The sequence below is a fragment of the Nocardia sp. NPDC052316 genome (assembly GCF_044547795.1).
GTDB lineage: Bacteria > Actinomycetota > Actinomycetes > Mycobacteriales > Mycobacteriaceae > Nocardia.
Genome location: NZ_JBIUBB010000006.1, coordinates 1 through 110073 on the forward strand (window position 1 = coordinate 1; position 110073 = coordinate 110073).

Here is a 110073-nt window from a genome sequence, read left to right on the forward strand (position 1 = left end):
ACGCGAGATCGAAGACCAACTCTCGGAGAAAATCCTCTTCGGCGAGATCGGCCCCGGCCAAACCGTCTACGTCGACGTCGAAGGCTGGGACGGCGAAGGCTCCGGCGAGGACGCCAAGTTCACCTTCACCGGCAAGACGAAGCTGACCAAGGCGGACAAGGACGAGGGCAAGCCCGAGGTCGTGCTGACCGGTGCCGCTGAAGGCACCGCGGAAGCCGCAGGCGAGTAAAAGCACCGCGTGAAGGCCCGCTCCCGGTGGGGGGCGGGCCTTTTCGTTGTCTGTGGGCATGGTCAGCTCTTGGCGGGCCGGTCGGGTTCACGCAATACGGCAAGCCTGCTGCGGTACTCGTCCTCGGTGATCTCGCCGCGGGCGAAAGCGGTGCGCAGCACGCCGACCCCGTCGGCGCGCCTACCGAACAGGCGCCGAGCGAGCAGCGCCGCGGTGAGGACGACGATCCAGACCAGCAGCGGGACAATCCAGAAGAACGGCCAGGGCTCCCAGTCGTGGTAGAGGTCAGCAAGGCAGTTCACGACTTCGGGCTGTGACGAAATATTCATGGCAAAAGCCTGCGCCGGGCACCTACCGCCGGACATCGGGCGCGCGTCGGCACTCGTCCTACGCCGCAGTGCGTACGCGCGTACTTTGGAGGGGGTTCATAGAACCGATCCGGGGGTGCGCATGACAAATCCAGACCTGACACTGATCGCCGTACTACTCGACCGCTCGGGGTCGATGCAGTCCATCAAATCCGACACCGAGGGCGGATTCAGCGCCTTCATCGAGGAACAGCGCAAGCTGCCCAAGACGATCGAGGTGACGCTGGCGCAGTTCGACACCGAATACGAATGCGTCTACGCGAACCGCCCGGTCGCGCAGGTACCGCCGCTCGACCTGCAGCCGCGCGGGATGACCGCGCTGTACGACGCGGTCGGCAGGCTGGTCACCGATGTCGGCGCGGAGCTGGCGAAGCGGCCCGAACCCGAACGGCCGGGCACGGTCATCGTGGTCGTGCTCACCGACGGCCACGAGAATTCGAGCAAGGAGTGGACCCACACCGCGGTGAAGTCGCTGATCACCCAGCAGCAGGACGTCTACAACTGGAATTTCCTGTTCCTCGGCGCGAACATGGACGCCGTCGCGATCGGCACCGGAATGGGTTTCGACCCGGGCAACTCGATCACCTATGCCGCCGCACCGCAAGGAGTTTCGGGAGTCTTCCGCGCCGCGTCGGCGAGCTCGGCCCGGCTGCAAACCGCACCGCCCGGCGCGCCACGCGGCGGATTCACCGCCGCCGAGCGCGAACAATCCAATCCCGGTAGCGCCTAGGCGCGCTCAGTGCCAGCCCGGCCGCACCACGCCGGATTCATAAGCCAGCACGACCAATTGGGTACGGTCGCGGGCGCCGAGCTTCATCAGAATGCGGCTGACGTGCGTGCGGGCGGTGGCCGGGCTCATGAAGAGCCGCTCGCCGATCTCCGCGTTCGTGAGGCCCTCGGCGACCAGCACCAGCACCTCGCGTTCGCGGTCGGTGAGCTCGGAAAGCGTTGCCGGTGGCGGGGTTTTGGCGTGCGCGGAGAATTCGGCGATCAGCCGGCGGGTGACACCGGGGGAGAGCAGCGCGTCACCGGCCGCGACCACCCGGACCGCGCGTACCAGATCGGCCGGCTCGGTGTGCTTGACCAGGAAACCCGTTGCGCCGGACCGCATCGCCTCGAAGACGTACTCGTCGAGCTCGAAGGTGGTCAGCACGACCACCTTCACCTCGGCCAGCTTGGCGTCCTCGGCGATCATCCTGGTGGCGGCGAGGCCGTCCAGGATCGGCATCCTGATGTCCATCAGCACCACGTCCGGGGTGAGGCTGCGGGTCATCCGCACGGCCTGCTCGCCGTTGTCCGCCTCGCCGACCACCTCGATGCCGTCCTGCGCCTCGAGCAGCGCGACGAAACCGCCGCGTACCAGCGCCTGATCATCGGCCACCAGTACCCGAATTGTCACGACTGTGCCTCGCGTGCGCTCGGCTCCGTCGCGCCGATGTGCCTGCTGGGTCTTCGGTTCACTCGCTGGTGCTCGTTCACATGTGTCTCCTACAGTGCAGGCCCGGGTGCGCTGTGCTGCTGCGCTTTGTCGTCCGGCCGGATCGGCCGCACATTGTCGGGCCGGGTCGCGTCGTCGACGCGGCTGGGCGGTGCCGGGTTGTCGGGGCGGCTGGGCAGCGGGCGGTGTGCGCTCGGCGCCATCGGGCGCAACGGCAGCCGCGCCGCGACCCGGAACCCGCCGCTCGGGCGGGGACCGGCGGTGAGCGCGCCGCCGAGGGCGTGGGTCCGCTCGCGCATGCCGATGATCCCGTTGCCGCCGCTGGTTCCCGACCGCGTCGCGGGGGCGGTCGGGCGGGAGTTGTCGACGGTGAGGTCGACCGATTGCGCCGCATAGCGCACCGTCACCGTTGCTTGCGCACCCGGCGCGTGCCGTACCACGTTGGTCAGCGACTCCTGGATGATGCGCGCGGCCGCCACGTCGATCACGCTGGGCAGCTGCTGTGGTTCACCGATTATCTTGGTGCCCACCGTCAATCCGGCCGCGCGGGCGCGTTGCAACAGCGTGTCCAGTTCGGCGATGCTCGGCGCGGGCGCGCGCGGTGCGGCCGGGCGTGGCTCGGGTTCGCCGGATTCGCCGCCGGGCCTGCCCGATTGCTGGTCCGCTGCCGAAACACGCTCGGCGCCAGCGGCATTGCGGCCGGTCCAGCCGCGCGGACGGCGCCGGCTCGGTGCGTCGCGCTCGGACTCGGAATCGGCGATTTCGTCCTCGGCGTCGGCTGATTCGTCCGCGACGGTGCCGCCGGTGCGGATCGCGTGCAGCAGCGTGTGCACCTCGGTGAGCGCGTCGCGGCTGGCCGTCTTGATCGCGTCCAGGGCGGAGGCGGCCTGTTCCGGCTTCTTGTCGAAGAGCTCGAGTGCGACCGAGGACTGCACGTTGATCAGCGAAAGGCTGTGCGCCAGTACGTCGTGCAGCTCGCGAGCGATGGCGAGGCGCTCCTCGCTGGCCCGCCGCTCCCGCTGCGCTTCCTCATCCCGGCGCGCGGCCTCGGCCCGCTGCCTGCGCGCGATCAGCACGGTCTTGCGCTGTCGAATGCCCTCCACCGCGCACAACAACACGACGAGCCAGGCCATCAGCGCGAAGATCTGCCAGAGGTTCGCTCCGCGCCCGAGCAGCGCGGGCAACGGCCAGATCAGTACGGCGTAGCCGATCGGAACGAGCGGGTATGTCCACCACCGTGATCCGATGCTCGCCGCCGTCAAGAAGGCGATGATCAACGACAAGAAGATCGGCCCGTACCCGTAGCCGAGCGTCGAATAGATCAGGCAGGCACCGAAGGCGACGAGCAGCACCGGCAGCGGCCGGGCCCGCCGCCAGATCAGCGCTACCGGACCGGCGAGTAGTAGCAGGTACCCGACGAAGTCGAGGGAATTCTCGCCCATTCTCATGTTCGCGAACGTGCCGCCCACGATTTGGAGCGCGGCCACGACCAGCGCCACGCCCCAATCCCAGCCAAGCGAGCTTCGACTCATCATCCCTGCCCTCACTTACAGCAGCCTATTCGGCTTACCCGCGGTTCGGCGTCCGCCTCGCTACGTATTACTCAGGTAACGCTGGAGCGTAGTGCGCCGTACGTACACCGAACGTCGCCGCGCGGCGGATGTGGCAGACCGGCCTGCGGCGGATTCTCGGTGCATGACAGATTCGATCGTGGTCACCCGAGGGTTGACCAAACGCTATGGCGCGCATACCGCGGTGGACGGTGTGAGTATGCGCGTCGCGGCCGGGGAGATCTACGGGTTCCTCGGTCCGAACGGTGCGGGCAAGACGACCACGCTGCGCATGCTGGTCGGGCTGATCCGGCCGAGCGAGGGTGTCGCGACGGTGGCAGGCCACGCGCCGGGTGACCCCGCGGTGGTCCGCCGGATCGGCGTGCTCATCGAGGGGCCCGGCTTCTACCCGTACCTATCCGGGCGGGACAACCTGCGGGTACTCGCGAAGTACCGGGGCATCGGCTACCCAGCGGTGGAGCACGCGCTGGCCAGGGTCGGCCTGGCCGATCGCGCCGATGACAAGTTCCGCACCTACTCACTGGGCATGAAGCAGCGGCTCGGAGTCGGTGCGGCGCTGCTCGGCACGCCGGATCTGCTGATCCTGGATGAGCCGACGAACGGTCTGGACCCGCAGGGCATGGCCGAAATGCGGGAGCTGATCACCACTCTCGCCGGGGACGGGCACACGGTGCTGCTGTCGAGTCACATGCTCAGCGAGGTGCAGGAGATCTGCGACCGGGTTGGCGTGATCGCGCAGGGCAAGCTGCTCGTCGAGTCGACCGTGACCGAACTGCGCGGCGGCTCCTCGCTGCTGCTGCGGGCCGACCCGCTGGAAGTGGCGTTCCCCGCGGTGCGGGCGGTGGTCGGTGAACGCGCCGCGATGCTGACCGCGAGCGGCATCCGGATCGAGACGGGGACCGGCATCGCACCCGCCGTCGCGCGGGCGGTCGTCGAAGCGGGCGCGGACCTGCTTGAACTGCGGATCGACGAAAAGTCCCTGGAAGAAGTGTTTTTCGAGATGACTCAGCTGGAAGTGGCGAAATGACTGTGCGAGACCTGTTGGCGAGTACCAGGGCCGAGGCGCTGCGGCTGCGGAAGTGGCCCGCGTTCTGGATCGTTCTCGGCACCTGGATTCTGCTGAACTTGACCTTCTCCTACCTGTTCAACTATCTCGCCTACACCTCGGGCGAGTCGACCCGCATGTCGAACGGTCTGCCGAAAGATGCGCTGCTGCAACAGATGCTGCCCGCCGCCGTCCCCGCGGTGTTCACCCAGGGCATGGCGATGTTCGGCGGTGCGCTGATGCTGGTGCTCGGGGCGCTGACCACCGGCAGCGGATTCGGCTGGGGCACTTGGAAAACCGTGTTCACCCAGGGCCCGTCGCGGATCAGTGCGGTCGGCGGCGTGGTGGTGAGTCTGGTTGCCGTGGTGATCGGGTTGGTGCTCACCGCGTTCGTGGTGGACGTCGGGGTGGCGGCGCTGATCGGCGCGACCCAGTCGCAGTCGCTCGCGCTGCCGTCGTCGCGTCAGTCGGCGCTCGGGATCCTCACGGGCACCGCGATTCTGGGCATGTGGACGTTGGCGGGCGCGCTGATCGGGGTACTCGCGCGCGGACCCGCGCTGGCCGTCGGTCTCGGGCTGGTCTGGGTGCTGGTGGTGGAGAACCTGCTGCGCGGTGTCGCGGCCATCTTCGCGCCGATCGCGGTGATCACCGATCACCTGCCCGGTACGGCGGCCGGTTCCCTGGCCGGCGCGATGCGGACGGTCGGAGCCGGGACGCCCGGGGTGCTCGACATCCTGACCCGCACCGAAGCATTGATCGTGCTCGGAGGCTACATCGTGGCCTTCGTGGCGGGGACACTCTGGCTGATGCGCAGTCGCGACCTCGTGTGAGCGAGTCTGAACCGAAAGCCGTTGGTGGGCAACCACCAGCGGCTTTCGTATGTCAGCCGAGCACCGAGCGGGCGAGTTGCCCCAGCGCGTCGGCGATCTCCGCCGAGGTCAGGCCCCGGCTGATTTGCTGCTGGTACACCTCCGCCGCCAAGGGCGCGAGGAGCGGATCGACCAGGGCGTCGGGTTCGGGAATCTTGCCTGCCAGCAGCAACGCTCGCACATGGGCGTACCAGAACCCGTACGCGCCGGTCGCGAACCGCGCGCCGCCGGTCTCCGCGCCGAGCACCAAATCCGCGTGTGCGTCCAGTAATTCGACCATCGCGCCGTAGAAGGCGGCCAGTCGTTCGGCGGGCGGCGCACCGGGGCCGAGCGGTGGCGGGCCGCCGAGCAACCGCTCCTGCAGTGCGCGCTCGTGTTCGTCGAGCAAGGCGACGGCGATCGAAGTGGTGTCCGGGTAGCGCCGGTACAGCGTGCCGCGGCCGACGCCTGCCGCCTTGGCGATGTCGTCCATGGTGACGGTGCGCGGGTCGCGGGCGGCGAACAGCTCGGCGGCCGCGGCCAGCACCTTGGCCCGGTTGCGTGCCGCGTCCGCGCGCTCGGGCACGGCTGCTGGGGGCGCTGCTTGCCCGGTGAGCAGATCCCTGTGGCTGGTCATGCCGCTGACTGTACCGGATTTCACGACTAAGTGGACAATGTGTCCGTTTGTCGGTTACGGTCAGGCCGGTCGTCAAGTGGACAACTCGTCCACTTGACGGCAGGGCACTTCGCGGTGCCGACACACGGTCGATGCCCGCATCGACGACACGAACCACAGAGTGAGGTCTGACCATGAGCAACCTGCTGCACCTGGATGCGAGCGCCCGTACCCGTTCGATCAGCCGGGAGCTGAGCGCGGCGTTCGCCGAAGCCTGGCGCGCCGAGAACCCCGGCGGCGGCTATCGCTACCGGGACCTGGCGGCCGAGCCGGTGCCGTTCATCGACGCGGCATGGACCGAGCTGTGCGATGCGGTGCTCGCGCAGGACAGCACCGACCTGGACCGGCTCGGCGAGTTGGTGCGCACACCGGAGCAGGCCGCGGCCTGGGCGATCGTCGAGCCGCTGCTGGCCGAGGTGCTGGCCGCGGACGTCATCCTGATCGGCACCCCGATGTACAACTACTCGATTCCGGCGTCGCTCAAGGCCTGGCTGGACCAGGTGACCTTCCCGCGAATGTCGTTGGGACACCGCCGTTTCGTCGTGGTGAGCGCCCGGGGCGGCGCGTACACACCCGGTGCGCCGAAGGCCGCCTTCGACTATCAGGAGCGGTTCCTGCGCGACTTCTTCGCGGGCCACTTCGCCGTCCGGGACACCGTTTTCGTGCACGCCGAACTGGCCAATGCCAGGCAGGATCCCGCGCTGGCGCACCTGCGCGGTAAGCACGACGAGTCGTACGCGCTGGCCATGGCGACGGCCCGCGCCCTCGCGAAGGAGTACTGACATGAACTGGGTGCTGCTCGGTATCGCGGGCTTGGTGGAGATCGTCTGGTCGCAGAGCATCAAACCGACGGAGAACTTCACCCGCCTGGTGCCGACCGTGATCTGCTTCGTGCTCGGCGCCACCGCGGTGTACCTGCTGTCCAGGGCCATGCAGACCTTGCCCGTCGGTACCGCGTACGCGGTGTTCACCGGAATCGGCGCGGTCGGGGCGATCGGGCTCGGGATCGTTGTCCACAAGGACCCGCTCAGCGCGGGGCGGGTGCTCGCGCTCTCGCTGATCCTGGGCGGGATCGTACTGGCGCGGGTCACCAACCCGGAATAGGCCAGGCTCCGAAGCGTCTGAACCACACCGGGTTTCGGACGGCCGACGGGGACGGAGCGCTGCTGTACCGCGTCGTGAAGGTTGCTAATGCGGCGCTCTAGTCTGACCCCGAGACGTGCGGCGGCGGGCTGGCTAAGCTCGGGGGCTGCATCGAAAATTGCTTACCAGTGAAAGGGATTTAATGCCTACACGTACCGCGCGTACCGCTTGGACCGGTTCTCTGCAGGAGGGGTCCGGGCAGGTCGAGCTGGCCAGCTCCGGGGTCGGCAAGTACGACGTGTCGTTCCCCAAGCGCTCCGCCGACGAGGCCGACGGGACCACCAGCCCCGAGGAGCTCATCGCGGCCGCGCACTCCTCCTGCTACGCGATGGCGCTCTCGGCGCAGATCGGCAATGCGGGCGGCACCCCGGAGAGCCTGGACGTCACCGCCGACGTGACCCTCGGCCCCGACCCTGCCGGTGGCTTCCGGATTTCCGGCATCAAGCTGACCGTCCGCGGCAAGGTCTCCGGTATCGACGCCGATGCCTTCGCCGCCGCGGCGGAGGCGGCCAAGGCGGGCTGCCCGGTCAGCAAGGCGCTCGCGGGCGTCGACCACATCTCGCTCGACGCAGCCCTGGCGTAGTTGTCACTCGCACCGCCACATGGTTTTTCGCACACCGGCGGGTGTGCGAAAAGCCATGGGGTTATGCGATGTTCAGGCCCGGCGAAAGAAGCGACGGGCTTCGGGGTGGTACATCGCCGGGATGGCGACCAGGACCGCGGCGATGTGGATCGCGCGGAACAGGCCGACGGTCGCGGATTCGACGGTGATGTTCGCGAACAGGTCGCCGAACTCGTCGGCGGACAGCAGCGCGGCCAGCGGTTCGATGACCAGTGACAGCAGGCCGATCACGCCGATGCCGAAGGTCAGTACCAGCCGCGCCCAGCGGGCGCCGTGCGTCATCCGGACGGTGACCATCAGCACGACCAGGTAGATGCCGAGCCGCACGGCGAGACCGGTCGCCAGGCCGGCCAGGTCCGCCTCCTGGCGTTCGAGCACAGCGGCGGCCCGAACAATCCCCTCGGCGACTCCGGCGAGCAGTGCGACGGCCATGCCGAGGTAGGCGATACGGATGGCGCGTGGCGGCTGCACGGGCGCACCCGAACGAAGCGATGCGGGCCACAGCGAAAGGGCGGTGTCGGTCATGACACCGACACTGCCCCTCGTCTTCCGGATGTGGATCAGCCTGCGGTAGCGATCGACTCTCGTACCGGAGTATCAGTGCGCGTGGCGAATTCGGTGAGCGCGGCGAAGCCGAGGGCCAGGCAGGCCCACAGCGTCGCGGTCTGGGCCAGCGACGCCACCCGGAACTGCCACAGCAGGGTGGCCGGGAAGTCCGCCTTCACCTCGTCGACGCCGGGCAGCAGGATGTAGCCCACCGCCGTGACGAGGACGAACGCGGCGACCCCGGCGATCAGCCGCAGCATGCCCAACCGCCCGCGCAGCACCTTGTAGACGTACCCGCCCACACCGACCGCCACCAGGCCGAGCAGTACTGCCGCCAACCACAGCAGGGTGCGCTGGTTGATCGTGTCCGGATCACCGACCGCAGGTGGGTTCGCCGGATACTTGAAGAACGGCACCGCGACGACCGCGGCCCAGCCGCCGAGGCCTAGTACGAGTGCGAGTGCCGGCCCGGACAACGTCGTGTGGCGCCGCGCGAAATGCGCGACCGAGGCGAAGATCGCGCCGAGCGCCAGGCCGGCCAGGCCGAGGGCGAGGAACTGTCCCGCCTTCTGCCCGGCGCGGCTGACCAGTGGTTCTTCCTCGTCGCCGTGCGAATGTCCGCCGCTCGCCTCCGGTTCCGCGCCGTGCGGGTGACCCGCGGCGGAACCGGCTTCCTCGATGGCGATGGCGGCGTCGACCTTCGGCTCGCCGACGAAGTAGCCGACCGATGCGGCCAGCAGGCCCGCGATGAGGCCCGCTAGAAGTCCGCGCAGCAGGAGGGTCCTGAGCGAACCGATCAGGGGGAGGGCAGACGATGGAGTCGGCGGGGTGGGTGGACTCAGTGGCACGGCAGTCCCAGCAGGTGGCGTCCGTCGTGCATCAGCTCGTGCAGGTACATCCCGCTGCGCGAGATGACGCCCTGATCGAAACCGACCAGGTACAGGGTGAGCAGTGCGAGAAGAACGACACCTACCGTGACGAGCACAGTGGCGAGTGAATCGGTTGCCCGGCTCGGCGAATGCGCGATAGCCATGCGAGTCCTCCTAGGGATGCGCGTCCCGTCGATGGGGGCGAGAGTGCCGGTGTCTGGCTGTCCGGCACCCAGGGGCTCGATGCATGGAACACAGTGGCGCGACCGCTCCGGAATCTCACCGGATTACCGCATCACCCTCGCGTTTTGTCCTTCGAACTGTGACACCTGGAGGCACCCGACGTCAATATGACCAGCGCGGACCGCGCCCCGTCGTCGGGCGAGTCGCCGGGCAGGTCGGCCCGCCCGGCCATCCTGAACTACGTCAGCTCGCCGGCTTCGCGGCCACGTCGAGAACCACCTCGAATTCGAGCAGCGAGGCACCCGTGGAGACCGGCTTCTGCCGCTCGCCCGCGTGCGCCTCGCGCGCGGGCCCGTCCCGCCAGGCCGCGAACGACTCCTCCGAATCCCACTGGGTGACAACGAAGTACCGGTTCTCGCCGGCGACCGGCCGGAGCAACTGGAAGCCGAGGAAGCCGGGCGAACCCTCGACCGCGTGCGCACGGTGGGCGAACCGCTTCTCCAACTCGGGGCCTGCGCCCTCGGGAACCTCGATCGCGTTGATCTTCACTACAGCCATGGCCTCGACAATACGACCAGCGAGCGGCCACTCGATATGGGCCGTATCGGGGGCAGTGCGCACGCCACGCGCGAGCCCGGCAGAATCGGCGGGGTGTTGCACGACGAAGGCGGAGCGGGGGTACCGATCCTGCTGCTGCACGGGCTGATGGGCAGCGCCCGGACCTGGCACGACCAACTGGACTGGCTGCGCGACTACGGCCACGTCTACACCTTCGATGCCGCGGGCCACGGCAGACCGGCTCCTGCCGAGTTGACCACCGAGGCCTTCGTCGCCGACCTGGCCGCCGCGACCGCGGGCATCGCCGAGCCCATGGTGGTGATCGGGCATTCGATGGGCGCGCTGCACGGCTGGGTCTTCGCCGCGACGCACCCGCAGCGGGTGCGCGCACTGGTGATCGAGGACATCGCCCCGGACTTCACCGGCCGCACGGCGGCGAACTGGGCGGCGATGATCGAGGCGTGGCCGCAGCCGTTTCCGGACGCGGCGGCGGTACTGAAGTTCTTCGGGCCGGTCGCCGGGCGGTACTTCCTGAACTCGTTCGAGCACGGTCCGGACGGCTACCGGCTGCACGGCTCGGTCGCGACCTTCCGCGACATCTCCGAGGAGTGGGGCGGTCGCGACTTCTGGCCGCAGTGGCACGCCATCCGCGTGCCCGCCCTGCTGCTGGAGGGCGAGCACACCATCACCCCGCCCGGCCAGATGCGGCGGATGGCCGAGATCCATCCCGACGCCGAGCACGTACTCGTCGCCGGCGCAGCGCATCTCGTGCACGACGACCAGCCCGAGCACTACCGCGCCGAGGTCGAACGTTTTCTGCGCCGCGTCCTGAACCTCTAGCGCGGCGCACCCGGTCAGGCGCCGATGCCGCCTTCGCCCGCGAGGGCGAACAGGCCATCGACGGTCTGCTCGATCAACCCGTCGACCAGCAGTGAGTCCAGGGCACGGGCCCGCTGGCCCGGGTCGCGCGGCCACGCCAGATCCAGCCGCACCCGTTCCACCGGGCCGGTCGCGCCGCGCAGCACGTCGAGCAGGCGCCCGCGGGCTTGGCGGTCGGTGCCCTCGTATTTCTGTGTGCGGCGCACGATTTCGGAGACCGGACGGCCCGCGGTGACCCACGCGCAGCTCGGCAGCGGGCAGCGCGCGCAGTCCGGTGTGCGGGCGGTGCACACGGTCGCGCCCAGCTCCATCAGCGCGGCCGAGAACACCGCGGCGCGGTCGATCTGTTGCGGCAGTAGGGCTTCGGTCTCCGGCAGGTCGCGCGAGGACGGGTTACCGGCCTCTGCTCGCCCGTGCACGGCACGGGCGACCACCCGGCGCACATTGGTGTCGACCACCGGAACCCGTTGTCCGTAGGCGAAACACGCGACCGCCCGCGCGGTGTATGCCCCGATGCCGGGCAGGCTCAGCAACACCTCGACATCGGCGGGCACCTCGTCGCCGTGCTCGGCCGCGAGCACCCTGGCGCACTCGTGCAGCCGCAGCGCGCGGCGCGGATAGCCGAGCTTGCCCCAGGCGCGCAACACCTCCGCCTGCGAGGAGGCCGCCATCGCCGACGGCACCGGCCAGCGCGCCACCCACTCGCGCCAGATCGGCTCGACCCGGACCACCGGCGTCTGCTGCAGCATGATCTCGCTCATCAGGATCTGCCACGCGGTGACCTCGGCGCGACGCCACGGAAGGTCGCGTGCGGTCTCGGCGTACCAGTCGAGCAACACGTCCGCATCGATGCTGTTCGGTGCTTTCCTCACTGTTCCTGTCCTACTGCTGCCGGTCGGTATTTGCCGACCTGTAACCAAACGAACTGGCTGGTAACACGAGCCTTGTGCACAATGATCGGTATGCCTGATTCCAATCCGGTCAGTGCCTGGAAGTCTTTGCGTGAAGGCAACGACCGTTTCGTCTCCGGTGCGCTGCTGCATCCTAGCCAGGGCGCCAACGACCGAGCCAAGCTCGTCGCCGGCCAGCATCCGTCCGCGATCCTCTTCGGTTGCGGTGACTCGCGAGTCGCCGCCGAGCTGATCTTCGATCAGGGACTCGGCGACATGTTCGTGGTGCGCACCGCGGGCCATGTCGTCGACAGTTCCGTGCTCGGCTCGATCGAGTACGGGGTGCAGGTGCTCGACGTGCCGCTGATCGTGGTGCTCGGCCACGACAGTTGCGGCGCCGTGAAGGCCACCATCGACGCGCTCGACGGCGGTGAGGTGCCCGGCGGATTCATCCGCAGCGTGGTCGAGAAGGTCACGCCGTCCATTCTGATCGGACGCAGGGAGGGCCTGTCCACCGTCGACGAGATGGAGGCCAGGCACGTGGTGGAGACGAGCAGGTTGCTCATGCAGCGGTCGATGATCATCTCGCAGCGGGTGGCGACCGGTGAGCTCGCGATCGCCTGTGTCACATACAGGCTCGCCGAAGGCAAGGTGCAGTTGCAGCGTGTCGTCGGCAACATCGGCGAGCTCGCCTGAGCCGGGGTCGCCGGAGTTTCCCCTGCGTGCGGGCCGGAATCTACTCGCCACGATCACCCATTCCGGACCGACACGCCGCGGGCATGAGTCGCTGCGCCCGATGGTGCCCTTACCGTTGAGGCGTGCTGGAACCGAATGGACCGCTGCCACCGGAGATCTATTGGCGTCGTCGCGCATTGGCGATCGGCGCCCTGGTCGTCGCGCTGGCGCTGGTCATCTGGCTGGTACTGACGGTCTCCCGCGGCGGTGACTCGCCCGGCGACTCGAAGCCCGTCGCGGCAGGCGCGTCGTCCAGCACGACGAGCAAGCCCGCCGATGCCTCGACGACGAAGGCCGCCGAGCCGAGCGAATCCGGCACGCCCGCACCGTCGAGCGTCGGCTCGTCGGCCTCGAACGAGCCTGCCGCGGGGGCGGGTCAGTGCCCGGATCAGTCGCTGGCCATCAAGATCAGCGTGGATCAGCCGACCTATCGGGTCGGCGAGCAGCCGAACTTCCGCATCGTCATCACCAACATTTCCAGCGTGCTGTGCCAGCGCGATATGAACCTGGCGCAGATCCAGGCGTCGGTGCTCTCGCTGGACGGCCAGCGCCGGTTCTGGACGAGTTCGGATTGTTCCCCGGTGGACGAGTCGAACGCGCGCAACCTGAAACCCGGTGAGCAGGCGCTGTTCACGGTGCGCTGGTCGGGCACCACGTCGCAGCCGGGCTGCGTCGGCGAGCGGGTGCCGGTGCCCGCGGGCGCCTATCAGGTCATCGCGCAATTCGGTTCGCTGCACAGTTCGCCGGAGCCGTTCAACCTGACCACCACCTGAGCCGCCGCGAATTCGGTTGGCCCCGTTAAAAATCGGGGGCCACCTCGGTCGCCTCCTTCGTCGCGCGCCGCTTGCGGGTGCCGGTGATGCGGATGGCCGCGCGCACGTCGGCGACCTCGTGGATCTTCATGCCGCCGCGCTTGAGCGGGGCATAGCCCGGCGGCACCAGCGCGGTGGTGAAGCCGAGCCGCTCGGCCTCGGCCAGCCTGCGTTCGAGTCCGGTCACCTTGCGCACCTCGCCGGCCAGCCCGACCTCGCCGAGGATCACCCAGCCCGCCGGAATCGCCACCTCCGAGTTGGCGCTGGCGATGGCGAGCGTGATGGCCAGATCGGCGGCGGGCTCCAGCAGGCGCATGCCGCCGACCGTCGCGGCGTACACGTCGGACTTGCCGATGAACACCTTGCCCCGGCTCTGCAGCACGGCGAGCACCATCGCGACCCGGTTGTAGTCGAGGCCGCTGACCGCGCGGCGCGGATTCGGGATCTCGGTCTCCACCGTCAGGCCCTGCACCTCGGCGACCAGCGGCCGCTTGCCGTCCATCGCCACCGTGACCGCGGTGCCGGGCACCGAATCGGTGCGGTGGTGCAGGAAGAGGCCGGACGGGTCGTCGACGCAGGCGATGCCGTCCTCGTGCAGTTCGAAGCAGCCGACCTCGTCGGCGCTGCCGAAGCGGTTCTTGATGCCGCGCACCATGCGCAGCGTGGAGTTCTTGTCGCCCTCGAACTGCAGCACCACGTCGACGAGGTGTTCCAGCGTGCGCGGGCCCGCGACATTGCCGTCCTTGGTGACGTGCCCGACCAGCAGCACGGCGATCCCGGTCGCCTTGGCCAGCGAGGTCAGTGCGGCGGTGACCGCGCGCACCTGGGTGACACCGCCGATCACGCCGTCCACCTCGGGCGCGAGCATGGTCTGCACCGAGTCGACCACCAGCAGCGTCGGCCGCACCTGCTCGACATGCCCGAGCACGATCGACAGATCGGACTCCGCGGCCAGGTACACCCGCTCGTGCACCGCGCCGGTCCGGTCGGCCCGCAGCCGCACCTGGCCCGCCGACTCCTCGGCCGTGACGTAGAGCGACTTCGCGTCGTTCTGTCTTGCCCAGCGGTGCGCGACCTCGAGCAGCAGGGTCGACTTGCCGACGCCCGGCTCGCCGGACAGCAGCACCACCGAGCCGGGTACAACGCCCCCGCCGAGCACCCGGTCGAGCTCGCTGACCCCCGTCGACCTGGCCTGGGTGATCTGGGAGTCGATGCTGGAGATCGGTGCGGCGGCGGTGCTCGGCAGCATCGCGCGCCTGGCGGGGGAACCGGCCCCCGTCGCCGCGACGGCGACCTCGTCGACGGTGCCCCACGCCCCGCAGTCGGGGCACTTACCCACCCACTTGGCGACCTCGTGCGTGCAGGCGGAGCACCGGAAGATCGACTTGGTCTTTGCCACACGCGCACCTTACGTACCGCGTCCGACAACAAGGCCGCCGTCGGCGCGCGCCGGGACCACGTGGCGACATAAACGAACGGCTGCCGTACCCGAGGGGTGCGGCAGCCGTTTCGTAAAGGAGGCTAGACGGTCAGTGCCCGCCGCCCTGGTGCTCGACCTCGGCCGGACCGGAGAGGTCGGACTCGTGCCGCTCGGTGTGCGTGCCGGCGTCGACCGGCACCTGGACCTGCACGGTGCCGTTCTGCTTGAAGTTGAACGCCACGTTGTAGGTGAGGCCAGGGGTGATATCCCTGGTCAGCCCGGTGATCTCGATCAGGATCGGCTGGGCCGCCGGATCGTCGGTTGCCACGGGTGCGGCGGCGTGGTCGTCGCCGTGCGCGCCAGGGGTGCCCGGCTTGGCCGAGGTCGGCGCCGCGCTGTGCGAGTCGCCGGCCTGCGTCGCGGGCTTGACCGGCTTGGTGGCCGCGACCACGGTCTGCTGCGGGGCCAGCTCGACCTTCAGCTTGCCCGCGGCCGGGGTGATCTTCACCGTGCCGAGGTCGGAGGTGAGGCTGGTCAGCTCGTCGGGCACGGACGGGCTGTTGTTGATGATCGACAGGGCGATGACCGCCTTGCCGCCCTTGGTGTTGTTGTACTCGGTGCCACCGGCGGGGTAGACGATGTGCACGTTGCGCAGCGCGATCTTGCCGACGTCGGCGTTGTTGCCGTTGATCGCGGCCACCTGGTCGGCGGTCTGCGAGATCTGGCCCGAGCTACAGCCGGTCAGCGCGATCGCCGCGCCTGCGGCGAGTGCGGCAACCGGCACCATGCGACGTCGCGCCTTTTTCAGGGCGGTCACAGCTTTCAGGGCAGTCACGGGTTGTCCCTCCATGTCGACCGGGCTCACTCCGCAAGGGAGAGTAATAACTAGGGAGCGTAGTAGTTCCCGCTGCGGACCGGGAGCCGGGGCTCGCGACGCGCGGGTGGTTGATAACAGATCGGTCGAGCGTCGCCGGGATAGCGGACGCACTGCCAGCTCAGGTCGGGGGCCGGGACGGTGGCGGGGGCTGGAGGTAACCTGTTCTGGCACAACGTAATGCACACCAGGCGGGTTCTGTCAAGCCCCACGGCTGCCTCGTTGTGGCCCTGACCTGCACAGTTGATCGCGCCGTTACCGAGTCGCATGTTAAACTGTGAACATCGAAAGGGGCACGGGACACATGATTTTTAAGGTCGGAGACACCGTCGTTTACCCCCACCACGGAGCGGCGCTGATCGAAGCTATCGAGACTCGCACCATCAAGGGTGAGCAAAAAGAGTATCTGGTCCTGAAGGTCGCCCAGGGCGATCTGACTGTTCGGGTTCCCGCTGAGAACGCCGAATACGTCGGCGTACGTGACGTCGTCGGCCAGGAGGGTCTCGATCGAGTCTTCCAGGTCCTGCGCGCGCCGCACACGGAGGAGCCGACCAACTGGTCCCGCCGTTACAAGGCCAACCTGGAGAAGCTCGCCTCCGGCGATGTGAACAAGGTGGCCGAGGTCGTCCGCGACCTGTGGCGTCGTGAGCAGGATCGCGGCCTGTCCGCCGGTGAGAAGCGGATGCTCGCCAAGGCCCGTCAGATCCTCGTCGGTGAGCTCGCGCTCGCCGAAGGCACCGATGACGGCAAGGCCGAGACGCTGCTGGACGAGGTCCTCGCCGCGGCTTCCTGACCGTGAACAAACTCGACAACGGTGCTCGTCTCACCGACGGAACCGTCGTTGCTTTGGTGCCTGCCGCCGGTCGTGGCGTGCGTCTGGGTGAAGCCACACCCAAGGCGTTCGTCCCGGTCGGCGGCAGCCCTATGGTCCGGCTCGCCGTCGAAGGCTTGATCGCCTCCGGCGCGGTCGACCGGATCATCGTTATGGTTCCCGCCGAATTCGTCGAGAGCGCCGTTGCCCTGCTGCCGCCCTCGGATTCGGTACACGTGGTCGTCGGCGGCGCCGAACGCATCGACTCGGTGCGGGCAGGCATCGCCGCCGCACCCGAGGCCGCCTACTACCTGGTGCACGACGCCGCGCGCGCCCTGACGCCACCCGCGCTCATCGCCCGGGTCGCCGCCGAGCTGCGCGCCGGCCATCTCGCCGTGGTCCCCGCGCTGCCGGTCACCGACACCATCAAGTCCGTGGACGCGGCGGGCGCGGTCACCGGCACCCCGGACCGCGCGCAACTGCGCGCCATCCAGACTCCGCAGGGCTTCGCCGCCGAACTGCTGCGCTCGGCCTACCGGTCCGAGGGCGTCCAGGCCACCGACGACGCCGGACTGGTCGAACTGCTCGGCACCCAGGTGCACACCATCGCGGGCGACCCCTTGGCTTTCAAGATCACCACCCCGCTCGACCTGGTGCTCGCGCACGCGGTGCTCGACGGCGCCGACTCCAGGCGGGCGGTGGCCCGATGACCATGCGGGTCGGCATCGGCAGCGACGTGCACCCCATCGAGGCGGGCCGCCCCTGCTGGATGGCGGGATTGCTCTTCGACGGCGACGACGGCTGCGCCGGACACTCCGACGGCGACGTCGCCGCGCACGCGCTCTGCGACGCGCTGCTGTCGGCGGCCGGGCTCGGCGACGTCGGCGCGGTCTTCGGCACCGGCCGCCCGGAGTGGGCGGGCGTCTCCGGCGCCGCCATGCTGAAGGAAGTGCGCAGGCTGCTCGACGAGGCCGGTTTCGAGATCGTCAACGCGGCGGTCCAGGTGATCGGCAATCGACCCAAGATCGGACCGCGCCGCGAGGAAGCGCAGCGGGTACTCGGCGAACTGCTCGACGCGCCGGTCTCGGTCTCCGGCACCACCACCGACGGCCTCGGCCTCACCGGCCGCGGCGAGGGCATTGCCGCGATAGCAACTGCCCTGCTACAAGCCTGTCGCTGACCCCGCTCCGACGGACCCGCACCGGGTCCGGATCAGGCCTATCTACCAGCTAGGATCGAACGCCGTGACATTGCGCCTCTTTGACACCGACACGCGGACCATGCGCGACTTCGCGCCCTTGGTCCCCGGCCGTGCGTCGGTGTACCTGTGTGGCGCTACCGTGCAGGGCGCGCCGCACATCGGCCATGTGCGCAGCGGCGTCGCCTTCGATGTGCTGCGCCGCTGGCTGCTCGCGCACGACTACGACGTGTGGTTCATCCGCAATGTCACCGACATCGAGGACAAGATCCTGATCAAGGCCGCGGAGGCGGGCCGGCCGTGGTGGGAGTGGGCGGCCACCTTCGAGCGCGCCTTCGACAACGCCTACGAGACCCTCGGTGTGCTGCCGCCGTCGGCGCAGCCGCGGGCCACCGGTCACATCACCCAGATGATCGAGATGATGCAGCGGTTGATCGACCGCGGGCACGCATACCCGTCCGAGGGCAACGTCTACTTCGACGTGCTGAGCTACCCCGAGTACGGCAGCCTGTCCGGTCATCGGCTCGAGGACGTGGCCCAGGGCGAGAGCGCGGGCGAGGGCAAGCGCGACCCGCGCGACTTCACCCTGTGGAAGGCCGCCAAGCCGGGCGAGCCGACCTGGCCCTCGCCGTGGGGCCCGGGCAGGCCGGGCTGGCACCTGGAATGCTCCGCGATGGCCGAGTTCTATCTCGGACCCGAATTCGACATCCATTGCGGCGGTATGGATCTGGTGTTCCCGCACCATGAGAACGAGATCGCCCAATCCAAGTGCGCCGGTGACGGTTTCGCCCGCTACTGGCTGCACAACGGCTGGGTGACCATGGGCGGGGAGAAGATGTCCAAGTCGCTCGGCAACGTGCTCTCGGTGCCGAACGTGCTCAAAAACGTTCGCGCCGTGGAACTTCGGTTCTACCTCGGCAGCGCGCACTACCGCTCGAAGCTGGAGTACTCGGACAAGGCGCTGCACGACGCCGCCCAGTCCTATCAGCGCATCGAGGCGTTCGTGCATCGCACCGTGGATCGCGCGGGCGAGGTGCCGGTCGGCAAGTGGACCGACGCGTTCGCCGCGGCCATCGACGACGACCTCGCCGTGCCGAAGGCGCTGGCCGAGATCCATCACGTTGTGCACGAGGGCAACAAGGCGCTCGAGGCGGGTGCGATCGACAGCGCACGGGACCTGGCCGGACAGGTCCGCGCCATGCTCGGTATCCTCGGTGTCGACCCGCTGGATCCGCACTGGTTCACCCCACGCGACTCGTCGGCGGCACTCGGCGCGCTCGACGTGCTGGTGCGCGCCGAGCTCGACCGCCGTCAACAGGCGCGAGCAGACAAGGATTGGGCGAGCGCCGACGCCGCCCGCGATCGATTGCAGGCAGCCGGAATCGAGGTCACCGACACGCAAAATGGGCCGGAATGGGCCCTTGGCGCTGCGCCGCACACGGGGCCGGACGCGTCACAATCTGGAAAGGCCGGGTAATGGCAGGCAATTCGCAGCGTCGTGGTGCGATCCGCAAGGGCGGCACCAAGAAGGGTGCCGTCGTCGGCTCCGGCGGCAAGCGCAGGCGCGGGCTCGAAGGCCGCGGCGCGACCCCGCCTGCCGAGGCGCGCACCAAGCACCCCGCCGCGAAGCGGGCCGCCGCCGCTGCCAAGGCCGCGGCCAAGGGTGGCGGTGGTCCTCGGGGCAGCGCGGGTCGTGCGGCCGGTCGCAAGGACGACGACAGCCCGGAGATGGTGCTCGGTCGCAACCCGGTGGTCGAGTGCCTCCGCGCGGGCGTGCCCGCCTCGGCGCTGTACGTGGCGCTCGGCGCCGAGAACGACGAACGGTTGACCGAGAGCGTGAAGCTGGCCGCCGATGCGGGCATCTCCATTCTCGAGGTGCCGCGCGGTGACCTGGATAGGTTGAGCGCCAACGGTTTGCACCAAGGGGTGGCCCTGCAGGTGCCGCCGTACCGCTACGCCCACCCGGACGACCTCATCGCCGAGGTCCGCAGCTCGGCGGAGCCCGCCCTGCTGGTGGCGCTGGACAACATCACCGATCCGCGCAATCTCGGCGCCGTGATCCGCTCGGTCGCCGCCTTCGGCGGTCAGGGCGTGCTGATCCCGCAGCGCCGCAGCGCCAGTGTCAGCGCGGTCGCCTGGCGCACCAGCGCCGGTGCCGCCGCCAGGCTGCCCGTCGCGCGGGCCACGAATCTGACTCGCACGCTGAAGGATTGGGCCTCGCAGGGCATTCAGATCGTCGGCCTGGACGCCGGTGGCGACACCACCCTCGACGACTTCGACGGCCGCGAACCCACCGTCATCGTGGTCGGCTCGGAGGGCAAGGGCCTGTCCCGCCTGGTCCGCGAGAACTGCGACTCGATCCTCGGCATCCCGATGGCGGGGCCGGTCGAATCCCTCAACGCCTCGGTCGCGGCGGGCGTCGTCCTCGCCGAGATCGCCCGCCAGCGCAGGGTCTGATTCGCCGAGGGACCCGGCGCTGCCCGGTCCCGCTTCGCTCGGAATCCGAAGCCGGGCCGATCGGTTGCCGCATGGACCGCGGCCGGGCGCTGCGAAGTCGGGCCACGGCATTGGGCGGCAAATGGACTACACCCCCGTAGAATTCGGCGTGTGGTCATACCCAATCAGCCCATCGGGAGTCCGATCGAGCACCCGAACGCTACAGCGGTGCTGTGGCTCGGCGTCGCGAGTGTGCTCTGCTGCGGCGTGCTCGGGCCGGTGGCATGGGCGATGGGCAAGCGCGCCCTGGATCAGATCGAGGAGTCCAACGGCGCTTACGGTGGCCGCGTTCAGGTGGTGGTCGGGTACATCCTCGGCATCATCGGCACCATCTTCATGATCATCTTCGCGCTGCTCTATCTGATGATCCTGCTCGGCGGCAACGCCTAATCCAGGCTCGGTCGTGCCTGGTCGCCCTTGTCGTCCCAGGCCGGCCACTCCTCGCTGACGCTGCCGGTCCACTGGGGCTGCCTGCGTTCCTTGAACGCCGCCATCGCCTCGCCGCCGTCGATGCTCTTGCTGACGTGCTCGTTCAGGTCGGACTCCAGCCGACCGACCATGGTCGGGCTCATGCCGAGTCCCTCCCAGAGCAGCCGCTTGGACATCGCCACCGGCAGCGGCGCCGAGCCGTTGGCGATGTCGTGCGCGACGGCCAATGCCATCGGCAGCACCTCGCCACCGGGCAGGCAGCCGTTGGCCAGACCCATCGCCTTGGCCTCGTCACCGTCGAAGGTGCGGCCGGTGAGCATGATGTCGGCGGCGTTGGCCATGCCGACCAGCCGGGGCAGCGTCCAGTGCGCGTAGCCGTCGGCGAGCACGCCGCGCCGAACCTGATTGAGGCCGTACACCGCGTCGCGCGCCATGTATCGCAGGTCGCACTGCAACGCGAGGGCGAGCCCGATGCCTACCGCGTGCCCGTTCACCGCGGCGATCACCGGCTTGCGCACCCGCCACGGCGCGGGCTCGATGGTGGCGCTGACATCGCCGACCCGGCTCGATAGATCCGCGCCCGCGCAGAACGCGGGCGGTGTTCCGGTGATGACCACGGCCCGGATGGTGTCTTCCGCATCGCAGCGGTGCAGTGCGGCACCCAGTTCCGCGGCCATCGTGGGGGTGAAGGCGTTCTGCTGAGCGGGCCGATTGAGCGTGAGCACGGCGATGCCCGCGGAGACATCGACGTGCAGTTCCGAACTCATGCCAGCGATGTTAGTCGAGCCGGACCCACGCCGACCCGGCCCCGAAAAACCTCACTCAGCCACGCAGAACTTTGCGGCCGATGGCGTACTTGTGCACCTCGGTCGGCCCGTCGTACAGGCGGAAGGCGCGAATGTCGCGGAAGATCATCTCGACCACCGTCTCGTCGCTGATGCCGATGCCGCCGAGCACCTGCACGCACCGGTCGGCCACCTTGAACAGCTCCTCGGAGACGTAGGACTTCGCGATCGAGCTCTCGTGCCGCGCCTTCTCGCCCTGATCCATCAGCCAGCAGGCGTGCCAGATGGTCAGCCTGCACTGGTGCAGCGCGATCTCGTTGTCCGCCAACATGAACGACACACCCTCGTGCTCGCCGATCGGCTTGCCGAAGGCGGTGCGCGTGCGCGCGTGCTCGACCGCGATGCTCTGCGCGCGCTCGGCCGCACCGAGCCAGCGCATGCAGTGGGTGAGCCGGGCCGGGGCCAGGCGCAGCTGGGCGTAGCGCAGCGCCTGACCGGCGTCGCCGAGCAGCGCGGACTGCGGCAGGGTGAGGTTGTCGAAGCGGACAACGCCATGTCCGGCAACGTAATTGCGGTCCATCGTGTTCATGGTGCGTTCGATGACGATGCCCGGCTGATCGCCGTCGGTGAGCAACAGTGTCGGCCCCGCGGGCAGGTGCGGGTTCTCCGCGAGGCGCGCCATGATGATCCACGTCTTGGCGCCGTTGGCCCCGGTGATCAGCCACTTGCGGCCGTTGACGGTGAAGTTCTCGCCGTCGAAGGTGGCGGTGGTGGCCAGCTGCGCCGGGTCCGAGCCCGCGCCGTCGGGCTCGGTCATGGCGAACACCGAGCGGTGCTGTCCGGCGATCATCGGCGCGAGGTGACGCTCGACCTGTTCCTGGTTCGCCACCTTCGACAGCAGGAACATATTGCCTTCGTCGGGCGCCGCGCAGTTCATCGCGATCGGACCGAGGGTGGACCAGCCCGCCGCCTCGTAGATCACCGCCTGCTCGAGGTGCGAGAGCCCGCGCCCGCCGAGCGCTTCCGGCGCCTGCACGGTCAGCAGCTTCTCCTCGCGCGCCAGCTCCACCAGTTCCTGCCGCAGCTCGTCGGTCGGCCCGTGCGCGGTGAGCCGGGGATCCCGCTCGAACGGCACGATCTTGTCGATGACGAACCGGCGCACTCGATCGCGTTCGGCGGCGAGCTCGGCGGGTATCGAGAAGTCGATCATCGTTGGTCACCAATCGTTCGGGGGTGCTTGGAGCGCTTGCGAGCGCGTAGGCGCGAGGCCGCGTGCGTCGAGCATACGAAACCCTGGTCGCACGACTGAAGGCACCCGCCCTCAATGGGCGACAGTCACCGACCCGGTCCGTTATCCGAACGTTATGCACCCCGTGCCGAAGATGCGTAGAGATCTACGGCCATGTTTCGACCTGTCCGTGCGAGCCACCCCGGTTCGCACAGCCGAGAGGAACAAGTAGATGCGCAAGATCATCGTCGTCAACGTCACGTCGTTGGACGGGTGCTACGAGGGCCCCGGCGGCAACGTCATGGCCATGCCGATGGACGCGGCCTTCGATCGCTACAACCTCGAGCGCATCACGACCGCGGACACCGTGCTGCTCGGCGGCGCCTCCTACGCCCTGTTCCAGAGCTTCTGGCCGAACGTCGCGCAGGACGCGTCGGCGTCGGCGACGAATCGGGAATTCGCCGAGCGCTACAACGCGGTCGACAAGCTCGTCGTCTCCGACCACGCCACCCCGCCCGCCGCGGACCACCCGTGGGCAGGCAACACCCGCATCCTCGGCCGTACCCACGCGTACGCGACGCTGCGTGCACTGAAGCAGGAAAACGGCGGGGACATAGTCGTTTTCGCCAGCCGGGTGCTGTGGAACGATCTGCTGGCCAACGGCCTGGTCGACGAACTCCACCTGATGGTCGGCGCGACACCGCTCGGCGCGGGCACCCCGCTGTTCGTGGCGAGCACCACGGCCCTGCGCCCCATCGGCACCCGGACCTTCGACGACTCCAGCAACGTCCTCATCCGCTACCGGGTCGAGCAGCCCGCCGTGTGAATCAGCGGGCGCGGGCGGCCTGTCGGCGTCGGGTACCCACCACCCGGCAGACGAGGTAGAGCAGGAACGAGATCGTGGTGACGAAGGTGGACACGGGGACGCCGGGGGCCAGGGACAGCAGGATGCCGCCGACCGCGGCGATCTCGGCGAAGACCACCGCGAGCACGGTGGCCCGCACCGGGTCGGCGGTCAGTTGCGCGGCCGCCGCGGCGGGGGTGATCAGCAGGGCGAGCACGAGCAGGGCGCCGACGATCTGGACGCCGAAGGCGGCCGTGATGCCCAGTAGTACCGCGAAGACGATCGAGAGGGCGCGCACCGGAACGCCGCGCGCCACCGCCACTTCCGGGTCCGAGCTGGCGAACAGCAACGGCCGGTAGACGACGGCGAGCACCGCCAGCACGCCGACGGTGCAGGCGGCGAGCAGGGAGATCCCGCCGTTGCCCACGCTGACGACCTGTCCGGTCAGCAGCGAGAACTTCGAGCCCGCCCGGTCGGGGCCGAGCCACAGGAACAGCACGGACAAACCGAGCCCGAACGACAGCACCACCGCGATCACCGAGTCACGTTCGCGCGCACGCGTTCCCAGCAGGCCGAACAACACCGCGGCCACCACCGACCCTGCGATGGCGCCGACGCCGACCCCGATGCCTGCGAGCAGCGCGGCGGCCGCACCGGTGAGTGACAGCTCGCTGGTGCCGTGCACGGCGAACGACATCTGCCTGCTGATGATCAGCGGGCCGATCACCCCGGACAGCAGCCCGAGCAGCGCGGCGGCGAGCACCGCCTGCTGCACGAAGTCGTAGGAGAGCAGGTTCGCGGTGGTGCTGAAGTCGAACATCTTGCCGAGCACATCGGACAGCTTGTCGATCACGAGCGGACCTCACTCGAATCCCGTTCGGGGCCGACGATCTCCGGTGCGTCGGCGCGGAAGCCGTCGCCCGCGGCGCCGTGGCAGTGCGCCCCGGCCGTGCCGAGCGCGTCCATCGTGTCGCCGGTCCCGACGACCACCAGCCTGCCGCGCACCCGCAGCACATCGACCTCGGTCTGGTACAGCTCCGACAGCACGGCCGAGGTCATCACCTGCTCCGGTGTGCCGATCCGGAACTTGCCGTCCACCAGGTACAGCACTCGATCCACCAGCGGCAGAATCGGATTGATCTCGTGCGTCACGAAAAGCACCGCGGTGTCATGGCTCCGCCTGCGCTGGTCGATCAGATCCGCGACCAGCCGCTGGTTGGCCAGGTCCAGGCTGAGCAGCGGTTCGTCGCAGAGCAGCACCTTCGGGTCGCCGACCAAGGCCTGCGCCACCCGGAGCCGCTGCTGTTCACCGCCGGACATGGACTCCAGCGGCGCGTGCGCGAACCGCTGCGCGCCGACATCGGCGATGGCGGCCGCGACCTTGCGCTTGCGCTCGGCCCGCGCCCGCAGTCCGAGCCCCCAGCGGTGGCCGTCGTACCCGAGGCCGACGAGGTCGACGCCGCGCAGCTGCACCCCGGCGTCGATCGTCTTCTGTTGCGGCACATAGCCGATGTCCGGGTTGCCGGTGCGCGCGGGCGCGCCCGCGATCTCGGCGGTGCCCGCGCTGAGCCCGAGCTGGCCGAGCAGCACCTTCAGCAGCGAGGTCTTGCCGGAGCCGTTGGGCCCGAGTACCGCGACGAATTCGCCGGGCGCCACCTCGAGCGCGAGGTCCTGCCAGAGTGTGCGGTCGCCGAAGGACAGCCGGGCACCGTCGAGCCGGACCGCCGAAGCGCCGTTCGACAGTGCCTGCCGTTGCGTGTGTTCGGTCAGCGCCGTCCCCTTGGTCGGTCCGTTACCGCTCAACTCAATGCCGCGGTGAGTGCCTGAGCGTTCTTGGTCTGCCACTGTAGGTAATCGGTGCCCGCGGGCAGGGTTTCGGTCACCTCGACGATCGGCAGACCGTTCGACTGCGCGACCGAGCGCAGCTCCTTGGTGATCTTGTCCTGCGTCTGCACGTTGTAGACCAGCGCGCGAACCTGCTTGCCGGTCAACAACTCCCGGGTCGCGGCGACGGCGGCGGGGGCGGGGTCGGTTTCCTGCTCGATCGCCTCTTGGAACTCGTGCGGCGTCCGATCCGTCACGCCCGCGGCGAGCAGCAGGTAGTGCGCGAGCGGTTCGGTCTGCAGCACCGGCGTCTGCGGGTGCTCGGCGGCGAACTTGGTAGCGATCGCCGTGATCGCGGCCAGGCCGCTCTTGAAGGCGGCCGCGCGCTCGGTGAAGGCGCTCGCGGCACCGGGGGCCAGCTCGCCGAGGTTGCCTGCGATCTGGTCGGCGACCGCGGCGACGGTGTTCAGGTCGTAGAAGACGTGTTCGTTCTCATCGGCCTTGTTCGGCCGGGATTCGAACGCGTCGATCGTGCGCTTGTCGCGACCGGCGACGGCCTTCTCGGCGAACTCGTCGTAACCGCCGCCGTTGTAGACGACCAGGTCGGCGTCGCGCAGCTTGGCGGACTCGACGGCGGAGGTCTCGTGCGAGTGTGGGTCGGCGGCGGGGTCGGTGATGATCGACTCGACGGTGGCGTCCGGTCCGGCGATGGTGGCGGCGATATTGCCCCAGGCGTTGGTGGAGGCGATGACGGTCGGCTTACCGGAGTCCTTCGCGTCGTTGCCGCAGGCGGTGAGCGCGACCGCGGCGATGACCCCTACAGCGACGCCGGCGAACCGTCTGGCAAGGCTTGTCTGCATGCTGGGGGTACTCCTGGGACGCTCACAGCTGGTGACGCACTCGAGCGGGTGACACAACTCAGCTTAATGGAAATGGTTTCTGTTTCACTTTAGCAACCGCACGCCGCCGACACGAGCCGGACCCGCCGACACGTCGATCGTCGGCGGGCCCGGTCCGGGAAAACGGGTGGAGATCGGCTCAGACGAGCGCCTCCACCGGCTGGCCGAGCAGCTGGGCGCAGCGCAGCAGGCCGAGGTGGCTGTAGGCCTGCGGGTGGTTGCCGAGCGAGCGCTCGGCAACCGGGTCGTACTCCTCGCTGAGCAGTCCGGTCGGCCCGGCCACGTCGACCAGCTGAGCGAACAGCGCCTCGGCGTCCGAACGCTTGCCGATCAGCAGGTACGCCTCGACCAGCCAGGCCGCGCAGAGGTGGAAGCCACCCTCGCCGCCGGGCAGGCCGTCGTCGTGGTGGTACCGGTAAACCGTTGAGCCACTGCGCAGTTCGGCCTCGGTCGCGACGACGGTCGCGGCGAAGCGCGGATCGGACGGATCGATCAGCCCGCTCAACCCGATGTGCAGGGTCGCCGCGTCCAGGTCGGTGCCGTCGTAGGCCGCGGTGAACGACTGGACCTCGTCGTTCCAGCCCTTGGACTTCACCTCGTCGGCGATGGTGTCGCGCAGCACCGCCCAGGCCGGGTCGACCTCGCGGTCGAACTTCTGCGCCAGCGTGAGCGCCCGGTCGACGGTCAGCCAGCCCATCACCTTCGAGTACACGTGGTGGCGCGGGTTGCCGCGGATCTCCCAGATGCCGTGGTCGGGCTCCTGCCAGCGCCGCTGCACCGCGGAGACCATGGCGCGCACCAGTTCCCAGTCCGCGTCCGGCAGGGCCTGGGCCGGATCGGTGATGCCCTGCACCTCCCGCGCGTGCGACAGGGTCGCGATGAGGTCGACGATCGGGCCGAACACGTCCAGCTGCACCTGCATGTTGGCCGCGTTGCCGACCCGGACCGGCCGCGAACCCGCGTAACCGGGCAGCTGGTCGATCACGGCTTCCGGCGGCAGCGTCTCGCCGTACAGCGTGTACAGCGGGTGCAGACGCTCGGGGCCGGGCAGCGTCTCGAGCACCCGGTGCACCCAGCCGAGGAAGTCTTCGGCCTCACCGAGCGAGCCGAGCGACACCAGCGCCTGCGCGGTCAGCGACGCGTCGCGCAGCCAGCAGTACCGGTAGTCCCAGTTACGCACGCCGCCGATGTCTTCCGGCAGCGACGTGGTGGCCGCGGCCAGGATGGAACCGGACGGCGCGTGCACCAGCCCGCGCAGGGTCAGCGCCGAGCGCTTCATCAGATCCGGCTTCAGCGACGGCAGCTGCAAGGTGCTCGCCCACTGCGACCAGTAGCTCTCCGCGGCCCGCCGCCGCTCCAGCTCGTCGGTCTCGGCGGGGCCGAGATCGGAAGTGCCGCAGCGCATTTCCAGCACGATCGGCCCCTTCGACGGGTCGACAACGGCGCGCGCCGAATCGTGCGTGCCGTCGCTGATGATCTCCCAGGTGAGACCGGGGGAGCGCAGCACCGTCGGGTCGTTGGTGCCGAGCACACGCAACCCGTTCTCGGTCGCCTCGATGCTCACCGGCACCTGACCGAACTCCGGTCGCGGCGCGAACGTCACGACGGCCTTGGCCTCACCGGTGATCACCCGGGTCAGGTCGGTCCGGGTGGCGGCCACATCGTGGGGCAGGTAGTCCACCACTTGCAGCTTGGCCCAACGGGTTTCGACCGTCATGGTGCTGTCGATGTAGCGCTGCGAGAGCGGCAGGCCGGGGCGCTCGGGCTCGATGGTGAAGTGCCCGGCCTGTGGGCCGCCGAGCAGATGCGCGAACACCGCGGCCGAATCCGGTTCCGGATGACAGAACCAGGTGACCGTCGCGTCGGGTGTCAGCAGCGCCACCGAGCGCGGGCTGGCCAGCATGGTCAGCCGCTCGATCCGGGGCGCGCTCGCGCCGGCCAGCCAGGTGCGCCGCTCTTCGAGCAGGTACGCCAGCGCGCAGGACACGTCCTCGGTGCTGTCGACCCGGTGCTTGGCCTGGCTCTCGCCGTCGCCGACCTTGATGCCCAGGTCCGGGCCCGAGAGCACGCGGAAGGCCTTCTCGTCGGTCACGTCGTCACCGAAGAACACCGCGGCCGAGGCGCCTGCCTGATGCCGGATGGTGTCGAGCGCGGTGCCCTTGTCGGTCTGCACCACGGCCAGTTCGATGACGGCCTTGCCCTCGGTCACCTGCACGCCGAACCAGCACGCGGGGCCCTGGCGGACCTGCATCAAGGCCCGGTGCCCGATCTCGGGGCTCGCGTTGCGCACGTGCAGCGCGACGCTGGCCGGTTTGATCTCGACGGTGACGCCAGGGTTCTCCGCGGCGACCTGGGTCAGCGCGGTCTGCACCTCTTGGAGCAGTTGTTTGGCGTCGTTGTCGATGGCGTGCACGAAGCCGACGTCGAATTCCGAGCCGTGGCTACCGATCAGTTGCACCTCGACCGGAAGTCTCGACAACGCGGCGAGGTCTCGCAGCGCGCGGCCGGAGATGACCGCGGCCGTAGTGCCGGTCAGCCCGGCGAGCGCGCGTAACGCGCTCACCGATTCACGGTGCGGAAAGGCCTTCGCGGGGTCGGACACGATGGGCGCAAGCGTCCCGTCATAGTCCGATGCGACCAACAGTCTTGGCACTCGCGCGACCGTCGACAGTGCACGGCGAAGTTCCAGTGGCAGATCCTGTGCGCTCACGCATCCAACCTAGTGATCGGAGGAGTTTTTTCATGGGCGGGCAGAACAATACTGGGTTTAATTTGCCGCACCGACGCCCGCCGCTGTGCGTGCGCTGTCTCCGATTTTCCGCGACTTCGACCCGGCGTGGGTGACAGAGCCGCGAACTCGGGTCCGAGCGGCCGGGGGAGGTCGGTTCGACGCGTGCGCTGCGATCATGCCGAAGCGCTACGGGTCCCCGGTGGTGCGCGCAAAACCCGCGCTACTCGCCCTCGACGAGCAGACCGGGCGGGCGCGACTTCGGTGCGCCCGCCCGGCTCTCGGCGTGAATGTGATTTTCCGCACGAATGCGGCGCGCGGCCCCGATTTGCCGGGAATGCGCTGGCTGTCCGAGTGCTAGCTGCGTTCGCCGAGCAACAGGTCGACGGTCAGCTCGAGGCGCTCGGTCACATCGGTCGCGGAGGCGCGCCGGGTCAGCCAGGCGACCAGGTTCGACAGCCACACATCGCTGATCACCCTGGCGATGGCCAGCTGACGCTCGGTGGGTTCGCCGTCGTTCATGGCGCGGGCGAAGACCCGATCCATCACCTTGCCGACCCGGTCGACCTCGGCGGCCGCGGACGCGTCGGCGAACATGAACGCGCGCGTCATCGCCTCGGTGAGCAACGGGTCGCGCTGCATCATCCGGGTGATCTGGGTGAGCAGCAGGTGCATGCGCTCCTGCGGCGACTGCCCGGCAAGCGGCTTGCGCTTGCCCTCGATCTGCTCGAATTCGCGGGACAGCGCCGACACCAAAAGGTGCACCTTCGAGGGGAAATACCGATATAGCGTCCCGACTGCGACATCGGCGCGTTCGGCCACGGCGCGCATCTGCACCGCGTCGTATCCGCCCTTCGAGGCCAGCGCCAGCGTCGCGTCAAGGATGCGCTTACGCCGTTCCCGCTGCGCGGCCGAACTCAGCTCGTCCTCGCTGAGTGTCGTGACCGTCGCGGTAGCCGGTGCCGTATCGGATTGGCGCCGCGCGCGGGCCGCTGCGTGGTTACGCTCCGCTACCGCCTCCGCGTCCGTCGCTCGTGCCGCCGCGTTGGAGTCGGCCGGCTGCGATCGGGAGGGACTGGCCATTGGTGAGAGTCCTTTCCGGAAACGTCGTTCGTGGATCTGGCCCGAGTATCGGCTCGGCGGTCGTCTCTTGACTTCCGCACAGCTAGGATATTAGAACATGTTCTAGGTGTGGGAGTCACGCCGGGAAGGCGGTATGGAGTGTGACCATCGCCACCACTGACGAGCATAAAGCCGTCCAGGAGTCGATGCGCGGATGGGCCGGTTCGGTGCGTCCAATTGCAACAATGCGAACCGATCCGAGCACCTTCTGGCGCGCATACTGGCCGGGCCTTGCCGATCTCGGCATCTTCCGGGTCGCCGTCGCCGAGGATCACGGCGGCGCGGGCGGTTCGGTGGCCGATCTCGCCGTGTTGGTCGAGCAGGCCGCGCACGATCTGGTCGGCGGGCCCGTGCTGGCAACAGCATTGGCCAATCTGATCACCGCGGGGCGGCTCGACGAGCAGCTGCCGTGCGGGGTTGCGCTCGACTTCGTTGTCGGCGCGGAGGTCAGCGTACCCGCCGCAGACAACGAGCTGTTGCTCACGGGTTCCTGGGATTCGGTGCTCGGCGCGGCGCCGGAAACCGCCGTGCTGCTTCCGGTTTCCACGCCGGACGGGCAGCGCTGGGTGTTGCTGCCGCCGGACACCGAGGGGCTTCGGGTAGAACCGCTTTCGCCGCTCGACCTGAGCACGCCGCTGGCTCGGGTGCACTGCGCCGACGTGCGCGTACCGGCCGATCAGGTGTTCGTGTCACCGCACGCGGTGCAGGATCTGGTCGCGGTCCTCGCGGCCGCCGAACTGGCCGGCCTGGCCGGCTGGTGCCTGACGACCGCGGTCGAATACGCGCAGGTCCGTCAGCAATTCGGCCGCAAAATCGGCTCGTTCCAGGCCGTCAAGCACATCTGCGCCTGGATGCTCTGCCGGACCGAATTGATCCGCGCCGTCGCGGCCGACGCGGCGGCCGCCGTGGACGAGGGCGGTGCGGAGCTGCCCATCGCGGCCGCGATCGCCGCGGCCACCGCGCTGGACGCCGCGGTCGATACCGCGAAGGACTGCATCCAGGTGCTCGGCGGCATCGGCTTCACCTGGGAACACGACGCGCATCTATACCTGCGCCGGGCGGTGGCGTTGCGCCAGCTGCTCGGTGGGGCTGCGCGCTGGCGGGCCAGGGTAACCGAACTGACCCGCGCGGGTCAGCGGCGCACCACCGGCGCCGATCGGGTCTTCGCGGCCGAAGGCGTTGGGGCGGTGGACGACGACAACGCCGGTGCGCTGGCGGCGGAGGTGGCTCGGATCGCCGCGCTCCCCGCCGACCAGCAGCGCGGTGCCATGGTCGAGGCCGGTCTGGTCATGCCGCATTGGCCGCGGCCGTACGGTCGCGGCGCGGATCCGATGACGGGCCTGCTGATCTCGGAAGAACTGCGGCGGGCCGGGCTCGCCGCGCCCGACTTGGCGATCGGCGGCTGGGCCGTCCCCACGCTGTTGCAGCACGGCACCCAGGAGCAGATCGATCGCTTCGCCTGGCCGACGCTGCACGGCGAGGTGGTCTGGTGTCAGCTGTTCAGTGAGCCGGAGGCCGGATCGGATCTGGCCGCGTTGCGCACCACCGCCAAAAAGGTGGACGGCGGCTGGGTACTGCGCGGGCAGAAGGTGTGGACCTCGCTCGGCGACCGGGCGAACTGGGGGATCTGCCTGGCCCGCACCGATCCCGACGCGCCGAAGCATCGCGGCATCAGCTACTTCCTCGTCGACATGGCCGCCGCGGGACTGCAAGTGCGTCCGCTGGTGCAGATCACCGGCGAGGCGCGGTTCAGCGAGGTATTCCTCGATGACGTCTTCGTCCCGGACGATCACGTGGTCGGCGCGCTGAACAACGGCTGGAAGATCGCCCGCTCGACGTTGTCGACCGAGCGAGTGGCGATGGGCGGCAACGGGATCGGTCCGGTGCTCGAAGAGCTGATCGCGAAGACGCCGGCCACCGGGCCTGGTGCGGAACTGGTGAACGACCGGCTCGGCGGATTCGTCGCGGAGGCGATCGGTGGCCTGCTGCTCGAGCAGCGCGCCGCCGTCAAGATGCTGGCGGGCGACGACCCCGGCGCGCAGAGCAGCGTGCGCAAACTGGTCGGGGTGCGGCATCGGCAGGCGGTCGCGGAATTCGCCGCGGCGACGGCAGGTCCCGCCGGTGCGCAGGACTCCGAAGTGGTAAAAGAATTCCTGCTCACACGCTGTTTATCGATCGCGGGCGGTACCGAACAGATCCTGCTGACCGTGGCCGGTGAGCGAATTCTTGGCCTACCTCGCGACACGGACAGCTAGCGACGACTGGGAGCGATTGTGGATTTCACCAGAAACGAAGGCCAAGACGCGGTGGCCGAGGTCGTCGTGAGTTTATTGGAGCGGGAACCGGCCCGTGACTTCGCGTTGTGGCCGAGCCTGGTCGACAGCGGGCTGCTTTCGGTCGCGCTGCCCGAGCGATTCGGCGGCGACGGCATGGGCCTGCCCGAGGTGTCGGTGCTGCTGACCGAGCTGGCGATGGACGCGGTGGCGGTGCCTGCCCTGCCGACGCTCGGCTTCGGGCTGCTGCCGCTGTTGTCGCTGCTGCCGGACAGCCTCGCCGAGCGGGTGTACCCGGAGGTGGCCAAGGGCGCGGTGCTCACCGCGGCGCTCAGCGAGCCTGCCGCCCCGTTCGCGGTCAAGCCGGAGACGGCGGCCGTCGTCGACGGCGACTCGGTGCGGGTCACCGGTCACAAGGTCGCCGTGCCGTACGGGGAAGAGGCGCGCTGGCTGCTGATCCCCACGAATTCCGGTATCGCGCTGATCGATTCCGACGCCAAGGGGCTGATCCGGGTACCGTCACCGGTCTCCGGCGGCATTCCCGAGTGCACCGTGCGGTTGGACCGGGTACTGATTCCGGCCGAGCAACTGCTGCCCGGCGGGCTCGCGGGCCTGCACCGACTAGCCCTCGCGTCGATCGGCGCCGTCGCGGACGGACTGCTGAAGGGCGCACTCGTGCTCACCGCCGAACACCTGCGTACCCGGCGCCAATTCGGCAGGCCGTTGGCCGAATTCCAGGCCGTCGCCCAGCAGATCGCCGACCTGTACGTCGTCTCGCGCACCCTGCACGTGGCCGCGGTCTCGGCGAATTGGGCGCTGGCGCAAGACGATTCCAGCCCGCAACATCAGGCCAGGATCGATGACGACCTCGACGTGCTCGCCTACAGCGTGGCCGCCGACCTCCCCGCCGCCATGCAGAAGTGTCACCACCTGCACGGCGGCCTCGGCGTGGACATCACCCACCCGATGCACCGCTACTACTCACAGGCCAAGGACATCGCTCGCTGGCTCGGCGGCGCATCGTTCCGACTCGATCGATTGGGGGCCAGATGTTCATCGACCTGACCACCGAGCAACGCAAGCTGCGCGACGAATTACGTTCCTACTTCGCCGGTCTCGTGACGCCCGAAGAGGAAGCCGCGATGGCGGTGAACCGGCACGGCGACGCCTACCGCGACGTGGTGCGCCGGATGGGCCGCGACGGCTGGCTCGGCGTCGGCTGGCCAAAGCAGTACGGCGGACAGGGTTTCGGCCCCGTCGAGCAGCAGATCTTCTTCAACGAGGCGGTGCGGGCGGATGTGCCGCTGCCGCTGGTCACCCTGCTGACGGTCGGCCCGACGCTGCAACAGTTCGGCACCGACGCGCAGAAGAAGAAGTTCCTGCCCGGAATCCTGTCCGGCGATATCCATTTCGCCATCGGCTACTCCGAACCCGAGGCGGGCACGGACCTCGCTTCGCTGCGTACCTCGGCCGTGCGGGACGACTCCGGCGACTGGGTTGTCAACGGGCAGAAGATCTTCACTACAGGCGCACACGAGGCCGACTTCGTCTGGCTGGCCTGCCGCACCGGTTCGGTCGAGTCGCGCCATCGGGGTATCACCATCCTGATCGTGGACACCACCGATCCCGGCTACTCCTGGACGCCGATCATCACCTGCGACGGTGCGCATCACACCAACGCGACCTACTTCGACGACGTGCGGGTGCCCGCCGACATGCTGGTCGGCGCGGAGAACGCGGGTTGGCGGCTGATCACAACCCAGCTCAACCACGAGCGGGTCAGCCTCGGGCCGTCCGGCAAGATCGAGCAGCTCTACGACCGGGTGCGGGAATGGGCGCAGCCGCGCGGCGTGCTGGGCGAGACCGATGTGCGCCGTTCGCTCGGCCGTATACACGCCATGGTCCGGTTGAACGAGCTGCTGAACTGGCAGGTGGCCGCGACCGTGGACGGTGACCAGGCCGGGGTGATCGCCGACGCGTCGGCCACCAAGGTGTTCTCCACCGAATCATTGCAGGAGGCAGGCAGATTGGCGGAGGAGATCGTCGGCCGCTACGGCGATCCCGCCGAACCCGGCACCGCGGAGCTGCTCACCTGGCTGGACCGGCGGACCAAACAGAACCTGGTGGTGACCTTCGGCGGCGGCGTCAACGAGGTGATGCGCGAGCTGGTCGCCACGGCCGGGCTGCAGCTGCCGCGAGTACCCCGATAGCCACCGACATTGCTAGTCGAGAAGGAGCCGCGCGTGCCGGAAACCATGAGTCCGGAGGCGATAGTCGCCGAGGCCGAACAGATCAAGGCGGCCGGTGATTGCGCCCCTCGCTTCGGGCGGGACCCGGTGAACCAGCCGATGATCAACAACTGGGTCGAGGCGCTGGGCGACACCAATCCCATCTACGTCGACGAAGCGGCGGCCAAGGCGGCGGGGCACCCCGGCATCGTCGCACCGCCCGCCATGGCCCAGGTGTGGACCATGTTCGGGCTCAACGGCTTCCGGCCCGCCGACGACCCGCTGGGCAAGGCCACCGAGCTGCTCGATGCGGCCGGGTACACCTCGGTGGTCGCCACCGACTGTCAGCAGACCTATCACCGGTACCTGAATGTCGGCGAGCAGGTGTCGGTGACCAGCAGGTTGTCCGAGATCCGTGGTCCGAAGCGGACGGCGCTGGGGGAGGGCTGGTTCGTCACCTTCCAGACCAGCTGGCACGTCGGTGACGAGTTGGTCGCCGAAATGCTGTTCCGGCTGCTGAAATTCGCACCGGGCACCGGTGCCGCGCCGAAAGCGCCTGCGGGAGAACGGGTCAAGCCGCTGGTCTCCTGGGATACCGAATTCTTCTGGGAGGGCACGAAAGCGGGCGAGCTGCGCATTCAGCAGCTCCCCGACGGTTCGCTGCGCCATCCGCCGATCCCGGCGCTGTGGAAGGACAAGTCGGAGCAGACCGACTACGTCGTCTCCTCGGGACGCGGCACCGTATTCAGCTATGTCGTGCACCACGCGCCGAAAGTGCCTGGGCGGCAACTGCCCTTCGTCGTCGCGCTGGTCGAATTGGAGGAAGGGGTGCGGATGCTCGGCGAACTGCGTGGCATCGAACCCGCCGAGGTGCGGGTCGGCTTGCCCGTCCGGGTGGAGTTCGAGAAGCTCGACGACGAAGCGACGCTGCCGTACTGGCAGGTGACCGCATGACCGCGACCGTCGAGCCGACCTCGGTGCAGGTCGGTACCGTGCTGCCGGAGCTCGTGATCACCGCCGATCCGACCTTCGTGATCAGTACCGCGCTGGCCACCAGGGACTTTCAGGATGTGCATCACGACAGGGACAAGGCGGTCGCCCGCGGTTCCAAGGACATCTTCGTCAATATCCTCACCGACACCGGGCTGGTGCAGCGCTTCGTCACCGACTGGGCCGGGCCGCGCGCCGTGGTGAAGTCGATCGCGCTGCGCCTCGGGGTGCCGCTGTACGCCGGGGACACCCTGACGTTGACCGGCACCGTGGCCGCCATCGACGGCGACGACATCCACATCGACGTGGTCGGCAAGGACAGCCTCGGCGACCACATCACGGCGAAAGCCGTTATCGCTTACCGGAGTTCGCATGAGTGAGCCCAGCATCTCGGGCCGCGCCGCCATCGTCGGCATCGGCGCGACCGACTTCTCCAAGGATTCCGGCCGCAGCGAACTGCGCCTGGCCGCCGAGGCGGTCACCGCGGCGCTGGCCGACGCGGGTCTGACACCGGCCGACGTAGACGGCCTGACCACCTTCACCATGGACACCAACACGCAGGCCGCCGTGGCCCGCGCCGTCGGTATCCCGCAGCTGAAGTTCTTCAGCCACATCGGTTACGGCGGCGGCGCGGCCTGCGCCACCATCCAGCAGGCGGCGATGGCGGTGGCCACCGGTGTCGCCGAGGTGGTGGTGGCCTATCGCGCCTTCAACGAACGCTCGGTGTCCCGGTTCGGGCAGTTCTCCACGGCGCTGGCCACCGCGCCCACCTCCTCCGGGATCGACGCGGGCTGGTCTTATCCGCAGGGTCTGGGTACCCCGGCCGCGCAGGTCGCCATGGTGGCCAGGCGCTACATGCATGTATACGGGGCCACCAGTGCGGATTTCGGCCAGGTCGCGGTCGCCGACCGTAAGCACGCCGCGGTGAACCCGGCCGCGTTCTTCTACGGCAAGCCGATCACGCTGGACGACCACCAGAATTCGCGGTGGATCGCCGAACCCCTGCACCTGCTCGACTGCTGCCAGGAGTCCGACGGTGGCGTCGCCATCGTGGTCACCAGCGTCGAACGGGCGCGTGAGCTGCCCCAGCCCGCGGCGGTGATCACCGCCGCCGCACAGGGTTCCGGCGCCGACCAGTACGTGATGACCAGCTACTACCGCGACGCGATGTCCGGCCTGCCGGAGATGGGTCTGGTCGGCGACCAGCTCTGGGCGCAGAGTGGTCTGCGACCCGACGACATGCAGGCCGCCATCCTCTACGACCACTTCACCCCGTTCGTCCTCATGCAGCTCGAGGAGCTCGGTTTCTGTGGCCGCGGCGAGGCCAAGGACTTCATCGCCGACGGCGCCATCGAGGTCGGTGGCAGGCTGCCGCTGAACACCCACGGCGGGCAGCTCGGCGAGGCGTACATCCACGGCATGAACGGCATTGCCGAGGCGGTCCGTCAGGTCCGCGGCACCTCGGTGAACCCGGTGGCAGGCCTGGAGCACATCGTGGTCACGGCGGGTACCGGCGTCCCGACCTCGGGCTTGGTGCTCAGCGCAGGCTGAACCGGTGGGCTAACGCGGCGGTGTACCCGGCTGGTCGTGCGTCGCGCAGTGGATGCCGCCGCCGCCCGCGGCGATCTCGTCGATCGGCACGGCGACCACGTCGCGGCCGGGCAGGTGATCCCGCAGGATGCCCTGCGCGCGGTCATCGGCCCGCCGGTCGCCGAACTCCGGCACGATCACCGCGCCGTTGGCGATGTAGAAGTTCGCGTAGCTGGACACGAACGTCTCGCCATAGCCGGTGATCCGGTCGGGGTCGGGCTGCGGCAGGTCGATCACCTCCAGCTTGCGGCCGCGCGCGTCGGTGGCCTCGGCGAGCACCCGGCGGGCCTGCTCGCTCGACCGCGACCACGAGTCGGCGGGCGACCCGGGAAACGCGGTGTCCAGCAGGACGACTCCGGGTGCGACATAGCGGGCCAAACAGTCGATGTGCGCATCGGTGATGTCCTCGCCGCGCACGCCCGCGCACCAGATCACCTTCTCGATGCCGAGGGTCTGCCGCAGTTCGGTTTCGAGTTGGTCGCGGCTCTTGCCGGGATTGCGGTTGTCGTTGACGATCGAGCTCTCGGTGACCAGCAGGGTGCCCTGACCGTCGGTCTCCAAGGCGCCGCCCTCGGCGACGAAAGGGGCCTGGTATCGGGGAATCCGGTAGCGCGAGAGCAGCTTCCGGCCGAGCGGGCCGTCGTTGTCGTGCGGCTGCTTGGCACCCCAGCCGTTGAAATTCAGGTCGACGCCGACGACCTTGCCGTTCTGCTCCACGAAGACGGGGATGATGTCGCGGGCCCAAAGGTCGTCCACCGCAAGCGAAATCACCTCGACGCCGCTGCCGCAGGCGCGCTGGGCCGCATCGCGCTGACTGTCCCGTGCGAGCAGCACCACCTGCTCGTATTCGGCGATCGCCTGGGCCAGGCCGGCGATGTCCGCGCGGACATCGTCCAGGTACGGACCCCAGACCGCCTCCTGCGCGGGCCACGCCATGTACGTGCGCGCATGGCTCTCCCATTCCGCGCCGAACCGGCCGCCGGGTCCCGCTTGCTCGGGGGCGTCAGGTGTGGACGGGTCGGCTGCGCCGCAGGACGAGACGCCCGCGGCGAGCAGGCCGGCGAGGACGCTGAAGGCGGATCGGCGGGACATGGGGATCTCCATCACGGGCTCCGGTAGTCGACGATGCTGCGGCAAGTTCCTGACTGAAATTTCAGTCAGGATTTCACGGTACCATGGACCGCATGTCTCGTCGTGATTCGATCCTGGAGTCGGCCGCCCGCGTGGTCGCCCAGCGCGGTGTCCGTGGTCTGCGGGTGGAGGAGTTGGCCGAGGCGGCCGGCGTATCCACCTCGCTGATCTACTACCACTTCAAGGACCGCGCGGGCCTGCTCGAGCAGACGCTGGAGTTCATCAGCGCCCGAGCCGAGCGCTACACCGAGACCGAGATCGACCCCGCCGCCGATCCGGTCGCCCATCTCGAGCAACTGCTGCTGCTCGAACTTCAGGACACCCCGGTGGTCATCGAGAACAGCATCGCCTGGGGCGAGTTCTGCGCGTCCGCGATCTTCCAGCCGGAACTGCGCGAACAACTGCGCGAGGCCACCGCCCGCTGGACCGACTATCTGGGTTGGCTGATCGCTAGTGCCCAGGAACAGGGCACCGTGGCCGCCGATATCGTCCCCGCCGATGCCGCCGAACGCCTCACCGCGCTCATCGAAGGCGTGAGCATGCGCTGGCTCAGCGGCACGCTCGACCTGGCGCGCGCCCGCGAATTGGTCAGCGGCGCGGTCGCTCTCGAACTCGGCACGGGAGCGGCCGTATGACCCCTCGGCACCTGGTCGATGTGCACATCCTGCTCATCCGCGAGGGCCGACTCCTGCTCAGCAAGCGCCGCAGTGGCGACGAATTCGACGGCCGCTGGCACCTGCCCGCAGGCAAACTGGAGGCAGGCGAATCGGCCACCGCCGCCGCGGCCCGCGAGGCGAACGAAGAAACCGGCGTGCACATCGACCCCGCCGACCTGCGGCACATCCACACCGCCCACGTGGTCGGCTCCGGCCGCGACCCCCGCCTCGGCCTGTTCTTCGAAACCCAGCAGTGGACCGGCACTCCCACCAACCGCGAGCCCGACAAATGTCACGAACTCCGCTGGTTCCCCCTCGACGCCCTCCCCGACGACATCATCGCCTACTCCGCCGCGGGCATCCGAGCCCACTTCACCGGCACCACCTACAGCGAACGCGGCTGGCCCGCAGCGACGATGCCGGATCTGCTGGGCCTGGGCGAAGGAGTCGACCGCATCGGCCTCGACCTACCAAAGCCGGGTGACCACGCCCGAGGCGCGGACCTGGATTGACGTTCCTCGACTAGGGGCTGACGCCGCGGAGGAATACCCCCAGCATGGTGCTGAGTTGGCGGACGCTCTCAGGCGTGCCCGGCGCGAGATCGGCCCGGCTGCCCGCGAACCGGTCGAAGACCGCGCCTTCGATGAGGGCGACAAAATCGGCGGCTGTGGTCGAGGGGTCGACGCAGCCCATGGCGTGGAACAGCTCTCGGGCGCGCTCGGTGGAGAACAGGCTGCGTGCCAGGCGGGCGTGCAGGTCGGGGTCCGACAGCAACTCCAGGATCAGGGTGTGCCGAGCGATCAGGTGGTTGCGGCGTGCATCGAGTAGGCGATCGAGCCAGCTGGCGATGCCACGCGCGGTGGTATCGGGATCGAGGGGTTCGGCCGGGGCGAGTTGGGCGGCGCTGAAGTCCGCGCGGGAGCGGGCCGTGATCCGGTCCACGATGGCCTCGATGAGGGCACGTTTCGTGCGGAAGTAGTAGGAGGCCGAGCCCGCGGGTAGGCCGAGTGCCGCATCGATACGGCGGTGGGTCAGCGCTCGAATCCCCTGGGTGGCAATCAGTTCGATGGCGGCGTCGACGATAAGTGCACGTCGGTCGGTTGTGGACATGCTCACCTTTCCTGGCTCGGCCTGATCGGGTCCTCTACAAATGTAGAGGACGGAGGAGGGCACATGGGAAGCGACGCGGCACCGAAGATCGTCCTGGACACCGAGCAGGGGCGGGCGCTGGGCCGGTTGGGCGAGTTGTTGGATCGGCGGGGGCGGCCGGTCAAGGGGCGCCGGGGGATTTATCTGCACGGCAGGCCGGGGCGGGGGAAGACGATGGTGATGGATCGGTTCTACGGCGGGGTCGAGTCGGACCGTAAGCGGCGCTTTCACTTTCATCAGTTCTTCGTCCGGCTGCACGAAGCCGCCCACGCGACCGGTTCGGTCGATGCGGCGATCGCGGCGTTGCTCGGTGACGCTCGCCTGGTCTGCTTCGACGAATTCCATGTGCACGACATCGGCGATGCGATGCTGATCGCTCGAATGCTCGAAGTATTGTTCGCGCGCCGGGTGACGCTGGTGGTGACATCGAATTACCCACCCGAGCAGCTCCTGCCGAATCCGCTCTTTCACGATAGGTTCCTGCCGACGATCGCCCGCATCACCGCCAACCTGGCGGTGGTCTCGGTGGACGGCCCGGTGGACTATCGCTCACGGGCAGACCGAACAATCACCCGCGGCGAGGGTTTCGCCGCAGGGTCATACCTAATTGATTCCGCGGAACTGCCGCGCAACACCGCGCCGCGCCCGGTAGCACATCCGGCGCGCGTAGCGAACAGCGAAAAATTGTCGGCAGGCTCGGTATCGGTGCAAATCGGTACCCGCAGGCTGACCGCCTTATCCGTTGACGACACCACACTCACCATCCAATTCGCCGCGCTCTGTGGCACTTCCACCGCTGCCGCCGACTATGTCGAACTGTCCCAACGCTTCCGGCGCTGGATCATCTGCGATGTCCCGCCGTTACGCGAGGTGCCGCCGGACTGGGCGATGCGTTTCGTCACCGTGGTCGATGTGCTCTACGACGCCGATCGAGAACTGACCGTGCGCGCCCGGGTCCCGTTGGCGGACTTGGTCGATGGCGGCCGCGGCGTCCCCGATATTGCGCGACTCGCCAGCCGTCTTTGTGAACTATCCCAATTGGTGCCCTCGTCCATCGGAGAGTTGTGCAACAAGTCGGCGACCTGCACCGCACCGTGTTAAAGAGGATGTATTCCGAAGTATTCGATTCCCTCCCGAGCGGACCATCCGGCATGTAACCATGTGGCTGTTTTGTGCAGTACTCAGATTTGGCGGTAATCAGTGGCTGGGGCGCGAGCGCCGATATTTCGCGTGATCGTGCTGATCACGCTGCTCGCCGCTGCCACGATCGCGCTGCGCGGATACTTGCCCGGCGTGACCGAGTCCCGCGGGGACAGCCGCTCCGCGCCGTCGGCGCTGTCGGTGGCGCTGATGCCGGTACTGCTCACGGTGTCCATGGTCATCCTGCTTGCCGGCGTGATCGCCAGCCAGCACCGTCTCCCGCTGGCCATGCCCGAGCCCGACCGTGACACCGACCGGCAGCAGTGGCGGCTCGGCCGCGTCGGCCTGCTGGTACTGGCCGGGCTCGCGGTGCTCGCCCTGGTGCTCGCGGCCGCCTCGGCGGTGTTCTTCGTCGGCGTCGGACGCGAAAGTGCGCCCCCGCCAGCGGCATCCCCGCCGGCCACCGGCCAGCCGGTCGACGACTTCAGCACCGTGGCGCCGGACCCCGGTGCCACCCCGGCCGAACTGACCGGCACCGCCTTGCTGCTGACCGCCGTCGCCGCGCTCGCGCTGATCGCGGTGGCCATCGCCGGACTCGTCGTGGTCGCGGTGGCGGCCCGCCGCAAGCCGGCCCCGGCACCGCCGCTGCTGGTCCCGGTCCCACCCACCGCGGTGGACTCACTCGCCAGAGCCGCCGAAATGGGCTTGGCGGCAATGAACGTCCCTGGCCAGGACCCGCGCACTGCGATCATCGCCTGCTACGTCGCGATGGAGCGCGGGCTCGCCTTCGATCGTGCCGCCGCGCCGCTGGCCTCGGATACCCCGATGGAGGTGCTCGCGCGCGCCTTCGAACGCGGCGCGCTGCACGATGCGTCCGCCCGCGAGCTGGTCGCGCTGTTCGAGGAGGCCAGGTTCAGCCCGCACGCGATGCTCGCGTGGCAGCGGATGCGGGCCGAGCAGCTGCTGCGGATCGTCCTGGCGGACTTGCAGGGAGAGGCGGCGGCTTGAACCGAACGGCCATCGTGCTCGGCGCCGCGACCGTCGTCGCGCTGATCGAGCTCGTCACCCTCGAACGGGCGCGCGGGGCGCTGTTGCTCGTCGCGGCGGTCCCGGTGGCGGTGGCCCTGGCCTGGCTGGTCTGGTCGTTGCGTGACCGCGCGGAGCCGAGGGCCTACCAGGATATCGATGAGATCGAGAACGGACCCGCCGAGATGCTGCGCCGCTGGCACGCCAGGGCGCAGATGCTGGCCGATCGCGCCGAGGGCACGCGCGCCGACTGGGACCGGCACCTGCGCCCCTTGCTGGCCAAGGAGTTCGAGCTGTCCAGCGGTCAGCGGGTCGCGAAGAACCGCAAGGCCACCGAGGCCGCCGGTATTCATCTGTTCGGGCCGGAACTGTGGCGCTGGGTGGACCCGGCCAACTCGGCATTGCGTGATCAGACCACTAGGGCACCGGGACGGGCGGCGCTGGACGAAATCCTGAGCCGCCTGCAGAGAATGTGAAATGGGTTGAGGCAAGTGCGGGTACACACATGACGATGCCGATGGATGTCACCGTCCAGCGCACCGACGCCGTGCTCAGGGAGCTATCCCGGGTGATCGTCGGCAAGCAGGAAGAAATGCGATTGATCATGATCGCGGTGCTGGCCGGCGGGCACGTCCTCATCGAGGACCTGCCCGGCCTCGGCAAGACGTTGATCGCCAGGTCGTTCGCCGCGGCGCTCGGCCTGCAGTTCACCCGCGTGCAGTTCACGCCCGACCTGCTACCCGCCGATCTACTCGGGTCCACCATCTACGACATGTCCTCGGGCCGCTTCACTTTCCGGCGCGGCCCGGTCTTCACCAATGTGCTGCTCGCCGACGAGATCAACCGGACGCCGCCGAAAACACAGGCGGCGCTGCTGGAGTCGATGGCCGAGGGGCAGGTCAGCATCGACGGCGAGACCTTCCAGCTGCCACAGCCTTTCATCGTGCTCGCGACCGACAACCCGATCGAGTACGAGGGCACCTATCCGCTGCCGGAGGCGCAGCTGGACCGGTTCGCCATCCAGCTCAGGCTCGGCTACCTGTCCGAACACGACGAGAAGCAGATGATCCGGCGCAGGCTGGAGCGTGGGGCGACGACGCCGCAGGTCAACCAGGTGGTGGACGCGAACGGCCTGCTGGAGATGCGCCAATCGGTCGAGTACGTGACCGTGCATCCGGATGTCGTGAGTTATGTGGTCGCGCTCGCCTCGGCGACCCGGGCGCACCCGCAGGTCGAGGTCGGCGCGAGTCCGCGCGCGGAGCTGGACCTGGTGCAGATGTCGCGGGCCAGGGCGCTGCTGCTCGGGCGCGACTACGTGATCCCGGAAGACGTGAAGGCCCTGGCGATTCCGGCCATGGCGCACCGGATCACGCTGCGCCCGGAGATGTGGGTGCGCCGGATCCGCGGCGAGGACGTGATCGCCGAGTTGCTGCGCCGCCTGCCCGTGCCGCGGGCCACCGTGACATGAGTGCACGCAGTGAGCGAAGCGGGTGCACCAGGCCCGTGACGGAGCCGAGCGCCGGCGAGGCCCGGCCATGAGGCACCGCGACGCGAGCACCGCGGTCGAGGCCGAATTACGGTGGCGTCCAGCCCCGTTGGTCTTCATGCTGGCGATCTGCGCCGCGGCGGCGCTGGTGCTCGCGGTCGTGCTGGGCCGCTGGCAGCTGGTGGTCTTCGCCGCACCACTGCTCGGCGTGCTGGCGACCGCACGGTGGCAGCAGTCCGCGACCAAGATTCAGGTGGACGGCGGCGGCACGCTGCGGTGTTTCGAGTCCGAAGAGGTGGTGCTGACCGTCGCCGCCTTCGTCGAGCAGGGGCACGCGCTGCTGCGGTTGAAGCCGGAACCGGTTGTGGCACTGGGCATCGAGGTCGAGGAGGCGAATGATTCCGGCAGCGCGCCTGCCGGTCTGCGGCTGGCCTTGTCGGCGGATCGGTGGGGTCGTTATCCGGTGTCGGTGCGGGTCTCCGCACTCAGTCCGGCGGGGCTCGCCGTCGCCACCGCGGTGCTGCCCGCCGGGCAGCTGTTCGTCTACCCGATCACCGATCCGCAACGAATGCGGTTGCCGCGCACCGAATTGCCCGAGCGGCTCGGCACCCACCTCACCCGCAGGCACGGGCCCGGCGTCGAGTACGCCGATATCCGCGCCTACGCGCCGGGTGATCAGCTCCGCATCGTGAACTGGCCGGTCAGTGCGCGCCGCGGCAGGCTCTACGTCACCGAGCGGCTGACCAACCGTTCCGCGGATGTCGTTGTGCTGGTGGATACTTCGCAGCAGGCGCCGGGACCCGCCACCGATTCCCTGGAGCTGTCCGTGCGCGGCGCCGCGCAGGTGGTGCAGTCCACCCTGCAAGCCGGTGACCGCACCGCCGTCGTCTGCCTCGGCCAGCAGCCGCGCTGGCTGCGCCCGGATATCGGCCGCCGCCAGTTCTATCGGATCGTCGACACGGTGCTCGACGTCGGCGACGAGTACATCCCGACCACCGGCACCCTGGCGCCGCACTCGGCGGTGCCGCTCGGCGCGATCGTGGTCGCCTTCTCCACGCTGCTGGACACCCAGTTCGCGCTCGCGCTGATCGATCTGCGCAAGCGCGGGCACGTCGTGGTGGTGGTGGATGTCTTGCGCGGCACGCCGTTTCGCGGCGATCTCGATCCGACGCTGGCCAAGATGTGGCAGCTCGAGCGTGCCTCGATGTATCGGGACATGGGCACCGTCGGAGTCGACATCGTGGCCTGGCCGGCGCAGACCCGGCTCGACCAGATCATGCGGGTGCTGCCCGAACACCGCCGCACCGTCCGGGTGCGCCGATGACCCGATTCCTGGCCGTCCTCTCGGGCGTACTGCTGGTGACCTCGGTGGCGCTGCTGGAACCGTGGGCCGCCGTCCCCGCCCTGGTGCTGGTCGCCCTCGGCTGGTGGTTCCGTCCGTTCGCGGTGCTCGCCGTCTTGCTGGCCGTCGGCGTACTCGCCGTCGCGAATCCTGGTGTACTCGCCGCCGCGGCAACGGGTTTGGTCGCCACCACCTACCTGCTGAACGCCGCCACCGTCACCGCGCCACGCGGCGTCGTACCCACCACCGTCCCCTCGGTGGCGGGTGCGGTCGGCTTCGCCGCGGTGGCCGTCGGTGCCGCGCTGCTGCCGCTGCACCTGGCCTGGGCACCGCTGGCCGCCCCGATCCTGGTGCTCGTGTTGTACGCGTTGATAGTCCAGGGCGCCGCCGTCCGTCGTGGCCGCAACGGCGCCGGACCTGGCCCGTCGGCCGCCACCGAAACGCGACCGGACGCACCAGGATCTACCGCGTAGCGAGCCCGCCTGCGGCAGGTCAGGCGGCGCTGAACCGCAAGGTGACGTCCCCGAGCACCGGAGCGTCCTCGCGTTCGACCACCGTTGCGGCGATGTTCAATGCGTTGTCCTGCCGCCAGATCCGAGTGCGGATCGTCTCGCCCGGATAGAGCACACCGGCGAAGCGGGCCCGGAAACCGGTGACCCGGCCTGCCTCCGAGCCCAGCACCGTGTCGGTGGCCGTCTTGCAGACGATGCCGTAGGTGCACAGCCCGTGCAGGATGGGCGCGGGAAACCCGGCGGCGCGGGCGAATTCGGGATCCGAGTGCAGTGGGTTGCGATCGCCGCACATGCGGTAGAGCAGCGCCTGCTGCGGCAGGGTCGGCGTGGTCACGTCGAAATCCGGTGCCCGATCCGGCAGTTCGGCCTTGGTGCTCGGTCCGCGTTCGCCGCCGAAGCCGCCCTCGCCACGGGCGAAGATCGAGGAACGCGCGGTCCACAGCGGTGCGCCGTCGGAGCCGGTGACGGTCTGCTCTTGGACAACCACCGCCGCGGCGCCCTTGTCCCACAGCTCGGTGATCCGGCCGGTGCTCGTCGCCTTGCCCGCGGCGGGAATCGGGCGGTGCACCTCGACCTCCTGATGTCCGTGCACCACCTTCGCCAGGTCGATGTCGATGCCGGGGAAGCTGACGCGCGGCGGCTCGGTCTCGTGCAGGGTCGGCGCCACGGTCGCGAACGTCGGCAGCACCTGGGGCGTGCGGTCGTCGAGGTACCGCAGCTCGGCGGGCTCGGTCCAGCGCGTGCCCGCGCCTAGCCCCAACTGGTACAGCTGCACGTCGGACGGCGTCCAGGAGAACTCGCGGCTCGGAAGTTCGGCCCCGAGTGCGATTTTCGGATCGATGGGCATCAGGACTCCTTGTCCGGCAACGGCCGGGTCGGCTGCGCGACCTTCTTCTCGACGATATCGAGCACGGCCAGGTAGCCGAAGGTGAGCGCGGGGCCGATGGTGGCGCCGGGACCCGCGTAGGTGTGGCCCATCACCGGGGTCGAGCAGTTGCCCGAGGCGTACAGGCCCTCGATCGGGCTACCGTCCTCGCGCAGCACCCGCCCCGCCGTGTCGGCGACCAGGCCGCCCTTGGTGCCGAGATCGCCGGGCACGATCTTCGCGGCGTAGAACGGGCCCTGCACCAGCGCGGCCAGGCACGGGTTCGGCTTCACCGTCGGATCGCCGTAGTACCGGTCGTAGTGGCTGTCGCCGCGGCCGAAGTCCGCGTCCTTGCCGGTCTCGGCGAAGGTGTTGAACCGGGCGACGGTGGCGGCGAGGTTGGCCGCCGGGACACCGATCTTCTCGGCCAGCTCGTCGAGGGTGTCGGTCTGCACGATGTTGTCGTTCTCCAGCCAGCGCTTGGGAAAGCGCTGACCCGGCTGCAATCCGGCGAAGATGTAGCGGTTGCGGTAGCGCTGGTCGAAGACCAGCCAGGCCGGAATGTTGGCACCCGGCCCCTCGCCCTGCCCGTACTCGCCGCCGTACATGGTGTGCACGGCCTCGACGTAGGGCGCGGACTCGTTGCCGAACCGCTTGCCCTCCGCATTGATCATGATGGTGCCCGGCAGATTGCGCTCGGCCAGTGCGAACCATGGCCGCCCGCCCTTGAACACCGTCGGACCCCACCAGGCGTCCTCCATGAAGCCGACGTCGCCGCCCGCCGCCATGCCCGCCAGGATGCCGTCGCCGGTATTGGCGGCCGCGCCGGTGGTCCACTCGGTGGTGATGGGCTGGCGCTGATACTTGGTGCGCAACTCGGCGTTGTGCTCGAAGCCGCCGCTGCCGAGCACAACGCCGTAGCGCGCGGTGAAGGTGACCTGCTCGCCCTCGTGCTCCGCCTCGACCCCGGTGACCACGCCGTTGTTTACCACCAGCCCGGTCAGCGGAGTGTTCAGCAGGACCGGCACATTCGCGTCGAGCAGCCCCTTGCGCATGGCGGCGATGATCGCCTGCCCCATGCCGAGGATGTGCTTGCCGGTGACCTTGGCCCAGTAGGTACGCGCACCGACCCGCAGCGCGCGCATGATGCCCTTCGGGTGCCTGCGGATCAGGTTGAGCCGGACGAAATCGGCCTGCATGACCACGACGTTCAGCGGCGCCTTGGCGTAGGGCGGCTCCAGATTGGCCAGCTCCGCGCCGAGCACCTTGGCGTTGAACGGGGCGGGCTCGCAGGACCGGCCCGCGCCGAGACCGCCGGGGGCCTCCGGGTAGTAGTCGGAGTAGCCCGGCACCCACTTCATCTTCAGCGGGGTGTGGTCGAGCACGAAGTCGAAGGCCTCCGCACCCCGGTCGATGTAGGTATCGATCCGGTCCTTGGGCACCACGTCGCCGATGATGCTGTGCAGGTAGGTGCGCGCCGCCTCGCGGTCGTCCGGTCGGCCGGAGGCGCGCAGCGCCTTGTTGCCGGGGATCCAGACACCACCGCCCGAGCGGGCGGTCGACCCGCCGTAGTGCGCGGCCTTCTCGATGAGCACCACGCTGAGCCCGTGATGGGCGGCGGTGAGGGCGGCGGTCATGCCCGCAGCGCCGCTGCCGACCACCACCACATCGTATTCCCGATCAATCATGTAGAACACGTTATAGAATGATGCCGCCATTGGTCTATGTTGTGTGGCAGAAGACTTACTCGGCTTCTCATCTACCGAGAAACTCGTTTCAGTTTCAGACCGGAGTGAACTACATGGGGTTCGATTGGGACCTGGTCGCCGACGTGGTCGTTGTCGGTTTCGGCGCGGCCGGTGCCGCCGCCGCGCTGGAAGCGGCGGCCGACGGCGCGCAGGTGCTCGCGGTGGAGCGGTTCGCCGGTGGCGGGGCGTCGGCGCTGTCCGGCGGCATCATCTACGCCGGTGGCGGGACGTCGGTGCAGCAGGAGGCCGGTGTCGCGGATACGCCCGAGGCGATGCTCGCGTATCTGGAGCGCGAGGTCGGCGACGCGGTGTCGCCCGCGACGCTGCGCCGTTTCGTGGACGGCAGCCCCGCGATGATCGAGTGGCTGAAGGGCCATGGCGTTCCGTTCGAGGCGTCGCTGTGCCCGTACAAGACCTCGTACCCGAACGACAGTTACTACCTGTACTACTCGGGCAGCGAGATCTCCGGTGCGTTCCGGGATATCCCGGCGGCGCAGCGTGGGCATCGGGTCAAGGGCAAGGGTACCTCCGGCAAGCAGCTGACCGGCCCGCTCGCGGCCGCCGCGTCCCGGCTCGGTGTACGGGTCGAAACGCTCACGCAGGCAACCGAACTCATCACCGATGCGGCAGGCACCGTGATCGGCGTCGAGTGCCGGACGCTGCGTGACGCACCGGGCCGGGTCCGTGACCGATACACCCGCTTGGCCAAGGTGGCCGCCAAACCAGGCATCTACTACCCGCCGCTGCGCGCCGCGCTGGAGCGGCGGCTGGCGCGGCTGGATCGCCGGTACGGCACGACGATTCGCGTGCTGGCCCGCCGTGGCGTGGTGCTCAGCGCCGGCGGCTTCATCGCCAACCGGGCGATGCTGCGCGAATACGCGCCGGACTACCGCGGCGGACTCGCGCTCGGCACCACCGGTGACGACGGCAGCGGCATCCTGCTCGCGCAGCGGGCCGGTGCGGCCACCGATCGGATGGGCAACGTCTCCGCCTGGCGGTTCCTGCTGCCGCCCAGCGCGTTCACCGGCGCGCTGCTGGTCGACGCGGCAGGCCGCCGGGTCATCGACGAGACAAGATACGGCGCGGCCGTCGGGCACGCGCTCATCACCGAACACGGCGGCAAGGGCTGGCTGCTCGCCGACGACGAGCTGATGCGCACCGCGATCGACCAGATCGGCAAGCAGGGCGCCTGGTTCCAGCGCGGCCAGTTCGAGGCGATGCGGCGCACCGCGATTCGCGGCGCCACCCTCGAAGCCGTCGCGGCGCGGGCAGGCATCGACGTGGCCGGGCTGCGGGCGACGGTGGACGCGCACAACGCCGCGATCGAGCACGGCACGCCGGACCCGGTCGGCAAGCCTGCCGAGTTCACCAAACTGCTGCATACCGGGCCGTTCTGGCTGCTTGATGTCGGCATCCGGCCGAGCCTGGCCAATCCGTGCCCGATGCTCACCCTCGGCGGTGTGGTCGTGGACGAGGACACGGGCGCGGTGAAATCGACTGCCGGAAACGACATTCCGGGACTGTTCGCGGCGGGCAGGACGGCCGTCGGCATCTGCTCGGAGTCCTACGTCAGCGGGCTCTCGCTGTCGGACTGCATCTTCTCCGGCCGCCGGGCCGGTCGGGCCGCGGCGGGCACGGTGCCGGTGCTGTCCGAACAGCCCGGAGCGCTCGATCAAGCAACAGTGTTCACCCACCCCGCCGGCTCCGCCGGCTGCCGTCCCCCAGCGGAAGGAAACTAGCGTGCTGTCCCAAGCGGTACGAACCGAATTGGCCGACGAGCTCGAGCTCGCCGAACGCGACCGTGTGGCGATCGATCCGCTGGTTGCCCGGTACCCCGACATCGATGTGGTCGATGCCTACGAGATCCAGCTGATCAATATCCGGCGCAGGCTCGACAGCGGCGCCAGGGTGGTCGGGCACAAGGTCGGCCTGTCGTCCGAGGCCATGCAGCAGATGATGGGCGTTGACGAACCCGACTACGGGCATCTGCTCGCGGAGATGGAAGTCTACGAGGACGTTCCGGTCGAGGCGGGTCGCTATCTGTTTCCGCGCGTCGAGGTGGAGGTGGGCTTCGTCCTCGGCGCCGACCTGCCCGGCGCGGACTGCACCGAGGACGACGTGCTCGCCGCGACAGTCGCTTTCGCCCCCGCCATCGAGCTGATCGACTCGCGGATCAAGGACTGGAAGATCGGGCTGACCGACACCATCTCCGACAACGCGTCCTCGGCGGGCTTCGTGCTCGGCCCGCAGCGGGTGGCGCCGAAGGACATCGACATCAAGGCGATCGACGCGGTGCTCACCCGCAACGGCGAGGTGGTGGCCGAGGGGCGCAGCGACGCCGTGCTCGGCGACCCGGTGATCGCGGTGGCCTGGCTGGCCCGCAAGGTCGCGAGTTTCGGCGTGCGGTTGAAGGCGGGCGACATCGTGCTGCCCGGCTCGTGCACCCGCGCCATCGACGCCCGTCCGGGCGACGCGTTCCATGCCGAGTTCGCCGGGCTCGGTTCTGTCCGTCTGCAATTCATCTAGGAGGCATGTGGTGTCCGAGAACGGGACCGTCACCGCCGCGATCGTCGGGTCCGGCAACATCAGTACCGATCTGCTCTACAAACTGCTGCGCTCGACGAGTATCGAGCCGCGGTGGATGATCGGGATCGACCCCGACAGCGAGGGTTTGAAGCGCGCCCGCGGGCTCGGGCTCGAGACCTCCGCCGAGGGCGTCGACTGGCTGCTTGCCCAATCCGAGCTGCCCGAACTGGTTTTCGAGGCGACCTCGGCGTACGTGCATCGCGCGGCCGCGCCGAAGTACGCCGAAGCGGGCATCCGCGCGGTCGATCTCACGCCCGCCGCCGTCGGCCCTGCCGTGGTGCCGCCGGTCAACCTCGGCGCGAATCTCGATGCGCCGAACGTCAACATGATCACCTGCGGTGGGCAGGCCACCATCCCGATCGTGGCCGCCGTATCCCGCGTGGTGCCGGTCGCTTACGCGGAGATCGTCGCCTCGGTGTCCTCGGTCTCGGCCGGCCCCGGTACCAGGGCGAACATCGATGAGTTCACCAAGACCACCAGCCGTGGCGTCGAGACCATCGGTGGGGCGCAGCGCGGCAAGGCGATCATCATCCTGAACCCGGCCGAGCCGCCGATGATCATGCGCGACACCATCTTCTGCGCCATCCCCGAAGACGCCGACACCGCGGCCATCACCGACTCCATCCACCGGATGGTGGCCGACATCCAGCAGTACGTGCCCGGCTATCGCCTGCTCAACGACCCACAGTTCGACCCGCCGTCGGTGATCGCCGGTGGGATGGCGAAGGTTTCGGTGTTCGTCGAGGTCGAAGGGGCGGGCGACTTCCTGCCGCCGTACGCGGGCAACCTCGACATCATGACCGCTGCCGCAACGCAGGTCGGCGAAGTGATCGCCGGGCAGATCCGCGGCGGTGCGCAGCGCGGCGACCAATCAGACACAGCGGCACGGGTGTAAGGGAGCGAAACCATGGCTTACTCAGCAGAACTCGACATTCGCGTCACCGACACCTCGCTGCGCGACGGATCACATCACAAGCGCCACCAGTTCACCGCCACCGAGGTCCGCGACATCGTCGCCGCCCTCGACGGGGCGAGGGTGCCGGTCATCGAGGTCACCCACGGTGACGGGCTCGGCGGGTCGTCGTTCAACTACGGCTTCTCCAAAACCCCTGAGCAGGAACTGATCAAGATCGCGGCGGAGACGGCGACCCAGGCCAAGATCGCGGTGCTGATGCTGCCCGGGGTCGGCGTCAAGGAAGACATCAAGATCTCCCAGGACAACGGCGCCTCGATCTGCCGCATCGCCACCCACTGCACCGAGGCCGACGTCTCCATCCAGCACTTCGGCCTGGCCCGCGAACTCGGGCTGGAAACCGTTGGCTTCCTGATGATGTCGCATTCCCAGCCGCCGGAGGTGCTGGCCAAGCAGGCCAGGATCATGGCCGACGCGGGCTGCCAGTGCGTCTATGTGGTGGACTCGGCCGGTGCCCTGGTGCTCGACCAGGTCACCGATCGGGTCGCCGCCCTCGTCGCCGAGCTGGGCAACGATGCGCAGGTCGGCTTCCACGGTCACGAAAACCTGGATCTGGCGGTCGCCAACTCCATCTACGCCATCTGGGCCGGCGCCACTCAAATCGACGGCAGCGCACGCCGTTTCGGTGCGGGTGCGGGCAATACTCCGGTCGAGGCGCTGGTCGGCGTGTGCGACAAACTCGACATCACGACAGGCATCGACTTCTACGCCATCGCCGACGCCGCCGAAGACGTGGTTCGTCCGGCCATGCCGCAGGAGTGCCTGCTCGACCGGTCGTCGCTCATGATGGGCTACGCCGGGGTCTACTCGAGCTTCCTCAAGCACGCCGAGCGGCAGGCCGAACGCTACGGCGTCTCCGCCGCCGAGATGCTGGTCCGCGCGGGTAAGCGCAAACTGGTCGGCGGGCAGGAAGATCAGCTGATCGACATCGCCCTGGAATTGCAGCGGGAGCAGGCGGCGGTCTCCGTCTGACCAGGTCGGGCCGCGAACGCCGGTACCCGTTCGCGGCCCGTTCCCGGTGGCTAGGCCCGGATCCCTTCGCTGCGGTCGAAGCTCGCTTCCTCTTGGCTGACCAGCCCCAGCAGCGAAAGCGGCCGTGGGGTCACCGAATTGGTCAGATAGCCCAGCGTGATCGCCCAGCGGTTGACCGGGCGCGGTACGGCGATGGTGTGGTAGGCACGCGTGACCGCCTTGGCCGGGAAGCCGGACAGGTTGACGCCCAACGGATTCGCCACCGCGAAGTGCGGGCCGAGGTCGACGACCAAACCCATATCGCGGTGCTTGTACGGCGCGGCGCCCCCGATGCCGAGACTGGCGGCCACATTCCTGGCCAGTGCCTTACCCTGCCGGGAGGCATGCTGGGCGGTCGGCGGGGTGATCTTGCCGGGCTTGGTGAGATCCGGCACCGCCGCCGCGTCACCACCGGCGAAGACATCGGGGTGACCGGGCACAGTCAGATTCGCGTCGACAACCAGGCGTCCGCGTTCCATCGGCAAGCCGAGCGACTCCAGCATGGGCGCGCCGGTCACACCGGTCACCCAGGCGACCGTGTGGGTCGGCACCACGGTTCCGTCGGTGAGTACCGCCTGCCGCTCCGTGAGTTCCTTCAGCGAGGTCTTCAGCCGGATATCGATGCCGCGTTCGCGAAGCACGCTCAGCACCTTGTCGCTGAGCCGGTCGCCGACCTCCGGCATCACCCGCTCGGCCGTGTCGAGCAGGACGAAGCGAACCTCGGCCGGATCGAACCCGCGCCGGGCCGCGTAGGCATCGGCGAGCGCCCGCAACTGCGCGATCAGCTCGGTTCCCGCATAGGAAGCGCCGACCACCACCACGGTCCTGCGCGCCTTGCGGACCTCCGGATCATCCTCGAAGTCGGCCAACTCGAGTTGCCGCAACAGCTGCTCGCGCAGATACAGCGCCTCGGCAACCGTTTTGAGCCCGTGCGCGTGCTCGGCGACTCCCGGCACATCGAACAGCCGCGTCACCGACCCCGGCGTGAGAACCAGTCGATCCCAGGACAATTCACGGTCGGGCTGATGCTCGCTGCTCACCTTGATCGTCTTGTTGTCCAGATCGACAGCCTCGGCCTTACCGATCACCAACCGCACCCGCGGCAGCGCATCGGCCAGCGAAACCGCGACAAACCGCGGATCGATCACCCCACCGGCCACATCCGGCAACAGCGGCGTGTAAAGCATGTAGTCATTGGGCGTAACCAGCAGAACCTCGACGTCCCGCCCCGCCCGCCCCAGCACCTTGCACAACCGCTTGGCACAGGTGAACCCGGCAAACCCACTACCGACAATCACCACCCGCTCCGGACCAGCCCTCTTGTCCTCAGCCACAGCCACCTCCTACAAATCGCCCCCCCCACCGCGATTCCCCCATCCCCCCATCCGAAACCGTCATAGGTCTCGCTGAGGGGGGACGGCACAGCGGCTTGCCCGCAGTCGAGCTGGCATGCCCCGCCGCGGATCAGTGCCTGAAAGAGTCAGACGGCGATGATTTCGACCATGCTTTCCAGGCCGCGGAAGTCCTCGCTGTTGCGGGTGTAGAGCGCCAGGTTCCGCGACGACGCGACGGCGGCGATGAGCAGGTCCATCCGGCGCGGGCGAGGGTCGCGCTTTGCGGCCAGGGTTAGTGCGACCAGCGTTCCATACCGCGTCGCTGCGTCTTCATCGAATGGCAGCGGATCGAACTCCACGATGGCGGCACCCAGCCGCTCCGCCCGTGCCGCGCGGGTGACCGGATCTTTGGCCATCGCGACGCCCTGATGTAGTTCGGCCAACGTGATCGCAGTGATCTCAGGCAGCTTCGGCAGGCAATCCGGATCGAGAGTGTCCAAATCGATGTAGGTGCACGTATCCAGCACGCCCGAAGCCCTGCGATCGTCACTCATGGATGTGTCCCCCACACGTCGTCGTCCCCGATACGGTCTTCGGTCCCGAAGAATTCGTCTGCTTCCTGGCGCATCTGCGCGTAATCCACCCGAGGTAAACGGCGGTGCCGCTCGACGAGCTCCTCGGCGGTCAAACGCCGCCGTCGCTGGACCGGTCGCAGTTCTGCGACCTCGACACCGTTGCGGGTGACCCGAAAGGTCTCGCCCGCTTCGACAGCATCCATGATCGCCGCAGAGTTGTTGCGGAATTCCCGCTGCGTGATCACCTTCATAGCGCCAGTGTAGCCACGTGTAGCGCGTCGAGCTACAGCCAGGTGTCGAGGGTGGTGGTGGTGAGGAAGTGGTCGAGGTCGGCGCGCCAGGGGGCGGGGGTGGTTTTGTCGGGTTCTATGGCGGTGTATTGGCCGCGGTAGAAGAGGAGGGGGCGGCCGGTGGCGGTGGACTCGGTGAGGGCTTGGACTCGGCCGATCACTATGTAGTGGTCGCCGCCGTCGACGACGCTGTCCACCGTGCACTCGATGGTAGCGAGGGCGTCGTCCAGGACGGGGAGGGTGAGGGGGGAGGTGTGCCAGGGGGCGCCCGCGAATTTGTCGGGTTCGCGGGAACCGAAGCGGGCGCAGAGTTCGCGTTGCTCCTCGGCCAGGACGTTGACGCAGAAGCGGCCTGCTTGTTCGATGGCCGCCCAGGAGCGGGAGGTCTTGGTGGGGCAGAACAGGATCAGGGGTGGGTCGAGGGAGAGGGCGGCGAAGGACTGGCAGGCGAAACCGACCGGGGCATCGGCATCATCGAAGGTGGTGATGACGGTGATGCCGGTGCAGAACTGGCCGAGCACGTTACGGAAGGCCCGCGCGTCGATCTCAGGGTGGGTCATCGCTTCGCTCGCCCTCTCACTCACTGCTGGCGCTGCCCGACGCTGAAGTCGTGACCCCACAGGCTCACGGCGGTCGACTCGCGGGCAATCCAATCATTGTCGTCGACTTCGAGCCCCTCGCAGCCGAATTCGACATCGAACCCGCCCGGCGTCTTCATGTAGAAGGAGAGCATCTTGTCGTTGACATGCCTGCCGAGCGTCGCCGACATGGGAACCTTCTTGCGCAGTGCGCGATCCAGGCACAGCCCGACATCGTCGGCCGCCTCCACCTCGAGCATCAAATGCACGATGCCGCTCGGGGTCGGCATGGGCAGGAACGCCAGCGAGTGATGGCGCGGATTGCAGCCGAAGAACCGCAGCCAGGCGGGCTCACCGTCGGCCGGGCGCCCGACCATCTGCGGCGGCAGCCGCATCGAGTCACGCAGCCGGAAGCCGAGCACGTCGCGGTAGAACTCCAGCGCGGCCTGGTCGTCCTTGGTGCTGAGCACGACGTGCCCGAGCCCCTGCTCCTCGGTGACGAAGCGATGCCCGTACGGGCTCACCACGCGCCGATGTTCCAGTGCCGCACCGTGAAACGCCTCCAGGGTGTTGCCGGACGGGTCGTCGAAACGGATCAGCTCGTGCACCCGCCGATCGGCCAGTTCCGCGGCGGTGCCCTCCTTGTAGGGCACGCCGGCGGCTTCCAACCGGGTCCGGATATCTTGCAGCTCTTGGGCATTGGCGGTCTCCCAGCCCGAGATCTGCAACTGGTCCTTGTCGCCGGGCGAGATCACCAGCCGCGCCGGGAATTCGTCCATCCGCAGATACAGCGCGTCCGGATTCCCGCCCTTGCCTTCGACCATGCCGAGTACCTTGAGCCCGTACTCGCGCCAGGCGGCCATGTCGGTCGCCTCGATGCGCAGATACGCCAGCGATCGAATCCCCATCACTTCTCCTTGGAACCGGCAAGGAAATCAATTGCCAGCTTATTGAACTCGTGGAACTTCTCCAGCTGTGCCCAGTGCCCGCAGCCACCGAACACGTGCAATTGTGCGCGCGGGATCAGCTTGGTCGCCACCAGTGCACCGTCGAGCGGGTTGACGCGATCTTCGCGCCCCCAGATCAACAGCACCGGCTGACGTAGCTTATAGGCGTCGCGCCAGAGCATGCCCTTCTCGAAATCCGCACTGGCGAACGACTTTCCCATCGCCCGCGCCGCGGCGAGCGACTCCGGCGTGCTGGCCGCGGCGAACCGCTCATCGATCAGCTCGTCGGTGATCAGCGACTGATCGAAGACCATGATCCGCAGGAACGCCTCCAGGTTTTCCCTGGTCGGCTGGTAGTTGAACTTGCCGAGCAGCTTCACGCCCTCGGTCGGGTCGGGGGCGAACAGGTTGGTGCTCAACCCGCCCGGGCCCATCAGTACCAGCTTCCCGGCCCGATCCGGGTAGTCCAGCGCGAACCGCACGGCCGCGCCGCCGCCGAGCGAATTGCCGAGCAGGTGCACCCGCCCGGCGATCTCCAGGTGCTCGAGCAGGTCGTGCAGTGCCGAGGCGCTGTGCACGAAGTACTGCGGATGCTCGGTCGGCTTGTCCGACTGTCCGTACCCGGGCTGGTCCACGGCGAGCACGTGAAAGTTCTGCGCCAGCACCGGGATATTGCGGCCGAAGTTCGACCAGGAGGACGCGCCGGGCCCGCCGCCGTGCAGCAGCACGATCGTCGGCCCGTTGCCGACCCCCGCCTCGTGGTAGTGCAGCCGCAGATCCGGGCGCACCTGCGCGTAGCGGGAGGTCGATTCGGCGGTGATCTCCACCGTGGAAGTCACAGCTCCACCTCGCTGACGCTCGGCTCCGCTGTGCCCTCCGGGGCGCTGCGATTTTGGTTCACTCGCTGACGCTCACTCACAGCAGCTCCTACACCATCGCGTCGGTGACGGGCAGCCCGAACTCGTGCTGGCCGTACATCTGGTATGCCCGTTCGGGATCGTTCGCCGCGTGCACCCGGCCGGCGTGGGCGTCGCGCCAGAAGCGTTGCAGCGGTGTGCCGTTCGCCAGCGCGGTGGCGCCGGAGCTCTCGAACAGCTTGTCGATGGCGGCGATCGAACGTCCGGTGGCGCGCACCTGGTCGCGCCGGGCCCGTACCCGCAGGTCGAACGGGATCTCCTTGCCCGCGGCCAGCAATGCGTACTCCTCGGCGACATTGCCCGACAGCTGACGCCAGCCCGCGTCGATGTCGCTGGACGCCTCCGCGATGCGCACCTTGGCGAACGGATCGTCCTTCGCCTTCTCGCCCGCGTAGGCCGCGCGCACCCGCTTGCCCTGATGCTCGACATGCGCGGCGTACGCGCCGTAGGCCATGCCGACGATGGGCGTGGCGATGGTGGTGGGATGGATTGTGCCCCATGGCATCTTGTACACCGGATCGGTGTTCTGCTCGAGGCCCGGCGATTTCTGCTCGCTCATCTTGCGGAAGCTCAGGAACCGGTGCGACGGCACGAAAACATCTTTCACCGCAACGGTATTGGACCCGGTCCCGCGCAGGCCGACGACGTTCCAGACGTCATCGATGCGGTAGTCGTCGCGCGGAATGAGGAAGCTGCCGAAGTCGACCGGCTTGCCGTCCTTGATCACCGGGCCGCCGAGCACCGCCCAGGTGGCGTGGTCGCAACCCGAGGACCAGGCCCAGGCGCCGTTGACGAGGTATCCGCCCTCGACCACCGTGCCCGCGCCCATCGGCGCGTAGGACGAGGAGATCCGTACCTCGGTGTCCTCACCCCAGACGTCTTCCTGCGCCTGCTGTGCGAACAGCGCCAGGTGCCAATTGTGTACGCCGACAATGCCCGCCACCCAGCCGGTGGACCCGCAGGCGCTGGCCAGCTTGCGCACGGTGTCGTAGAAGACGACCGGGTCACCCGCGTGGCCACCCCACTGCTTGGGCTGTAGGAGCCGGAAGAATCCGGTCTCCTGCAGGGCCTTCATGGTTTCGTCGGGGATGCGCCGCAGGTCCTCGGCCTCCTGCGCGCGCTCGCGCAGCATCGGCAACAGCGCGTCGACCCGTTCGGTCACTTCTTGCGTCATCTCGGGACCTGCTCCTGCCTGGTCAGTTGGATAACCGGTAGTCATTTGCCTCTGAGACTAGAACAGGTTCTTATTTCTGTCGAGAACGGGTGTCTATCCGTGGCTGTGGATGGACATGTGCAGGAAGTGGCGGGAATCGCTGGCGTGGAACGCGACATTTTTGTAACGTGTTCTAGTACAGAAGGAGGAGGATTCGCGATGGCAGTTACCCCACAGGGGAGCGGTGCGAAGGTCCGGGAGCTAGACGTCGGCACCGTACCCACCCGCTATGCGAGGGGATGGCATTGCCTCGGTCTGGCCAAGTCGTTCCGCGACGGCAAGCCGCACGCGGTGAATGTGTTCGGCACCAAACTCGTGATCTGGGCCGATAGCAACGACGAGCTGCGCGTACTCGACGCCTACTGCAGGCACATGGGTGGCGATCTCAGTATGGGTGAGGTCAAGGGGGACGACATCGCCTGCCCGTTCCACGACTGGCGCTGGTCCGGCACGAGCGGTAAATGCACCGCGATTCCCTACGGCCGTCGCGTGCCGCCGCTGGCGCGTACCCGCAAGTGGACGACGCTGGAGCGCAACGGGCAGCTGTTCGTCTGGCACGACGTCGAGGGCAGTCAGCCCCCGCCGGAGGTGACCATTCCGCACATCAAGGGGCCTTACACCGACGCGGACGGCAACCCGAGCGAGCAGCTCGACAGCGGCTGGACCGACTGGACCTGGAACTCCATGCTGATCGAGGGCGCGAACTGCCGCGAGATCATCGACAACGTGGTCGACATGGCGCACTTCTTCTACATCCACTTCGCCTTCCCGACGTACTTCAAGAACGTCTTCGAGGGGCATATCGCCACGCAGTTCCTGGAGACCAAGGGCAGGCCGGATATCGGGATGGCGTCCAAGTACGGCGGCGACACCACGCTGAGCTCGGAGGCGTCCTACTTCGGGCCGTCCTACATGATCAATCCGCTGGTCAACATCTACAGCGGGTACGAGGTCAAGAGCGTCCTGATCAACTGCCACTACCCCGTGACTCAGGACTCCTTCGTGCTGCAGTGGGGGATCACGCTGGAGAAGCCGCAGGGCGTCGACGGCGAGATGGCGGACAAGCTGGCCGCGAAGATGACCGAGGGCATCAGCGTCGGCTTCCTGCAGGACGTCGAGATCTGGAAGCACAAGTCCAAGGTCGAGAATCCGCTGCTGTGCGAGGAAGACGGCCCGGTCTATCAGCTGCGTCGGTGGTACGACCAGTTCTACGTCGACCTCGCCGACGTCACCGAGAAGATGACCCAGCGCTTCGAGTTCGAGGTGGACACTACGAAGGCGAACGAGGTGTGGGAGGCGGAGGTCGCGGAGAACCTGCGCCGCAAGCGGGAGGCCGACGCGGCCGCCACCGACCAAGCGGAGGCCGGAGTCTGATGGCTACCTGGGCGAAAGCACCCGACTTTGCCGACCAGCCTGCGCGGCAGGCCGAAGTGCGCGCCCAGACCGTGGTCGACAAGGAACGGTATCTGGAGCAGGGCCTGACACCGCTGCGGTGTCAGGCCTGCCGGAGTCAGGTGCTGGTGCGCAAGAGCAGCTCACACCAGACCTCGGTGCAGTGGACCGAGCCGCCGCAGACGCACTGCCCGGTCTTCGCGGAGCTCAGCGAGAAGGGGCACGGTCCCGGTCGCCCCGACTCCTGCCCGCAGCTGGAGAAGACCATCAAGTGGGCTGTGGACGAAGGCGTCGTCCCGGTGCCCGACTAGTAGCGGATTTCGAGCGGGCGGGCACGTGAGTGACGCCGCGTCCGGCGTCGCCGATGTGCCCGGCCCTCGTTGCACTCGTGCGGCGTTCAGTCCATCTGGAAGTCGGCGAAGTCGAAACCAGGGGAGACGAAGCAGCTCACGAGCACGTATTCGTCGCCTGCCGGTCGGGCGGCCTGACTGACCCCACCCGGCACCACCGCCTGTAGCACCTGGCCGTGCTCGACATCGGGCCCGAGCACGACCTCCTCGCCGCCGATATTCAGCAGCAGCGGGCCGCCGCGATGCCAGAGCCACAGCTCGTCGGAGCGAACCGTATGCGGCGCCGACTGCTCGCCCGGCATCAGCAAGAAGTGGATCGCGGTGGCACTGGAGCGCGCGCCCTCGTAACCCTTCGGCTCGAATTCCACGGCGCTGCGCCAGGTTTCGCGGAACCAGCCACCCTCCGGGTGTGGTGCCAGATCGAGGGCTTCGGCGAGTGCGGGTCGGTTGTCGGTCATCGTTCGACTATGCCTGATCCGCGGCCGGTGGCGCCGGACAGCCGCGGTGAAAATCAGGTGACCGGAGGCGAACGAACAGCGGGCTCAGCGCTCCTCGATACGCCAGGTGATGCCGAAAGGCGCGAGCGTGTCGAGGAATTCGGCTGCGTCGAACGCCTCGGCCACCGCCAGCGCTCCTGGCTTCGCGGTGCCGTCGGCCAGCCGGACCGCAACCTCTACCGCCATCAGCGCCGAATCCCGGTAGGAGTGCACGCCACTCACGACACCGCGGACGGTGCGACCGTCCGTGCCGAACGCGTCGACCACCAGGTCGTAGCGCAGGTTCGCGCTCGGTGCGTCGGGCAGGGTGTCGATGATCTCCTCGGTGAACCCGCTCAGGGTGTCCAGGATCGAGGTGGCGAGCACGCCCTCGACGTAGGAGACTTCCGAGTGGCGCGGGATCGTAAGCACGGGCGGCTGCGGGAATTTCGCGACAGCGGTCGGTGCGGAGTCGCCCGGGAAAGTCATCTCGGCGCGCCGAGCCGTTGCGCCGGTGTGCAATTCGCCGTCCGCGTAGTTCCAGCCGCCGCTGCGGAACCAGTCGAGGCTGGCGAACACCGTCTTCGCGCTGCCCTTGGAGCCGTTGCCGCCACTCTTGCTCAGGTGGCTGAGCACCACCTCGGCCGGACCGGCCACCCGGCGGGTGGTCAGGTAGCCGAGCAGGTCGCCGGGCAGATTGCTGTCGGTGACGCCGGAGATCAGGGTCACCCCCGCCGCCTCGGCCCGCGGGCCGAACTCGTCGAACACCTGCTTCAGGAACAGCTGCTCGCCGGACATGTCGGTGTAGTGCGCCCCGGCGTCGATCGCCGCCGCCAGCACCGCTGGTCCGTGAGTCACGTACGCGGGCAGGCTGCTGATCACCACGTCGGCCCCGGTGAACGCGGTCACCAGCGCGTCGTGGTCGGTGAGCGCGGCGACCCGGATCTGTGCGTCCGGCAGGTCCGCGACCGCTGCGGCGGCCTGGATCCGGGCCGCGTCGCGGCCGACCAGGATCGGGGTGACGCCGCGCCTGCGCAGCTCGGTGAGGACGTAGCCGCCGGTGATGCCGGTGGCGCCGTAGATCGCGATGGTCTTGGTGTTGCTCGTCGATGTCATGACACAAACCTATGGCTCGACAATGAGTTAACCAATGGCTTGATTGCTCGCTGGTATATCTCAAACGCTCACTCGTGAAGCGCTATGGTGTTCGGGTGGACATTCTCAGCGAAACCATCGCGGCCATCCGCACCGGCAGCCCGACCTCCGGGTTGTTCATCCGGCACGCCCCGTGGGGCCGCCGCTACCCCGTGGTGCCCGGCGCCGGTTTCCATGTGGTGCTGCAGGGTTCCTGCTGGCTGGTGCCGCCGACCGGCGCGCCGCTGGCGCTCGGCGTCGGCGACGTCGTGTTCATGCCCCGCGGTGCCGACCACGACCTCGTCGACACCCTCGACAGCCCGGTCACCGAGCTGGCGCAGGTCGGTGAGCCGAGGGAGCTCACCGGCCCCGGCGTGCGCGCGGCATTGCTTTGTGGCGCATACGAACTCGGCAGAAAACGCAGCCACCCGCTGCTCGACGAACTGCCCGAGTTCATCCATCTGCCCGCCCGCCCCGGACGGCATCCCGCCCTGCGCGGCGCTGTCGACCTGCTCGCCGCCGAGATCGCGGAGCCTCGCCCGGGTAGCGACGCCGCCGTTCCGGCGATACTCGAGACGCTGCTGCTCTTCATCCTGCGCGCCTGGCTGGACGAACAATCCACTGCCCGATCCACCGGCTGGGCAGGCGCTTTCGCCGACCCGGCGGTGGCCGCGGCGCTGCGTGCCGTGCACGAGGAACCCGCCCGGTCCTGGACGGTCCCCGATCTCAGCGGCGTCGCCGGCGTCTCCCGAGCCACGCTGGCACGACGCTTCACCGCCACCGTCGGCGAACCACCCCTCGCATACGTCACCCGCTGGCGCATGCTCACCGCCGCCCGCCTGCTCCGCGAGACCGACGCACCGCTGGGCACGGTGGCCCGAAAGGTCGGCTACACCTCCGAATTCGCGTTCGCCAAGGCCTTCAAGCGCGAATACGGCCTTGCCCCAGGCCAATACCGGCGCGCCGAGGACAAGCCCCCACTCGTCGCGGTCTGATCACGCCGCGCACGGTCAGCGGTTGTCGAGGCGACGGGCCAAGCCGTCCACGATGAGGGTCAGCCCGGCCTCGAATGCCGACTCGTGGTCTATCCGCGGGATATCGACCGCATCGTCGGCCTCGTTGCCCTCCGCCTGTTCCTCCAGCACGGCGCCGACCGTGTAGCGGCCTGCGGCCAGCATCGCCATCTGCGCATCCCGCTCCGGCAGTCCGGAGGCGACCAGGAACGCCATCTTGTGGACGATCCGGTGGCGGTCCGCGGCGCCGGGGCGGGTTCCGGCGTGCAGCCGGGCGCCGTCGCGGCGCCGCAGTAGCGTGCGCCGGAAGCTGCGGTTGTTGTCGAGGAACCATTCGCGCCAGTCGTCCGCCGGTGTCGGTAGCGGGGCCTGCGCGTGGGGGGACATCGCAGCCTCGGCCATCGCGCTGAGCAGTTGCTCCTTGTTGCGGAAGTGGTAGTAGAGCGACGGCTGCTCGACGCCGAGTCGCTTCGCCAGTTGCCGCGTACTTATGGCATCGAGACCGACCTCGTCGAGCAGGTCGAGCGCCTCGGCGATGACGGTGTCGCGGTTCAGCTTGGCCATATTGACAATCTATCAGTGATAGATGATGCTGCGATAGCGTACCTATCACTGATAGAAAGGCTCATGGCATGGTTATTCCATCGGCCAGGAAGATCCTCATCTGTGGCGGCGGTATCGCCGGACAGGCGCTGGCCTATTGGCTCGCCAAAGGCGGTCACCGGGTCACCGTCGTCGAACGCTTCCCGGCGTTGCGGGCCAGCGGTGCCCAGGTCGACCTGCGCGGCCAAGGTATCGAGGCCGTCGAGCGGATGGGCTTGCTCGACGTTGTCCGGAGCAAGCTCGTTGACGAAGCGGGCGTCGCGTTCGTGAACAGTAAGGGTGCGGCGCGGGGCACGATCATGGCCAACACCTCCGGCCGCGGTCGGCAGACGTTGACCTCGGAGTACGAAATCATGCGGGGTGACCTGATTCGTATCCTGCACGACGCGACCAAAGGCGACGTGGACTACGTGTTCGACCTGCAGGTGGAACGCTTCGAGCAGGACGAACAGCGAGTCGTCGCGCACTTCTCCGACGGTTCTTCCGACGAATTCGACCTGCTCGTCGGCGCGGACGGCCAAGGGTCGCGCATCCGCCGCGCCATCCTGCCGTACGGGTCCGCCGACCCGTACCGGCCGGTGGGAATCCACATGGCCTACTGGTTCATTCCGCGTATCGCCGGTGACGGCAACATTCGCGACACCTACCACGCCCCACGCGGTCGGATGATCATGCGCCGCAGCCACAATCCGACCGAAACCCAGGTCTATTTCGTGCTTCGGGAAACCTCCGAGGCGGCCTCGGTCATCCACCGGGCGCCGGTCGAACGCCAAAAGCAGTTCTGGACCGAAAGGTTCCGCGACGCGGGCTGGCAGACGGAGCGATTCCTCGACGGCATGGTGCGGACCGAGAGCTTCTACTCGCAGGAGGTCCTGCAGGTACGTACCGACACGTGGTCCAAGGGCCGTGTAGTGCTGGTCGGCGACGCCGCGCACTGTGCCTCCCCCTACAGCGGCATGGGGGTTTCCGGCGCGCTGGTCGGCGCGTACGTCCTGGCCGGTGAAATCAACCGGCACGCACACGAACTGCCCACAGCACTGGCGAACTACGACGCCACACTGCGGCCGTTCGTAGACGAGATCCAGTCCGCCGTGAAACCGCGCCTACTGCGCCTCGGCATGCCCGCCCACCGGCTCGGCATCGACGCCTTCCACGCCGTGACGGCGGCGGCCTGCTTCCTGCGCATCCCCGAGCTCGTCGCGAGGTGGTCGAAGGAGGACCGGGGCGGTAACTGGACGCTTCCGGAATACCCGGAACTCGTCGGGGCGGTGTGATCAGACCGGGGATTAGATTCTAAGACGTGAAGGCGACGGAGTTGATCGACGCGCACGGGGAACTGCTCGGGCGGTTGTTACCCGGAGACCGGTTGTCCGATTTGATGATTCGCGAGGGGCAATTCCACTACGTGGTCGTCGGATCCGAGCGGGTGGTGAGTTTCGCGCGGACCGACGCCGCCGCGGAACGCCTTACGGCGCGCGGGGCGGTGCTGCGCGCGCTGGCGCACCTCGCTCTCGGAGTGGCCGTGCCGGAGTGCCTGTCTGTTGCGGCGCAGGGGGATGCGGTGGCCTACCTGCTGATGACGAAGGTCTCGGGTGCGCCGCTGGATGGGGCGTTGTTACGGATTCCCGATGTCGCGGAATCTGTTGCGCGGCAGTGCCATGGCCTGCTGGACAGCCTGGCGGCCGCCAAAGATGACCCGCGGATCCGCGGGTCGCTGACCGTCGCACCCGTCGACCGGTGGCAAGAGTTCGCGGCAGCTGTCCGTGGCGAGCTGTACCCATTGATGAGCGTCACCGGTCGGGCACGCGCCGAGCGCGAGTTGTCCGCGCTCGATGCACTGCCGCACTCGACCGACGCCGTTGTGCACGGCGACCTCGGCGGCGAGAACCTGCTGTGGGACACCGTTGACGGACTGCCGGTGTTGCGCGGTGTCGTCGACTGGGATGGTGTCTGCCTCGGTGACCCCGCCGAGGACTTCGCCGCGATCGGCGCCGGTTACGGCCCGGACGTCCTGCGCGGGGTGCTGGCACACACCGAAACGACCGACAGCGGACTGGCCGACCGAATAGCCGCTATCCAAGGAACTTTCGCCCTACAGCAGGCGCTGGATGCCTACCTAGACGGCGACGAGGAAGAGCTGGCGGACGGTTTGAGCGGCTACCGCTGAGGCTCAGCTGAAGGGTGAGTGCGGACGCTGCTGCAGTTCGCCGTCGACATAGATGTCGACTTTCTCGTTGTAGAAGCAGACCAACCCCGCGACCTTCTGGCTCTCCGGTAGCGGCGTGCGGTAGCCCCACACGTAGTCCTGGTATTCCTTGTCGCCGACGCGGACGGTCCAGTAGTCGGCGGTGCCCTTGTACGGGCAGCTGGTGTGTGTGTCCGATGGGTGCAGCAGGTCCATTCGGACGTCGGTCATCGGGAGGTAATACCTTGCGGGAAGGCCAGTTTCGAAGAGGATGCGCGGTGAGTGCGAGTCCGCGACGGTGACGCCGTCGATCTCCACGCGCACGTGCCGGGAGCTGGCGAGGATGTCGACTCGGGAGTAGGGGTCGCGGGGGTGGACGTAGACCGGCTCGTCCTCTTCGAACCAGTCGTCCATCTTGTTCCAGTCGAGTCGCACCAGCTCGTTCAGTTCGGGCAGCGGGGAATCGTGGTAACGCAGGGCGGCTGCGGTGGCGGTGCTGCCGTCCACGACCACGTCGTACTCCGTCGCGTCGCCGCGACTGGGCGAGTGGTGGGACTTGCCGGTCGGCTCGAGTTTCGCGTGCAGATCCGCGACCGGGATGTAGTAGGTCGGGTAGTGCGGACCTTCCCACACCAACACCGGGTGGGCCGTATCCGCCGCCACATGGCCGCCGAGAAATACCCGCACCCGCTTCTGGCTGGTTTCGATCTTTACCCGGCCCCGCTGCGCATCGCCCATAGCATCCGACGGTACTCGCGCCAGGCGCTGCGGCAAGGCTGGAGCGGGTCGTCGGCGCCGGTGTCCCGCCTCGCACACAGCATCCTGTCTCGCCCACCGCACAGCTGCCCGGTGGGGCGGGCAGCTGTACGAGGTCGAAGTCAGTCGCCGACGGTGATCGCCTGCGCCTCGGCGACGCTGTGCGGCGCGGGATCGTGGTCGTCGATGTGGGCCAGGGCGGCGCGACCGGCGAGCAGGACGAGCACCGCGCCCGCGGTGCAGGCGGCGCCGACCCAGAACGGCAGCGCGATGCTGTGCTCGCCGAGCTTGCCTGCGAGGTAGGGCGCGGCCGCGCCACCGGCGAAGCGGACGAAGCTGTAGGCCGCCGAGGCGGTCGAACGCTCGACCGGCGCGGAGATCATCACGGCCTCGGTGATCAGGGTGTTGTTCACCCCGAGGAACAATCCGGCCAGCACGGTTCCGATGATCAGCACCGGCTTGTGCTCGGCGAACGCGGCCATCACCGCGAGGTCCGCGGCGAACAGGGCCAGCGCGAGTCCCATCATCGGCAGCGAACCGAACCGCCGCTGCAACCGCGGCGCCAGGAACACCGAGGCGAGCGCGAGCAGCACACCCCAGCCGCAGAAGATGAAGCCGATCGAATAGGTGCCCATGTCCAGCGGGAACGGCGTGTAGGCGAGCAGGGTGAAGAAGCCGAAGTTGTAGAGCAGCGCGGTGAGGCTGACGGTCAGCAGGCCGCGATGCCGCAGCGCGAGGAAGGGGGCGGCGATCGAGGTGTGCTGCGTCGGCTTCGGGCCTTCGGGCAGCAGCACGACGATGCTGACCAACGCGACGGCCATCAAGACCGAGACACCGAAAAACGGTCCACGCCAGCTGATTCCGCCGAGCACGCCGCCGAGCAGCGGGCCGGTGGCGATGCCGATGCCGAGCGCGGCCTCATAGAGAATGATCGCCCGGGCGACGCCGCCGCTGGCCGCGCCGACGATGGTGGCCAGCGCGGTGGCGATGAACAGGGCGTTGCCGAGGCCCCAGCCTGCTCGGAAGCCGACGATCTGCGTGACGGTGTCCGACAGGCCCGCCAGTGCCGCGAACACGATGATGATGGCCAGGCCGGCCACCAGGGTCTTCTTCGCACCGAATCGGCTGGACACCACGCCCGTGATCAGCATGGCCACGCCGGTGACCAGCATGTAGCTGGTGAACAGCAGCGAGACCTGCGACGGCGAGGCGTGCAGTTGCTCGCCGATCGGTTTGAGAATGGGGTCTACCAGCCCGATCCCCATGAACGCGATCACGCTCGCGAAGGCAACGGCCCACACGGCTTTCGGTTGGCGGGCGGCCGCACTGGTGTCCGCGCCGTCGGCGCGGGCGGGAGCCAATGTGCTCATCAATGTTCCCTCTATGTCGGATTATGCTGTGGCGTAGCCTTTTTCAGGGCCTCCAGCAGTTCGTTCAAATCGGTGTCCATGCGGGCAAGGCGTTCGGTGTCGAAGCCGGCCAATCGCGTGGTGAGCGCGGCGGCGAACGCCTGTCGCGCCTGGGTGAGCCGGTTGCGCCCGGCCGGGGTGAGTTCGACGACGACAGCCCGGGAATCGGCCGTGTCCTTGCGTCGGGTCGCGAAGCCATCCGCGACCAGCCTGCCGATCAGCGTCGTTGCCGCCGGCTGCGAACAGCGGTCGATCCTGGCGAATTCACTGACCCGCACGGCACCGTGTTCATCGAGCACCGCCAGTGCTCGTAACACCGCCCGCGGCAGGTCGTCGCCGCTGATCACCCCGGCCAGCCGAGTGAGCCTGCCCGCGGTAACGAGTAGATCGACGACGATGTCATCCGCTGTGTCCACCTGAGCCTGCTGCACCAGAATATTATTACATAAGCTAACTATCTATGTGGGTGAACTCGATCACGGACACGCAGAAGCCCCGGTACGTGATCCGTACCGGGGCTGTGACCTGGGTATTCAGGAGGTGAGCGCGACCGGGCGGCGAGGTGTGCCGAACAGCTGGGCGTTTCCGTGGGCGCGCTTGAAGAACAGTTGTGCGTCGTGTTCCCAGGTGATGGCGATGCCGCCGTGGAGTTGCACGGTCTCGGCGACGATCGTGCCGAGTGCGTCCGAGCAGTGCAGCCGGGCGACCCAGACGTCTTCGGCGGCGGTGGCGGCATTTTCCGCGACGGCCAGGGTGGCCGCCGCCGAGGCGGACTCGGCCGATTCCAGCAGCACGTACATGTCGGCCATCCGGTGCTTGAGCGCCTGGAAGCTGCCGATCGGGCGACCGAACTGAACCCGGGACTTGGTGTATTCGACCGTCATCTCGAGGCAGCGGGCCGCGGCGCCGACCTGTTCGGCGGCCACTGCGGCCCAGGCGATTTCGCGCAGCCGAGTGCGGGCGGGCGCGGGATCGCCGGTACCGAGGCGGTGGGCTTCGGCTGCGGTGAAGGTGATTTCGGACAGTGTGCGGGTCGGGTCCATGGTCGGCACGACGCGCCGTGCGACCCCGGTCGCGGCGGCGGCGACCTCGAAGAAGCCGGTCGAGGTGAGCACGATCAAGGTGTCGGCGGTATGGCCGTCGAGCACGTATCGAGCGGTGCCGGTGAGCGTTCCGCCGGACTCTTCTACTCCTGTTTCGTCCCAACCGCTTTCGCCCGCCCAGCACACCGCGAGCGTGCGGGTACCCGCCGCGACCTCGGGCAGCAGCCGCTCGCACGCCGCCGTGTCACCGGACAGCAGCACGGCCTGGACGCCGAGGACGGCGGAGCCGAGCATCGGCACCCCGGCCAGGACACGGCCCAGTTCGCTGACCACCACCAGGGATTCGACCAGGCTCGCACCGACACCGCCGTGTTCTTCGGGAACGGCAAGCGCCGCGACCCCGATCTGTTCGCACAGCAGCCGCCACAGCGCCGGATCGTAACCGAGGTCGGTGTCCATCGCCGCGCGCACCGCGGCGGATCCGGCGTGCTTGGTGAGCAGCGCCCGCACCGAGGCGGTGAACTCCTGAAGTTCGGTGTTCGTCATGCGGTTCCTCGCTGCGGCACGGCCGCGTCGCGCAGCGCGTCGGCGATTCGAGCACGGTGCAGATCCGTTGTGCCCCAAGCGGAACGAAGCGCCGTGACCTTGGTCAACCACAGCGAAAGATCGTATTCGGCGGTGTAGCCGATCGCGCCGTGTACCTGCAGTGCCGCCCTGGCGGCCTGGTGTGCCGCGTCGCCGCAGGCGAGCACGGCGGCCGAGACGTCACGGCCGCGCGTCGCCTCGCCCATGGTGAGCGCGGCGCGGTACAGCAGCGGTTCGGCCAGATCCAGCCCGATCAGCACATCGGCGAGCTTCTGCTTGACGGCCTGGAATTCACCGATCGGTTTGCCGAACTGCTTGCGCTGCTTGGCATACTCGGTGGCGGCGGCCAACAGCGCGCGACCAGCGCCGAGCAGCTGTGCCGCGCAGGCCAGCGCGCCGGTGTCGAACGCGACGGCGACGGCGTCGCGGACCGCGTCACCGTCGGCGATCGGCTCGTCGGCCGCGACACTGAACAGTCGGCGCGCCGGATCGATCGACCGCACCGATCCGGTTCGATGCGCGGTGTGCAGCTGCGCACCGTCGGCGATCAGCACCACCTCGGCGCTGTCGGCGTCCAGCGCCACCCTGCCCCGCTCCGGCGACGCGAAGGCGATGGTGCCGAGCGCGGCACCTTCGGCGAATCCGGGCAGCCAGCGCTGGGCCGGGCCCTTGTCCGGAAGTGCCTGCAGCAGTGCCGGTATCGCAGCGGCGGTCTCCACCAACGGACCCGGTGCGGCGGCGCGGCCGAGCTCGACGAACGCCACCACCAGATCGATCGGCTCCGCGCCGCCGCCGCCGTGCTCATCATCGATGGCCAGCCCGAGCACACCGGCGCCGGCCAGCTGGCCGATCAACGCGCGGCCGGGGCGCGGATCGCCGGACGCCCAGTTACGGACCGCGGCGGGCGTGCGGCCCGCGTCGAGCAGCTTGCGCACACTGGTGCCGAAGTCGAGTTGTTCGGGGCTGAGCGCGAACCTCATCGGCTGCTCCCTCTCGGTAGTCCGAGCAGCCGCTCGGCGATGATGTTGCGCTGGATCTCGTTGGTGCCCGCGTAGATCGGGCCGGACAGCGCGAACAGATAGCCGTCGGTCCACGGACCGGATCGCTCGGCGGACGCGCCGAGCACCTCCAGCGCGGTCTCGTGCATCGCGATATCGAGCTCCGACCAGAACACCTTGGTGATCGACGATTCCGCGCCGAGCTTGCCGCCCTCGTTGAGCCGGGTCACCGTGCCGAAGGTGTGCAGCCGGTAGGCCTCGCTGCCGATCCAAGCGTCCACCACGGCGTCGCGCTGCGCGGTGTTGGCCGGGTCGCCTGCGTCGAGCCACAGGTCGATCAACCGCTGGGCCGTCGCGCTGAACCGGCCGGGGCTGCGCAGCGACAGGCCGCGCTCGTTGCTCGACGTGCTCATCGCCACCCGCCAGCCCTCGCCCGGCTCGCCGATCACGTCTCGGTCGGGCACGAACACCTCGTCGAGGAAGATCTCGGCGAAGCCGGGTTCACCGTCCAGCTGCGGAATCGGGCGCACCGAAACATTGTCGGCGGACAGCGGGAACATGACGTAGGTCAGCCCCTTGTGCCGTTCGGCCGCCGGGTCGCTGCGGAACAGGCCGAAAGCCCAGTCCGCGTAGGCCGCTCGGGAACTCCAGGTCTTCTGGCCACTCAGCAGCCAGCCGCCGTTGGTGCGGCGGGCGGTCGAGCGGATGCCCGCGAGGTCGCTGCCCGCTTCCGGCTCGGACCAGGCCTGCGCCCAGATGTCGTCGGCGCGAGCCATTCTCGGCATGATCCGGTCGAGTTGCTCGGGGGTGCCGTGCTCGAACAGCGTTGGGGCCAACAGGAAGATGCCGTTCTGGCTCACCCGGCCCGGCGCGCCAGCGGCGTAATACTCCTGCTCGAACAGCACCCATTGCAGCAGGGATGCCTCGCGGCCGCCGTACGCCTCGGGCCAGGCGACCACGGACAGGCGAGCATCGGCGAGGGTGTGCTCCCAGGCCCGATGCGCCTCGAATCCGCCCTGGGTGTCCATCGAGGGCAGCGGCTGGGCGGGTTTGTTGGCGGCGAGGAAATCCCGGACCTCGGCCTGGAATTCCTGGGTCGCCCGGTCGATGTCGAGATCCACTAGGTTGCCCCGTTCTCGGTCGAGGTCGCCTGCGCCTTCATCGTTTTGGCGTTCATGCCGCCCAGCGAGTCGGCGCCGACCTCCGCGTTGTGCGCGTGTGCGAAGTGGTGCAGCCCGAACACCGAGTCCATCCCGGTGCGCATGCCCATCAGATCCTCCGCCTGGTTCACCGCCTTCTTGGTCAGGGCGAGACCGAATTGCGGCATGGCCGCGATTTTTTCGGCCAGCGCGAGCGTCTCGTCCTCGAGTTCGGCGCGCGGCACGACTCGGTTGACCATGCCCCACTCCTTGGCCTGCGCCGCACCGAACCGGTCACCGGTGAACAGGAACTCCTTCGCCGCGCGCGGCCCCATCACCCACGGGTGCGCGAAGTATTCGACGCCCGGAATGCCCATCCGGACAACGGGGTCGGAGAAGAACGCGTCGTCCGACGCGATGATCAGATCGCATACCCAGGCCAGCATGAGCCCGCCCGCGATGCAGGCGCCTTGCACCATCGCGATGGTCGGCTTGGGGATCTCCCGCCAGCGCCTGCACATGCCGAGGTACACCTCGAGCTCACGCGCGAAACGCTGATCGCCGCCGACCTTGTCGACGTGGTCCCACCACAGCGCCGCCTTGTTCGGATAGCGGATGTGGTGATCGCGTCCCGGGGTGCCGATGTCGTGCCCGGCGCTGAAGTGTTTGCCGTTGCCCGCCAACACGATCACGCCGACCGCGGGATCTTCCACGGCGCGCTCGAACGCGGCGTCGAGGGCGTAGGTCATCACTGAGTTCTGCGCATTGCGGTAGTCCGGCCGGTTCAGGGTGACGATCGCCGTGCGGCCACGCACCTCGTACGTGACGACGTCACCCTCGTCCGGGATCGGTTCCGACATTACGAAATCTCCTCACGTAGTTGCCGCTTGAGCACTTTCCCGGCGGCGCTGTAGGGCAGCTGGTCGCGGAATTCGATGAATCGCGGCACCTTGAAGTTGGCCAGCACGGTGGTGGCGTGGGCGAGCACCTGGTCCTCGGTGAGCGTCGCGCCGGGCTTGCGGACCACGAAAGCCTTGCCCACCTCACCCATTCGGGTGTCCGGCACCCCGATCACGGCGGAATCGGCGATGCCGTCCAACCGTGCGAGCGCCTGCTCGATCTCGGCCGGGTACACGTTGAACCCGCCGGAGATGTACATGTCCTTGAGCCGGTCGGTGATCTTCAGGTACCCGCGTTCGTCCAGCGTGCCGACGTCGCCGGTGTGCAGCCAGCCGTCGGCATCGATGGTCTGCGCGGTGGCTTCGGGATCGTCGAGGTAGCCGAGCATCACGTTCGGCCCGCGCAGCAGCACCTCGCCGTTGGGCGCGAGCCGCAGTTCGAAGTCGGCGATCGGGCGGCCGCAGGTGCCCGCGATGGTCGCGGCGTCGTCGTCCGCGCGGCACATGGTGCCGAACCCCGCCGCCTCGGACAGGCCGTAAGCCGTGATGACGACGTCGAAGTCGAGCTCGGCGCGCATCCGCTCGATCAGCACCACCGGAACGGTCGCGGCCCCGGTGACGGCGACCCGCAGCGTGCTGAGGTCGAATTCGGCGCGGTCGGGGTAGTCGAGGATGGTCTGATAGATGGTCGGCGGTCCGGGCAGCACCGTGACCCGCTCCTCGCTCACCAGTCGCATGGTGGCGGGCACGTCGAACACCGCCTGCGGGATGATCACGGCCCCGGTGACCAGGCAGGCGAGGATGCCCGCCTTGTAGCCGAAGTTGTGGAAGAACGGGCTGACCACCAGATACCGGTCGGTACGGCGCAATGTCGCGCACTCGGCCCAGGCCCGCACCACCGATAGCGCCTGCCGATGGGCGACCACGGTGCCCTTGCTGCGGCCGGTGGTGCCGGAGGTGAACAGGATGTCGGAGGTGTCCTCGGGGCTGACCGCCGACGCGCGCTCCTCCGCTTCGGCGGGCGTGACCTTCTCGGCCACCCCGGCGAGCTCCGACCAGTCGAACGCGGTCGCGTCGCTGGTCCGGCTGTCCGGCTCGACCGGGATGACGACGACCGTCTCGATATCGAGTTTCGGTGCGCTCACGCGCAATTCGGCGAGCCGGTCGCGGCCGAGGAAGGTGCCCGCGATGAACAACGCCCTGGCATCGACCCGGCGCAGTACGTCGGCGGCCTCGTCGGCGACGTAGCGGGTGTTCAGCGGTACCAGCGAGGCACCGACGTAGTGGGCGGCCAGCGCCGCGACGACCCAGTGGTGGGTGTTGGGCGCCCACATGGCCACCCGGTCACCGGCCTGCACGCCGCGCGCGATGAGCGCCCGCGCCACCTCCTGGACCGCCGCGAGCAGCTGCGTCCAGTCCAGCCGGACCGCGCCGTCGGCGAGGGCGGGGGCGGTGCCGAACGTGGCCGCGGCATGCCGCAGCGCCAGCGGAGTCGTCAGAGCAGGGGTTGTCACGGTGGTCCTTACGTCCGTGTCGGGCACTTATGCGAGCGCTCAACAAGCAAGTGCTTGGTAGGTTATCCTACCGGCGTGGGTGCGATCCAGACCTCAGAATCCGACACCGCCGCGTCGGGCGGGCGGTTTTCCGCGACGCAAGACGCGCGATTCGCCGCCGAGGTGCGCGAGTGGCTTGCGGAGAACCTGCACGGCGAATTCCGCGAGTTGCGCGGGCTCGGCGGGCCGGGCCGGGAACACGAGGCCTTCGACGAGCGCCTCGCCTGGGACCGACACCTGGCCGCCGCGGGCTGGACCTGCCTCGGCTGGCCGAAGGAGTACGGCGGCCGCGAGGCGACTGTGCGCCAGCAGGTGATCTTCCACGAGGAGTACGCGAAAGCGAACGCGCCCGCCCGGGTTTCGCACGTCGGCGAGGAACTGCTCGGACCGACCGTGCTCGCCTTCGGCACCCAGGCGCAGAAGGAACGCTTCCTGCCCGGCATCCGCACCGTCAGCGAGCTGTGGTGCCAGGGCTATTCGGAGCCGGGCGCTGGCTCGGATCTGGCCGCGATCACCACCGCGGCGCGGCTGGACGGCGACGAATGGTCGATCAACGGCCAGAAGATCTGGACCTCGCTGGCCCACGTCGCCGACTGGTGCTTCGTGATCGCCCGCACCGAGCGCGGCTCGGTCCGCCACCGGGGCCTGTCCTACCTGCTGGTTCCGATGCGCCAGCCCGGCATCGACGTGCGCCCGATCATCCAGCTCACCGGCACCTCGGAGTTCAACGAGGTCTTCTTCGACGACGCGCGCACCGCCGCAGACCTGGTGGTCGGCGCGCCGGGCGAGGGCTGGCGCATCGCCATGGGCACCCTGACCTTCGAGCGCGGCATCTCCACCCTCGGCCAGCAGATCAGGTTCGCCAGGGAGCTGGCCGACGTCGAGGCGCTGGCCCGGCGCACCGGAGCCGCCGACGATCCGCTCATCGCCGACCGGATCGACCGGGCCTGGGTCGGCCTGCGGGTGCTGCGCGCGCACGCCATCCGCACGATGGAGGGCGCGGGCGTGGACGACGGGGGACAGGCCTCGGTCGCGAAACTGCTGTGGGCCAACTGGCATCGCGGCCTCGGCGAGCTCGCCATGGCCGTGCTCGGCCCGGCCGGCCTGGTGGCCGAGGAGAACGACTTGAACGAATGGCAGCGGCTGTATCTGTTCACCCGCGCCGACACCATCTACGGAGGTTCGAACGAAGTGCAGCGCAACATCATTGCCGAGCGCGTGCTCGGCCTGCCGCGGGAGGCGAGGTCATGAGTGGGCTATCCGTGCCGCCGACCCCCATCCCCGGACACGGTCTGCTGACCGGACGCGCCGCCGTCATCACCGCCGCGGCGGGCACCGGCATCGGCTCGGCCACCGCGCGCAGGCTGCTCGCCGAGGGCGCGGATGTGGTCGTCTCCGATTGGCACGAGCGGCGTTTGGCCGAGACAGCCACCGAGCTGGCGGCCGAGTTCCCGGACCGCAAAGTGGCCTCGATCGCGTGCGACGTGCAGAGCACCGAGCAGGTCGACGCACTGGTGCGCGGCGCGGCCGCGGCGATCGGCCGGATCGACATCATGGTCAACAATGCCGGGCTCGGCGGCGAGACCCCGGTGGTGGACATGACCGACGAGCAGTGGGATCGCGTCCTCGACATCACCCTCAACGGCACCTTCCGCTGCACCCGTGCCGCGCTGGGTTACTTCCGTGCCGCGGGCCACGGCGGCGTGATCGTCAACAATGCCAGCGTGCTCGGCTGGCGCGCGCAGCACGGTCAGGCCCACTACGCAGCGGCCAAAGCCGGTGTGATGGCGCTGACCCGGTGCAGTGCCATCGAGGCCGCCGAACTCGGCGTGCGGATCAACGCCGTCGCGCCGAGCATCGCGAGGCACGCTTTTCTGGACAAAGTCAGTTCGACCGAACTGCTCGACCGGCTCTCCGAGCGGGAAGCCTTCGGCCGGGCCGCCGAGCCGTGGGAGGTCGCGGCCACCATCGCCATGCTGGCCAGTGACTACACCTCGTATCTGACCGGCGAGGTCGTTTCGGTCAGCAGTCAGCGCGCCTGAGCGGCAGGCATTATTTTCGTGCACCGGGACAACGGCACCCCGGGAATCCGGCAATCCACCGTGGTTTCCCAACATCTTTCGCTCTCGAGCTATCCAATCGCTGTCCGGTAACCCGTGGTTGGGGCCGGCGAGCGGCACGGACTGGACGGGCGCGCGGGCCGGGTGGCTCCGGTGCGCACGGGACGCGCCAGAGTGCGTTCGCCTTCCAGCGCTGGGCGCACATCGAGCAAATGGGCGGCTGATCAGGTAGAAAAGCCCAAGCCAGATGCGGCCGGGGTGTGCGATGCTGGATTACATCGGATCCCGCACTCTCCAAAGGGGCGATGGCTATGGGCCTGGATAGCCCAGCTGCCCGCGAACAACTGGAACTCGAATTGGTGCGCGAAGTGGTGCTAGCCAGGCGCAGACTGGACAGCATGGTACTCGCAGCGCTAACTCTCGGCGCCGAGCTGATGGACCACACTTCCGAGTACGCGACCGCCATGCGCGCCGCCCAGATTCTCGAGCAGTACGCCGTCGACGAGCGGGCGGTGACCCGCGACCCGCGGGGCGCGCTACGCGCCGATATGGCCCGAGATCGGGAGCGGGCCAAGCAGATCGGGCTCGGCACCGACCACGCGGAGACCGAGCAGGACCGGCGAAGACATCGGCAGTCCGCCCTGCTGTGCGAGGTGCGCGCAGACCTGCTCGACGTGGTGGCCAAGTGCCGGAAGTTCCGGTTCGACCGGGTCGCCTTCGACGAGGAGATAGCGCAGGGTCTCTGCAACGCGACCGACAAGCTGGTGGTCGGCGCCGATATGGATACCTATCAGGCCTGGCAGCGCGGCATGGTGCTCAAGCTGATCGAAGAGCCGATGGCCTACGGTCCACCGCGGGTGATGGCGACGGTGGACGCGGGGCCGGGGCGCGGGCAGCTCACCGTCGAATGGGACAGCTGCGAACGCAGGCTCGCGCTGGTCGCCCGGCTGGCCAGGGCGGGTATCGCGCCCGTGGTGATCTGCGATCGGCTGCTCGCGGACCTATCGGTGTCCTCCCCACTGCGCTATTCGGTGCGCTGAGCAGCTCGGCCACGCATCGCAACACTGTTGGACAGGCCGATCGCGCGCCGCCCTGTACCAAGCAAATGCTTGGTTGTATTATGGCCGATGTGACCGCACCCGACGCTTCGAAATCAGCACGGCGCAATGAACTGCTGGCGCTGGCGGCCGAACTGTTCGCCGAGCGAGGACTGCGCGCCACCACCGTGCGCGACATCGCCGACGCGGCCGGAATTCTATCGGGGAGCCTCTACCACCACTTCGATTCCAAAGAGTCCATGGTGGACGAGATCCTGCGCGGCTTCCTCGACGATCTGTTCGGGCACTACCGCGAGATCGTCGGCGCCGGGCTCAGCTCGCGAGACACCCTGGAAGCCTTGGTGATCGCGTCCTACCAGTCCTTCGATCGGCACCATGCCGCGGTCGCGATCTACCAGGCCGAGGCCAAGCGCCTGCGCACCGCCGAGCGGTTCACCTACATCGCCGACTACAACCGCGAGTTCCGCGAGCTCTGGCATCGCGTACTCACCAACGGCGTCACCGACGGCAGCTTCCGGCCCGAGATCGACGTCGAACTGGCCTACCGATTCCTGCGCGACACCGTGTGGGTCGCGGTGCGCTGGTATCAGCCGGGCGGTGCCATCACCGTCGACAATCTCGCCAAGCAGTACCTGACCATCGTGCTCGACGGGCTCACCGTCTCCGATCAGCACATCACGTAGGAGTTCTCTGATGTCAGCACCATCCGCACCCCGCCGCCCCTACACCCCGCTGCGGGACGCCTACGTGATCGATGCGGTGCGCACCCCGGTCGGCAAGCGCGGCGGCGCGCTGGCCGCCGTGCACCCCGCCGACCTCGGCGCGGCCGCGCTGCGCGGGCTGCTGGATCGCAGCCCGATCGACCCGGGCAACGTCGACGACGTGATCGTCGGCTGTGTCGACAACATCGGCCCGCAGGCCGGAAACGTCGGCCGCACCGCATGGTTGGCGGCGGGCTATCCGGAGGAGGTGCCCGGCGTCACCGTCGACCGGCAGTGCGGATCCAGCCAGCAGGCCATCAACTTCGGCGCACAGGCCATCATGAGCGGCACCGCCGAGGTGATAGTCGCGGGCGGGCTGCAGAACATGAGTGCCATCCCGATCTCGGCGGCGATGCTGGCGGGCAAGGAGTACGGCTTCGACTCGCCGTTCGTCGGGTCCGAGGGGTGGGACCACCGCTACGGCACCGCCGAGGTCACCCAGTTCCGCGCCGCCCAGCTGATCGCCGAGAAGTGGAACATCAGCCGGGAAGACATGGAGCGCTGGGCTTTGCGCAGCCATGAGCGGGCCCGCGACGCCATCAAGAACGGCCGCTTCGATCGGGAGATCGTGCCGGTCGGCGACTTCTGGATCGATCAGGGACCGCGCGAGACCAGCCTGGCGAAGATGGCGTCGCTGCCGCCGCTGGCCGAGGGCAGCCCGCTGACGGCGGCCGTCGCCAGCCAGATCTCCGACGGCGCGAGCGCCACCCTGCTCGCCTCCGAATGGGCCGTCGAGGCCTACGGATTGACGCCGCGGGCCCGCATCCACCACGTCAGCGCGCGCGGCGCGGACCCCATCTTCATGCTCACCGCGCCGATCCCGGCGACCAAGTGGGCGCTGGAGCAGACGGGCCTGACCATCGATGACATCGACGTGGTGGAGATCAACGAAGCCTTCGCCCCCGTCGTGCTCGCCTGGCTGAAGGAGACCGGCGCGGACCCCGAGCGGGTCAACGTCAACGGTGGCGCCATCGCCCTCGGCCACCCCCTCGGCGCCACCGGCGCAAAGCTTTTCGCGTCGCTGCTCAACGAGCTCGAGCGCGTCGGCGGCCGGTACGGCCTGCTCACCATCTGCGAGGGCGGCGGCACCGCCAACGCCACCATCATCGAGCGGCTCGGCAGCTGAGTCGCGGCTAGACGGCCAGACGTGCGGCGAGGTCGGCGGCGAGCCTGCCGAACCGCGCGTCGTCGGCGCGCCACTGCAACGCGGTGCCGACCTCGAGATCCAGGTCTTCGACCGGTAGGAAGCGGAATTCGGCGGGGTCGACGGCGGACAGGCCCTCGGAGTCGAGGGGGGCGATGATGAAGGCGCGGGACCGGCGCAGCATCATCAGCATGCCGTCGATGGTTTTGAAGCGGTCCTTGCTTTCGCTGATGCCCTTGCCGGACAGCGGTGTTCGAGTATCGGAGACGAGCTCCCAGTGTTGCGGGCCTTGGACGTGCGTGAAACCGCGTAAGTCCGCTAGTCGCAACGAGGTACGTCCGGCGAACAGGTCGGCGTCGACCAGGACGCCCATCGGCTCGGTGGCGACGACCACGGAGTCCACGCCAGGACCGGCGGACCCGAGGTGGGACAAGGCCAGGTCGATGTGGTTGCCGCGCAGGTTCGCACCGACATCGGCGGAACGCATGCGCTCGAGTACGCAGGTGTAGTCGGGTGCGAGATCGGCCAACGCGGCGGTGAGCCGGTCGCCGATGTCGGAGCCGAGCAATTCCGGGATGGCGAAGCGTACGGCGATCGGCTGATCGGCCGTGGTGGCGAGTTGGTCGGGCAGTGCGTCGACGTCGGTGACGATCGAGAACGCTTGCGGCACAAGTCGTTCGCCGGTCGGTGTCAGCCGGAGGGTCTGTGTGGAGCTGTCGAAAAGTGGTGCGCCGACTTCGGTTTCGAGTACCTCGATGCGCTGACGCAGCGCTGGGACGGACATCTGTAACGCCTGCGCGGCCTTGGTGAAGTCGAGCTCGCTGGCGACTGCCAGGAAGCAGCGTAGGTGATAGATCTCCATTTGCGACATGGTAGCTATGTGAATATATGGTGCTCCACTTGACTGCGCCCGGCATTTCCTGCATCGCACACGGCGTGTCGATGACGCAGGTAGTGCGGTTTTGCTGATCGGCCCCGTACCTGGAATTCCGAGTTAGCTGGACGATTGACCAGCTAACGGGCGACCTCTCGAGTCACGGCGAACACCTGAGGAGGCGTCGTGTTGCACACTCCTGCCTGCGTGGGTCGGCTGTTGTGTGACCAACGCGCGAAAATGCCCCGCCCCATGGCAGGGCGGGGCACGTACGTCGGCGACTCAGAGGTTCTTCTGCAACTCCTCGATCCGGGCGATCGCGTCGGCGACGATGCGGTCGATGAGCTCCTGACAGGTAGGCAGGTCCTCGATGATGCCGGTGACCTGCCCTGCGGCGAGTACGCCGGCCTGGGTATTGCCCTCGACCAGACCGGCGCGCAACAACATCGGCGTATTGGCGGCCATGACCACCTGAGACCAGGTGAGGTCCTTGGTCTTTCGCATGGCGAGCCCGTCACGCACCAGGGTGGACCATTTCATGCCGGTCATGCTCTTGAACTTGGCGGCATTGGTCACCGCGGCGGCCAGGCCACGGGCCCGGCCCGAATGTTCCAGGCGCTGCACCAGTTCGGTGTTCAAGACCCGGTGCGGCATGCCGTCGACCTTGGTGGAGACCACGGTGTCCTGCAGCTGCCTGCGCAGATACTCCTGCTTGACCGCCTCGGGCACGGTGCTCTCCCTGGTCAGCAGGAAGCGGGTGCCCATCGCGACGCCCGCCGCACCGTAGGCCAGCGCGGCGGCCAGGCCGCGACCGTCGAAGAACCCGCCCGCGGCGACCACCGGGATGTCGACCGCGTCCAGCACCGAAGGCAGCAGCAGCGTGGTGGCCACCGGGCCGGTGTGCCCGCCGCCCTCGCCGCCCTGCACGATCACCGCGTCGGCGCCCCAGGACGCGACCTTCACCGCGTGCTTGGCCGCGCCGATCGACGGAATCACCACCACGCCCGCGTCTTTCAGCTTGGCGATCAGGTCTTTCTTGGGTGCCAGCGCGAACGAGGCGACGGCCACCTTTTCGCGGATCAGCAGATCGATCCGCTCGGGCGCGTCCGTGGCATCGGCGCGGATGTTCACGCCGAACGGTTTGCCGGTGTGCGCCTTGGTCTTCGCGACCGCCGCTTCGAGCTCCGGGTAGGTCATGGTGGCCGAGGCGAGGATGCCGAGGCCACCCGCCTCGGCGGTGGCCGCGACCAGGCTCGGGCCCGCGACCCAGCCCATGCCGGTCTGCACGATGGGGTGTTCGACGCCGACCAGGTCGGTCAGCGCGGTGCGCAGCCTGCCGATCATGACGGCACCTCGGTGTCCCGTATGTTCTTGGGATCGAGGACATCCCGGATCAGGCGCAGTTCCTCGGCGGTAGGCAGCCGGGTCTCCTCGGCTTCGGTCAGTCCGTGGATCTCGAACGAGGTGTTCTCGGCGACCTCGGCGGCGGTGACGCCGGGGTGCAGGCTGCGCGCCCGCATGGTGTGGCCGGGTCCGGCGAAGTCGAAGACGCCGAGGTTGCTGACCACCCGGTGCAGATGATGGAACCGGAAGGCCGGGTTGTCCTGGTCCACCTTGTCGTAGCCGACACCGGCGACGATATCGACCTGATCGGTGAACACTCGGCTGGTGTGCCGCGAAACCCAGTAGCTGGTCGCGTGATTGATCGTGTTGCCCGGCGCGCCACGGACCCCGAACATCTGCCGGGTCGGCCGCCGCAGCGGACCGAACGCGGACAGGTTCTGATTGCCGAAACGGTCGATCTGGTTGGCGCCCATCACCACGTGCCGCCGCCCGGAGGCCACCACATCGAACACCCGGCGAAACGGTATCCAGCCCTCGATCGGCGCCTTGCCGCCCAGCGGGGGAGTGTCGGCGAACAGCAGCGCCTCACCGTCGGAGAGCAGCAGATCGGGTTCGGTGGTCAGCTTGGCCAGCCGCGCACCGATGATCGACATCGGCGACATCGGGCTCGCCATGATCTCGCCCGCGCCGCTGAAGATCTCGGCGCAGGCGACCGCGCAGATCTCGGCGCGGGTGATCGTCTCGGGCCCGCCCGTCACCCGGCCACCGCCCCCCATCGAATCGCTACGCGATGCTGTCATTTCTTCGCCTCCTGTGCGAACTCGCGGACGGCGGCCTGGTACTCGTCCTCGGAGATGGCCAGGTACCTGTCGACGAACTGTTGCCACGCCTCGGGCGTCTTGGCTGATTGCACGTAGTGCTTCTGGAACTTCTCGTCCCGGCCGTAGCTGTCACCGGCCAAGGTGAAGTGCGCGCCGTTGGGCGCCTCGACCACTCCGTCCACCATCATCCGGTTGAGCAGCAGTGACTGCAGCGGCACGGTTTTCACCAGTTCGTCGGTCTCCACGATCCGCTCGACCGACACATACCGGCGCGCTGCTGCCAGGCAATACAGGTCATCGAAGTACGGGTCGACGCCGGTGTAGGCGGCGTTGCCGTGCCGGTCGCCGATATTCAGATGGACCAGCGCCGCATCGAGATTCAGCGCGGGCATCGCCATCAGGGTCTCGGTCCGGCCGTCGGCGTCGGGGTACGGTGAAGCGACCGTGCGCAATTCGCCGTCCCAGAAGTTCGGCACGTCCGAGCCGAGCCCGGCCCGGATCGGCAGGAACGGCAACCGCGCCGCGGCCGCCTCGAGTCCGCACTTGAGCATGCCCTCGTCCATCTCGCGCGCCACCAGCGCGCCCGAGGTCCGGGCATGGGCGAACCAGGGGTCGTAGAACGGCGCCGAATCCAGTGACACGAAGCCGTAGTAGGCCTTGCGCACCTTGCCCGCCGAGCACAGCAGGCCGAGGTCCGGCCCGCCATAACTGACCACGGTCAGGTCGGTGAGATCCGACCGCAGGATGGCCCGCACCAGCGCCATCGGCTTGCGCCGCGATCCCCAGCCGCCGAGGCCGATGGTCATTCCGCTGCGCAACTCGCCGACGACCTCGTCGAGCGACATTCGCTTGTCTCGCATGACTTTCCGATCTCCTACTGCTCGGCCTTGCGCGCGGCCAGATCGTCGTCGAACCGGGCGCGGATCTCGTCGGCGACGCCGGCGAGATTGAGTTCGAAGGTGAATCCCTGCTCGTACCGGTAACTCCGGTGCACGTCCTGGGTGTCGATGCCGTTGAGCGCCCGCTTCGCCGCCCGGATCACCCGCCCGTCCTTGGCGGCGATGTTCTTGGCGACTTCCATTGCCGCGGCGTCGAGTTCGGCACGCGGCACCACCTGGTACACCGAGCCGAAGTGGTGCAGCTGCTGCGCGGTGATGGTGCTCGCGGTGTAGAACAGCGCCCGCATCAGATGCTGCGGCACCAGCCTGGACAGGTGGGTGGCCGCGCCGAGCGCGCCACGGTCGACCTCGGGCAGACCGAAAGTGGCGTCGTCCGAGGCGATCACGACGTCGGCATTGCCGACCAGCCCGATGCCGCCGCCGAGGCAGAAGCCCTGCACCACCGCGATCACCGGCACCGGGCAGTCGTAGACCGCCGCGAACGCCTCGAAGCAACCGTGATTCGCGTCGATCAGCGCCTGATGGCCCGGCTTGCTCTGGATCTCCTTGATGTCGACACCGGCGTTGAAGCCGCGATTATCGGCGCGCAGCACCACGACCCGCGTCTGCTTGTCCCGCCCCGCCTCCCGGATCGCGTCGGCGATGTCGAACCAGCCTGCCGTCGGTATGGCGTTGACCGGTGGGTAGTCCACCGTGACCACGGTGATGCCGGTTGATTCGGAGTGACGGTTGATCCCCATCGCCTATCCCTTCGTGAAGGCCCCAACCCATGGTGAGACCCAGCCCATCGTGAGACCCAGTCCATCGTGAGCCCCGGCTCGGCCGCGGCCCAGCGTTGGCAAAGCAAGCAGTTGCTTGGTAGGTTAGCACGGTGGCACTCGAAATCGATCTGGCCGACCGCGTCGTCCTGGTGACCGGCGGCGTCCGCGGCGTGGGTGCCGGGGTGAGCAGGGCCTTCCTCGCGGCGGGCGCGACGGTGATCGCCTGTGCCCGCCGTCCCGCCGACGCACCGGTCGAGGCCGACGGTCGCGCGATCGAATTCCTGGCCTGTGACATTCGCGACGCCGACGCGGTCCGCGAAATGATCGACACCGTCGTCGCGCGGCACGGCCGCCTCGATCACCTGGTCAACAACGCGGGCGGCGCCCCGTTCGCGCTCGCCGCCACCGCGAGCAAGAACTTCCACGCCAAGATCGTCGAGCTGAATCTGCTTGCGCCCCTGCTGGTTGCGCAGGCGGCGAACACGGTGATGCAGCAGCAGCCGGACGGCGGCGCCATCGTCAACATCTCCAGCGTCAGCGGCCACCGCGCTTCGCCGGGCACCGCCGCCTACGGCGCCGCGAAGGCGGGCATGGACAGTCTGACCGCCTCGCTGGCCGTCGAATGGGCGCCCAAGGTGCGGGTGAACTCCCTGGTCGTCGGTCCGGTCGACACCGAGCTGAGTCGGCTGCACTACGGCGACCAGGACGGCATCGACGCGGTGGGCCGGACCATTCCGCTCGGCAGGCTGGCCGCCCCGGAGGATGTCGGCCGCTGCGCCGTCTTCCTCGCCTCCCCGCTGGCCTGTTACGTCAGCGGCGCCGCCCTGCTGGTGCACGGCGGTGGCGAGCGCCCCGCCTTCCTGGCCGCGTCCACCGCTCAGCAGCAGTCCTGAAGACAACGGATCCCACGAAGAGGACACAGGTATGGACACCGAGCAGATCTGCGCAGGCCGCACCGTCATCGTCACCGGCGCGGGCCGCGGCATCGGGCGCGCGCACGCGCTCGCCTTCGCCGCGGCAGGGGCGAAGGTGGTGGTCAACGATCTCGGCTCGGCCCTCGACGGCGCCGTGACCGCCGAGACCCCGGCCGAACAGGTGGTGGCGGAGATCACCGCGCTCGGCGGCACCGCCGTGGCCAACGGCGACGACGTCGCGGATTGGCAAGGCGGCCAACGGCTTATCCGGCAGGCGGTGGACACCTTCGGCGGCCTCGACGTGCTGGTCAACAACGCCGGATTCGTTCGCGATCGGATGCTGGTCAACCTCGGTGAGGACGAGTGGGACGCGGTGATCCGCGTGCACCTCAAGGGCCATTTCGTCACCATGCGGCACGCGATCGAGTACTGGCGCGGCGAGTCCAAAGCCGGTCGCCCGGTCGACGGCCGCATCATCAACACCAGCTCCGGCGCCGGCCTGCAGGGCAGCGTAGGCCAGGGCAACTACGGCGCGGCGAAGGCCGGTATTGCGGGACTTACGCTGACGGCCGCCGCGGAGTTCGCTCGCTACGGCGTCACTGTGAATTCCATCGCACCTGCGGCCCGAACCAGGATGACCGAAACGGTGTTTGCCGAGACCATGGCGCGGCCCGAAGACGGCTTCGACGCGATGGCTCCGGAGAACATTTCCCCGCTCGTCGTCTGGCTCGGCAGCCCAGAATCGGCATCGGTCACCGGGCGCATGTTCGAGGTCGAGGGCGGGAAAATCGCACTTGCGGACGGGTGGCGCCACGGTGTCGCGGTGGATCGCGGTGCCAGGTGGTCGCCTGCCGAGCTCGGCCCGGTGGTAGCTGACCTGATTGCCAAGGGGATGCCGCCCGAACCGGTGTACGGGGCCTGAACGGGCTTCCGACCTTCTTCCTGCGCACGTAACGATAGGGGTTTACTATGGCCCCCATCCGTTAAAAGTCCCGTGTGAGAGTCGCGACCGGGTGAGAACTGCGCTTTACGAATGAGGGGAAGGCTCGGCGCATGGCCGTTGGTCGCACGTTCCGTGTGGTTGCAGTAGCTGGAGCTGTGGCCGGCTTTGCGCTACTCGGCCCGGTTGCGGCGGTAGCCCAGCCCGCAGGCCAGTGCCCGCAGTGCGCTGCCGACCCCGCTCCGCCGCCGTATGACAGCGGCGAGTCCTGGTACCCGCTGTCGGTGCCCGGTCAGCGGACGGACGTCAGTGCGGTACCCACCAACCCGGCCATCGGCTCGGGCTCGGCCGCGGCAGGCTCCGCGGCGGCAGGCGGTTCGGCCGCGGCAGGCTCCGCGGCAGCAGGCGGTTCGGCCGCGGCAGGTTCGGCGGGCGCGGCAGGCTCGGCCGGTCTCGGCGCGGTGCTCGGTACCGGCTCCGCCGGTCTCGGCCTTGCGCTCGGTTCGGGTTCGGCCGGTCTCGGCGTCGTCCTCGGCACCGGTTCGGCCGCGCTCGGTGCCACCGGCTCCGCGGGGGTGGGTGCCTTGGCAACGGGCTCCGCCGCGGTGGGGTCCGCCGGAATCGGTGTCGGTGCAACAGGTTCGGCCGCAGTCGGCTCGGCGGGCGTTGGTTCGGCCGCCGTCGGTTCCGCGGGAGTCGGCTCCGCCGGAGTAGGTTCCGCGGGCGTCGGCTCGGCGGCAACCGGTTCTGCCGCAGTCGGTTCCGCCGCCGTTGGTTCGGCGGCCGTCGGTTCGGCCGCGCCGCTGCTGCTGCTCCTGATCCCCGCGCCGCCCGTCCCACCCGCGCTGCCGCCCGTCGCCATCCCGCCGGTGCCCGCGCCCGTGCTGCCGGGCATCCCGGCACTGCCCGTGCTCGTGCCAGCCCCGGCCGCCGCGCCAGCCCCGGCCGCGCCGCCACCGCCCCCGCCTGCCCCACCGGCGGCCCAGGCCCCCGCCAAGCCGAACCCCGACGTGCGCCCGACCAGCGCCGACGACGGGCTCCCCAAACCCAAACTGCTGTCGGTGATCGGCGGCCTGCTCGCCCTCGGGTTGGCCGGGGCCGGTTCCGGTGCGGTCAGTTTCCAGGGTGCCTCGGCCGCGCAGGCCCGAGTCGACGCCGCCCGTGCCATGTTCTTCCCGAGGCCGTGAGGGGTGCTGGCATGAGTGAGAGTAAGACTCAGAACACTTCGCGGTCCTACCGGCGGGTGGCCGCTGCCGTGGATGCCGTCTGTGCCGTTGCGGCGGACTCCGACGCCACCACCCTCGACGAGGTGGTGCTCGCCATCGCGAGCGAGCGGCGCCGCGAAATCGAGATCGCCAGTGCGCAATTGGGTCCCGGCGTGTGCGGACAGCGCAGGCTCTACCCCGATCGCGACGTGATCGTGCTCGCCCAGTCGCTGCCGAGCCGGGAGCACACCCTCGCACATGAGTTGGGGCACATCGTGTTCGACCACGAGGGCGCGCCCGCGCCCGAGGTGACGCTCGAGGCCAGCGACGATCTGATCGCGTACATGCTGAGCCAGCGGGCGCACCAGCAGATCGTCGACGACGGCGCGGACGAACTCGCCGAGTGGGAGGCCGAGACCTTCGCCGCCATGTTGATGACCAGACTCCGCGTGTTCAACAGCCGTGGCGCAGGCGTCTCGGTCCTTCGATTCGATGAGGCTCTGGGATGACCCTCTGGTTGACGGCACTGCTGGTGTGGATGGCGGCAGGAGCCCGGGTGGGACGCGTGCTGGTCAAGCCGGCGACGACGGCCCGGGTGGCCATCGTGGTCGCGGTCTCCGCCGTCGCGCTGGCCGCCACCGTCGCGGTCCCCGAGATCGCGGTGGCCATCGACAATCTGCGGCCGCAGGGCGTGCGCGCCGGCTGGCTCTCCGACGGTGTCGTGGTGTCGGCCTGGATCGTGTTCATCGCCGCCACCTCGGTGGTCGCCTTCGCCGCCTGGCCGATCTGCTCCCGGCAGAACCTGCGGCAGGTCGCCATGGCGATCTACAGCATCGGCATCGTCTCGGTGACCGTCACCATCGCCTGGTCGTTCACCTTCGGCTGGGAGGTCGTCACGCTGGGCGCGCTGTTCATCGTCATCACCGGCCTGCGCAACCTCGACTGGACCACGCTCGGACGCGGAATCGCGATCTACACCACCGGAACCGCGGTCGTCGCGGGCCTGGCCGTGCTGGAGATCCAGCGCGCGTTCACCGATGCGCCGCCGGTACCGCCGGGTCAGCCGAACTGGGCGTGGCAGGCCTGGGAGGTGGCGAGTCTGCTCATCGCGTTCGGCGCGGTGTGGATCGTGGTCGAGCTGTGGGTGCGCGCGCGGATGCTACTGCGCCAGATCAAGCTGCTGCACCGCATCATGGTCGGCCGCTTCCCCGAGGTGGTCGCGCACGACCAGACCGGTACGTCCACTCAGCTGCGCGCGTCCGATCAGGTGGCGCAGATCATGGACGCTCTCTACCTCCAGTCCGGCGGCGGGGTGGTGCTCGCCGCGGTGGCGCCGCCGCCGCGGTCGGTCGCCGAGCGCGCGGAGACGGTGGCGCAGTGGGCCAGAAACCCGTTGGGCGATGTGGTGCTCGACGCACGGTGGATTGCTCCGCCCGAGGGGATTAGTCCTCGTGGCTGGGTCCAGGCCATCGCCAGGGCCTATGACGCGACAACCCTGGAACCCGTCCGAAATTGAGCACACGCGCCGACGGCGCGTATTCCGCGTACCGCTGAGTGTGGTTGCCGACCGGTGTCGTGCAGCGGGCTGAGTTCTGCGCTGGACTCGATGAGTTACCCGCGTTCACACGAAATCAGTTGTCCGAGAAAACCTGCGGACGCGCAAGTTCGAGAATTGTCGAATGTGCTTGCATCTACTGATGATCGGGCATCGTCAGAGGCCTTGACAGGGCATGCCCCTATTTTCTCGGGCATGCCCCACTTGCTTCACGTATTGGACGCACACATAACACAGCACAGTGCGACCCGGAGGGCCGCACTGTGCTTCCGTGCAAGAGAACCTATTCGGTGTCATCCGGAGGAATTTCGGGCAAGCCTTCACTTGCCCGCAACTTCTCCGCCATGGACGTGAGGAGGTTCTGAGATTCTTCGGACAGGTCGAACGCTCTACTCGACAGCCGTCGCAGTCCGTAGCCCTGCAGCTGGGACAGCAACTCAAGATCGTGATCGATCTTGGCGGCATAGATGTCGTTGAAGAAGTAGTCCGGCTTGACCTTGAAGAACTTCGCCAGGGCGGCCACCGTCTCATCGGACGGGTTCGTCCGTTGTCCCGACCGCAACTGCGACAGGTACGGTTTCGAGATCGGATGTCCGGAGGCCGTCAGCGCAGCCGCAACCTCCGCGTTGGTGTGCGGCTTACGCCCCGGGGGATGCACGGTTTCGAACAGCTTGTTCAGCCGCGCCGCGAAATCAGCCATTGTGAGCCGCCCAATTCCCTTCGCTGTACTAACAGTCGTTATCTCGGATACGTATCATTGATATTAGCGGCTCAGTAACTGAAAACCTACGCCTGATTCCGGATTTCCTTGAAGCTTCTAGGTGCCGGTCCGGCGAAGGTACTGCGACCGTTGCGTTTGCGGGTCACCCCAACGGCTCTCGAGAAGCCGAGGTACGGACCGGTTCTGGCCCGTCGTGGAGGTCTTCCCCGACGCGATCATGATAGCGGAAAGATAGCTGACGTCTCATCTAGTTGCAAGTCGGGCCGAATGTGTGGCGTACGACACGTTTCCGGGCCTGGGGGATGAACGTTCAACAAACCGGTTTCGACGGGTCGACGGCGCTAAATCCGTTCGATGATCGTCCCTGTCGCCAATGCGCCACCGGCACACATCAGCACCATGGCCGTGCTGCGGCCGGTTCGCTCCAGCTCGTGCAAAGCCGTTGTGATGAGCCGGGATCCGGTCGAGCCCACTGGATGACCGAGCGCGATGGCGCCGCCGTTGACGTTGACCCGGTCCATGTCCGGCTGATGCACCGAGGCCCAGGACAGTGCCACCGAGGCGAAGGCCTCGTTGATTTCGAACAGGTCGATGTCCCCGATGCTCATCCCGGACCGTTCCAGCAGGCGCGAGCAGGCCTGCACCGGGCCGTCGAGGTGGAACTCCGGCTCGGCGCCGACCAGGGCCTGGGTGACGATCCGCGCCCGAGGCCGCAATCCGGCTCGCTGCGCGGCCTTTTCGTCCATCAGCAGCACCGCGGCCGCGCCGTCGGAGATCTGCGACGAGTTCCCCGCAGTATGGATGCCGCCCTCCAGGACCGGCTTCAACTTGGCCAGCCCCTCGACGGTCGTCTCGCGCAGGCCTTGATCGCGTGACACGTCCAGCTTCTCGCCGGTCAGGTTTCCGGTCTTGTCGACGGCGGGGGCGGTGACGGTGAGCACCTCGCGGTCGAAACGCCCCTCGGCCCAGGCCTGTCCGGCCAGCCGCTGCGAGCGGGCGCCGAACGCGTCGACGTCGGCGCGAGTGATGCCGCGTCGCTTGGCAATCCGCTCGGCCGCCTCGAACTGATTGGGCAGGTCGATGCTCCATGACGCGGGCCTGCGCGGTCCGGCGTGCTCGCCGACATTGGCGCCCAACGGAACTCGGCTCATCGCCTCGATGCCGCAGGCGACCCCGATGTCGATCGCGCCGGTCGCGATGAGCCCGGCGACGAGATGGTTGGCCTGCTGGGCCGAGCCGCACTGCGCGTCGATGGTGGTCGCGCCGACCTGCCAGGGCAGCCCGGCGTGCAGCCACGCGACGCGCGTCACATTGTTGGACTGCTCACCCGCCTGGGTGACGCAGCCGCCGATCACCTGCTCGACCTGCGCCGGATCCAGGTGGGCGCGCTCGAGCAGTCCGCGCTGCGCGAGGCCGAGTAGTTCGGCGGCGTGCAGGCCGGACAGCCAGCCGCCGCGCTTGCCGATGGGGGTGCGAGCGGCCTCGACGATGACGGGTGTGCCCATGTCCAACCTTTCTATGGGGCGGAAAACTGAAACGAGTTCTCCAAGGATTCGAGGCGGTTCTGTCCGGTTTCTTTCCTGATACAGCCACCTATGCTTCAATGATTATAGAACGTGTTTCAGTTTGTCGAAGGAGACATCTGGTGGTAGACCCTCGGAATGTCCGGCCGAATCTGCCGGACGGATTCGACGTCACAGACCCCGACATCTACGCCGAGCGGGTGCCCGTCGAGGAGTTCGCCGAGCTGCGTCGCACCGCACCGGTCTGGTGGAATCCACAGCCGGTGGAGGTCAGTGGCTTCCGGGACGAGGGCTTCTGGGTGGTCAGCAAGCACGCCGATGTCAAAGAGGTATCACGGCGCAGCGACGTGTTCTCGACTTTCGAGAACACCGCCATTCCGCGCTTCAACGACGACATCACCCGCGAGCAGATCGAACTGCAGCGGTTCGTCCTGATCAACAAGGACGCGCCGGAGCACACCAAGCTGCGCAAGATCATCTCGCGCGGCTTCACCCCGCGTGCGATCAACGGCCTGCGCGCGGAGCTCTCGGCGCGCGCGGAATCGATCGTCAAGGCGGCCGCCGCCACCGGGACCGGCGATTTCGTCACCCAGATCGCCTGCGAACTGCCGCTGCAGGCGATCGCCGAACTGATCGGCGTCCCGCAGGAAGACCGGATGAAGGTGTTCACCTGGTCGAACGACATGACCGGCTACGACGACCCGGACAACGACGCCGATCCGGTGATGGCCTCCGCCGAAATCCTGGGCTACGCCTACCAAATGGCGGCGGCGCGCAAGGAGTGCCCGGCCAACGATCTGGTCACCACGCTGATCGAGGCGGATGTCGACGGCGACAAGCTCAGCGAGGAGGAGTTCGGCTTCTTCGTGATCATGCTGGCCGTGGCGGGCAACGAGACCACGCGCAACGCCATCACCCACGGCATGAACGCCTTCATGGAGAACCCGGACCAGTGGGAACTGTTCAAGAAGGAGCGTCCGGCCACCGCCGCCGACGAGATCATCCGGTGGGCCACACCGGTCACCTCGTTCCAGCGGACCGCGCTGGTGGACACCGAACTCGGCGGCGTGCAGATCAAGAAGGGTCAGCGGCTGGTCATGCTGTACCGCTCGGCCAACTTCGATGAGGACGTCTTCGAGCATCCGGAGCGGTTCGACATCCTGCGAAAGGACAACCAGCACTTGTCCTTCGGCGGTACCGGCGCGCACTTCTGCGTCGGCGCGAACCTGGCCAGGCTGGAGGTCGACCTGATCTTCAATGCCATCGCCGATCACCTGCCGGATATCAGCAAGCTGGGTGAGCCGAAGCGGCTGCGCTCCGGCTGGCTCAACGGGATCAAGGAATTCCCGGTCGACTTCAAGGGCTGTCCCGTCACACACTGAGCCGGTACATCGAAAGGGCCCGCGCACCGGAGATTTCCTCCGATGCGCGGGCCCTTCGCACGTCCGACTGTGCTCAGTCGACCTTCTTCGCGGTGGCCATCGCGCGGTCGACCTCCCAAAAAGCCCGCAGCGCAGCGATTTTGCCGGTGTCGTCGACCCGATAGGTGAAGACACCGTCGGCGTCGATCCGATGACCGCCGAGGGTGCTGCGGATGGTGCCGGTGAAGGCGATCTCGTTCCCGCACGCGAACGAGTCGCCGAACAGGAACTCGATGGACTCCGTCTGCGCGATCGCCTTGTCCCAGAACGCGGCGATCGCCTCCTTGCCGCGGTGCCCCTTGCCCTCCGGGTCGAAACCCGAAGGGCCGATGGGGTCTTCGACGATGCCGTCCTCGGCGAACAGTGCGACCCAAGCGGCCTTGTCCCTGGCCCGCACCGCGGCCTGCGACGCGAGCCCGGCAGTCCGGGCCGGGTGGTCTGTGGTCATGCCGATACCTCCGCGACGATCGGTGCTTCGATGTTCGCCGCGGCGAATCGACGCAGCGAGTCCTGTTTGGCGGCGAGTTCGCCGTCGAAGCCGATGCCGTCGAAGAGCCAGGGCACCACGATCGCGTCGGTCACTCCCGCGTTCGCGAGATCCTGATAGCCGGAACGGCCGAACCGGTCGACGCACACCGCCTGGAGCTCGAACGGCAGGTCCGCGCGCCCGAACTCGGCGCGCAGCGCGTCGAGCTTGCCGATGGTGCGGCACAGCTCGTCGTAGGTCATCATCGCCGAGGTCCAGCCGTCACCCACCCGGGCCGCACGCCGCAGCGCCGCCTCGGTGTGGCCGCCGACGTAGAACGGCACCGGCTCGGTCGGCGCCGGGCTGACCTGCAGCTGATCGAAATCGAAGAACTCGCCGTGGAATTCGACCATGCCGCCGCCGAGTACCAGCTTGATGACCTCGATCATCTCGTCGACCCTGGCGCCGCGCCTGGCGTAGGGCACCCCGCACCACTCGAACTCCTCCGGCGCCCAGCCGATCCCCACGCCGAAGCCGAAGCGGTTTCCGGACAGATTGGCCACCGATCCGACCTGGCGGGCCAGCAGCAACGGGTTACGCGATCCCAGTTTGAGCACGTTGGTGTAGAACCGGATGCGGCTGGTCACCATCGCCATCGCGGTCGCCCCGATGAGCGGGTCGACCCATGGGGTCTCCGGACCCCAGAACCGGCTGCCGTCGGCGGTATACGGGTACTTCGCCGCCGCGGACTTCATATAGAACAGCGAGTCCGGCAGTGCGATCGACGAGAACCCGCACTCCTCAGCAGTTTTCGCCAGCTCGGGCAGCTGGTCCAGCGGGCTCAGCGCGATGCCGAGGGTGAACTTCAGCGGGGTCATCGCTTGTCCGCCCCGACGACCCACATCGAAAAGTACTGGGATCCGCCACCGTAGGCGTGGCCGAAGGCTTTACGCGCGCCCTCGACCTGGTAGTCGCCGGCGCGGCCCATGACCTGCTTGGCCGCCTCGGCGAAGCGGATGAGCCCCGACGCGCCGATCGGGTTGGAGGACAGGACGCCACCGGACGGGTTGACCGGCAGAATGCCGCCGATCTCGGTCTCGCCCTTATCGGTAAGTTTCCAGCCGTCACCCTGCGGCACGAACCCCAGGTTCTCCAGCCACATCGGCTCGAACCAGGAGAACGGCACATAGATCTCCGCCACGTCGATCTCGCTGAGCGGGTCGGTGATCCCGGCGGCTTTCCACAGCGCGGCCGCGGCGTCCTGGCCGGCCTGCGGGTTGACCTGGTCGCGGCCGGCGAAGGTGGTCGGCTCGGTGCGCATCGCGGTGCCGTGCACCCACGCGACCTTCTTGCCGGTGGCCTCGACGGCGGTCGCCGCCTCTTCGTCACCGAGCACGATCGCGCACGCGCCGTCCGAGGACGGGCAGGTCTCGTCGAAACGGATGGGGTCCCACAGCATTTGCGAGGACAGCACCGACTCCAGCGTGATGTCAGGCTGTTTCAGGTGTGCCAACGGGTTCTTGGCACCGTTGCGCCGATCCTTGACCGCGACCATCGCGCCGATGTGGCTCGGCGCGTTCGAGCGCCGGATGTAGGACCGGACGTGCGGGGCGAAGTAGCCGCCCGCGCCCGCGCCGACCGGCATGGTGAACGGCACCGGAATCGACAACGCCCACATGGCATTCGACTCCGACTGCTTCTCCCACGCGATCGCGAGGACGCGCTTGTGCACCCCGGCCTGCACCAGATTGGCGGCGACCACGCCGGTCGAGCCGCCGACCGAACCCGCGGTGTGCACGCGCAGCAGCGGTTTTCCGGTGGCGCCCAACGCATCCGCGAGGTACAGCTCGGGCATCATGACGCCCTCGAACAGGTCCGGCGCTTTGCCGACCACCACCGCGTCGATGTCGGCGATGGTGAGACCGGCATCGACGAGCGCGCGATCAATGGCTTCACGGCACATGCCCGCCATCGATACATCGGTTCTTTTCGTCACGTGATGGGTTTGACCGGTGCCGAGCACCGCAGCCGGAAAGCTCATCGGCTCGCCTCCGAATCCAGAACTGTCACAAGGTTTTGCTGCAACGCGGGCCCACTGGTGGCGTGCGCGAGTGCGCGGTTCGCCGAGCCGTCCATGATCGCGTTGGCCGCGAAGCCGATCCGCTCCAACCCGGCGGCGAACATCGGGTTCGCGGCGAGCGCACCGCCCGAGGGGTTCACCTTGGTGCCGTTCTTCAGTCCGATGGCCTCGGCGAGGATCAGCTGCTGATGACTGAACGGCGCGTGCAGTTCGGCGACGTCGAACTGCGTGTCGCCGCCGGTAACCGCTTGCGCGGCAGCCGAGGTGGAGGGGGAGACGGTGAGGTCGCGCGCGCCGAGCACCGGTGTATCCACCCGGTGCGCCATGCCGGTGATCCACGCGGGCCGCTCGCAGAGTTCGCGGGCCCGGTCGCCGATGGCCAGCACGATCGCGGCGGCGCCGTCGGTGATCGGGGCGACGTCGTGGGCGCGCAGTGGATCGGCGATATACGGTGCGTCGAGCAGGCTTTCGACCGGCCCGCCCGTCGACCGGCCGTCGGCGGCCAACGCTGCCGCGGCCACCGCCGCCATGTCGCGTTCGGTCCAGCGCCCCGCGTCCAGCCCGGCCCTGGCCTGCAGGCCCGCGATGGACCATGCGTCCGGCCACAGCGGTGTCACCAGGTACGGATCGAGTTGCATGGTGAGCACCTGGCGCAGCGTGCCCGCCGATGATTTACCGAAGCCGTACACCAGCGCGGTCTCCGCCTGCCCCGAGCGCAGTTTCACCCACGCCTCGTACAGCGCCCATGCCGCGTCCATCTCCACGTGCGATTCGTTGATCGGCGGTACCGCGCCGATCGCGTCGATCGCGGAGATGAACGAGAAGGCCCGTCCGGCAAGGTAATCCGAGGAGCCCGAGCACCAGAAGTCGATGTCGGACTTGGTGATGCCGAGCTGGCGGTAGAGCTGCTGGAAGCAGGGCACCAGCATCTCCACGCCATTGGTGGTGCCGAAAGTCTCCGGCACGTGCGGCGCGTGGGCGAAACCCACGACCGCGATGTCGGTTCCGTGGTCAGTCAACGTGCGCCTCTCTCAGAGGTGGTGCTTGTAGGTCTCGTAGTCGGCATCCGGCTCGCCGGTGGGGCGGAAGTGGTCCACGTTCTCCAGTCCGTAGCCCCACTCCTCGCGCGGCTTCCACACCGCCTCGACGCGCATGCCCATCCGCACTTCGCTTGCCTCGCAACCGAGTACGAGATGCAGCACCGGGATGTCCGCGCCGTCCAGCAGCACGTAGGCCGCGACGTACGGCGGCTTGATCCGCTGGCCGAGGAACGGCACGTTCACGATGCAGAACGTGGTGACCGTGCCGCGGTCGGGCAGCTCCACGACCTCGTCGGTGGGCCTGCCGTCGGTCGGGTTCGCACCGCGCGGCGGGAAGTACACCTTGCCGGCGGCGTCGGTGCGTCCGCCGAGCAGCTTGCCCTCGGCCAATCCGCGCAGATAGACGGTCTCCTGCGGGGACGCGGTGTGCTTGTAGGCCAGATCGACGGGGGTGGTGAGCATGGTGACGGGCTCGCCGTCGGCGCTGGTCGCCGTGGTGTCGGCCTCTTCGCCCGGCTCGAAACAGGCGATGTCGTGGATGGTTCCGGTGGTCTCGGCGGCCCACCGGACGGCCACCCGCATGCCGGTCCGCATGTCCTCGGGCGCGGCGACGTCGACGGCGTGCAGCAATGCGGTGTCCGCGCCGTCGAGCCGGATCAACGCCCAGGCGAACGGCCGGTCGAACGGCTGTCCGGGCAGCGGTTCGCGCACCCAGGTCCACGATTCGACGGTGCCGACCGCGGCGACGTCGACGAACTCGGTGAGCGGAGCCGCGGTGATCGGATCGTATTCCGGCGGCGGCACCAGCACCCGGCCGTCGGACCCGCGCACACCGACGATCCCGCGGTCGCGCAGCTTGGTCAAGAAGGTGCCGATCGTCGGTCCCACGGACCGGGTGTAGTCGAATCGCACCCGTAGGGGCGCGCTGAGCACATCAGGTGCGGCGTGCCCACCCGCCACCCGGCCGCCACCCCTCATGGAGTCGCTTCGCGACGAAGTGTTCAATTCCGACCCTCTCTCATCCGCGATTAAGCCGGATGCGGTATTCCCCTGAGTCACAATGTCGAGTAGAACAGGTTCTTATTCTGCTGGCAAGATGCGGTGTCGGTGACGGGCTGTGCGAGCGGCCGGTGAGGTCGGAAGGGTCGAGCATGAAATTCGGATTGCAACTCGGGTACTGGATGGCGCAGCCGCCGGAGAACGCGGGGGAGTTGGTGGTCGCCGCCGAGGACGCCGGGTTCGATGCGGTATTCGCCGCGGAGTCGTGGGGTTCCGACGCCTTCGGGCCGCTGACCTGGTGGGGATCGTCCACGGAGCGGGTGCGACTCGGCACCTCCGTGGTGCAGATGTCGGCTCGCACCCCCGCCGCGACCGCGATGCACGCGCTCACGCTCGATCATCTGAGCGGCGGCCGGGCGATTCTCGGGCTCGGTGTCTCCGGCCCGCAGGTGGTCGAGGGCTGGTACGGGCAGCCGTTCGCCAAGCCGTTGCAGCGCACCAGGGAGTACGTCGGGATCATCCGGCGCATTCTGGAGCGGCAGGCGCCGGTCACCAATGACGGGCCGCACTATCCGCTGCCCTACGCCGGGCCGGGCTCGACCGGACTCGGCAAGCCGCTCAAGCCGATCGTGCACCCGTTACGTGCGGATTTGCCGATCTGGCTCGGCGCGGAAGGCCCCAAGAATGTGGCGCTGACCGCCGAGATCGCGGACGGCTGGCTCGCCATCTACTACGCGCCGCGCCTGGCGAACATGTACAACGACTGGCTCGACGAGGGTTTCGCCAGGGCGGGAGCGCGCCGTTCGCGCGCGGACTTCGAGATCGCCGCGAGCTGTCAGGTCGTGATCACCGACGACGCGGCGAGCGAGATCGAGCGGATGCGCTGGATCATGGCGCTCTACATCGGCGGCATGGGCGCGCCGGAGCAGAATTTCCACGCGCAGGTCTACCGGCGGATGGGCTACGAGCGGGAGGTCGACGAGATCGGCAAGCTGTTCCAGGCGGGCAAGAAGGCCGAGGCGGCGGCCGCGGTGCCGGACGAGCTGATTCTGGACACCGCGATCATCGGCGACGAGGAGCATGTCCGTAAGCAACTCGGGGTCTGGTCGGCGGCCGGGGTCACCATGATGTTGGTGTCGGTCTCCGATGTCGCGCAATTACGTCGGCTCGCACCCCTTGTCGATATGTAGAACACGTTCTAGATTCAGTAAGATGACGACGCAGGAGTCAGTGAAAATTCTCGGTCTGTGGAACATCGCCGAAGCCGAACCCGATCGGATCGCCATGGTCGATCCGGCGGGCCGGGAGGTGACGTATCGCGAATTGGCCACCCTCGCCAACCGCTACGCCACCGGCCTGCGCGGCCTCGGCCTGGAAACCGGCGACGTGCTGGTGAGCATGGTGCACAACTGCGTCGAGGCGATCGCCGCCTACTTCGCGGCGTACCAGGCCGGCCTGTACATCGTCGCGGTGAACTGGCACCTCACCGGCCCTGAGGTCGCCTACATCCTGCAGGACAGCGAGGCCAAGGCGTTCCTGGCCAGCGACCGCTTCGCCGCCACCGCCACAGCAGCCGCCGATGAGGCGCAATTGCCTGCTACGGCGCGCTTCTCGGTGGGCGAGATCGACGGCTTCAAATCGGTGGCCTGGCTGGGTGCCGCGGACACCGGCCGACCGGCCGACCGCAGCACCGGGGCGCCGATGCTCTACACCTCCGGAACCACCGGACGCCCCAAGGGCGTTCGCCGCCCGCTCACCGGCGCCGACCCGGATGTCGTTCCGCCGCATACCAATGCGTTCTTCGGCCTGTTCGGGCTCGCGCCGTACGACGATCACGTGCACATCTGCGGGTCGCCGCTCTATCACACCGCGGTGCTGAACTTCGCGACCATCTCGATCCAGTTGGGGCACAAGCTCGTTCTGATGGATCGCTGGGACGCCGAGGAGATGCTGCGGCTGATCGACAAGTACCGGGTGACGCACAGCCACATGGTGCCCACCCAGTTCCATCGGCTGCTCGCGCTGCCCGAGGAGGTGCGCGCCAAATACGACGTGTCCTCGCTGCGCAGCATGGTGCACGGTGCCGCCCCCTGCCCGCAGGAGACCAAGCGGAAGATGCTGGAGTGGTGGGGCCCGACGGTCACCGAGTACTACGCGGCCACCGAGGGCGGCGGCACGGTGATCAACGGGACGGAGTGGCTGGAGAAGCCGGGTTCGGTCGGCAAGGCGTGGCCGTGGTCGGTGATCAAGGTGCTCAGCGAGGAGGACGGCTCCGAGGTGCCCACCGGTGAGCCGGGTCTGGTCTACATGCGGATGGGCGCCTCGAGTTTCGAGTACCACCACGACAAGGCCAAGACCGAGGATTCGCGCGTCGGCGACCTGTTCACCGTCGGCGACATCGGCCACCTCGACGAGGACGGTTACCTCTACCTGCACGACCGCCGCTCCGACCTGATCCTGTCCGGCGGGGTGAACATCTACCCGGCCGAGATCGAGAACGTCCTGATCACCCATCCGAAGGTCGCCGATGTCGCGGTATTCGGTATCCCGCACCCGGATTGGGGCGCCGAGGTCAAGGCCGTTGTCCAGCCCGCCGAGGGGGTCGAGGGCACCGACGAGCTCACCGCCGAGCTACTCACCTTCGCCGCAACCCAATTGGCGAAGTACAAGATGCCGAAGTCGGTCGACTACCTGCCCGAGTTGCCTCGCGACCCCAACGGAAAGTTGTACAAGCGCAAGTTGCGCGAGCGATACCTGCCCGCGTCGTAGGGGACCGGCCCACCGGCATCCCCGAAACGGGCAGAGTCATGTGGTTGTTACCCAAGATCGGGTAGCGACCACATGACTCTGCTCGATTCGTATCTGCTTGCCGCACACCCTTTCGCGCCGCCCGCCCCCTGATGCATCGCGCGTTCTTGCCTGTCAAACCTTCCGGGGGCGGGCAGGGCGTTCAGACCGCTTCGCGCAACTCCGGGGCCAGCCCGAACAGCGGGAACAGCTTCTCCGTGTCGAGGAAGAAGCTCATGCCCGCAACCTCGTTGCCGTCGAGCTCCAGCACGGTGATCGACCACGGCACCCACACGCCTGGCTCGCCGCTCGGCTTGTAGTGGCCGAAGGCGGGATTGCCGTTGGCGCCGTCCAGGCGGACCAGGCGCGAGTTGCGGCAGCCTGCGCCGTGGCCGAGCATGAACTCGGCGACGTTCGCGGGGCCGGAGACCCAGAACTCGATCGGCGGCATGGACAGCGCCACATCGGTTTTGAGCAGCGTGGTGAGGGTGTCCATGTCGTAGGCCTCGAACGCCTTGACGAAGTTGTCGACCAGCTTGCGCTGGTCTTCGTTGGACTCGTCGTAGTTGTCCGTGGTGGTCGGCTGGACCTTCGACATGGTGGCCCGGGCGCGTTGCAGCGCGCTGTTCACCGACGCGGGGGACATGGTGAGGGCCTCGGCGGTCTCGTTGGCGGAGAACCGCAGCACCTCACGCATGATCAGGATCGCGCGCTGGGTGGCAGGCAGGTGCTGGCAGGCCGCGACGAACGCCAGTCGCAGCGTGTCCTTGGCCGAGGCATGATCGGCCGGGTCGGCGCCGAACGCCAGGGCGTTCGGGATCGGCTCGATCCAGACGTAGTCCGGCTGCGGCGCGGGTAGTGGTGAATCCGGCCGGGACGGACCGGACAGGTCCATCGGCCTTGCTCGCCGCTGCGGGCCGTCGAGCATGTCGAGGCAGACGTTGGTGGCGATTCGATACAGCCAGGAGCGCAGGCTCGCGCGTCCCTCGAACGAGTCGTAGGACTTCCACGCGCGGGTGAAGGTTTCCTGGACCGCGTCCTCGGCTTCGAAAGACGAACCGAGCATGCGGTAGGCGTAGGCGCACAATTCCCGGCGGTGCTTCTCGAAGGATTCGAGCACGTCGGGAGCGAGGCCGGCGGAGTGGCCGGACGGGTCGTTCATGGGTGTCACCATGCCACAGCCCACCGACACATCCCAGACCCGAAAGCTTGCTACCAGCACCAGCAAAATCAACGTCCGCCGCGCCGGGTGCGGGTGGTCACAGCTGTGGGGGCGAGCGATGAGTTCAGCGGCCGGGTCTCGTCCTTATTTCTGCGCAACTAAACAGGCGGACTACGAAAAGGTGTCGTGACATGACCAGCCGGATGATTTTTCTCAACCTACCCGTCGCCGAGCTGAACCGGTCGAAGAACTTTTACGAGGCGCTCGGCTGGAAGATCAACCAGGAGTTCAGCGACGACAACGCGGCCTGTGTCGTGATCGACGACAATATCTGCCTCATGCTGCTGACCAGGCAGTTCTTCACCACCTTCAGCACGCGTCAGGTCGCGGACACCACCGAGAAGATCGGCGCCACTTACGGATTGGCGCTGACCAGCAGCGCGGAGGTGGACGCGCTCGCGGCCGCGGCGCTCAGCGCGGGCGGCACCGAGGAGATCAGCGAGGACAAGCGCGCGCAGGAGGAGCAGGTCGGCATGTACAGCCGCACCTTCCTCGATCCGGACGGACATCAGTGGGAGCCGTTCTGGATGGACTACCCGGGCAATTGAGCCCGACCTGAGCCGCCCCGGTACCCGAAGGTGCCGGGGCGGCGGCGTCTCAGCTGCCGGTGAAGGTCGGTTTGCGCTTCTCCGCGAAGGCTTTCGGGCCCTCCTTGGCATCGGTCGAGCGGAACACGGCCGTGCCGAGCTTCGCGTCGATGTGGAACGCCTCTTCCTCGGGCATGCCCTCGGTCTCCCGGATGGTCCGCAAAATGGCCTGCACGGCCAGCGGGCCGTTGGCGGCGATCTGCGCGGCGAGCTCGAGGGCCTTGTCCAGCGCGCTACCGTCGGGCACCACGTGCCCGATCAGCCCGATCTCCTTGGCCTCGGCGGCGGTGACGTGCCTGCCGGTCAGCAGGATGTCCGCGGCGACGGTGTACGGAATCTGGCGCACCAGGCGCACCGCGGAGCCGCCGAGCGGGAACAGACCCCAGCGTGCCTCGGAGACACCGAACTTCGCGCTCTCGCCGGCCACCCGGATATCGGTGCCCTGCAGGATCTCGGTGCCGCCCGCGATGGCCGGGCCCTCGACCGCGGCGATCAGCGGCTTGGTGAGCCTGCGGCCCTTGAGCAGCGCCTCGATCTTCGACAGGTCCCAGCCGCCGCCCGCGAACGAGTCGCCGGGGTGCTGCGCGGTCATCGCCTTGAGGTCCGCGCCCGCGCAGAACGCGCCGCCCGCGCCGGTCAGAATGGCCACCCTGATGTCCGGATCGCTGTCCACCTGGTCCCAGGCGTCGCGCATGATCGCCATCATCTCCGCCGAGAGCGCGTTGCGCGCCTCGGGGCGATTCATCGTGACGATGAGGACATGGTCGCGTTTCTCAACAAGGCAGTGCGGCATTGCGAATCTCCTGACTTTCAAGCCTTGCCAGGAACAGTAACACGTTCTATTTTTAGCCTGTGAGCTACAACATAGCGGACCTTGTCGAACACGCCATCGACCTGATGCCCGACCGCGTCGCGCTCGCTGACGACGGGCGCGAGGTGACCTACGCACAGCTGGAGGAGCGCGCCAACAAGTTGGCTCACTACCTGCTCGAACACGGTGTTCAGCCGGGGGACAAGGTCGGCATCTACTCGCGCAACACGATCGAGGCCGTCGAGGCGATGGTCGCGGTGTTCAAGGCGCGGGCGGTGATGATCAACGTGAACTTCCGATACGTCGAGAACGAGTTGCAATATATCTTCGAAAATTCGGACATGGTCGCGTTGATCCACGAGCGCCGCTACAGCGACCGGGTGGCCGGGGTCCGGCCGAATACCCCGCTGCTGAAGACGGTTCTCGTCGTCGACGACGATACGACCGGCACCATCGCGACCGCAGCGGATTCCGTCGAATACGAGACCGCGCTGGCCGCCTCGTCCGGTGCGCGGGACTTCGGTCCACGCTCGCCCGACGACATCTTCATGCTCTACACCGGCGGCACCACCGGACTGCCCAAGGGGGTGATGTGGCGGCACGAGGACTGGTGGCGGGTGCTCGGCGGCGGCATCAACTTCATCACCGGCGAACCCATCGAGGACGAATGGCAGCAGTCCAAGACCGGTGCGGCCAACAACCCGCAGCTGGTGCGGTTCCCGATCCCGCCGATGATCCACGGTGGCTCGCAGACCGCCACCTTCCACAGCCTGTTCGACGGCGGTAAAGCCGTGATGCTGCCCGAGTTCAGCGGGCACGGGGTGTGGCAGGCGATCGACCGCCACAAGATCAACCTCATCTTCATCACCGGCGACGCCATGGCGCGGCCGATGCTGGACGCGCTCATCGAGGGCAACCCGGAAACCGGTCAGCCCTACGATCTTTCGAGCCTCTACGTGATGGCGAGCAGTGCCGCGCTGTTCTCACCCGCGCTCAAGGACCAGTTCGTCGAGCTGCTGCCGAACCGGCTGATCTCGGACTCCATCGGCTCCTCCGAGACGGGTTTCGGCGGCCTGTCGATCGTCGCCAAGGGCGTCAACCACACCGGCGGACCTCGGGTGAAGATCGATGCCTCCACCCAGGTGCTCGACGAGGAAGGCAACCCGGTCGAGCCCGGCTCCGGCCAGGTCGGACTCCTCGCCCGCAGCGGGCACATCCCGCTCGGCTACTACAAGGACGAAGCCAAGAGCGCGGCAACCTTCAAGGTGTTCAACGGGGTTCGCTACGCCATCCCCGGCGACTTCGCCAGGGTCGAGGAAGACGGCACGGTCACCATGCTCGGCCGCGGCTCGGTCAGCATCAACAGCGGCGGCGAGAAGATCTACCCCGAAGAGGTCGAAGGCGCCCTCAAAACGCACCCGGAAATCTTCGACGCCCTCGTCGTCGGCGTAGAAGACCAGCGCTGGGGCCAGCGCGTGGTCGCGGTCGTGCAATGCCGCAGCGAAAACCGCCCGACCATCGAAGAACTACGCCCCTTCCTGACCAAAGAGATCGCCCCCTACAAACTCCCCCGCAGCCTCTGGTTCGTAGACGAAATCAAGCGTTCCCCCGCAGGCAAACCCGACTACCGCTGGGCCAAGTCCCAAACCGAGTCCCGCCCCGCCGACGAGCACGCCGAGGCAAGCAGCAAGTAAAACCGCGTACCCGAAGGGCCGCTGCGAATCACGCAGCGGCCCTTTGTCGGTCGGAGACTGGTTCGACTACCCCCCGCGATGGGCGCGGTAGCGTCCGTCTTCGCGTGGCTCTGGCGAGTCGTTCAACGGTGGGGGAGTTCGGCGAGGCGGTGGGCTAGGGCGGTGCGGAAGGCTGGGATGCGGGTGAGGGTGGATATGGCGAGGTTGCGGAGGGCGCGGGCGGGGCGGGGGTGGAGGGTGGCCATGCGGGTCATTCGGTCGGTGAAGGCTACGACGCCGAGGGCTATCGGGCGGCGGGTGGTTTCGTAGGTGTCGAGCAGGGTGTCGGGTTCGCCGGCGAGGACTCGGGTGAGGAGGGGGCCGAGGGTGGCGGCGTCTTGGATGCCGGTGTTCATGCCTTGGCCGCCTGCGGGGCTGTGCACGTGGGCGGCGTCGCCTGCGAGCAGGATTCGGCCCGCGCGGTAGTGGGCGGCGACGCGGTGGTGCACGCGGAAGCGCGAGCTCCACAGCACCTCGCGGACCTTGATGTCGCCGCCGGGGCCGCGGGTGTCGAGCACGGTTTGGATGTCGTCGCGGGTCGGGTGTTCGGGTGCGTCATCGAGGGTGGCGACTACCCGATAGCGGTTCTGTTCCGCAGCGTCGGGCAGCGGTGCGACGACTGTCACGCCCTCGGGCGAAAGGTGCAGCGCCACTTCGTTCCTGGCGATCGGCCAGTCCATCTGTACGTCGGCCAGGACGAAGGATGCCGGATAGGTGTCGCCGGCGAATTCGATGCCCGCCTGCTCGCGGACGACACTGTGCATGCCGTCGGCGCCGATGACGTAGTCGGCGCGCAGGGTGCCGGAAGCGCCGTCGCCATCGGTGTATTCGACAGTCACGCCATCGTTTTCGTTCACCAGACGGGTGACCTGGTACGGCCGCCGCACATCGCCGCCCGCCTTGCGCAGCCGGGCGAGCAGCACCGCCTCGGTGGTGTCCTGCGGCGTCATCAGGGTGTAGGGGTACGGCGTGGGGAGCCCGTCGAACCGGATGGTCGCCAGCGTGCGAGCGCCGTCGTGCACGGTGAATCGCGGCACCACAATGCCTTTCGCGATGAGCTCCTCGGCGATGCCGAGCTCGTTCAGCACCTCGAGGGTCCTGGCATGGACCACGGCGGCGCGAGAAGTGTTGGCACCCTCGGCAAGCCGATCGAGCAGGACGAAGTCGACGCCCGCGTCGGCCAAGGTGATCGCCGCGGTGAGCCCGGCGGGCCCCGCGCCGACGATCAGGACGGAGGTGGTGTCCGGCAGCGGGGTGGTGATCATGAGAACTCCTGAAGTCAACATCTGTGGGCCAACGCTTGTTGGCATAACCGTAAGCCGTCGAGTTTCGTAAGTCAACAGTTGTTGGCCTACACTTGTTGGCATGACGACCGGGCCTGATCAACCGCCAGCACGCCGCTCCGACGCGACCCGCGCGGCGATCCTCGACGCCGCCCGCGCCCGATTCGCCGCGGAGGGCTACGGCAAGGCGACCATCCGTGCCATCGCGGCGGACGCGGCCATCGACCCGTCCATGGTCATGCGCTACTTCGGCAGCAAGGACGGCCTGTTCGCCGCCGCCGTCGACATCGATCTGGCCCTACCCGACCTGGCCGCCGCCGACCCGGACGCGCTCGGCGAACTACTGGTGCGCCGCTTCCTTGCCCTCTGGGAAGAGCCGCCCGGCAACGAAGTGCTGCTGACTCTGTTGCGTTCGGCCGTCACCGACGACGCAGTCACCGAACGCTTCCGCGATGTCTTCGCCAAGCAGGTGCTGCCCGCCGTCCTGCGCTTCGGCGACCCCACCGACGCCCCCCGTCGCGGCGGCCTCGTGGTCACCCAACTCCTCGGCCTGGCCCTCTGCCGCTACGTGCTGCGCATCCCCCCGGTCGTCGCCTGCACCCGAGACGAACTGATCGCCGAAATCGCCCCCACCCTGCAGCGCTACCTCACGTCGGCGAAAAACCAATAGGCGGATAGCGAATCGACCCGTCGGTGCGTCCGACGGGTCGATTCGTTTGGGCGGGACTGGATTCGGGACTGCGCAGGGGCTACCCGGTCCGGATCCACTCGACCTTGGTTGCGGTGGTGCCGAAGGCGGCGGAGCTGGCTTCGAGGGCTGCGTTCTCCGCCGACGCGGCGAGGTTCGCGAGTTTGACATCGGCCGGTGCCTCCGCGGCCTTCACCGCGGCTTGTTCGGCCGCTGCCGCGGTGAGCCGGACGTTCTTGGGCGGGTTCGGGAGCTCATCGACGGTCGCGCGGGCGGCAGCGGCCGCGCGGGCGGCAATCGCGCTGGCCTTGACCGCGCCGGGCAACGAGGGCCGGAACTGGATTTCCTCGACGGCTACCGGCCGAACCTCCTGCGTGTACGTCACCGGCTCGTTGGCGGTGACGACAGCTACCGCTTGGAATGCGGAGGCGCCGCGAGCATTGGCGCTGGCGGTGCGTGCCTCGGCCTGGGCGATGAGTGCGGCCGTTCTACCCATCGGTTGGCCATTCGGAGCTACTTCGCCGAGGGCATGGCCACTGCCCACACAGCTCAGGAATACGGTCGCGGCCAAAACCGCGAGTGTCGATCGTGGTGCCGCCAAGGAGTCCTCCAGGACTTCGGTGCCGAAAGCGGAAAGGGTAAGCGGTGCCTTGTTCGCGGCGGAGACCTGCCACGAACGTCGACACCCCACCGGCATTCGGCGCACCAGCCGATCTGGATGGGTACAAAAATTCGGCCCGCCGATCGCGTCGGCGGGCCGAAGGGGTTCACGCCCGATCAGGAGGCGGCCAAGTGCGCCCCGAGGGCGCGCAGGTGATCGGTACCCCCGCCCAAGGCGAACTCATGGTGCTTGGCTGCGGTGAAGTAGTTGTGCACGATGTGGTCGCGGTCGATACCGACGCCGCCGTGCACGTGCACGACGGTGTGCGCCACCCGGTGGCCCGCGTCGGCCGCCCAGAACTTGGCGGTGTGCACGGCCTCGGCGCTCGGCAGGTCCTCGGAGAGCTGCCAGGCGGCCTGGGTGACGGCGAGGCGTAGCCCCTGGACGTCGATGTAGGCGTCGGCGAGGCGCTGCGCCACGGCTTGGAAACTGCCGACGGCCTTGCCGAATTGTTCCCGCTCGCGGGCGTATTCGGCGACCAGGTCGAGTGCGCGTTCCAGGGTGCCGAGTTGCAGGGCGCTGAGGCCGAGCCAGGCGCGGATGAGCATCCAGTCCAGGATCTGCGCGCCGTTCTCGACGGTGCCGATCAATTCGGCTGGTGTGTCGGCCAATTCGACCGAGTACTCGGGCGAGCGGTCGACCACCTGCTGTGCGGTGACCGTCGCCGCCGACGGATCGACCAGGAACACCGCGGGCGTACCGGACACGGTGGCGGGAACCAGGATTCGGTCGGCACGGTCGGCGAAGGGCACGGTGGTCTTGGCCCCGGTGAGCCGCCAGCCGCCGTCCGCCTCGACGGCGGTGGTCGTCGGCTTGGCCGGCTCCCAGTTGTGTTCCTCGGCGAGCGCGGCGGTCAGGATGACCCGGCCCGCGCCGGCCCGGGTCGCCAGATCTTGTTGCGCCGCATCGCCGAAACGTCCGAGCGCACCCGCGCCGACCACGATCGACCACAGATACGGCACCGCCGCGACGTGCTTGCCGAGCTCACGCAGGACGGCGGTCTGCTCGAGCACGCCGAAGTCGTTGCCGCCGACCGCCTCGGGCAGCGCCGCCGCGAGCACACCGGTCTCGGCCAGCGAGCCCCAGAGCGCCTCGTCGAATCGTTCGGCCGCGGTGTCGAGTTCGCGCAGCCGGTCGGCGGTGACGAGCTTGCCGCACACCTCGCCGGTCAACCGGGCCAGGTCGAGCTGGGCTTCGGTGGGGGTGAAATCCATGTCTGCTACCTGCTTTCTGGTGGTGCGAGCGACGGGCCCGGAGGAGGTAGCCTGCGTAACCACGCAGGGCCCCGGGAGCGCCACCCATCGAACACAGCTCAGCGCGCCGCGGCGGGCTGCTTGAGGGCGGTCATCGCGATGATGTCACGCTGCACCTCGTTGGTGCCGCCGCCGAAGGTGAGGATCAGCGCGGCCCGGTGCATCCGCTCCAGGCGACCGCGCAGCTCGGCGCCGGGGGAGTCCTGGCGCAGATAGGCCTGCGGGCCGAGGACTTCCATCAGCAACCGGTACGCCTCGGTGGCCAGTTCGGTGCCGTACACCTTGCAGGTGGAGGCGTCCCACGGCCGAGGCGCCGCGTCACCGCCCGCGTCGGCTCGGCTGGCGATCTCCCAGTTCAACAGCTTCAGATACTCGACCTTGGCGTGCACGCGCGCGAGGTTGAGCTGCACCCACTCCTGGTCGATGACGCGGGAACCGTTGGCCGCCTTGGTGTTGCGCGCCCACTCGACCGTCTGACGCACGGCGAGTCCGAGTGGTCCCGCCGAGGTGAGCGCGACGCGCTCGTGGTTGAGCTGGTTGGTGATCAGCGCCCAGCCGCCGTTTTCCTGGCCGACCAGGGCGCTCGCGGGCACCCGCACGTCCTGGTAGTAGGTCGCGCTGGTGTCCGGCCCCGCCATGGTGTGCACCGGGGTCCAGGAGAAGCCCTCCGCAGTGGTCGGCACGATGAGCATGCTGATGCCCTTGTGCTTCTTCACATTCGGATCGGTGCGCACGGCGAGCCAGACGTAGTCGGCGTACGCGATCAGACTTGTCCACATCTTCTGGCCGTTGATCACGTAGTCGTCGCCGTCGCGCACCGCGCTGGTGCGCAGGCTGGCCAGGTCGGTGCCCGCGCCGGGCTCGGAGTAGCCGATGGCGAAGTGCAGCTCGCCCGCGGCGATTTTGGGCAGGAAGAAGCGCTTCTGCTCCTCGCTGCCGTAGTGCATGATCGTCGGCGCGACCGAGTTGATGGTCAGGAACGGCACCGGCGCGCCGGCGATCGCCGCCTCGTCGGTGAAGATCAGCTGGTCCATCGTCGGCCGGTCCTGGCCGCCGAACTCCTTCGGCCAGGCCAGGGTGAGCCAGCCGTCGCGGCCCATCTCCCGCACGACCTCGCGGTAGACGTTGCCCTGGCCGTACTCGCCGGTCTGCGCGCTGAGCGCTGCCCGCCGCTCGGGGGTGATGAGTCGCGCGAAGTAGTCGCGCAGCTCCGCGCGTAACTCCTCCTGCTGCGGCGTGTACGCAATGCGCATGGCAAATACCTCAGGCCTTCGTCGATGTGGGTTGCACCGATCATTGCATATGCACTGAAACATGTTCCAGTATTGGGGGTGAATCGGACCGATGGCGCCACCTGCGGCGGCGTCGGCTTGTTAGGCTTCGGCAAGGATCGCGGTAAAGGAGTTCTCATGAAGGTCAGCGTCGATCTGGATCAGTGTGAAGCGAACGGAATCTGTGTCGGAATCGCCCCCGACGTGTTCGAACTCGATGACGAGGACCAGTTGCACATCCTGCAAGCCGACGTTGCGGCCGACCGGCTGGCCGACGTCGAGGACGCGGTGGCGCAGTGCCCGAAAGCGGCCTTGCGGCTCCAGTGAGACCGACCCTTGCCATAGAATGGAACACGTTCTAGGGTCGGGCTCGTGGTTGATGATGTGAGTCTTGCGGGCCGGGTCGCGATCGTTACCGGTGCGGGTGCCGGGTTGGGGCGGGCCGAGGCGCTCGCGCTGGCCGGGGCGGGTGCCTCGGTGGTGGTCAACGACCTGTCGGAATCGGATGCGGTGTCCGACACGCTCGCCGAGATCCGCGCACTCGGCGCCAAAGCCGAGTTCGTCGCGGGCAGCATCGCCGAACGTGCCACCGCCGACGCCTTGATCCGTACCGCGGAAGAGGCCTTCGGCAGCGTCGACATCGTGGTGAACAACGCGGGCATCACCAGGGACCGCATGCTGTTCAACATGACCGACGAGGACTTCGACGCCGTCGTCGCGGTCCATCTGCGCGGCCACTTCCTGTTGTCCCGCAATGCCGCGACGTACTGGCGTGGCAAGTCCAAGGCGGCGGGTGCGCCGGTCTACGGCCGGTTGATCAACACCTCCTCCGAGGCGGGGCTGCTCGGACCCGAGGGGCAGGCCAACTACGGCGCCGCCAAGGCGGGCATCACCGCGCTCACGCTCTCGGCCGCGCGGGCGCTGTCCCGATATGGCGTGCGCGCCAACGCGATCGCGCCCCGCGCGCGGACTGCGATGACCGAGGCCGTGTTCAGCGCGGCACCGGAAGGTGAGGTGGACCCGCTC

116 protein-coding genes and 1 riboswitch (1 of these 117 only partly in view) are annotated in these 110073 nt (G+C 68.4%); of the genes, 58 read left to right on the forward strand and 58 right to left on the reverse strand.

All coding sequences use genetic code 11. The features are described 5' to 3' along the window. Positions 1-229 (forward strand): Clp protease (locus ACIHA7_RS27750; protein WP_397293886.1); only part of this gene is annotated, 229 nt, incomplete at its 5' end. Between the two features lie 62 nt (positions 230-291). On the opposite strand, the gene ACIHA7_RS27755 is transcribed toward ACIHA7_RS27750, so the two are convergent. Next, entirely contained in the window at positions 292-558 is a 267-nt protein-coding gene (locus tag ACIHA7_RS27755; protein ID WP_397293887.1) for an SHOCT domain-containing protein, read from the reverse strand. Positions 559-679: 121 nt separating this feature from the next. On the opposite strand from ACIHA7_RS27755, the gene ACIHA7_RS27760 reads away from it, so the two are divergent. Further along, complete coding sequence (locus ACIHA7_RS27760; protein ID WP_397293888.1) at positions 680-1327, forward strand: VWA domain-containing protein; 648 nt, start codon at positions 680-682, stop codon at positions 1325-1327. A gap of 6 nt (positions 1328-1333) precedes the next feature. On the opposite strand, the gene ACIHA7_RS27765 is transcribed toward ACIHA7_RS27760, so the two are convergent. Beyond that, on the reverse strand, positions 1334-1996 hold the full coding sequence (locus ACIHA7_RS27765) for a response regulator (RefSeq protein WP_397293889.1): 663 nt from the start codon (positions 1994-1996) through the stop codon (positions 1334-1336). An 89-nt stretch (positions 1997-2085) separates the two neighbouring features. Next, positions 2086-3567 (reverse strand): sensor histidine kinase, encoded by a 1482-nt coding sequence (locus ACIHA7_RS27770; protein WP_397293890.1) that lies wholly within the window; start codon positions 3565-3567, stop codon positions 2086-2088. Between the two features lie 163 nt (positions 3568-3730). Between ACIHA7_RS27770 and ACIHA7_RS27775 the strand changes: the two genes are divergently transcribed. Continuing rightward, positions 3731-4633, forward strand: a complete 903-nt coding sequence (locus ACIHA7_RS27775; protein WP_397293891.1) for an ABC transporter ATP-binding protein — start codon at positions 3731-3733, stop codon at positions 4631-4633. Then, a complete protein-coding gene (locus ACIHA7_RS27780; protein ID WP_397293892.1) occupies positions 4630-5481 on the forward strand; it encodes an ABC transporter permease in 852 nt (283 codons plus the stop codon). Before ACIHA7_RS27775 ends, ACIHA7_RS27780 begins: the two co-directional genes overlap by 4 nt. 52 nt (positions 5482-5533) lie before the next feature. Here the strand turns inward: ACIHA7_RS27780 and ACIHA7_RS27785 are convergent, their stop codons facing one another. After that, positions 5534-6136 carry a TetR/AcrR family transcriptional regulator gene (locus ACIHA7_RS27785; protein ID WP_397293893.1) on the reverse strand — a complete coding sequence of 201 codons (603 nt, stop codon included), beginning with the start codon at positions 6134-6136 and terminating at the stop codon, positions 5534-5536. A gap of 173 nt (positions 6137-6309) precedes the next feature. On the opposite strand from ACIHA7_RS27785, the gene ACIHA7_RS27790 reads away from it, so the two are divergent. The 3 genes from ACIHA7_RS27790 (at position 6310) to ACIHA7_RS27800 (ending at position 7901) form a co-directional block, all read left to right on the forward strand. Then, a complete protein-coding gene (locus ACIHA7_RS27790) occupies positions 6310-6957 on the forward strand; it encodes an FMN-dependent NADH-azoreductase (protein ID WP_397293894.1) in 648 nt (215 codons plus the stop codon). Position 6958: 1 nt separating this feature from the next. Next, entirely contained in the window at positions 6959-7279 is a 321-nt protein-coding gene (locus tag ACIHA7_RS27795) for a DMT family transporter (RefSeq protein WP_397293895.1), read from the forward strand. Positions 7280-7460: 181 nt separating this feature from the next. Continuing rightward, entirely contained in the window at positions 7461-7901 is a 441-nt protein-coding gene (locus ACIHA7_RS27800) for an OsmC family peroxiredoxin (protein ID WP_397293896.1), read from the forward strand. A 72-nt stretch (positions 7902-7973) separates the two neighbouring features. Here ACIHA7_RS27800 and ACIHA7_RS27805 read toward each other — a convergent pair whose 3' ends face one another. From ACIHA7_RS27805 to mhuD, 4 genes are all read right to left on the reverse strand, one after another. After that, positions 7974-8465, reverse strand: a complete 492-nt coding sequence (locus ACIHA7_RS27805; RefSeq protein ID WP_397293897.1) for a hypothetical protein — start codon at positions 8463-8465, stop codon at positions 7974-7976. Positions 8466-8500: 35 nt separating this feature from the next. After that, on the reverse strand, positions 8501-9334 hold the full coding sequence (locus ACIHA7_RS27810; RefSeq protein ID WP_397293898.1) for a CbtA family protein: 834 nt from the start codon (positions 9332-9334) through the stop codon (positions 8501-8503). Further along, on the reverse strand, positions 9325-9519 hold the full coding sequence (locus tag ACIHA7_RS27815; RefSeq protein WP_039794710.1) for a CbtB-domain containing protein: 195 nt from the start codon (positions 9517-9519) through the stop codon (positions 9325-9327). Before ACIHA7_RS27815 ends, ACIHA7_RS27810 begins: the two co-directional genes overlap by 10 nt. 26 nt (positions 9520-9545) lie before the next feature. After that, positions 9546-9711: riboswitch (cobalamin riboswitch) on the reverse strand. Between the two features lie 70 nt (positions 9712-9781). Continuing rightward, positions 9782-10096, reverse strand: a complete 315-nt coding sequence (mhuD, locus tag ACIHA7_RS27820; protein WP_397293899.1) for a mycobilin-forming heme oxygenase MhuD — start codon at positions 10094-10096, stop codon at positions 9782-9784. A gap of 93 nt (positions 10097-10189) precedes the next feature. On the opposite strand from mhuD, the gene ACIHA7_RS27825 reads away from it, so the two are divergent. Then, positions 10190-10936 carry an alpha/beta fold hydrolase gene (locus ACIHA7_RS27825; RefSeq protein WP_397293900.1) on the forward strand — a complete coding sequence of 249 codons (747 nt, stop codon included), beginning with the start codon at positions 10190-10192 and terminating at the stop codon, positions 10934-10936. Positions 10937-10950: 14 nt separating this feature from the next. Here the strand turns inward: ACIHA7_RS27825 and ACIHA7_RS27830 are convergent, their stop codons facing one another. Further along, positions 10951-11847 carry an A/G-specific adenine glycosylase gene (locus ACIHA7_RS27830; protein WP_397293901.1) on the reverse strand — a complete coding sequence of 299 codons (897 nt, stop codon included), beginning with the start codon at positions 11845-11847 and terminating at the stop codon, positions 10951-10953. 90 nt (positions 11848-11937) lie between these two features. Here ACIHA7_RS27830 and ACIHA7_RS27835 point away from each other — a divergent pair, with 90 nt between their 5' ends. Together ACIHA7_RS27835 and ACIHA7_RS27840 are read left to right on the forward strand one after the other, a co-directional pair. Next, positions 11938-12561 (forward strand): carbonic anhydrase, encoded by a 624-nt coding sequence (locus tag ACIHA7_RS27835; protein ID WP_397293902.1) that lies wholly within the window; start codon positions 11938-11940, stop codon positions 12559-12561. 122 nt (positions 12562-12683) lie between these two features. After that, positions 12684-13373, forward strand: coding sequence for a hypothetical protein (locus ACIHA7_RS27840; RefSeq protein WP_397293903.1), 690 nt, complete (start codon positions 12684-12686; stop codon positions 13371-13373). A 25-nt stretch (positions 13374-13398) separates the two neighbouring features. On the opposite strand, the gene radA is transcribed toward ACIHA7_RS27840, so the two are convergent. Beyond that, positions 13399-14811 carry a DNA repair protein RadA gene (radA, locus tag ACIHA7_RS27845; protein WP_397293904.1) on the reverse strand — a complete coding sequence of 471 codons (1413 nt, stop codon included), beginning with the start codon at positions 14809-14811 and terminating at the stop codon, positions 13399-13401. Positions 14812-14941: 130 nt separating this feature from the next. Then, on the reverse strand, positions 14942-15649 hold the full coding sequence (locus ACIHA7_RS27850) for a hypothetical protein (RefSeq protein WP_397293905.1): 708 nt from the start codon (positions 15647-15649) through the stop codon (positions 14942-14944). Positions 15650-16010: 361 nt separating this feature from the next. Between ACIHA7_RS27850 and carD the strand changes: the two genes are divergently transcribed. The 6 genes from carD to ACIHA7_RS27880 all read left to right on the forward strand — a co-directional run bounded on the left by carD (position 16011) and on the right by ACIHA7_RS27880 (position 20601). Continuing rightward, positions 16011-16499 (forward strand): RNA polymerase-binding transcription factor CarD, encoded by a 489-nt coding sequence (gene carD / locus ACIHA7_RS27855; protein WP_011206964.1) that lies wholly within the window; start codon positions 16011-16013, stop codon positions 16497-16499. A 2-nt stretch (positions 16500-16501) separates the two neighbouring features. After that, complete coding sequence (gene ispD, locus ACIHA7_RS27860) at positions 16502-17227, forward strand: 2-C-methyl-D-erythritol 4-phosphate cytidylyltransferase (protein ID WP_397293906.1); 726 nt, start codon at positions 16502-16504, stop codon at positions 17225-17227. Positions 17228-17229: 2 nt separating this feature from the next. Further along, positions 17230-17697 carry a 2-C-methyl-D-erythritol 2,4-cyclodiphosphate synthase gene (gene ispF / locus ACIHA7_RS27865; protein ID WP_397294529.1) on the forward strand — a complete coding sequence of 156 codons (468 nt, stop codon included), beginning with the start codon at positions 17230-17232 and terminating at the stop codon, positions 17695-17697. A 64-nt stretch (positions 17698-17761) separates the two neighbouring features. After that, positions 17762-19192, forward strand: a complete 1431-nt coding sequence (gene cysS, locus ACIHA7_RS27870) for a cysteine--tRNA ligase (protein ID WP_397293907.1) — start codon at positions 17762-17764, stop codon at positions 19190-19192. Beyond that, on the forward strand, positions 19192-20172 hold the full coding sequence (gene rlmB, locus ACIHA7_RS27875) for a 23S rRNA (guanosine(2251)-2'-O)-methyltransferase RlmB (protein WP_397293908.1): 981 nt from the start codon (positions 19192-19194) through the stop codon (positions 20170-20172). The genes cysS and rlmB overlap by 1 nt, the downstream gene beginning before the upstream one ends. A 150-nt stretch (positions 20173-20322) precedes the next feature. Further along, the gene (locus tag ACIHA7_RS27880) at positions 20323-20601 is read left to right on the forward strand and encodes a DUF4190 domain-containing protein (protein ID WP_397293909.1); all 279 of its coding nucleotides are present in this window, start codon (positions 20323-20325) and stop codon (positions 20599-20601) included. Here the strand turns inward: ACIHA7_RS27880 and ACIHA7_RS27885 are convergent. Both ACIHA7_RS27885 and ACIHA7_RS27890 read right to left on the reverse strand, forming a co-directional pair. Next, positions 20598-21407 (reverse strand): enoyl-CoA hydratase/isomerase family protein, encoded by an 810-nt coding sequence (locus ACIHA7_RS27885; protein WP_397293910.1) that lies wholly within the window; start codon positions 21405-21407, stop codon positions 20598-20600. The genes ACIHA7_RS27880 and ACIHA7_RS27885 overlap by 4 nt on opposite strands. A gap of 55 nt (positions 21408-21462) precedes the next feature. After that, complete coding sequence (locus ACIHA7_RS27890) at positions 21463-22635, reverse strand: acyl-CoA dehydrogenase family protein (RefSeq protein ID WP_397293911.1); 1173 nt, start codon at positions 22633-22635, stop codon at positions 21463-21465. Positions 22636-22885: 250 nt separating this feature from the next. Between ACIHA7_RS27890 and ACIHA7_RS27895 the strand changes: the two genes are divergently transcribed. Next, complete coding sequence (locus ACIHA7_RS27895; protein ID WP_397293912.1) at positions 22886-23479, forward strand: dihydrofolate reductase family protein; 594 nt, start codon at positions 22886-22888, stop codon at positions 23477-23479. 1 nt (position 23480) lies between these two features. Here the strand turns inward: ACIHA7_RS27895 and ACIHA7_RS27900 are convergent, their stop codons facing one another. From ACIHA7_RS27900 to kstR, 5 genes are all read right to left on the reverse strand, one after another. Further along, the gene (locus ACIHA7_RS27900) at positions 23481-24317 is read right to left on the reverse strand and encodes a metal ABC transporter permease (protein ID WP_397294530.1); all 837 of its coding nucleotides are present in this window, start codon (positions 24315-24317) and stop codon (positions 23481-23483) included. Between the two features lie 29 nt (positions 24318-24346). Then, positions 24347-25267 carry a metal ABC transporter ATP-binding protein gene (locus tag ACIHA7_RS27905; RefSeq protein ID WP_397294531.1) on the reverse strand — a complete coding sequence of 307 codons (921 nt, stop codon included), beginning with the start codon at positions 25265-25267 and terminating at the stop codon, positions 24347-24349. 29 nt (positions 25268-25296) lie between these two features. Then, complete coding sequence (locus tag ACIHA7_RS27910; protein WP_397293913.1) at positions 25297-26181, reverse strand: metal ABC transporter solute-binding protein, Zn/Mn family; 885 nt, start codon at positions 26179-26181, stop codon at positions 25297-25299. Between the two features lie 178 nt (positions 26182-26359). Then, positions 26360-28930: a trehalose-phosphatase gene (otsB, locus tag ACIHA7_RS27915; RefSeq protein ID WP_397293914.1), complete on the reverse strand. Its 2571-nt coding sequence runs from the start codon at positions 28928-28930 to the stop codon at positions 26360-26362. A 375-nt stretch (positions 28931-29305) separates the two neighbouring features. Beyond that, positions 29306-30031, reverse strand: a complete 726-nt coding sequence (gene kstR / locus ACIHA7_RS27920) for a cholesterol catabolism transcriptional regulator KstR (protein WP_397293915.1) — start codon at positions 30029-30031, stop codon at positions 29306-29308. 140 nt (positions 30032-30171) lie between these two features. Between kstR and ACIHA7_RS27925 the strand changes: the two genes are divergently transcribed. The 6 genes from ACIHA7_RS27925 to ACIHA7_RS27950 are packed head-to-tail and all read left to right on the forward strand — an operon-like array spanning position 30172 to position 37112. After that, entirely contained in the window at positions 30172-32325 is a 2154-nt protein-coding gene (locus ACIHA7_RS27925) for an acyl-CoA dehydrogenase family protein (protein WP_397293916.1), read from the forward strand. 18 nt (positions 32326-32343) lie between these two features. Further along, a complete protein-coding gene (locus tag ACIHA7_RS27930; RefSeq protein ID WP_397293917.1) occupies positions 32344-33408 on the forward strand; it encodes an acyl-CoA dehydrogenase family protein in 1065 nt (354 codons plus the stop codon). After that, complete coding sequence (locus ACIHA7_RS27935) at positions 33393-34553, forward strand: acyl-CoA dehydrogenase family protein (RefSeq protein WP_397293918.1); 1161 nt, start codon at positions 33393-33395, stop codon at positions 34551-34553. The genes ACIHA7_RS27930 and ACIHA7_RS27935 overlap by 16 nt, the downstream gene beginning before the upstream one ends. 45 nt (positions 34554-34598) lie before the next feature. Continuing rightward, positions 34599-35525 carry a bifunctional MaoC family dehydratase N-terminal/OB-fold nucleic acid binding domain-containing protein gene (locus ACIHA7_RS27940; RefSeq protein WP_397294532.1) on the forward strand — a complete coding sequence of 309 codons (927 nt, stop codon included), beginning with the start codon at positions 34599-34601 and terminating at the stop codon, positions 35523-35525. Continuing rightward, positions 35522-35941, forward strand: coding sequence for a MaoC family dehydratase (locus ACIHA7_RS27945; RefSeq protein ID WP_135234522.1), 420 nt, complete (start codon positions 35522-35524; stop codon positions 35939-35941). Before ACIHA7_RS27940 ends, ACIHA7_RS27945 begins: the two co-directional genes overlap by 4 nt. Continuing rightward, positions 35934-37112: a lipid-transfer protein gene (locus tag ACIHA7_RS27950; protein WP_397293919.1), complete on the forward strand. Its 1179-nt coding sequence runs from the start codon at positions 35934-35936 to the stop codon at positions 37110-37112. The genes ACIHA7_RS27945 and ACIHA7_RS27950 overlap by 8 nt, the downstream gene beginning before the upstream one ends. A gap of 9 nt (positions 37113-37121) precedes the next feature. Here ACIHA7_RS27950 and ACIHA7_RS27955 read toward each other — a convergent pair whose 3' ends face one another. After that, positions 37122-38243: an agmatine/peptidylarginine deiminase gene (locus ACIHA7_RS27955; protein ID WP_397293920.1), complete on the reverse strand. Its 1122-nt coding sequence runs from the start codon at positions 38241-38243 to the stop codon at positions 37122-37124. Positions 38244-38335: 92 nt separating this feature from the next. Here ACIHA7_RS27955 and ACIHA7_RS27960 point away from each other — a divergent pair, with 92 nt between their 5' ends. Next, positions 38336-38917, forward strand: coding sequence for a TetR/AcrR family transcriptional regulator (locus ACIHA7_RS27960; protein ID WP_397293921.1), 582 nt, complete (start codon positions 38336-38338; stop codon positions 38915-38917). After that, the gene (locus ACIHA7_RS27965; protein WP_397293922.1) at positions 38914-39450 is read left to right on the forward strand and encodes an NUDIX domain-containing protein; all 537 of its coding nucleotides are present in this window, start codon (positions 38914-38916) and stop codon (positions 39448-39450) included. The genes ACIHA7_RS27960 and ACIHA7_RS27965 overlap by 4 nt, the downstream gene beginning before the upstream one ends. Before the next feature lie 10 nt (positions 39451-39460). Here the strand turns inward: ACIHA7_RS27965 and ACIHA7_RS27970 are convergent, their stop codons facing one another. Further along, positions 39461-40048, reverse strand: a complete 588-nt coding sequence (locus tag ACIHA7_RS27970; RefSeq protein ID WP_397293923.1) for a TetR/AcrR family transcriptional regulator — start codon at positions 40046-40048, stop codon at positions 39461-39463. Between the two features lie 63 nt (positions 40049-40111). Here ACIHA7_RS27970 and zapE point away from each other — a divergent pair, with 63 nt between their 5' ends. From zapE to ACIHA7_RS28000, 6 genes are all read left to right on the forward strand, one after another. After that, the gene (gene zapE / locus ACIHA7_RS27975) at positions 40112-41188 is read left to right on the forward strand and encodes a cell division protein ZapE (protein ID WP_397293924.1); all 1077 of its coding nucleotides are present in this window, start codon (positions 40112-40114) and stop codon (positions 41186-41188) included. A gap of 129 nt (positions 41189-41317) precedes the next feature. Continuing rightward, positions 41318-42235 carry a DUF4129 domain-containing protein gene (locus ACIHA7_RS27980; protein WP_397293925.1) on the forward strand — a complete coding sequence of 306 codons (918 nt, stop codon included), beginning with the start codon at positions 41318-41320 and terminating at the stop codon, positions 42233-42235. Further along, a complete protein-coding gene (locus ACIHA7_RS27985) occupies positions 42232-42729 on the forward strand; it encodes a hypothetical protein (RefSeq protein WP_397293926.1) in 498 nt (165 codons plus the stop codon). Before ACIHA7_RS27980 ends, ACIHA7_RS27985 begins: the two co-directional genes overlap by 4 nt. A 29-nt stretch (positions 42730-42758) precedes the next feature. Continuing rightward, on the forward strand, positions 42759-43721 hold the full coding sequence (locus ACIHA7_RS27990; RefSeq protein ID WP_397293927.1) for an AAA family ATPase: 963 nt from the start codon (positions 42759-42761) through the stop codon (positions 43719-43721). Between the two features lie 67 nt (positions 43722-43788). Beyond that, positions 43789-45063, forward strand: a complete 1275-nt coding sequence (locus ACIHA7_RS27995) for a DUF58 domain-containing protein (protein ID WP_397293928.1) — start codon at positions 43789-43791, stop codon at positions 45061-45063. Next, positions 45060-45554 (forward strand): hypothetical protein, encoded by a 495-nt coding sequence (locus tag ACIHA7_RS28000; protein WP_397293929.1) that lies wholly within the window; start codon positions 45060-45062, stop codon positions 45552-45554. The genes ACIHA7_RS27995 and ACIHA7_RS28000 overlap by 4 nt, the downstream gene beginning before the upstream one ends. A gap of 19 nt (positions 45555-45573) precedes the next feature. Here ACIHA7_RS28000 and ACIHA7_RS28005 read toward each other — a convergent pair whose 3' ends face one another. Together ACIHA7_RS28005 and kstD are read right to left on the reverse strand one after the other, a co-directional pair. Continuing rightward, positions 45574-46440 carry a MaoC/PaaZ C-terminal domain-containing protein gene (locus ACIHA7_RS28005; RefSeq protein WP_397293930.1) on the reverse strand — a complete coding sequence of 289 codons (867 nt, stop codon included), beginning with the start codon at positions 46438-46440 and terminating at the stop codon, positions 45574-45576. Next, positions 46440-48146, reverse strand: coding sequence for a 3-oxosteroid 1-dehydrogenase (gene kstD, locus ACIHA7_RS28010; RefSeq protein WP_397293931.1), 1707 nt, complete (start codon positions 48144-48146; stop codon positions 46440-46442). The genes ACIHA7_RS28005 and kstD overlap by 1 nt, the downstream gene beginning before the upstream one ends. Before the next feature lie 113 nt (positions 48147-48259). Here kstD and ACIHA7_RS28015 point away from each other — a divergent pair, with 113 nt between their 5' ends. Genes ACIHA7_RS28015 through dmpG form a run of 4 tightly spaced genes read left to right on the forward strand, consistent with a single transcriptional unit; the run spans position 48260 to position 52737 of the window. Continuing rightward, on the forward strand, positions 48260-49945 hold the full coding sequence (locus tag ACIHA7_RS28015; protein WP_397293932.1) for an FAD-binding protein: 1686 nt from the start codon (positions 48260-48262) through the stop codon (positions 49943-49945). Between the two features lies 1 nt (position 49946). Continuing rightward, entirely contained in the window at positions 49947-50732 is a 786-nt protein-coding gene (locus ACIHA7_RS28020; protein ID WP_397293933.1) for a 2-keto-4-pentenoate hydratase, read from the forward strand. A 10-nt stretch (positions 50733-50742) separates the two neighbouring features. After that, on the forward strand, positions 50743-51687 hold the full coding sequence (locus ACIHA7_RS28025; RefSeq protein WP_397293934.1) for an acetaldehyde dehydrogenase (acetylating): 945 nt from the start codon (positions 50743-50745) through the stop codon (positions 51685-51687). Between the two features lie 12 nt (positions 51688-51699). After that, complete coding sequence (gene dmpG, locus ACIHA7_RS28030; protein ID WP_397293935.1) at positions 51700-52737, forward strand: 4-hydroxy-2-oxovalerate aldolase; 1038 nt, start codon at positions 51700-51702, stop codon at positions 52735-52737. Positions 52738-52787: 50 nt separating this feature from the next. Here the strand turns inward: dmpG and ACIHA7_RS28035 are convergent, their stop codons facing one another. From ACIHA7_RS28035 to hsaA, 7 genes are all read right to left on the reverse strand, one after another. Further along, positions 52788-54110 carry an NAD(P)/FAD-dependent oxidoreductase gene (locus ACIHA7_RS28035; RefSeq protein ID WP_397293936.1) on the reverse strand — a complete coding sequence of 441 codons (1323 nt, stop codon included), beginning with the start codon at positions 54108-54110 and terminating at the stop codon, positions 52788-52790. Positions 54111-54256: 146 nt separating this feature from the next. After that, positions 54257-54664, reverse strand: a complete 408-nt coding sequence (locus ACIHA7_RS28040; RefSeq protein ID WP_397293937.1) for a type II toxin-antitoxin system VapC family toxin — start codon at positions 54662-54664, stop codon at positions 54257-54259. Beyond that, positions 54661-54936, reverse strand: coding sequence for a type II toxin-antitoxin system Phd/YefM family antitoxin (locus ACIHA7_RS28045; protein WP_397293938.1), 276 nt, complete (start codon positions 54934-54936; stop codon positions 54661-54663). The genes ACIHA7_RS28040 and ACIHA7_RS28045 overlap by 4 nt, the downstream gene beginning before the upstream one ends. A 32-nt stretch (positions 54937-54968) precedes the next feature. Beyond that, complete coding sequence (hsaB, locus tag ACIHA7_RS28050; protein WP_397293939.1) at positions 54969-55535, reverse strand: 3-hydroxy-9,10-secoandrosta-1,3,5(10)-triene-9,17-dione monooxygenase reductase subunit; 567 nt, start codon at positions 55533-55535, stop codon at positions 54969-54971. Positions 55536-55555: 20 nt separating this feature from the next. Then, positions 55556-56461 (reverse strand): iron-dependent extradiol dioxygenase HsaC, encoded by a 906-nt coding sequence (gene hsaC / locus ACIHA7_RS28055; protein ID WP_397293940.1) that lies wholly within the window; start codon positions 56459-56461, stop codon positions 55556-55558. Next, positions 56461-57339 carry a 4,5:9,10-diseco-3-hydroxy-5,9,17-trioxoandrosta-1(10),2-diene-4-oate hydrolase gene (hsaD, locus tag ACIHA7_RS28060; RefSeq protein ID WP_397293941.1) on the reverse strand — a complete coding sequence of 293 codons (879 nt, stop codon included), beginning with the start codon at positions 57337-57339 and terminating at the stop codon, positions 56461-56463. Before hsaD ends, hsaC begins: the two co-directional genes overlap by 1 nt. A gap of 88 nt (positions 57340-57427) precedes the next feature. Further along, on the reverse strand, positions 57428-58591 hold the full coding sequence (gene hsaA / locus ACIHA7_RS28065; protein ID WP_107653887.1) for a 3-hydroxy-9,10-secoandrosta-1,3,5(10)-triene-9,17-dione monooxygenase oxygenase subunit: 1164 nt from the start codon (positions 58589-58591) through the stop codon (positions 57428-57430). A 198-nt stretch (positions 58592-58789) separates the two neighbouring features. On the opposite strand from hsaA, the gene ACIHA7_RS28070 reads away from it, so the two are divergent. Together ACIHA7_RS28070 and ACIHA7_RS28075 are read left to right on the forward strand one after the other, a co-directional pair. Beyond that, positions 58790-60004 carry a Rieske 2Fe-2S domain-containing protein gene (locus ACIHA7_RS28070; protein ID WP_397293942.1) on the forward strand — a complete coding sequence of 405 codons (1215 nt, stop codon included), beginning with the start codon at positions 58790-58792 and terminating at the stop codon, positions 60002-60004. Then, entirely contained in the window at positions 60004-60333 is a 330-nt protein-coding gene (locus tag ACIHA7_RS28075; RefSeq protein WP_397293943.1) for a hypothetical protein, read from the forward strand. Before ACIHA7_RS28070 ends, ACIHA7_RS28075 begins: the two co-directional genes overlap by 1 nt. Positions 60334-60419: 86 nt before the next feature. Here ACIHA7_RS28075 and ACIHA7_RS28080 read toward each other — a convergent pair whose 3' ends face one another. Further along, complete coding sequence (locus ACIHA7_RS28080; RefSeq protein WP_397293944.1) at positions 60420-60830, reverse strand: cupin domain-containing protein; 411 nt, start codon at positions 60828-60830, stop codon at positions 60420-60422. An 84-nt stretch (positions 60831-60914) separates the two neighbouring features. Then, the gene (locus tag ACIHA7_RS28085) at positions 60915-61964 is read right to left on the reverse strand and encodes a saccharopine dehydrogenase NADP-binding domain-containing protein (protein WP_397293945.1); all 1050 of its coding nucleotides are present in this window, start codon (positions 61962-61964) and stop codon (positions 60915-60917) included. A 95-nt stretch (positions 61965-62059) separates the two neighbouring features. Here ACIHA7_RS28085 and ACIHA7_RS28090 point away from each other — a divergent pair, with 95 nt between their 5' ends. Next, positions 62060-62977, forward strand: a complete 918-nt coding sequence (locus ACIHA7_RS28090) for an AraC family transcriptional regulator (protein WP_397293946.1) — start codon at positions 62060-62062, stop codon at positions 62975-62977. A gap of 15 nt (positions 62978-62992) precedes the next feature. On the opposite strand, the gene ACIHA7_RS28095 is transcribed toward ACIHA7_RS28090, so the two are convergent. Further along, positions 62993-63559, reverse strand: coding sequence for a TetR/AcrR family transcriptional regulator C-terminal domain-containing protein (locus ACIHA7_RS28095; protein ID WP_397293947.1), 567 nt, complete (start codon positions 63557-63559; stop codon positions 62993-62995). A 68-nt stretch (positions 63560-63627) separates the two neighbouring features. Between ACIHA7_RS28095 and ACIHA7_RS28100 the strand changes: the two genes are divergently transcribed. Together ACIHA7_RS28100 and ACIHA7_RS28105 are read left to right on the forward strand one after the other, a co-directional pair. Then, positions 63628-64872, forward strand: a complete 1245-nt coding sequence (locus ACIHA7_RS28100; protein WP_397293948.1) for an FAD-dependent oxidoreductase — start codon at positions 63628-63630, stop codon at positions 64870-64872. Positions 64873-64913: 41 nt separating this feature from the next. After that, positions 64914-65765: a phosphotransferase family protein gene (locus ACIHA7_RS28105; protein ID WP_397294533.1), complete on the forward strand. Its 852-nt coding sequence runs from the start codon at positions 64914-64916 to the stop codon at positions 65763-65765. Between the two features lie 3 nt (positions 65766-65768). Here the strand turns inward: ACIHA7_RS28105 and ACIHA7_RS28110 are convergent, their stop codons facing one another. From ACIHA7_RS28110 to ACIHA7_RS28145, 8 genes are all read right to left on the reverse strand, one after another. Further along, on the reverse strand, positions 65769-66521 hold the full coding sequence (locus tag ACIHA7_RS28110; protein ID WP_397293949.1) for a DUF427 domain-containing protein: 753 nt from the start codon (positions 66519-66521) through the stop codon (positions 65769-65771). A gap of 140 nt (positions 66522-66661) precedes the next feature. Further along, positions 66662-67909, reverse strand: coding sequence for an MFS transporter (locus tag ACIHA7_RS28115; RefSeq protein WP_397293950.1), 1248 nt, complete (start codon positions 67907-67909; stop codon positions 66662-66664). 11 nt (positions 67910-67920) lie between these two features. After that, positions 67921-68364 carry a MarR family winged helix-turn-helix transcriptional regulator gene (locus ACIHA7_RS28120; protein WP_397293951.1) on the reverse strand — a complete coding sequence of 148 codons (444 nt, stop codon included), beginning with the start codon at positions 68362-68364 and terminating at the stop codon, positions 67921-67923. Between the two features lie 117 nt (positions 68365-68481). Beyond that, entirely contained in the window at positions 68482-69537 is a 1056-nt protein-coding gene (locus ACIHA7_RS28125; protein WP_397293952.1) for an acyl-CoA dehydrogenase family protein, read from the reverse strand. Then, a complete protein-coding gene (locus tag ACIHA7_RS28130; RefSeq protein WP_397293953.1) occupies positions 69534-70556 on the reverse strand; it encodes an acyl-CoA dehydrogenase family protein in 1023 nt (340 codons plus the stop codon). The genes ACIHA7_RS28125 and ACIHA7_RS28130 overlap by 4 nt, the downstream gene beginning before the upstream one ends. After that, the gene (locus tag ACIHA7_RS28135) at positions 70553-71695 is read right to left on the reverse strand and encodes an acyl-CoA dehydrogenase family protein (protein WP_397293954.1); all 1143 of its coding nucleotides are present in this window, start codon (positions 71693-71695) and stop codon (positions 70553-70555) included. Before ACIHA7_RS28135 ends, ACIHA7_RS28130 begins: the two co-directional genes overlap by 4 nt. Then, positions 71695-72573 carry an enoyl-CoA hydratase gene (locus ACIHA7_RS28140; RefSeq protein WP_397293955.1) on the reverse strand — a complete coding sequence of 293 codons (879 nt, stop codon included), beginning with the start codon at positions 72571-72573 and terminating at the stop codon, positions 71695-71697. Before ACIHA7_RS28140 ends, ACIHA7_RS28135 begins: the two co-directional genes overlap by 1 nt. Further along, positions 72573-74126: a FadD3 family acyl-CoA ligase gene (locus ACIHA7_RS28145; RefSeq protein WP_397293956.1), complete on the reverse strand. Its 1554-nt coding sequence runs from the start codon at positions 74124-74126 to the stop codon at positions 72573-72575. Before ACIHA7_RS28145 ends, ACIHA7_RS28140 begins: the two co-directional genes overlap by 1 nt. An 84-nt stretch (positions 74127-74210) precedes the next feature. Between ACIHA7_RS28145 and ACIHA7_RS28150 the strand changes: the two genes are divergently transcribed. From ACIHA7_RS28150 to ACIHA7_RS28170, 5 genes are all read left to right on the forward strand, one after another. Beyond that, on the forward strand, positions 74211-75416 hold the full coding sequence (locus ACIHA7_RS28150; RefSeq protein ID WP_397294534.1) for an acyl-CoA dehydrogenase family protein: 1206 nt from the start codon (positions 74211-74213) through the stop codon (positions 75414-75416). Then, on the forward strand, positions 75413-76207 hold the full coding sequence (locus ACIHA7_RS28155; protein ID WP_397293957.1) for an SDR family oxidoreductase: 795 nt from the start codon (positions 75413-75415) through the stop codon (positions 76205-76207). Before ACIHA7_RS28150 ends, ACIHA7_RS28155 begins: the two co-directional genes overlap by 4 nt. Before the next feature lie 329 nt (positions 76208-76536). Further along, positions 76537-77265, forward strand: a complete 729-nt coding sequence (locus ACIHA7_RS28160; RefSeq protein ID WP_397293958.1) for a hypothetical protein — start codon at positions 76537-76539, stop codon at positions 77263-77265. 80 nt (positions 77266-77345) lie between these two features. Then, positions 77346-77966 (forward strand): TetR/AcrR family transcriptional regulator, encoded by a 621-nt coding sequence (locus ACIHA7_RS28165; protein ID WP_397293959.1) that lies wholly within the window; start codon positions 77346-77348, stop codon positions 77964-77966. Positions 77967-78015: 49 nt separating this feature from the next. Continuing rightward, the gene (locus tag ACIHA7_RS28170) at positions 78016-79170 is read left to right on the forward strand and encodes an acetyl-CoA C-acetyltransferase (protein ID WP_397294535.1); all 1155 of its coding nucleotides are present in this window, start codon (positions 78016-78018) and stop codon (positions 79168-79170) included. A 7-nt stretch (positions 79171-79177) separates the two neighbouring features. Here ACIHA7_RS28170 and ACIHA7_RS28175 read toward each other — a convergent pair whose 3' ends face one another. The 5 genes from ACIHA7_RS28175 to ACIHA7_RS28195 all read right to left on the reverse strand — a co-directional run bounded on the left by ACIHA7_RS28175 (position 79178) and on the right by ACIHA7_RS28195 (position 83866). Continuing rightward, entirely contained in the window at positions 79178-80050 is an 873-nt protein-coding gene (locus ACIHA7_RS28175; RefSeq protein ID WP_397293960.1) for a LysR family transcriptional regulator, read from the reverse strand. Between the two features lie 294 nt (positions 80051-80344). Further along, complete coding sequence (locus tag ACIHA7_RS28180) at positions 80345-81403, reverse strand: NAD(P)H-dependent flavin oxidoreductase (RefSeq protein ID WP_397294536.1); 1059 nt, start codon at positions 81401-81403, stop codon at positions 80345-80347. Further along, the gene (locus ACIHA7_RS28185) at positions 81403-82182 is read right to left on the reverse strand and encodes a CoA-transferase subunit beta (RefSeq protein ID WP_397294537.1); all 780 of its coding nucleotides are present in this window, start codon (positions 82180-82182) and stop codon (positions 81403-81405) included. The genes ACIHA7_RS28180 and ACIHA7_RS28185 overlap by 1 nt, the downstream gene beginning before the upstream one ends. Before the next feature lie 20 nt (positions 82183-82202). Continuing rightward, the gene (locus ACIHA7_RS28190; RefSeq protein WP_397293961.1) at positions 82203-83087 is read right to left on the reverse strand and encodes a CoA transferase subunit A; all 885 of its coding nucleotides are present in this window, start codon (positions 83085-83087) and stop codon (positions 82203-82205) included. Between the two features lie 14 nt (positions 83088-83101). Then, entirely contained in the window at positions 83102-83866 is a 765-nt protein-coding gene (locus ACIHA7_RS28195) for an enoyl-CoA hydratase family protein (RefSeq protein WP_397293962.1), read from the reverse strand. A 131-nt stretch (positions 83867-83997) separates the two neighbouring features. Between ACIHA7_RS28195 and ACIHA7_RS28200 the strand changes: the two genes are divergently transcribed. The 5 genes from ACIHA7_RS28200 to ACIHA7_RS28220 all read left to right on the forward strand — a co-directional run bounded on the left by ACIHA7_RS28200 (position 83998) and on the right by ACIHA7_RS28220 (position 88462). Continuing rightward, positions 83998-84780: an SDR family oxidoreductase gene (locus ACIHA7_RS28200; protein WP_397293963.1), complete on the forward strand. Its 783-nt coding sequence runs from the start codon at positions 83998-84000 to the stop codon at positions 84778-84780. Between the two features lie 31 nt (positions 84781-84811). Beyond that, complete coding sequence (locus ACIHA7_RS28205; RefSeq protein ID WP_397293964.1) at positions 84812-85723, forward strand: SDR family oxidoreductase; 912 nt, start codon at positions 84812-84814, stop codon at positions 85721-85723. Positions 85724-85899: 176 nt separating this feature from the next. After that, positions 85900-86928, forward strand: coding sequence for a hypothetical protein (locus tag ACIHA7_RS28210; protein WP_397293965.1), 1029 nt, complete (start codon positions 85900-85902; stop codon positions 86926-86928). Between the two features lie 11 nt (positions 86929-86939). Then, a complete protein-coding gene (locus tag ACIHA7_RS28215) occupies positions 86940-87455 on the forward strand; it encodes an ImmA/IrrE family metallo-endopeptidase (RefSeq protein WP_397293966.1) in 516 nt (171 codons plus the stop codon). Further along, entirely contained in the window at positions 87452-88462 is a 1011-nt protein-coding gene (locus tag ACIHA7_RS28220; RefSeq protein ID WP_397293967.1) for a hypothetical protein, read from the forward strand. Before ACIHA7_RS28215 ends, ACIHA7_RS28220 begins: the two co-directional genes overlap by 4 nt. Before the next feature lie 322 nt (positions 88463-88784). On the opposite strand, the gene ACIHA7_RS28225 is transcribed toward ACIHA7_RS28220, so the two are convergent. Next, on the reverse strand, positions 88785-89201 hold the full coding sequence (locus ACIHA7_RS28225) for a helix-turn-helix domain-containing protein (RefSeq protein ID WP_397293968.1): 417 nt from the start codon (positions 89199-89201) through the stop codon (positions 88785-88787). A 362-nt stretch (positions 89202-89563) separates the two neighbouring features. After that, positions 89564-90727, reverse strand: coding sequence for a steroid 3-ketoacyl-CoA thiolase (locus ACIHA7_RS28230; protein ID WP_397293969.1), 1164 nt, complete (start codon positions 90725-90727; stop codon positions 89564-89566). A 98-nt stretch (positions 90728-90825) separates the two neighbouring features. On the opposite strand from ACIHA7_RS28230, the gene ACIHA7_RS28235 reads away from it, so the two are divergent. After that, positions 90826-92127 (forward strand): cytochrome P450, encoded by a 1302-nt coding sequence (locus tag ACIHA7_RS28235; RefSeq protein WP_397293970.1) that lies wholly within the window; start codon positions 90826-90828, stop codon positions 92125-92127. Positions 92128-92200: 73 nt separating this feature from the next. Here the strand turns inward: ACIHA7_RS28235 and ACIHA7_RS28240 are convergent, their stop codons facing one another. Genes ACIHA7_RS28240 through ACIHA7_RS28260 form a run of 5 tightly spaced genes read right to left on the reverse strand, consistent with a single transcriptional unit; the run spans position 92201 to position 96730 of the window. After that, on the reverse strand, positions 92201-92614 hold the full coding sequence (locus tag ACIHA7_RS28240; RefSeq protein ID WP_397293971.1) for a nuclear transport factor 2 family protein: 414 nt from the start codon (positions 92612-92614) through the stop codon (positions 92201-92203). Further along, positions 92611-93501 (reverse strand): TIGR03619 family F420-dependent LLM class oxidoreductase, encoded by an 891-nt coding sequence (locus ACIHA7_RS28245; protein WP_397294538.1) that lies wholly within the window; start codon positions 93499-93501, stop codon positions 92611-92613. Before ACIHA7_RS28245 ends, ACIHA7_RS28240 begins: the two co-directional genes overlap by 4 nt. A gap of 5 nt (positions 93502-93506) precedes the next feature. Continuing rightward, a complete protein-coding gene (locus tag ACIHA7_RS28250; RefSeq protein ID WP_397293972.1) occupies positions 93507-94673 on the reverse strand; it encodes a thiolase domain-containing protein in 1167 nt (388 codons plus the stop codon). Beyond that, positions 94670-95731, reverse strand: a complete 1062-nt coding sequence (locus ACIHA7_RS28255; protein ID WP_397293973.1) for a thiolase domain-containing protein — start codon at positions 95729-95731, stop codon at positions 94670-94672. Before ACIHA7_RS28255 ends, ACIHA7_RS28250 begins: the two co-directional genes overlap by 4 nt. A 12-nt stretch (positions 95732-95743) precedes the next feature. Beyond that, positions 95744-96730, reverse strand: a complete 987-nt coding sequence (locus tag ACIHA7_RS28260; protein ID WP_397293974.1) for a Zn-ribbon domain-containing OB-fold protein — start codon at positions 96728-96730, stop codon at positions 95744-95746. Positions 96731-96903: 173 nt separating this feature from the next. Here ACIHA7_RS28260 and ACIHA7_RS28265 point away from each other — a divergent pair, with 173 nt between their 5' ends. Continuing rightward, a complete protein-coding gene (locus ACIHA7_RS28265) occupies positions 96904-97941 on the forward strand; it encodes an LLM class F420-dependent oxidoreductase (RefSeq protein WP_397293975.1) in 1038 nt (345 codons plus the stop codon). A gap of 22 nt (positions 97942-97963) precedes the next feature. After that, the gene (locus ACIHA7_RS28270) at positions 97964-99520 is read left to right on the forward strand and encodes an acyl-CoA synthetase (protein ID WP_397293976.1); all 1557 of its coding nucleotides are present in this window, start codon (positions 97964-97966) and stop codon (positions 99518-99520) included. Positions 99521-99701: 181 nt separating this feature from the next. Here ACIHA7_RS28270 and ACIHA7_RS28275 read toward each other — a convergent pair whose 3' ends face one another. Further along, the gene (locus tag ACIHA7_RS28275; RefSeq protein ID WP_397293977.1) at positions 99702-100700 is read right to left on the reverse strand and encodes a sigma-70 family RNA polymerase sigma factor; all 999 of its coding nucleotides are present in this window, start codon (positions 100698-100700) and stop codon (positions 99702-99704) included. 191 nt (positions 100701-100891) lie between these two features. Between ACIHA7_RS28275 and ACIHA7_RS28280 the strand changes: the two genes are divergently transcribed. Then, positions 100892-101308 carry a VOC family protein gene (locus tag ACIHA7_RS28280; protein ID WP_397293978.1) on the forward strand — a complete coding sequence of 139 codons (417 nt, stop codon included), beginning with the start codon at positions 100892-100894 and terminating at the stop codon, positions 101306-101308. Positions 101309-101357: 49 nt separating this feature from the next. Here ACIHA7_RS28280 and ACIHA7_RS28285 read toward each other — a convergent pair whose 3' ends face one another. Next, positions 101358-102140: a crotonase/enoyl-CoA hydratase family protein gene (locus tag ACIHA7_RS28285; RefSeq protein ID WP_397293979.1), complete on the reverse strand. Its 783-nt coding sequence runs from the start codon at positions 102138-102140 to the stop codon at positions 101358-101360. 59 nt (positions 102141-102199) lie between these two features. Here ACIHA7_RS28285 and ACIHA7_RS28290 point away from each other — a divergent pair, with 59 nt between their 5' ends. Further along, complete coding sequence (locus ACIHA7_RS28290; protein WP_397293980.1) at positions 102200-103852, forward strand: acyl-CoA synthetase; 1653 nt, start codon at positions 102200-102202, stop codon at positions 103850-103852. A 122-nt stretch (positions 103853-103974) separates the two neighbouring features. On the opposite strand, the gene ACIHA7_RS28295 is transcribed toward ACIHA7_RS28290, so the two are convergent. After that, a complete protein-coding gene (locus ACIHA7_RS28295) occupies positions 103975-105156 on the reverse strand; it encodes an FAD-dependent monooxygenase (protein ID WP_397293981.1) in 1182 nt (393 codons plus the stop codon). Between the two features lie 100 nt (positions 105157-105256). Between ACIHA7_RS28295 and ACIHA7_RS28300 the strand changes: the two genes are divergently transcribed. Next, positions 105257-105844, forward strand: coding sequence for a TetR family transcriptional regulator (locus ACIHA7_RS28300; RefSeq protein WP_397293982.1), 588 nt, complete (start codon positions 105257-105259; stop codon positions 105842-105844). Between the two features lie 79 nt (positions 105845-105923). Here the strand turns inward: ACIHA7_RS28300 and ACIHA7_RS28305 are convergent, their stop codons facing one another. The 3 genes from ACIHA7_RS28305 to ACIHA7_RS28315 form a co-directional block, all read right to left on the reverse strand. Next, positions 105924-106358: a hypothetical protein gene (locus tag ACIHA7_RS28305; protein ID WP_397293983.1), complete on the reverse strand. Its 435-nt coding sequence runs from the start codon at positions 106356-106358 to the stop codon at positions 105924-105926. A gap of 281 nt (positions 106359-106639) precedes the next feature. Then, positions 106640-107737, reverse strand: coding sequence for an acyl-CoA dehydrogenase family protein (locus ACIHA7_RS28310; protein WP_397293984.1), 1098 nt, complete (start codon positions 107735-107737; stop codon positions 106640-106642). Positions 107738-107835: 98 nt separating this feature from the next. After that, the gene (locus tag ACIHA7_RS28315) at positions 107836-109029 is read right to left on the reverse strand and encodes an acyl-CoA dehydrogenase family protein (protein WP_397293985.1); all 1194 of its coding nucleotides are present in this window, start codon (positions 109027-109029) and stop codon (positions 107836-107838) included. A gap of 156 nt (positions 109030-109185) precedes the next feature. Here ACIHA7_RS28315 and ACIHA7_RS28320 point away from each other — a divergent pair, with 156 nt between their 5' ends. Then, positions 109186-109374, forward strand: a complete 189-nt coding sequence (locus ACIHA7_RS28320; protein ID WP_397293986.1) for a ferredoxin — start codon at positions 109186-109188, stop codon at positions 109372-109374. A gap of 45 nt (positions 109375-109419) precedes the next feature. After that, positions 109420-110073: the 5' portion of a 3-oxoacyl-ACP reductase gene (locus ACIHA7_RS28325; protein WP_397293987.1), read on the forward strand. 249 nt of this gene lie beyond the right edge of the window; 654 of the gene's 903 nt are visible here — the first part of the coding sequence; its start codon is at positions 109420-109422; its stop codon lies off the right edge, out of view.

Bases quoted from the DNA above. Each gene is read 5' to 3' on its own strand.
- ACIHA7_RS28205 (WP_397293964.1), top strand. From the start codon at position 84,812: ATGGACACCGAGCAGATCTGCGCAGGCCGCACCGTCATCGTCACCGGC.
- ACIHA7_RS27885 (WP_397293910.1), bottom strand. From the start codon at position 21,407: ATGAGTTCGGAACTGCACGTCGATGTCTCCGCGGGCATCGCCGTGCTC.
- ACIHA7_RS27805 (WP_397293897.1), bottom strand. From the start codon at position 8,465: ATGACCGACACCGCCCTTTCGCTGTGGCCCGCATCGCTTCGTTCGGGT.
- ACIHA7_RS28005 (WP_397293930.1), bottom strand. From the start codon at position 46,440: ATGCCCATCGATCCGAAAATCGCACTCGGGGCCGAACTTCCGAGCCGC.
- ACIHA7_RS27895 (WP_397293912.1), top strand. From the start codon at position 22,886: ATGCGCAAGATCATCGTCGTCAACGTCACGTCGTTGGACGGGTGCTAC.
- ACIHA7_RS28195 (WP_397293962.1), bottom strand. From the start codon at position 83,866: ATGGGGATCAACCGTCACTCCGAATCAACCGGCATCACCGTGGTCACG.
- ACIHA7_RS27955 (WP_397293920.1), bottom strand. From the start codon at position 38,243: ATGTCCCGCCGATCCGCCTTCAGCGTCCTCGCCGGCCTGCTCGCCGCG.
- ACIHA7_RS27800 (WP_397293896.1), top strand. From the start codon at position 7,461: ATGCCTACACGTACCGCGCGTACCGCTTGGACCGGTTCTCTGCAGGAG.
- ACIHA7_RS28295 (WP_397293981.1), bottom strand. From the start codon at position 105,156: ATGATCACCACCCCGCTGCCGGACACCACCTCCGTCCTGATCGTCGGC.
- ACIHA7_RS27815 (WP_039794710.1), bottom strand. From the start codon at position 9,519: ATGGCTATCGCGCATTCGCCGAGCCGGGCAACCGATTCACTCGCCACT.
- ACIHA7_RS28230 (WP_397293969.1), bottom strand. From the start codon at position 90,727: ATGGGCACACCCGTCATCGTCGAGGCCGCTCGCACCCCCATCGGCAAG.
- carD (WP_011206964.1), top strand. From the start codon at position 16,011: ATGATTTTTAAGGTCGGAGACACCGTCGTTTACCCCCACCACGGAGCG.
- ACIHA7_RS28240 (WP_397293971.1), bottom strand. From the start codon at position 92,614: ATGACCACAGACCACCCGGCCCGGACTGCCGGGCTCGCGTCGCAGGCC.
- hsaC (WP_397293940.1), bottom strand. From the start codon at position 56,461: ATGGGGATTCGATCGCTGGCGTATCTGCGCATCGAGGCGACCGACATG.
- ACIHA7_RS28130 (WP_397293953.1), bottom strand. From the start codon at position 70,556: ATGAGGTTCGCGCTCAGCCCCGAACAACTCGACTTCGGCACCAGTGTG.
- kstR (WP_397293915.1), bottom strand. From the start codon at position 30,031: ATGGCCAGTCCCTCCCGATCGCAGCCGGCCGACTCCAACGCGGCGGCA.
- ACIHA7_RS28015 (WP_397293932.1), top strand. From the start codon at position 48,260: ATGGGGTTCGATTGGGACCTGGTCGCCGACGTGGTCGTTGTCGGTTTC.
- ACIHA7_RS28175 (WP_397293960.1), bottom strand. From the start codon at position 80,050: ATGGAGATCTATCACCTACGCTGCTTCCTGGCAGTCGCCAGCGAGCTC.
- ACIHA7_RS27960 (WP_397293921.1), top strand. From the start codon at position 38,336: ATGTCTCGTCGTGATTCGATCCTGGAGTCGGCCGCCCGCGTGGTCGCC.
- ispF (WP_397294529.1), top strand. From the start codon at position 17,230: ATGCGGGTCGGCATCGGCAGCGACGTGCACCCCATCGAGGCGGGCCGC.
- ACIHA7_RS28125 (WP_397293952.1), bottom strand. From the start codon at position 69,537: ATGACGAACACCGAACTTCAGGAGTTCACCGCCTCGGTGCGGGCGCTG.
- ACIHA7_RS28275 (WP_397293977.1), bottom strand. From the start codon at position 100,700: ATGAACGACCCGTCCGGCCACTCCGCCGGCCTCGCTCCCGACGTGCTC.
- ACIHA7_RS28100 (WP_397293948.1), top strand. From the start codon at position 63,628: ATGGTTATTCCATCGGCCAGGAAGATCCTCATCTGTGGCGGCGGTATC.
- hsaA (WP_107653887.1), bottom strand. From the start codon at position 58,591: ATGACGCAAGAAGTGACCGAACGGGTCGACGCGCTGTTGCCGATGCTG.
- ACIHA7_RS27780 (WP_397293892.1), top strand. From the start codon at position 4,630: ATGACTGTGCGAGACCTGTTGGCGAGTACCAGGGCCGAGGCGCTGCGG.
- ACIHA7_RS28080 (WP_397293944.1), bottom strand. From the start codon at position 60,830: ATGACCGACAACCGACCCGCACTCGCCGAAGCCCTCGATCTGGCACCA.
- mhuD (WP_397293899.1), bottom strand. From the start codon at position 10,096: ATGGCTGTAGTGAAGATCAACGCGATCGAGGTTCCCGAGGGCGCAGGC.
- ACIHA7_RS27940 (WP_397294532.1), top strand. From the start codon at position 34,599: ATGAGTCCGGAGGCGATAGTCGCCGAGGCCGAACAGATCAAGGCGGCC.
- ACIHA7_RS27795 (WP_397293895.1), top strand. From the start codon at position 6,959: ATGAACTGGGTGCTGCTCGGTATCGCGGGCTTGGTGGAGATCGTCTGG.
- ACIHA7_RS28140 (WP_397293955.1), bottom strand. From the start codon at position 72,573: ATGTCGGAACCGATCCCGGACGAGGGTGACGTCGTCACGTACGAGGTG.
- ACIHA7_RS28115 (WP_397293950.1), bottom strand. From the start codon at position 67,909: ATGAGCACATTGGCTCCCGCCCGCGCCGACGGCGCGGACACCAGTGCG.
- ACIHA7_RS27945 (WP_135234522.1), top strand. From the start codon at position 35,522: ATGACCGCGACCGTCGAGCCGACCTCGGTGCAGGTCGGTACCGTGCTG.
- dmpG (WP_397293935.1), top strand. From the start codon at position 51,700: ATGGCTTACTCAGCAGAACTCGACATTCGCGTCACCGACACCTCGCTG.
- ACIHA7_RS28310 (WP_397293984.1), bottom strand. From the start codon at position 107,737: ATGGATTTCACCCCCACCGAAGCCCAGCTCGACCTGGCCCGGTTGACC.
- ACIHA7_RS27790 (WP_397293894.1), top strand. From the start codon at position 6,310: ATGAGCAACCTGCTGCACCTGGATGCGAGCGCCCGTACCCGTTCGATC.
- ACIHA7_RS28160 (WP_397293958.1), top strand. From the start codon at position 76,537: ATGGGCCTGGATAGCCCAGCTGCCCGCGAACAACTGGAACTCGAATTG.
- ACIHA7_RS28000 (WP_397293929.1), top strand. From the start codon at position 45,060: ATGACCCGATTCCTGGCCGTCCTCTCGGGCGTACTGCTGGTGACCTCG.
- ACIHA7_RS28095 (WP_397293947.1), bottom strand. From the start codon at position 63,559: ATGGCCAAGCTGAACCGCGACACCGTCATCGCCGAGGCGCTCGACCTG.
- ACIHA7_RS28075 (WP_397293943.1), top strand. From the start codon at position 60,004: ATGGCTACCTGGGCGAAAGCACCCGACTTTGCCGACCAGCCTGCGCGG.
- ACIHA7_RS28070 (WP_397293942.1), top strand. From the start codon at position 58,790: ATGGCAGTTACCCCACAGGGGAGCGGTGCGAAGGTCCGGGAGCTAGAC.
- zapE (WP_397293924.1), top strand. From the start codon at position 40,112: ATGGGAAGCGACGCGGCACCGAAGATCGTCCTGGACACCGAGCAGGGG.
- ACIHA7_RS28165 (WP_397293959.1), top strand. From the start codon at position 77,346: ATGGCCGATGTGACCGCACCCGACGCTTCGAAATCAGCACGGCGCAAT.
- ACIHA7_RS27770 (WP_397293890.1), bottom strand. From the start codon at position 3,567: ATGAGTCGAAGCTCGCTTGGCTGGGATTGGGGCGTGGCGCTGGTCGTG.
- ACIHA7_RS27995 (WP_397293928.1), top strand. From the start codon at position 43,789: ATGAGGCACCGCGACGCGAGCACCGCGGTCGAGGCCGAATTACGGTGG.
- ACIHA7_RS28270 (WP_397293976.1), top strand. From the start codon at position 97,964: ATGACGACGCAGGAGTCAGTGAAAATTCTCGGTCTGTGGAACATCGCC.
- ACIHA7_RS28235 (WP_397293970.1), top strand. From the start codon at position 90,826: ATGATTATAGAACGTGTTTCAGTTTGTCGAAGGAGACATCTGGTGGTA.
- ACIHA7_RS28265 (WP_397293975.1), top strand. From the start codon at position 96,904: ATGAAATTCGGATTGCAACTCGGGTACTGGATGGCGCAGCCGCCGGAG.
- ACIHA7_RS28305 (WP_397293983.1), bottom strand. From the start codon at position 106,358: ATGGGTAGAACGGCCGCACTCATCGCCCAGGCCGAGGCACGCACCGCC.
- ACIHA7_RS28300 (WP_397293982.1), top strand. From the start codon at position 105,257: ATGACGACCGGGCCTGATCAACCGCCAGCACGCCGCTCCGACGCGACC.
- ACIHA7_RS28045 (WP_397293938.1), bottom strand. From the start codon at position 54,936: ATGAAGGTGATCACGCAGCGGGAATTCCGCAACAACTCTGCGGCGATC.
- ACIHA7_RS28220 (WP_397293967.1), top strand. From the start codon at position 87,452: ATGACCCTCTGGTTGACGGCACTGCTGGTGTGGATGGCGGCAGGAGCC.
- ACIHA7_RS27965 (WP_397293922.1), top strand. From the start codon at position 38,914: ATGACCCCTCGGCACCTGGTCGATGTGCACATCCTGCTCATCCGCGAG.
- ACIHA7_RS28225 (WP_397293968.1), bottom strand. From the start codon at position 89,201: ATGGCTGATTTCGCGGCGCGGCTGAACAAGCTGTTCGAAACCGTGCAT.
- ACIHA7_RS28250 (WP_397293972.1), bottom strand. From the start codon at position 94,673: ATGAGCTTTCCGGCTGCGGTGCTCGGCACCGGTCAAACCCATCACGTG.
- ACIHA7_RS28315 (WP_397293985.1), bottom strand. From the start codon at position 109,029: ATGCGCATTGCGTACACGCCGCAGCAGGAGGAGTTACGCGCGGAGCTG.
- ACIHA7_RS27990 (WP_397293927.1), top strand. From the start codon at position 42,759: ATGACGATGCCGATGGATGTCACCGTCCAGCGCACCGACGCCGTGCTC.
- ACIHA7_RS27835 (WP_397293902.1), top strand. From the start codon at position 11,938: ATGCCTGATTCCAATCCGGTCAGTGCCTGGAAGTCTTTGCGTGAAGGC.
- ACIHA7_RS28155 (WP_397293957.1), top strand. From the start codon at position 75,413: ATGAGTGGGCTATCCGTGCCGCCGACCCCCATCCCCGGACACGGTCTG.
- kstD (WP_397293931.1), bottom strand. From the start codon at position 48,146: ATGATTGATCGGGAATACGATGTGGTGGTGGTCGGCAGCGGCGCTGCG.
- ACIHA7_RS27910 (WP_397293913.1), bottom strand. From the start codon at position 26,181: ATGCAGACAAGCCTTGCCAGACGGTTCGCCGGCGTCGCTGTAGGGGTC.
- ACIHA7_RS28085 (WP_397293945.1), bottom strand. From the start codon at position 61,964: ATGACATCGACGAGCAACACCAAGACCATCGCGATCTACGGCGCCACC.
- ACIHA7_RS27755 (WP_397293887.1), bottom strand. From the start codon at position 558: ATGAATATTTCGTCACAGCCCGAAGTCGTGAACTGCCTTGCTGACCTC.
- ACIHA7_RS27775 (WP_397293891.1), top strand. From the start codon at position 3,731: ATGACAGATTCGATCGTGGTCACCCGAGGGTTGACCAAACGCTATGGC.
- ACIHA7_RS28320 (WP_397293986.1), top strand. From the start codon at position 109,186: ATGAAGGTCAGCGTCGATCTGGATCAGTGTGAAGCGAACGGAATCTGT.
- ACIHA7_RS28260 (WP_397293974.1), bottom strand. From the start codon at position 96,730: ATGAGGGGTGGCGGCCGGGTGGCGGGTGGGCACGCCGCACCTGATGTG.
- rlmB (WP_397293908.1), top strand. From the start codon at position 19,192: ATGGCAGGCAATTCGCAGCGTCGTGGTGCGATCCGCAAGGGCGGCACC.
- ACIHA7_RS28280 (WP_397293978.1), top strand. From the start codon at position 100,892: ATGACCAGCCGGATGATTTTTCTCAACCTACCCGTCGCCGAGCTGAAC.
- ACIHA7_RS28040 (WP_397293937.1), bottom strand. From the start codon at position 54,664: ATGAGTGACGATCGCAGGGCTTCGGGCGTGCTGGATACGTGCACCTAC.
- ACIHA7_RS27970 (WP_397293923.1), bottom strand. From the start codon at position 40,048: ATGTCCACAACCGACCGACGTGCACTTATCGTCGACGCCGCCATCGAA.
- ACIHA7_RS28190 (WP_397293961.1), bottom strand. From the start codon at position 83,087: ATGCGAGACAAGCGAATGTCGCTCGACGAGGTCGTCGGCGAGTTGCGC.
- ACIHA7_RS28185 (WP_397294537.1), bottom strand. From the start codon at position 82,182: ATGGGGGGCGGTGGCCGGGTGACGGGCGGGCCCGAGACGATCACCCGC.
- ACIHA7_RS28215 (WP_397293966.1), top strand. From the start codon at position 86,940: ATGAGTGAGAGTAAGACTCAGAACACTTCGCGGTCCTACCGGCGGGTG.
- ACIHA7_RS27900 (WP_397294530.1), bottom strand. From the start codon at position 24,317: ATGTTCGACTTCAGCACCACCGCGAACCTGCTCTCCTACGACTTCGTG.
- hsaB (WP_397293939.1), bottom strand. From the start codon at position 55,535: ATGACCCACCCTGAGATCGACGCGCGGGCCTTCCGTAACGTGCTCGGC.
- ACIHA7_RS28110 (WP_397293949.1), bottom strand. From the start codon at position 66,521: ATGGGCGATGCGCAGCGGGGCCGGGTAAAGATCGAAACCAGCCAGAAG.
- ACIHA7_RS27785 (WP_397293893.1), bottom strand. From the start codon at position 6,136: ATGACCAGCCACAGGGATCTGCTCACCGGGCAAGCAGCGCCCCCAGCA.
- ACIHA7_RS27935 (WP_397293918.1), top strand. From the start codon at position 33,393: ATGTTCATCGACCTGACCACCGAGCAACGCAAGCTGCGCGACGAATTA.
- ACIHA7_RS28285 (WP_397293979.1), bottom strand. From the start codon at position 102,140: ATGCCGCACTGCCTTGTTGAGAAACGCGACCATGTCCTCATCGTCACG.
- ACIHA7_RS27950 (WP_397293919.1), top strand. From the start codon at position 35,934: ATGAGTGAGCCCAGCATCTCGGGCCGCGCCGCCATCGTCGGCATCGGC.
- ACIHA7_RS27760 (WP_397293888.1), top strand. From the start codon at position 680: ATGACAAATCCAGACCTGACACTGATCGCCGTACTACTCGACCGCTCG.
- ACIHA7_RS27890 (WP_397293911.1), bottom strand. From the start codon at position 22,635: ATGATCGACTTCTCGATACCCGCCGAGCTCGCCGCCGAACGCGATCGA.